This window comes from Mesorhizobium sp. WSM4312 (assembly GCF_002294875.1).
GTDB lineage: Bacteria > Pseudomonadota > Alphaproteobacteria > Rhizobiales > Rhizobiaceae > Mesorhizobium.
Genome location: NZ_NSFU01000024.1, coordinates 1 through 81,344, shown reverse-complemented (window position 1 = coordinate 81,344; position 81,344 = coordinate 1). Strand labels below are relative to the sequence as shown.

Genomic DNA, 81,344 nt, shown 5'->3' with positions numbered 1-81,344 from the left:
CACCGTGCCGGGCTGGTCCGCACCGACATGGTCGTTCGCCAGAACGCCATTGGCCGCGTTCGCCACGATCGCCGCGCCGCCTTCCGTCGCGGACTGACCGTCATTCACCGCAACCGGTATGTCGTCGACGACATTGACCTGAACCGTTGCGCTCGCCTGGCTGCCGTCCGTATCGGTGGCGACCACATTGATGCCGGTCAGGTTGATGACGTTCTGCCCACCCGCGTCGGGATGCGGGAAGTTGTCGAGCAGCGTCACATTGACTGTGGCGAACCCGTCGGTGCCCGCCAGGATCGGCAGCGACGATGCGACCAGGTCGATATGGATGGCATCGACGCCGTTGATCGAACCGGTGATCTGCGTCGGGCCGACGAGCGTCCAGACGATGTCGGCGCCGGCAACCCCGTTGACGTCCGCCGTGATTCCGGCGACCGACGTGAACGCCATCCCGGTGATGTTGTCCGAACCGGCATGGAACGATACCGTTCCGCTGCCGTCCTCGACATTGGTCGCGGCCGCGCTGCCGGTGGCATTGACGGTGCCGAGCCCTGCCTCGTCCACGGTGATGATCGCGTTCGTCAGCACCGACGGGTCAACCCCGTCGCTGATGGTGATATTCAGCGTCGTCTGCGAGGTGTCGCCGTCGCCGTCCTTCAGCGTGTAGGTGAAAGTGTCCGTCACCGGCGAAGCGTTGCTGATGTTGGCATTGGCAACGTAGCTGTAGGTCCCGTCCGCGCTCAGCGTCAGCGTGCCGTACTGGCCAACGACATGGAATTCTCCGCCCACCACCGTCGTCGCCCCGGCGCCGGTGACGCCACTCACCGAAGCGCCATCGGCGCCCTTAGTGTCGGCGCCAGCCGGATTGCCGTCGCTGCCAAGCCCGGCAATCACGTTGCCGTTCACCGTGCCGCCTTCCGTAACGCTGTCCGTATCGGCAACCGCCGTCGGCACGTCGTCGATGATAGCGACGGCAAAAGTGGTACTGGCCGAATCGCCGTCAACATCCGTAACCGTGACGCTGAAATTGTCGGGAACCGTGTCGCTGGGATCAAATCCGGTTGTCTGATCGGGATGGGTGACCGAATGGGTGACCGTATAATCGTAGTCGATGTGGCCGGTGTTGGGATCGAAGGAAAGGATCGTGATGTAGCCGAACTGGCCTGGAATCTGCTGGCCGGCAGCGGTGACGGCGACGCCGTTGATGACGATTGACCCGACCCCATCCGGCGCGTTGACACTGATCGATCCGACCCCGGAGGTTTCCGCACTACTCGCCGCGTTGCTACCCGGCGACTGTGACGGGCCGCCGTTGAGGCCGGTTTCACTGGCCGCCTGGTCCGGGGTGAGCAATGACGTGGCCACCACCGAAACCGGCCTGTCGACCAAAGACGGGAACAACTCGCGATGATCCGGCTGACCGAACGCCAGATCCGTCGGCGGCAATAGCGCCGAGAGACCGAATCCGTCGCCGATACCGCCGGGCGGAATCGAGAAGTCTCCGCCGGCACTCGAGGGTGAACCGCCAGCGCCTGCCGATATCGATCCGTCGGCGCCGAAGGCGACGTCGACATGACTTGCTTCCAACGCCGCGATCAAGGCAACGCGCGGCACTTCGACATCGCCGATGATGAAGGTCGGCACGTTGAGGGCGCCGTCCTTGATGACGATCACCGAACCGTCCGCCTGCTCGAGCACGAGGTTATGGCCGTCGACCTTGATGTTGTCGATCGAGACGTTGGCCGGAAGCTTCACCACATGGTTGGCGTCGGCCACATATTCGTGCGGCGCGGCTGCCGCCGGGGCCTTGGCCTCCGCGGGTGCTTCCGGTTTGACGGGCGTGCCGTTGCCGACATCGACGGGAACCGGTTCAGCGGCGGCCGGGGCGGCCTTTTGCGCCGGGCTGGCCTCCGCGACCTGCATCTGCGCCTGCGACGGCAGGCCGTTATGTTGAGAGTGCTCGTCCCAGGAATGAGAGACGGTGTCCAAATCGTTACTGGTGGTCATAGCCAAACCCCTCCGGCATTTCCCGGAAAGAGACATGGGCCACTTCTACTTTGCAACTGTCCCGCAATCCGTTTCATATATCCTGGTATGCAGGCTTCGGCATTTTTTATGCGTGGTAAACTCGAAACATATAACCTGATATACATTGGCCAATGTGCAATCCGCTTGGCGGGGTCTGGCTTTGGTCGCTTGGTAAACAGAAGTATAAATTTGTATAAAATTTTACACAAAACAACTGACATGAAGTACAGAAAACTTATCCACCTTCATTTCCAATAATTTGAGACGAGATTGGTAGCGTCCACAGTCAAAGGTGGGCGTTATGACAAAAGAAAAATCTGCCCTGGGGGCAACCGGGCTCAAAGCGCTGCTGCTGGCAATCGGCATTTTCGGCCTGTCGCATCCATCGCTCGCCAGCACGTTCCCAGCCGGCGCCGATCGTGTCGATTCGCTGCTGGCGAACGTCGAAACGCCTCCTGCCCTCGGTGGCATTTCGCTGCTGCGGCCGCAGCCTTGGCAGCCGGCCTCGGCCTACAGCATAGGCATGGTTCTCGGCAGCTACGGTCCAGCCGCCAGCGATCAGGAAACCGGCCCTTCGGCGGTGCAAGGCAATGCCGGTATCGATCCCATCCAGACGGCGGCGATCATTCCCGGCGTGTTCGGATCGGTTGCGCTGTCCATGCATAATTTTCCGGTCTCCGCGCGTTGGGCGCCGGTCTACAAGGCAATCGTCGACTGTTCCGCGGGCACTGCGTGCGACGGCAAGAACAGCATCTTCACCGCGATCGTCAACGCCGCCTCGGACAAGCGGTTTGTCGACAAGCTGTCCTTCGTCAACTCGAGCATAAATCACGCGATCGCCTACAAGAAGGACAGCGTGGTTTACGGCAAGCTCGACTACTGGGCCAAGCCTTCCGAAATTCTCGAGCGGCGGGCGGGCGACTGCGAGGATTTCGCCATTCTCAAGATGGCGGCCCTGCTGCGTGCCGGCATTCCGGCGCAGAGCATGTCGCTCGTCGTCCTGCAGGATCGCAAGCGCGGTTTCTTTCATGCCGTGCTGTCCGTCAGCACCGGCAGCGGCGTCTTCATTCTGGACAGCCTGAGCAACGTTGTCTCGCGCGACAGCGATCTTCCAGACTACGTGCCATTGTACTCGTTCAGCACCGACCGCGCGTGGATCCACGGCACCAGGCCCGGCGCGGCCCAGGTCGCCGATATCAAGGGTGGACTTGCGACGGTCGCACCTGGCGAGGGCCTGCAGCCATAGCATAGCCAAGCGAAGCACCCGGTTCGGCACGCCTGCGCTCTCATGTCGTCTCCCCGGAACTGGGGTCACTTTCGGGCGATATGCACTAGCCGCCGAAAACGAAGGCCATCAGCAACTCCGGTTCGAGCACCGGCGCTCGCGCCGCATTCAATTGCCCCCGGTAGCGGCGGTCGCCCGCGCCGATGACGAAACCGGTGGCGACCGGGGTTTCGCCATTGGCGTCGAGCCGCGCGAATATGTCAGCGACGTTGAGATCCAGGGCAAGCTTCAGGTCGTGGCGCGCATCTTCGCTTGGCGCGACCGGCAATTGACGCCTGACCAGTTGCTGGAACGGCGCGTTGAAGGTCAGGATCCTCTTCGACGATGAGAGCGCAAACGCCGGCGACGGGCAGGCGACCAGAATGGCGTTGATCGTCTTGATCGACGCAAGCCTTCGCAAGGTTTGGTTTTCGTCGGCCAGTCCGCGCATGCAGGCCACCCGGATTGCCGATGTCAGGTTTCCTGTGTGGGCATGGCTTTCGGCGATCTCGTCGATCAGCATGCCGATCGTGCATTTGCGGCTTTCGGCCATCTGCTTCAGCGTGGTCCAGAATGCCCGCTCCAGACGAATGCCGCGTCGCGTGCCGCCACGCGCCACAACCCGGAATTCCAGCTCGAAATCCTCAGTCGCCATGGGTGGCAGTAGCCGCTCGCGATCGGCGGCGGGAGAGCTGATGTTATCGTTCACTCATTGCCTCCTCGCGTGCCTTGTTGATCGGCTTCAGCAGATAGGTGAGGATGGTCTTGCGTCCGGTCTTGATATCGACCGAACAGATCATGCCAGGGATGATCGAATAGGTCTTGCCATCCCGTGTCAGCGTCGACCTCTCGGTTGCGACGCGCACCTGATAGTAGGGCTCGCCCGTCTTCTGGTCGACCAGGCTGTCGGCGGTGATGTTGGAGACCTTGCCCTCGATGCCGCCGAAGATCGAGAAATCATAAGCGGTAATCTTGATCAGCGCGTCCTGGTCCGGCCGGATGAAGGCAACATCGCGCGGTGAAACCCGCGCTTCGACCAGCAGGGTCTCGGATGTCGGCACGATCCCGGCCACGACCGCGCCGGGCTGCACGAAGGCGCCGACCGTGTTGATGTCAAGCGTGTTGACGATGCCGTCGACAGGCGAGCGGATGTCCGTGCGCGCCACCTTGTCGGTGGCGCCGCGTATGGTCTCATCCACGACCGAAAGATCGGCCAGCGCCTGGGTCAGGTCGCTCAGCGCCTCCTGTTGCAGCTGCAGGCCGAGTTCGTTGACTTGAAGCTGGGCTTCGGTGATGGCCGCCTTGGCTTTCTTGACGGTTTCACCGGCGAGGTTCAGCTGCCCATGCAGTTCGGTCTGCTCCCGCTCGACGCGGATCTGCTCGGTCCTGGCCATCAGCCCCTTCTTGACCATGGATTCGACCAGCGCCGTTTCCCGGTCGCTGACTTCGAGGTTCTTGGTGAGGCGATCGAGATTGGCGTTGGCTTCGTCCAATTCGTTCAGGCGCTGATCGAGGCGCGACTTGAGGACCGACAGCTTGACCTGGAAGTTGTCACGGCGCGCAACGAGCAGCTTCTGCTCGTTGTCGCAGATTTCCGGCGCGACCTTCTGGATTTCGGCCGGACAGGGAAATGGACCGTCGATATTGCCGGTCTGCTCGAATTTCAGCCGTGCAATGCGCGTCTGGAGCGCCCGTGCCTTGGCCTGTTGCTCGCCGAGGCTGGACGTGTTCATCGTGTTGTCGAGGCGGATGATGAGATCGTTCTTCTTGACGATCTGCCCGATCTTCACGGCAATTTCCTGAACGACGCCCGGCTCGCTGGCCTGGATGATCTGGGTCTTGGAAGCCGGTATGACCTTGCCTTCGCCGCGCGCGATTTCGTCGACCTCGGCAAAGGACGCCCAGGCGACGGAAGACACAAAGAGTGCCCCTATGATGAACAAGGACGCCGACGCGAAAAGCGGCGGCCGGTCTTCCCTTGCAAGCATGTCCTAACCCCAACGCATTGAATGCGTTCAATAAGTCTGTTTTTCAGGTGCTTGTTTTCTGCAGCGCCTGTATCACTTGGTCCTTTGGTCCATCGGCAACGATCTTGCCTTGCTCGATGACGATAAGACGGTCGGCCAGTTCGAGCATGCTGAAGCGATGCGTTGAAATGATCAGCGTCGTGTTCCGGTCGAAAGCCACTTTGAGCTGCTTGATCAGCTGCCGCTCGGAGGCCAGGTCCATCGAACCCGACGGCTCGTCCAGGAAGACGATTTTCGGTCTGGTCAGCAACAGACGGGCAATCGCCATCGTCTGCCTTTGGCCGCCCGAGAGATTGGTGCCGCGCTCGCCGACATTCATGTCGTAGCCACGCGGGTGACGGGAGACGAAATCGTCGACGCCGGCAGCCTTTGCCGCTTCGACGATCTGCTCATCGGTCGCCTCCGGACATGCCATCAGGAGGTTTTCCTTGATGGTGCCCGAAAACAGATCGTTGGCCTGCGCGACGATCCCGACCGCGGCGCGAACCTCCGAAGGGTGGTATTGGCGGATGTCGATCCCGTCCAGCAGCAGCTCGCCTGACGTCGGCAGGAAGAGCCTGCCGATCAGCCGGCCCATCGTTGTCTTTCCCGAACCTATGCGGCCGATGATGCCGATGCGCTCACCTGGCTTCACCGAGAAATTCAGACCGGTCAGGACCTCGTTCTCGGAGCCCGGATAGACAAACCCGACATTCCTGAACACCATGGCGCCGTTGCGAATGGGCCGGTTGACGAAACCCACCGTATCCGGGCGATCCTCCGGCTGCGCCATGATCGAGTTCACCATGCGCAAGGAGAGCATGGCCTGGCGAAGCCTGGACAAGGTGATGGCGATCTGGCCGAGTGGAGACACCGCCCGGCCGGCCAGCATCACGGTGCCGATAATGGCTCCGGTGGAGACGTGTCCTTCCGAGAAGGCGTAGGCGCCTGCCACGATCAGGGCGACGGTGACCATTTGCTGGATGGCCTGCGTTATGTTGCCGGCCGCCGCCGAAAGCTGCTTGATCTTCTCGGATGTGTTGGACGCGTTCTTGGAGTGCTCTCCCCATTTTCGCAACAGATACGCCTCGGCCCGCAGCGACTTGATCGTCTCCAGTGTGGAGATGGATTCGACCAGTAGGGCCTGCCGCTGCGAGGCCTCGTTCATGGAGGCCGCGACACGCTTGCCGATGCGCCGTTGCGTGATCAGCCCGACGATCACGGAAGCCACGAAGGCCAGCGCCGGTATGATGACCAGCCATCCGCCAATCGCATAGATGACCAGGAGAAAGACGAACACGAAGGCGGTGTCGATAAACACGCTTATGGTGTTGGACGTGAAGAATTCGCGCACGAATTCATACTGTGTCACCCGATTTGCATATTCGCCTGTCGAGCCTGGCCGCGCCGACAGGGACGAGTTCAGCACTTTCTCGAACAGCAAATAGGAAATGCGCAGATCCGCCTTGCGCCCGGCATAGTCGATGAGGGACGCTCTGGCGGTCTTCAGGAGCAGGTCGAACAGGATCACCGCGGCGATCCCGATCGACAGCACCCACAGCGTCGATATCGCCTTGTTCGGCAAGATCCTGTCATAGACGTTCATAGTGAAGATCGGCGAGGCGATGGCCAGCATGTTGATGAAGATTGCCGCCAGGATAACCTTCGAATAGGTGCGCCAGAACGGACCCATCGTCCCCGTCAGCCAATGTCGCCGCTCGATCTTCGGCGCCGAACCGACATTCATCCCTTCGGCAGTGTTGGCGTATGTGATCGAGAAGGAAACGCCGCCACTGATGTAGCTGGCGGCCAATTCGGATTTCGTGATGGTTAGGCGGCCGTCTTCCTGGGGAGCGGTCGTGAATGCGCCGTCCTCCGTTTCGGCCAGCAGGGCAACCGGCAATTGACTGACGCGAAACACGATGGCGGGGAGGTCGATGCGTCCCCGAAGAAACTCGCGATGGCTGAATTCGGTGATTTCGAGGCCGATGCGCTCGGCAATATGCCGGATGGCTTCGATGTCGATATGCATGTCCGACAGCGGCACGCCGGCGAACAGCACCGTTTGCGCGCTCGGCCTGCCGAGATACCCGGCAACGGCCGAGAAGCAGGCCTTGAACGCCTCCTTCGGGGAGAGGATGTTAGGTTGCTGGTTCACGATCTGCCCTTAGGGACTTTCGATCGGTCCTTACATTCGCTTACTTTTTCCTGACCGGTGCCAGGATATCGAATGGCAGGTCGTTCTTCTGTTCCGACGGCGTGCGCGCATAGGTTTCCGTGTCGGCCGTTTCCGGTGCGCCGAACTCGGTCCGCGCATAGGCCGCGGCCTGTTTTGGCGGGCGGATGTCCATCGTTTTCAGCAACTGGCCGGTGGCCGCGAGAAGCCGGTATTGGGCAAAGAGAGAGGCGTAGGATGCTGTGTCGGCCAGTGTCGCCGTGTTGAAACGCGTATTCTGCGCATCCAGCACATCGAGCAGCGAGCGCTGCCCGACCTTGAATTGCTCGCGATAGGACGCGACCAGCTTCTCGTTGGAAGCGGCCTGCAGCTTCAGCGTCTTTGCCAGGTCGGCTTGCCGGAAGCGGCGATCCCACGATGTACGAACGGCTTCTTCGATTTCCCGCAGCACCTGGTGCTGCGCAAGCCGCTGCTCGCTGGTGCGGCGGATCTGCTCTTGCTCATTGGCCTTGTCGATGCCGCCCCTGTAAAGGTTCCACCGCAGCACCAGGCGTGCCTGCAGGTCGGATGTGTCGCCATTGTCACCGTCGATGTCATACCCAGCCCGGGCGACGCCTTCGGCGACGACCGAGGGGCCGTATTTCGCGCGAGCCGCATCCACCAGCGAGGCCGCGGCGGCGATATCGCTGTTGGCCATATGGACGCGCGGATTGCTCTCCCGCGCAAGGCCAATCGCATCGTCCAGCGACCTTGGCAGCGCGCCGGAAACATCGACCGGCCTCGATGCATTGGTCAACGGCTTCCCGACGGTCTTGAAGAACCGGATCCTCGAGGCCTCCAGCTCCTCCGACGCTTCCTGCATGCGGGCCTTGGCCGCGAACAGGCGCTCTTCGGCCTGTTGCCGGTCGGCCTCGTTCAACCCGCCGCCAGCAATGCCTTCCTGGATGTCGTGGAGGATTGCTTGGTGGAAGCCCAGGTTCTTCTTTGCCTCTGCCACGATCGAAGCCTGAAGCATGTATTCGAGGTAGTCCTGGACAACCGAGAGTCCGATGAATTCAGACCGCTCCAGCACACGAAACGACGCGCCGTCGACGCGCGAGGCCTGGCGGTTCAATTCGGCCCGCCTTGCGCCGCTGTCGTAGAGCGTCTGCGAAACCGTCAGATCGGTTTCCGCCGGATAAAGTGCGTCATGCTCTATCGAGAGCGCGCGCCGGGAGGAATTGTCGAGACGGCGAGCCCCGGCCGACGCTTCCACGTCGACGCTGGGAAGATAGAGGCCCTTGGCCTGACGCAGCTCGAACTCGATTGCTTCGCGATTTTCTATGGCTTGGCCGATTTCGGGATTGGATTCGACAGCGACCGCCATCGCTTCCTTGAGCGTAAGCGCACTCGCACTTGCGCAGGTCAGCATCGTAGCCGCCATCAAAAGACCAAGGCGCTTGCTCACAGTCGAGATGCTTCTCGTATTCATTTTAACCCGCCCCAACATTTCCCCTGCGCCCTTTTGCGGGCGCTGATCCAAGCCTGACCTTGTCTCAGGCGACTATCCAACAATTTCAAGAAAATATGTGAGTTATTATTAATATAGGGGAGCCTGAATCGCTCATCTGAGCCATAAGGTTGGGAAATGTAGCAAAAATGGCACAAAAATGGGTTGGCTGCGGCTTCAGCCAATCGCCGCCTTTTGTGGAAAAGTCCAGGCGCACATACGGCTCGATGCCGGCAGAATCGTATGAAGCCTGCATGGGCCGGAAGGCAGCCGCGGAAATTTGGCGGCGTTCGGCCAAGATCATGCGACCACGGCATGAACGGCCGACACTGAATTGAGGGCTGCCCGAATGAACTGCCAAGCACGGCCATAGTGGCGCCCTCGCGTTAAGCCTCGCTCAATCTCTGCAATCTATGCTGATGCCAGATTGTAGAGGTTAAAATGAAGCGCAGGCCGATACTACTCTTCGCTTTTCCGGCTTTCATCCTGGTGGTTTTGGCCTGCGAGCGAATGGCGACCATGCTGCTCGGGAGCTATCCCGCCAGCCCCGCCATGTGGAGGATCTGGCTTGAACTGCGCCCCTTGTCGGCGATGTTCTGGCAACAGATCGACCCGTATCTCTACGGTTCGATGGCCCTGGATGCCGTCATCCTGGTTGCCGCGGCACTGGTGTTCTGGAGCGCTTGCCGTGTGAGACCGGCGGCCGCCTTCTTCCTGGCCAACCACGTCGCCTTGCTCTTTGCCGGACTGATGATCGCGTCCAGCAGTCATTCGGAGACGGCGAGCACGGTCGCGGCATTTCCGATGTCCAACGGCCTCCAATTCGCCCTGAAGATCGATTTTACCTGGCAGAACAGCCTGGTGCTCGTTCTGGGCTTCGCGGCCTGCGCGTACTGTCACGTCGCGTTCCTTCGCGAGACGCGACTGCGCGGTGAGGCTCTGGCCCTGCGTCTCATGACTTTGGGACGGGATCTTTAGTCTGGCATGGGGCGTTTCGAAAACGTCCGGACGTCGGCAACCGCATGAGGCTCGGCTCCGTCCGGCTTCACCGGAACCCGATACGCCTCAATTGATCTTGCGATAATAGACCTTGCCGTCCGGCGTTTCCGTTCGCTGGTAGGCGGGGTTCGGGCCAGGGGGCGCGGCGGCAACCCTTCTCTTGGGTGGCCGCGGCGTATCGGCAATTGCAGGTTCCGCCGCGACTTCGGTGTCCGGAGAAGCTTCCGCCACGGTACTCGTCGTGACGACGGGCTCCGGTGCGCCCGAGACGTCAGCGTCGCGCGCCGAGGGCGGGTTTTGTTGCAACCGGGCTATGCTGCCGTTGATTTCGTTGAAATTGCCCTGCAATTGGCTGTCCAGCTTTTCGAACCGGCTCTGAAAACCGTTGTTGACCGTATCGAGCCGGGCGAAGATCCGCTGCTCGAACGCGCCGAGCTCCTCGAGACGTCCCTCCACGGTGCGCAGGTCGCTGATGCCGCGATAGAGGTAGATGGCGGCGGTTGCGTTCAGTACGGCAAACAGGGTCAATCCAACGCCGACGACGACCGCCAGCCGCGACCGGCTCGCATCCCTGCCGAGCAGTTGCGGTTCAACCGGCTCGGCCGAGACAGTCGGTACATGCGGGTCGCTGATCGTCGTCATTGAACCACCACCTTGGTGCCAACTGGCACGCGCTTGAAAAGATCGATCACATCCGTGTTGGTAAGGCGAAAGCAGCCCGACGTGCCATCGAATCCCACGCCCGAGGGATCGTTGGTGCCATGGATGCGATAGAGCGTATCGCGTCCGTCCCGCAGCAGATACAGCGCCCGCGCGCCCAAGGGGTTATAGGGACCCGACGGCACCAGCTCCGGCAGTTCCGGTTGGCGGGCGCGCATTTCCCGGGGCGGGCGCCACTGCGGCCATTCCGTCTTGGCGCCGACCTTCACCACCCCGGTCCAGCCAAATCCGTCACGCCCGACGCTGATCTGGTAACGCAATGCCTGGCCCTGGCGGGTCACCAGGTAAAGCGCCTTCTCGCTCTTGCGGATGATGATCGTTCCCGGCTGTTCGGTGGTCGCGAAGGCAACCGCCTTGCGCAGGCTGGGCCCCATCGCCGGCAGCGGCGGCCGATCCGAAAGCCCCGACCGCGCCTCGGCGAAGCCCTGGGCGGACATCGCCAGCACCAGGCCGAGCACGCAGGTGCCGGCCAGCCTGGCGACGAGGCCATCTCTACCGGGCAGCGTCATCGAGCCGCTCTTTGAACATCTTCTTCAGATCCTTGTTGAAGCGCGCCCGGCCATCCACTTCGGAAGGCAGGATCGCCCGGTTCAAGGCATCGGTCAGAAGAGCGTTGTCCAGCGCGACCGATTTGATGTGCGGCGCCTTGAATATCTTCTCGAGCTCGCTGCGCGAAAAATGGTTCCCGAACCATTTGCGCTTGTGCTTGTTGGCGACGAGGGTGATGCTGACCGCATTGCCGCGCAGTTCGCGGATCTTCTTGTAGAGCCGCTTGCCTTGCCGCAGCGAAGCGACGTTGAGTTCGAAGACGATGAAGATCTCGTCGCTGGTCGACAGCACCGAATTGTGCCAGGGCGTTTCGATATTGGGCAGGTCGATGACGATGTCGTCGAAGCGGTAGGCGACGAGGTCCAGGAGCCGGAAGACGAAATCGCTGCCGTGCGGCTCGAAGGGCAGTTGCGGCCTCTCGAACGCATAAAGGGTGAGACCGGAGGGGCGCGTGAGCTTGATGACATCCATCAGCTCGACATCGAGCCTTTCCGGCTGATTGATAATGCCCGCCAGATCGAACTGGTTGAACAGATTGAGATAGGCGCCGCAATTGGCGCTCTGGAAGTCGAGATCGACCAGGCAGGTCGAGGCCGCGCGCTCAGTCGATTTCGAGGCGAGGAATTCGGCCGCCGAAAGCGCCAGCGTCGTGGCGCCGGCGCCGCCGCTGGCGCTGATGAAGGTGATGATCCGGCTTTTGGTGCCCTGGTTGCCGGTATCATGGAAGGTCACCGCATTGAGCAGTTCCTTGCCGTCGAGCGGCTTGTGCAGCCAGTCCGAGGCGTTCATGCGCACCAGCACGCGCGTCTGTTCCGACGGCAGCTCATCGGAAACCGCGATCAGCGGCACCGTCGCCCACAGCGCGCGCGCCTCGACGATGCCGGGCCTGCCGAGCAGTTCGCCACCGCCGAGATCGAGGATGACGATGCCGGGACGCGTATCGGCCGGCGGACCTTTGAGAAAATCATCCGTCTCGGAAACCCTGACGTCATAGATCGCCAGCGCATCGAGCCGCGTCGCCACGTCGCGCTTGAAATTCGGATCCGACGAGAACAGCGCCACCTGCTTTCGCTTGGTCGGAGTAACCTTGGTGTTGATGGCGTTCATGGAAAGGTGCTCTTCAGATCTTCGCCCGTGACCGTGCTCAGCATGGAGGGCATGGTGATGTTTCCGAACCCGAGCAGTCCGCCCAGGAAAAAGAATTGGAAGGGATGCCCTACGATGCTGACCGTGATGGTCGGCACCGGGCCATTCGGGCGTGTCCAGTAGCCAAGGCCGGACGCCTGATATTGTATCCTAACCTCGGATTTCTTCAGGTTAGGTAGGAATTTCTGCATTCCGGCGCGCCCGACGCTGCCTGTGTAGATGAAATCGAAGGAAGCTTGGCTCGCCGTAAGGCTCTGGCATGTGCTCCCGGTTCCACAAACACATGACACCACACCGGCGGTGGTGGCCGTGCATATATAGTTGTATGTATTGGCCGGCACGGCGGTTCCAACCAGCGTCGCGTCACTAGGTGTCTTAGCCTCCAGGGTAAGACCACTGGCGACCGGTGTTGAAATCTGCGCCAGCCTGGCGCCCATCTGCACCGCCTTGTTGGCGGCGTTCCACTGGTAGAAGGCATACCCGAAGTCGACGAAACCAAGCAGAAGGATCAGCAGCAACGGCATGACGATTGTCGTTTCGACCATCGTCGCGCCGGACTGGTCCGAGCTAAACCCAACGCGTGCCATCACCATCCGAAGACGCGCTCCTGATGCGATGCCGTTATGTTGAGGGTCCCGAAACCCAGATAACCCCAGAGCCCGATACCATTGTAGGGTACTGACGTGCTGACCGTGACGACATCCACATTGGCGCCGCTGCTGAGATAAAGCTCTGTTCCGGTGGCGGCGTCCACAGCAAGCGTATGGCTCACATTGACCGCCACCTGCGGCGTCGTCCAGTTGGGAACCCTTGCGCTGCCGCCCGTAATCGAGCCACTCACCGCAAGGTTCGTTCCATTCAAAACGCAATTGGCCCAGGTGCTGTCGTTGCAGCGCGCCATGTAACGCGCTCCATCCTCGACGCCGGCTTCGAGCAGCAGGCGCGTGTTTAGTATGTTGGAGAATTCGAACACGCCCGCCGACAGCAGCAGCACGAACGGAGTTACGAGCGCCATTTCAACCATGGCGGCGCCTTGTTCGTCGCCTTGGAACCGCCGGATGAATTGTCTGAGTGTGGTGAACATGGGGCTACCGGTACAGTTGGGCTTCGTTGCGCTGAAGTTTTTTCAGCGTGTTCTGACCGACGACCGTGCTGATATCCTGCATCTCACCATAGATGTCTGCATCAGGTGCCCCGCCTGCCGGCTCGGTGATGAACACGCTGCCAAAGGCCTGCACCGGCAAGGTCTGTCCGCCGCCCTGGACCGAGTTGGCCGTGCAGTCGATGATCGCGACGTAGAGCAGCCGCCTGTCTGCCCCTTGCGTGGTCGTATTGCACTGCGGCGCCGTCACCTCCTGGCCGCTCTTCAAGGCCGGATTGCTGATTTCATACTTGTAGACACAATACCGGCTGGGGCTTGCGCCGCAGGCCGTCAGCACCCCGGAAGTGCTCGCATTACCATGGTTGACGGTCCAGTATCCGGAGAAATCCCAGTTGCCGTCGCCGAGTACCCCAGCCTGCGCACAAGTTCCAGAGGTAAAGCAATTGTCCCTGGGCAGTGCCTTATAGTTTTTTGCCTGTCCGCTGTTGGGTGCGCTGTAACTGCAATTACTCTTGCCTGCGTTTGAAACAACCATGCCCTTTCGAACATTCGGCGCCGGCGGATTGATCGAGGGATCGGTTTTGTACGGGCCGCCATTGTCGTAAATGTCGAAGCGAGTATTGATGCCGGCATCCACGGGAGGAATGTTGCCTGGGCGTGTCGTTACTCCGTTCTGGCTATAGCAGGCGGGCGGATTCGTAACGGCGAACATTTCGGTAATCGCGGCCGTATTCTTGTCTCCCTCCGGCGACGACAGAAATCCGTAATTGCCTGGGCCGTATTGGGCACTGGCGCCGCCTTGTTGCTCCTTGAGCCAGATCATCGGCTTCTTGGTACCCGACAGCGCCGTCTGCAGCGCGCCGATATTGGCGTAGGGATTGCAAATGAACATCGGCGTGAACTGGCACAGCGCGTTGGTGAAACCTGCCACAGCTTGCGTCTGCACGTTGAAGCCATTGCTGCCGCCAAGAAAGCTTGCCGGAAAGATCGCAGCGAAAGCCGTTGGTTTCACCGTCACTTCGACAAATTTCGCCACTTTGGGGTCGGTGGTGCTCCAATTTTGGCCATTGGCGTCAACGCCCGCAGCGCTGAGCGCGATACCGTCGTCAGCGGGTATCCCGCTCAGGTATGTTACGGTCAGGTCAGCCGGGACAAGTTGGTGATTGCCCGAGGTGGAGAATTTTGTCGTGTTGGCGTTGACGTTGGCGAGGAGACTGTCACGTACCCGATTGGCTCGAGTGATCGCATCGGGGTTGCCGTCCAGCTCTGCCGCCATGGCAAGCGCATAGGCGTCGGCGCCCTTCTGCATGTCGTTATGCAGTCCGTTGGCCCGGCTCATGTCGATCGCCAGTAGCGCGAAGCCGATCAGCACGGGCAGCATGATGGCCACCAAGATCATCGCTATGCCGCGTTGATCGTTCCAGAAGGCACGAATGGTCCCCAACATGACCTTACTCTCTGCTTTCCTGCGCCAGGGCCTCGCATGCCCGGCGCCCCTCCGCATCCTTCCGTTCAGTTCACTGCTGTGTCGTCGTCACACCCGATCCACCGACATTGACCGTAATCGCCGGCGGCGGCGGTGGCGGCGGCGGATATTTGTAGGCTTGGGCAACGGCGGCAGCGCGCGCACCGTCGCCTTCGATATGCGTGTTCCTGGACGCCGGATTGAGCGGGTCGACCGTCTGCAGCAGCGAATTGTGCTTCTGCGTATCGCCGGCCGCCAGCGTCACCGTGTCGTAGTGGTTCAGATAGTCCGCGGCACAGCCCGTCAGCAGGCCGGTGCACAGGATGAGGATCAAGGCGCTATTTCTTGACATAGAGCATCTTGTCCTTCGATTTGAAGTTGAGCATGTGGCCATAGGGGCCGGTGACGCCGTCGCCCGTCTCATATTTGCGGATCATGTCCTTGTTCACCTCCAGCTGGCCGAGCACGAAGAATTCCGGATCGTTCGCGGGCCGTGTCTTGTCGAACGGCGTCTCCAGTTGCTCGCCGGGCTTCACCGGGCGCACAAGGTGCGGCGTGACGATGACGACCAGTTCGGTCTCTTCTTTCTGGTTGCTCGAATTGCGGAACAGAGTCCCGATGACCGGCACCTGGCCGAGCCACGGCACCTGGTCCTGCAGCTTGGTGGTCTTGCTCGACAGAAGCCCGCCGACCGCGAAGCTCTGGCCGTCGCGCAATTCGACGACGGTCGACAGCTTGCGGTTGGTGAAGATCGGATCACCGGCGGTGGTGAAGCCGGTCAGGTCGCTGACCTCCGGCGCCAGCTGGATGTGGATCTTGTCGTCGTCAAGCACGACCGGCGTGAACAGAAGGTTGACGCCGAATTGTTTGTATTCGATCTGGACCTCGCCATTCTTGTCGACACTGCGGATGGGGACCTGGCCACCGGCGTTGAAGCTGGCCGGCTCACCGGAAAGCGTGGTGAGATTAGGATTGGCGAGCGTGCGGACAACGCCCTTGCTTTCGAGTGCTTGGATAATCAGGTCGACCTTAATGTTGCTATCAATGACGCGGGTGATAAGTGCTGCGAATGGATTGGTCCCTGACAGGACGCCGGCGACCAGGTCTCCCGGCCCGAGCACTACTTTGTCACTGTCCACGGCAGCTGTGCCCGTTCCAAGGCGGGTTGTGCCGCGGCTGTTGGTGCTTCGGATCGACACGCCGAGATCGCGGCCGGCATTGCGCTTGGCTTCCAGGACGCGAACCTCGAGATTGACCTGCTGGCTGTCGTCGACGGTGACCGAGTTGATGATAGCGTCAGGACCATATTGCTGAGCCACTTGCATGATGGCCGCCAGCGTTGCGCCGTCCTTGACATGGCCGCCAAGCCTGACCCTGCCGTTGACCGAGCCGATTTCGATACGCGACCTTGGCGCCACCTGGCGGATCGCCTGCGCCATGTCGCTGACGTCGACACCGACCTCGATCTGGATGACGCCGAGCGAGCGCTTTTCAGGTGAGAACAGATTGACTGTTGTGGTGCCGGCCCCCTTGCCGATGACATAGAGCGTACGGTCGGTCATCGGCTGGGCATCGGCGATCTTCTCGTCGCCAACGACGATATCGCCCAGATTGGCATTCACCTGGATGGTCACCGACTGCGACATCGGCAGGAAGATCTTATGGACGCCGGGATTCGATACGTCGACGAAGCGGTCGGCTGCCTCGGCCGAATGGTTCGATAGCGTTACCACTGCCAGACAGGACAACGCGGCCGCAGCCAACCTTACGCAAAACCCCTGCATCCCCGTCTCCCCACTGCTGCTACCGCTGGCAGCCCCACCTCATTGGCCGCATCTTATCATGGTTGTCGCGGCACGTCATACGTCTCAAGCTTCACACCTCTGAAAACGCCCACAGACACATTCTTCGGCGGTTCCGGCTGCACAAACTTGACCACTTCCTTGACGACCTCGCGCACTTCCGGCGCCGATGCCACGGCTGGAGCCGGCTTGACCTTACCCAACTCGTCAAGGCGACTTCCCACTTTCTCAACAGCCTGGGTCAGCCCAGCAATCTTGTCATCCGCGCGCTTGCGCTCCTCGGCGGCCGCGGCTTCCGCCGCTGCCTTCTTGTCGAGCTCGGCCTGTCTTTTGGCGACATCGTCAGGCGTATCGCCGGTCAGATCAGAGAGCGTCACACGTTCGGTCGTCTCGCCCTTGCTGGCCGCGGCCTGGCGAAGCGCCAGCGACAATTGGCCGGCTCCGGCGGCGAGGGTCAGCTTCTGCGCGTCCTTGGTGCTGGCCTCGAGCGTTACCGATTTGACGACTGTCGGGCTGTCCTTGCTCTCGTCCGCTACCTGATCGACGGCGAGGACCTTCATGCTTTGCAGCAGCACATCGACAAAGCTCTTGTCCGCACCGTCACTGTCGCGCACGGTTCGCGTAAGAAGGACGTCGACGCGGTCGCCTGGGAAGACGAAGCCGGCGACGCCAAGCACGTCATTGACCCTGATGGAAACGGCTTTCATGCCCTGGCCAAGCACTGCCGAGAGCGTGGCACGCTGGCCGGGGCCGGTGATCTTGCTGGCGAGGATAGGCTCGTTGGCGCTGATCGCCTGAAGCGCTTGCCTTGCGCCGTCGCCAGCCAGGGCTTCCTTGGTTGTCTTGAAGGCACCGGCCGGAACCGCGCCCGCCGGCCATGCGATTTCACGCAGCTTGTCTGCACTCAGCGCGTCGCCGAATTTCAGCGCGACAGCAGCAACCACAACCGTATCGCGCGGGACACCGCTTGTGTCAGCCATAGCGCTGCGCTGGCCAGCTAGCCAGATGTTGACCAGAACCACAGCCAGGATACCGAACACGCCGGCGAGAACGATCATAATGAGGGTGTTAGCACGCATTAGCCCCACCTCTTCGCAGCATTGCCTCTGCGAGCGTTCCGTCTAGGAAATATTAGGAAACGGCCAGGCCCAGGATTCCTGTGCCCGGCCATATCCGACTCAGATCAGCCTGCCGCTGGGCACGTAACAGCGGTGCCGAGGTTGGTGCACAGCGTGCTCCAGGCGGTAGTGACATAGCCACCCACCACGACAATGAAACCAATCACCGCCGCCGTGATGATACCAATCAGGATCGAGTATTCGACCATGGCAGCGCCGTTTTCGTCGTCGCGGAACTGCCGGGTCATCGTCATGAGCTTCTTCATGTCAATTTCTCCCTTTGGAGGTTTGAACCCGACGAGACAGAGCCAAGGATGAACCCCATACCCAAGCATCCCCCGTCATCTCGATCCTAGGTCTCGAGAAATTGCGGAGTCAAACGGGATTAATGGTTCCTTAACTTTCCAATACATCAACTCTGGTGTTCAGCGCGGCTTTGAATTTCAGCAAGAGCTTGATTCGTCTAATTTTTCAAGCGTTCTTAACCATTCGTTCACAATTATGTCGCCTGGCTAATTGAGGTATCTCTATTTTAGCAATATGGCATATTCCTTTATATCTAAGGGGTTATAGCCGATTATGGGATGGGTGTTGGTGTTAGAGCCCGCTAGGGACTCTGGCCCCCGAACCTTGCTGCTCCACTCATGTTTGACGGCGCGGGGGCCGGAAACAAAAACGATATTCCCCAGCGCCGTTTCTTAACTATGTTGAAAGTATTGGCCGATCGTGACGCACCTCGGCGCTTGTGCGTCGCTTGGTTAACGTTTAGTTTCCGCTAATGTGCGCTAGTGGGGGTATAAGGGATTATGCTGGGGCGGTTCATCAAAGGTGGCGAGGCGCGAATCGAGCCAAGGGTTGAGTCGATTGCGACCCTTCCCGCTGTCAACGGACCCCCGCCTGTCGCCGATCTCGAACAACATGGCGACGAGTTCCTGGCGCTGAAAGTCGATCTGCATCGACATCTGATTGATCGGTTCAACCTTGCGTCGCTCGAAACTTCGTCGAAGGACGAAATCCTGAACGAAATCCGCCCCATCGTGCGCGAGTTCGTGCGCGGCCGCAGTGTACCGCTGAACGCCCGCGAACTCGATCAATTGACCAGTGACACTGCTGACGAAATGCTGGGCCTGGGGCCTATCGAGCCGTTGCTCAAGGATGACTCGATCGCCGACATTCTGATCAATACCCACAAGCGCGTCTTCATCGAGCGATATGGTGTGATCGAGGAAACCGCGATCCGCTTCCGCGACGAGGCCCATCTCCTACGCGTCATCAACAAGATCGTCTCGGCGATCGGGAGGCGCGTCGACGAATCGGCGCCGATGGTCGATGCCCGTCTGGCGGACGGCTCACGCGTCAATATAGCTGTCCGGCCGATCTCGGTGGACGGGCCGCTGGTCTCGATCCGCAAATTCTCCAAAAACCCCTTTTCGCTTGATCGCTTGATCGCATTCAATTCCATCCGCCCGCCGATGGTTGATCTGCTGCGCATCGCTGTGCAGGCGCGCAAATCGATCCTGGTTTCTGGCGGCACCGGCAGCGGCAAGACGACCTTGCTCAACGCGCTGTCGAGCTACATCCCGTCGAGGGAGCGCCTGATCACCATCGAGGACGCGGCGGAGCTTCAACTGCAGCAACCGCATGTCGGGCGTCTGGAGACGCGCCCACCCAATGTCGAGGGCAAGGGCGAGGTTCGCCAGCGCGAGTTGCTGAAGAACGCACTACGCATGCGGCCTGACCGCATCATCGTCGGCGAGGTGCGCGGCGAGGAAGCCTTCGACATGCTGCAGGCGATGAACACCGGCCATGAAGGCTCGATGACCACCATCCACGCCAACACGCCGCGCGACGCCATATCGAGGCTCGAACAGATGGTCGGTATGGCTGGCATGCCAATGAGCAACGATTCCATCCGGGCGCAGATTGCATCCGCCCTCGACATCATTGTGCAGACGCAGCGTCTTTCGGATGGCGGCAGGCGCGTCACCTCCATATCGGAAATCACCGGCATGGAAGGCAACGTCGTCCAGCTTCAGGAAATCTACCATTTTGTACGGCGCGATGTCACCGCCGAAGGCAAGATCGTCGGCGAATTTCGCGCTACCGGGGTCCGTCCGCGCTTTGCCCAGGAAGCGGCGACCCTCGGCCACCACTTTGCCAAGGATGCTTTCAATCCGCAGGTTGCGCTCTGATGTTGACCGGCCAGTCACTGCTTTATTTCATCTATATGCTCGCGGCAGCTTCGGTCATTCTCGCTGGCGAAGCTCTCTATCTTTCCTTTGCCAAGCGCCGGTCGCGCGTTAATGTCATTAATCACCGGCTACGGCGATTGGCGGATGAGGTTCCGGCCGAGCAGGCGTTGCAAGGCCTGCTGCGTGAACGCGGGCTAACCGATGCGGGTGATTTTCTGTTTCGTCTGGTTGGATTGAACAGACTCTACACACAGTCAGGCATTACCGGAAACCCACTGTCTTTCGCTGCGATGTTTATCGTGGCTGGTCTTGCATTGGCGCTGCTGTTGTTTCTTGTTCTGCGCTTTTCCGCTTTTTCCTCCGTCCTGATTTTTGTGGCGATCGGATTTGTGCTGCCGCTTCTCGTTCTCCGCCGTGCCCGAAGCAAGCGAATTCAGAAATTTGCCAAGCAATTGCCAGACGCCCTCGACATGATTGTCCGTTCGTTGCGGGCCGGACATCCGGCTACCGTTGCGATCAGCCTCGTTGCGCGCGAGATGCCTGATCCGCTCGGAACCGAATTCGGCATCGTTTCCGACGAAATCACCTTTGGCCTCAGCATTGAACAGGCGGCGCGGAAATTGTCGCAACGGGTCGGCTTCGAAGGCCTTCATTTGCTGTCCGTGTCGCTTTCCATTCAGGCCAAAACGGGTGGCAATCTGACCGAGATCCTTTCGAACCTTTCGTCGGTGCTTCGCGAGCGGCAGAAACTTCGTTCGAAAATCAAAGCACTCTCGTCCGAGGGACGAATGTCCGCATGGATCATCTCACTGTTTCCACTTGTGATGTTTGGTATCCTTATGGTCGTGGCCCCGAGTTACTATGGCGGTGTGTGGGATAGTCCATTGATTGTCCCAGTATTTTTCACCTTCGGTTTGTGGGCCTTGGTGGGGGACTTCATCATGTATCGCATGGTCAATTTTGATTTTTGATGGGAGGCTCGCCATAAACCTGTTTACAAATGCGGATAGCCTGAGCCTTCTGCTCTCCATCACTGTCTTTGTGGCCGCAGTGGCGCTCTTCCTGTTCGGAGCCATCGTCTTCTTGCCAGCGCTGCAGACGCGAAGGTTGGTCGCGCAAAGCCTGGTCGCCGAAGGTAGGACCGACCGCCGGTCGATCCTGGGGCAGGAGCAGCTTGCCAAGATATCGGCGCAGCGTCCCGTCGAGGCATATTTTCGAACCATGGAGAAGGAGAGGAATGAGCCAAGCGCGCTTGAGGCAAAACTATTTCGCGCCGGTTTCTATCAGCATAGCGCTCCGCTGATCTATACGTTATCTCGCCTGGCTGCGGTCTGTGTAGGTTTTGTTTTGACCTATACAATCCTGTCGAAGCTGCTGCCATCTCATCTGCCGGGGGTCATTACTTTTGCTGGCTCCGCGCTTTTCGGGTTGGCCTGCATAGTCATCCCAAGTATCGCGTTGGACAGGTTCGAGAGTAAGCAAAAGCAGATCTATCGTCGCGGCTTTCCCGATTTCATGGACATGATGATCACCTGTGCCGACGCCGGCATGAGTCTGGAGGCGGCGGTCGAGCGTGTTGGTAGCGAACTGGCCGGCACCCACAAATGGCTGGGCATCCAGCTTGCGATCATGAATCTGCAGTTGCGCGCCGGCAAACCGCTGCGCGAAGCGCTGCGCGAACTGTCTGACCGCGTTGGACTTGAAGAGGCACGAGCCCTGGCTGTGCTCTTCCGGCAATCCGAGGAACTCGGCACCAGTTTGACGGACGCTTTGCGCGTCTACAGCGACGAAATGCGAGGGCAGAGAATCATGAATGCCGAGGAGCGTGCCAATTCTCTACCGGTCAAGATGATGATTCCATTGGGGCTTTGCATCTTCCCAACGGTGATGATGGTCATCATTTTGCCAGCCGTTATCCGGATGAAGGGCATTTTCTTCTAAATGTTTATATGCTTTGGTTCCAAAACGGAGTCGGCGGACTCTTGGGGGATAAAATGACAGGGCCAATGCGCCTCGCAGCCGTAGCCGCGGCCAGTCTTTTGATGGCGCTTGCCGGTTGCCAAACGAATGGTGCGGACAGCACCGACGGTGTCGTGCGCACCAACGAGCCGTCGAAAGGCGACGTCACGTCCTTTGGCGATGCCTTCGACGGGCTGAAGACAGTCGGCAACGTCGAGTACTACGCCTCGGACCAGGCCGTGGCCGAAGCCACGAACCAGTTTCGGGCGGAAAATTACGGCAACGCCGGCGCGCTATTCTTCAAGGCGACGCAACTGGCCCCCAATGACGGCGGCGCCTGGATGGGTTTAGCCGCTTCGTGCGATCGCATCCGCCGCTTCGACCTCGCCGACCGGGCCTATAGCAGGGCCTTCAAGCTGGTTGGCGCGTCACCCGAATATTACAACAATGTCGGTTATTCCTACCTGCTGCGCGGCAAGCTGCAGGATGCCCGCGCGAATTTCCTCAAGGCCTATGAATTGGCGCCCAACGATCCGACGGTCGCCAACAATCTGAAGCTGCTGTCGTCCAGCGTGCAGAACATCGAGCGCTAGCATGCTGCTCATCGAATCGCTGCTGCTGAAGGTGCTCGCCATCCCTCTGCTCGCATGGATTGCGTGGTTCGACTTCACCACCCAGAAGATAGCTAATCGTGATGTCCTACTGCTGCTCTGCCTGGGAGCGGGATCGCTGTTGCTGCCGTCGCTCCAGTCCGGATCGTGGTGGGACATGGGGCTGAGCGCCATGGCCGGGCTTCTGTTGTTTGTCGCACTCTTCCCGTTCTGGGCGCTGCGCAAGGTCGGGGCCGGCGACGTCAAGCTGATGGCGGTCGTGCCCCTGCTGATCGGCGGAAACGACCTAATAATGTTCTCGGTTCTGCTGCTGCTTTTTGCCGTTGCTACGGCCGCCGTCGTAAAACTTCCGTTCATGCTGCCGCAAAGCGCTTTCCGCCTTTACGTTCAGTATCTGGATCACAAGGGGGTTGTGCCGTTTGGGGTGCCGATTTCGATGGCCGCTATCTGCACGATAGCCTTCGAAATCTACAAAACTCTGGTGATTGCGACCAGTTCGGGGATCCTGGATCGGCTCAATTGAACCGAGGCAGTTCGCTCTGCTGTACGAGGCGCGGGCCATCCTGCTGCATTTACAGGCAACGCCAACCAGAACGCAAACGACGCGCTGTGAGGATTGAGTGCGATCACCACTATAGCTGAAATCGCAATCGAGGTCGGGGCCAGGACGCGAAGCATTGGGAGAAGGTTCGGCATGCGGCCATGATAGGCCGGACAGATTAATCAAAAGTTGAGATGGCAGAGCCGTTAACTCTTTGCAAACCATCTTCTTGTCGGGGCGCGGAAGAGATGTTTCAATGATTCCTTAGGTAGGGGACGGGAAATGTTGAACGAGGATTTTTTTGGCCGTATCGCCATTGTCGTTGTCATGACGATGTTAGCGACGTCCGGCGCGATACCCTTGCTCCTCTATTTCCGTCAGGATACCTCAGCAAGTTCGCTCGCAGTCGTCACCCAACTGACATCAACCGTGTTTCTCTTGTTGCAGCTTGTGATGACAATCACCCGCCTTCCGCCGAAGGGAACCGCACGGGGAATTGAGCCCAGAGTAACCTCGGTAGCTGGAACATTTATGATCCTGCTAGCATTGATCCTGACGCCGGCATTGCAAAGTGAGGTGGCACAAGGCGCGGCTCTTTGCTTGGTCTTCATCGGCACGGCCAGTGCGATTTTCTGTCTTTATTGGCTGGGCCGTTCTTTCTCTCTCATGGCAACAGCTCGTCGCCTGGTTACCACGGGCCCGTACTCCATCGTCCGGCATCCGCTTTACATTTGTGAGGCGGTATTCGTTCTCGGGATGATCCTTTCGCATCTTTCAGTGCTGATCGTAGCTTTGGGCGCGCTGCAGTTTCTGTTGCAGTTTCGGCGCGCCAGGAATGAGGAGGCCATCCTGCGGCAAACCTTCCCCGAGTACGATGATTACCTGCGATCGACGCCGATGCTTATCCCCTCAGTATCATCTATATATAGGTGGCGGTGGCACCGCCGTGTTGTTCCGGGGTCCAAGAGAGCCGAGTTGCCTCATGATTCTGCTCCGCGCGCATAGTAACGTTGCATCCACCGAGATGGACGGGGGAACGCGAAATCACCTTGTGGTCATCGCCTCCGTCATCTGCTTTTTCGGCTTGATTGACGTTTTTTGGATCCCATTCTCGACCGTCGCTTTCTCGACAAAGAATTGGTTCGATCTAGGGCAAATCGCCATCAGCCTGATCACCGCGTGGGCTATTGCAAGATTCGCTCTTAAGCGGGTCGGGTCCGACACCAAGCCAATGGCCCTGACCCTCAGGTATCTTTCGAAGTTGTCAATTATGTTGGTGTCAGCGGCTGTGGCATTCATACCGTTGACCGTTGCAACATCCGTGTTCATGTATCTTGCGACCGCAACAGCGAGGCCGCTCTTGGATGACCAACTCGCGTCTCTCGACGCGAAGCTGGGCTTCGACTGGCTTGGGTTCCTCGCCGCGAGCAATAAAAGCGCTGTTTGGAGTTCTGTGCTATTCTGGGCTTACCACGCACTAGGCCCCCAGGTGCCGATTGTCCTATGCCTTCATCTGATAAGGTTACGACAGGATCGTGTGTTCGAATTTATCGCCCTAATGGCAGTATCGTCGCTTTTCACCGGCCCCTTAATGGCCATCTTTCCAACAGCCGGCGCCTATGCGTTTTACAAACCGGCTCCGGAACTATTCAGCCACCTAACTGCGCAGGCCGGCATGTGGCACTACTCCACGCTGTTGTCGCTTCGTTCGGGCGCCCCATACGACCTAATCGTGGCAAATGCGGAGGGGCTCGTAACATTTCCGTCGTTCCACACCGCGTTAGGAATTCTGGTCGTCTACGCCTTGCGTGACATTCGCCCGCTTTTTGTGGCGGCTCTCATAGTCAACGCCGTCATGATCGTGTCCACACTGCCGGAAGGCGGACATCATTTGGTCGACGTGATCGTCGGTGCCGCTATTGGGTTGCTGTCGGTAGCGATTGTCAGAAGGTTGAGCATGGGAGCATCAGCCGCAAGATTAGAAGCCGGCACGTCGAGGTCACCTCGAGCTACCTAGTGCCGTGCGCGACGACTAGCTTTCGCGCCGCCTTATTCGAGCCATCGAGGCCGCCGACGTTTTCCAACACCTGCCACTTAGCCAGAGGGCTCGGTCCGCGAGAGCTTGTCGCTTGCTTCCATGAAGCGTTCGGCGCCGCCCAAGCTCGCATCTGTCGGCCTGCCCATCTAGCACGTGTCCTCCGCCACGCCGCCTGTTCGGGACTGAGCATCTTGCCGAGCAACCAGGTCGATGGCTAAATAGACCACCACAGGGGGAGAAGGCACCATGGCACTTCACCTTTCGGCGGACACCCCAACTTCAGTCGCGGCCGCCCCGCAAAAATATCTCTTTGGGCCGTTCATCGACTTCTTCATGCTTGGCGGAAGCGCGCTTTTCATCCTGCCGGTCCTGTATTTCCTGCCGCTGCGGTATGAAGCCACCGTGACGCTGACGATGTTCTTGCTCTCGCACCTCATAAACCAGCCGCATTTCGGTCATTCGTACCAGATCTTCTATCGCAATTTCGCGCGCAAGGTGCGCGGTCAGGGTTACGGCCGGAGCCTCCAGATCCGCTATATTCTCGCGGGCATTGTCGTGCCGCTGGCGATGATTGCCTTCTTTGCCTTTGGCGCGCTGACGGGCAACGCCCGCCTGCTCGGCAACGCGACCAACGCGATGGGCTTTTTCGTCGGCTGGCATTACGTCAAGCAGGGTTACGGCATGCTGATGGTGGATGCGGTGCTGAAGCGCAAATTCTTCAGCGATCAGGACAAGAAGGTGTTGCTGTTCAACGGCTACGCCGTCTGGCTGTTCGCCTGGCTTCAGACGAATGTGGTGATCACCCAAAGGCAGTTCTGGGGTCTGGACTATTACACCTTCGCGGTGCCGCCATGGCTCATCACCATCGCCATGTCGATCGCCGCCGCCTCCTCGGCGGCAACCGCCGTGATGTTCATCAACCGCTGGCGCAAGCATGGTGGCGCGCTGCCCTATAACGGCGTCGTCGCCTACGTCGTGTCCCTCTATGCCTGGATCCTGTTCGTGACGCTGAACCCGCTCTGGCTGCTCGTCGTGCCGGCGATGCATTCGTTGCAGTATCTGGCCGTGGTCTGGCGCTACCAGACCAATGTCGAGCGCGACCGCGCGGATGCCGTCGAGAAGTCACCGTTGAAGGTCTTCGCCATTCTCGGACCACGCTACAGGCTGCGGGTGCTGGCCTTCATCCTGGTCGGTGCAATCCTCGGAGCGCTCGGTTTCTGGCTGGTGCCGATGGCGTTGGCCGACCTGGTTCCCTACAACAAGGCCGTGCTCGGCTCGTCGCTCTTCCTCTTCATCGCCTGGATCTTCATCAACGTGCACCACTACTTCCTGGACAATGTCATGTGGCGGCGCGGCAATCCGGAAGTCTCGAAATATCTGTTCCGCTGAAGCGGTCGGTTGAAGTCATTCCGGGGCAAGGTTCGGTCTCGGCGCGAACACGATTCGTTAACCAAGATGCTGTTCATCGACAGGGCAAGGACGGATGCCCGCGTGCCTGGTGAGGGCTGTTCGAAAGAAAGCCGCTTGCGGCGAAGTCGTCAAATCGCCCGAAACAAAAACCATGTGCAAGGCATGACCGTGACTGAAAGCGAACAGAACGCGCCCGACGCCTCCCATCGTTGGACATGGTTGCCGGCCATTGCCGTCGCGTTGCTTTGCCTGTGCGTCACCAGTGCGTTCGCCGAGACGCGCGCCTTGAAGATCCAGCATCTGCATACCGGCGAGAAGGCCGAGATCGTCTTCAAGCGCAACGGGCGCTACGATCAGGCGGGATTGAAGAAGATCAGTTTCATGCTGCGCGACTGGCGCCGCAACGAGCCGACCAGGATGGATCCGCGCCTGCTCGACCTCGTCTGGCAGGCTTATCGTGCCAGCGGCTCGACCGGCTATATTCATGTCGTCAGCGCCTATCGCTCGCCGGCGACCAACGCCATGCTGCGCAGCCGCTCTAAGGGCGTGGCCCGGGAGAGCCAGCACATGGTCGGCCGCGCCATGGATTTCTTCCTGCCGGATGTGCCGCTGAAAAAGCTGCGCGACATCGGCCTCAGGATGCAGGGCGGCGGCGTCGGTTATTATCCCACCTCCGGCTCGCCTTTCATTCACATGGATGTCGGCAATGTGCGGCATTGGCCGGGCATCAGCCGCCAGGAACTTGCCAGGGTCTTCCCGAACGGCAACACACTGCATGTGCCGAGCGACGGCAGGCCGCTGCCCGGCTACGACCAGGCGCTTGCCGCCTACAAATCGCGCAAGGCCGCCGGCACGCCCAATATCGAGCTGGCAAGCGCCGATGGCGGCCAGCGCAAGTCGCGCGGCCTGCTGGCGACGCTTCTGGGCGGGCGCGGCGCCGACGAGTCCGAGGATATCGCCGAAGCAGCGCCCGCGCCACGCAAACCGGCCAAGTCCGTTGAACCCAAGACCGCGGGGCAAGGCATCGCCACCGTGCCGCCGCAGGAGGCCCAGCGGGCGGACATCCAGATGGCTTCCGCCGGTGCGGCCGAAGAACCGCTCGCCGAGCAGAAGGGCAAGTCGCCGGAAGCGATCGTCATGGCCATGGCGCCCAGCGCGGTGCCGTTGCCCGCCTTCGCCCCGCGCGCCGTCGCCACGGCCAGCATTGCGACCCCGCAAAACGCAACGTTGGCGATGGCCAGCGCGTCCACGGCGCGGGCCGAACTCTCCGCGCCCAAGCCGGTGGTGGCCAATGCCGAAATGCCCTTGGGCAAGACGGATGCCGCGAGCGCCGCGCCGGACAAGGTGGCGCTCAACATCCCGTTGCCGACATGGCGGCCGCGGAATGAGGCAAGCGCGATGCGTCAGCCGGAAGCGGTCAAATCCGCCGATGCCGTCGCTGCATTGCTGGCCATGCACCACCCCGATACCGTCCTTGATGGATCGGCCGCTCAGCAGGTTGCCGTCCCGGCACCGAAACCCGAGGATCGTGTCAGGACCAGCCCCAAGGCCGATCGTGTCCAACCACGCCTCGATACCGAGGCCACCGCCGTGATTGCGCCCGTGGCGGGACGCGGCATCCCCGGAGGAACCGGCGCGGCAGCAGCGCCCATCATTGCAGCCAATTTCATCCGCACGGCGCCGGAGCAGGTCTATCTCGACGGGTTTCAGCCGCGGGGACAGACGTCGGATCACCGCCGCTTCACCGGCTCCGCGGTGAAATTCCTGCCCATCGCCAGTTTCAAATAGGGGGCGAACGCTCCCGAGGGGATGCCATCTCGTCGCCATGGCATTGGCGAGACGCGGTGTGCCAATATCGGCATTTGCACTGGTGGCTCGCCTGTGATCCAAGGCGACGATAAATCCCAGGCTTTGCGGTTGGAGCGCTGAATGACTGGATGGACACGCCGCGGGCTCTTGAAAACGGCCGCCATCGCTGGCGCAACCGGAGTGGGGCTTTCGGCCATCGGCAGGCTTGGCAGCCTCGCCGCCGCGAGCCCGGAACCGGTGGTGCTGCAGACGGCCAAGATCCAGGCCTCGCTGATGGATATCGGCCCGACCAACAATGTGCTGACCTACGGCGATGCCGGAATGCCGCCGGTGCTGAGGATGAGGAAGGGCGAACCCTTCGCGGCGCGTCTGGTCAACTCCATCGATGATCCCACGACCATCCACTGGCACGGCATTCGCCTGCCCAACAAGATGGATGGCGTGCCCTTCCTGGTGCAGCCTTACGTCTACACCGGCGATCATTTCGACTACGCCTTCACGCCGCCCGACGCCGGCACCTTCTGGTATCACCCGCATTGCAACACGCTGGAGCAGATGGGCCACGGCCTGACCGGCGTGATCGTTGTCGAAAACCCGAACGATCCGAAATTCGACGCCGAATTCGTCCTCAATCTGCGCGACTGGCGTCTTGGCGACGACGGCCAGTTCATCGACCAGTTCCGGCCGCGCGATGCCGCGAAAACCGGTACTTACGGCACGGTGCGCACCGCCAACTGGCTCGACCAGCCGCACTATGACGCGCCGGCCGGAGGCCTGATGCGGCTGCGCGTCGCCATCACCGATGTCACGCGCATCTATGCCTTTCGCGTCGACGGCGCCGAGGCGATCGTGATGGCGCTGGACGGCAATCCGGTACCTGAGCGTTTTTCGCCCGATGCCTTGCTGCTTGGGCCGGGGCAGCGCATGGAGCTCGCCATCCGCATGCCCGATCAGGAGGGCGCGGTGGTGAGCCTGCGCGATGTCAGGGGCACCAAGCCCAAAATCCTGGCGACCGTGCGCGCGACGGGCAGGTCGCTCAAGCGGGATGTTCGCGATGTTGCACCGCTGGAGGTCAATCCGGTGGCGGAGGTGGACCTCGCCGCCGTCCAGCATATTTCGCTGGCGCTCAGCGCCACGGCGGAAAACGTCCCGAGCGACGGCATCTGCGGTTCGCTCGGCTACAGTTTCTGGGCCATCAACAAGGTGCCGTGGCCAGGCGATACATCCGATCCGACCGCGCCGCTGGCCGAATTGAAGCTCGGCAAGAGCTATGTCATCGACATGGAGAACCTAACGCCGCAATCGCATCCGATGCATCTGCACGGCATGAGCTTCAAGGTGCTGTCGTCCTCGACGCGGCCGGTGCAGCCGCTGATTTCGGACACCTATCTCATCCAGCCCAATGAGAAGGTTCAGCTCGGCTTCGTCGCCGACAATCCCGGCGACTGGCTGCTGCACTGTCACATTATCGAGCACCAGAAATCGGGCATGACGAGCTACGTCAGGGTGGTCTGAAGCCAGGTTAGAACGGTTTCGTTGGCAAAAGCGGGTGGTTCCCTGCTATTGCCGCATCCAAAATCAAGAACCATGGACATCTCACGCATGACCAATGTCGCCTTGACCGGGCTTGCCCGCGATCTCGCCAGCCGCGCCGCCGAGGGTCGTCCGGTGCGCATCGGTGTTATCGGTTCGGGCGAGATGGGCACCGACCTCGTCACGCAAGGCATGCTGATGCCGGGCATTTCGGTCTGCGCCGTCTCGACGCGGCGCCCGCACACCGCGCGTGACGCCATCCGCATCGCCTATGGCGACGAGGCGATGGCAGTCGAGGCAGACGCGGCATCGAAAGTCACCGCGGCCATCGAGGCAGGAAAGATCGCCGTCACCTCCAACGAGATGCTGGTCACCAATCCGCTGATCGACGTCGTCATCGACGCCACGGGAAAACCCGGCGTCGCCGCCGATTTCGACCTGATGGCGATGGAGCATGGCAAGCATCTGGTGATGATGAATGTCGAGGCCGACGTCACCATCGGCTGCTATCTGAAGCAGCAGGCCGACCGGCTTGGCGTCGTCTATTCGGTCGGCGCCGGCGACGAACCTTCGAGCTGCATGGAATTGATCGAGTTCGCCTCCGCCCTCGGCCTGACCATCGTTTCGGCCGGCAAGGGCAAGAACAACCCGCTCAACCACGACGCCATGCCCGACGACTATCGCGAGGAAGCGATCCGCCGCAACATGAACCCGCGCATGCTGGTCGAGTTCGTCGACGGTTCGAAAACCATGGTCGAGATGTGCGCCATCGCCAACGCCACCGGCCTCGTGCCCGATGTGCCCGGCATGCATGGCCCGAAGGCCGACCGCGACGATCTCGTCAAGGTGCTGATCCCGCGCGAGGATGGCGGGCTGTTGTTGAAAAAAGGCGTCGTCGACTACACCATCGGCAAGGGTGTGGCGCCCGGTGTCTTCGTCATCGTCGAGGCGACGCATCCGCGCATCATCGAGCGCATGGACGATCTGCATATCGGCCACGGTCCCTATTACAGCCTGTTCCGACCCTATCATCTGACGTCACTGGAAGTGCCGCTGACCGCCGCCCGTATCGTGCTTTTCGGCAAGCCCGATATGGTGCCACTGCCAAGGCCGGTCGCCGAGGTCTGCGCGGTCGCCAAGCGGGACTTGGCAGCCGGCGAGACCTTCGACGCCATCGGCGAGACCTGCTACCGTTCCTGGACCATGACCGTCGGCGAAGCCCGAGCCCAACGCGCCGTACCGGTCGGCCTGCTCGAGGGCGGCAAGGTGCTGAAACCGGTCAGGAAGGGCGAACTGCTGACCGCCGACAACGCCGCGCCCGACCCGATGACGAAGCTGTTCGCCTTGCGCCGGCTGCAGGACGAGATGCTGTACGGAAAATAGGTCGCTGTGTCGCCGTCATGACAGTGCACTATCTTGTAGTGGCAAATGTCGCCGAGGATCGACTAATGAACCTCCAGATCAGAGACCCGCGTGCGCGTGACCTGGCACAGCGACTCGCTGCCAAACGCAAGATTTCAATGACCGAAGCGGTTATCGAAGCGCTTGAGTCGGAACTGGAACGGGAAAGCGGACGCATTCCCCTGGCGAAGCGGCTGGCTGCGATCGCCGATGACCTTAAGACCAAAGCCGGCCGCGGCGGCCGGCCTGTGAGCCAGGATGAGATCGACGACATGTGGGGACATCCCTGATGTTCGTCGACACCTCCGTGGTCGTCGCAATTCTTTCGGCAGAAGCGGATGCCGGCGAATGGAGTAACAGGATCGCCGCAGCACCACGCAAGGTTACTTCCGCGCTGGTCGTGCTTGAAGCAGCGATGTGGGTTTCCACCATGCTTGCTATCGAGCCGCTGGTTGCGGAAGCGGCGATAGACGCGTTTCTGCGCGAAGCCGAAATCGAAATCGTGCCGATCGGCGCCGGCGATGCCAAACTCGCCATCCAAGCGTTTTCAGACTACGGAAAGGGACGTGGGCACCCCGCGCAGGTCAACCTTGCCGATTGCTTGTCCTATACTTGCGCGAAGAGCCACGGCTCAGTTTTGCTCTACAAAGGCAACGACTTCTCACATACGGATCTCGCTTAGCCGGACATGCGCTCTATTTCCCCAGTTCGATCGACCGCAGCCGAGCCGCCTCGACTGCCTGTGTCAGCAGCTTGGTCAGCCGATCCTCGCCCATCAGCACGCCAAGCGCCGCTGCCGTCGTGCCATTGGGGCTGGTCACCTGCTGGCGCAGCACGCCCGGTTCCTCCTGGCTTTCGGCGGCAAGCGAGGCGGCCCCATAGACCGTCTGCATGGCGAGCAGCCTGGCGGTTGCACCAGGCAGCCCCGCCTTCTCGGCGGCCACGGTCAGCGCTTCGATGAAGTGGAAAATATAGGCCGGCCCCGATCCCGACACGGCGGTCACCGCATCCATCAGGCCCTCGTCGTCGATGGTGGTCACTTCGCCGCTGGCCGACAGCAGGTCGGCGACAAAGCGCTTGGTATCATCGGAGACGAGCGGGTTGGAAAACACCACCATCATGCCCTTGCCGATGGAAGCCGGCGTATTGGGCATGCAGCGCACGACAGGCGCGCGGCCGCCGAGGATGTCCTCGAAGGTGGCGACTGGCGTGCCGGCGGCGATGCTGACGAATGTGGTCCGCCCGTCGCCAAAACGCTTGTAGGCGGCGGTGACGTCGCGGATCACCTGGGGTTTTACCGCGATGACGACGAGATCTGGCACCGCATCGGCTGGAATCTCATTGGCATCCGCTGATGTGGCGCAGCCGAGCGTCGCAGCGCGCTGGCGCAACTCCGCATTGGGCTCGACCACGAAAACCGCCGAGGGCGCGAGCTTGCCGGATTTCAGCCAGCCCGAAAGCATGGCGTAACCCATATTGCCACAGCCGGCGAGAACAAGCCTGATCGTCATCGAAAGCCCTCCGAAGGAAGGCTTTGACATAGACGCTCACGGTTCCCTGGGGAAGCCCCTGTCAGGCCGGGCGGCAGCCACGCACCGGGATCGGCCGCAGCGACACTTGCCTCAGGCCAAGCACGCCGAGCACGAAGAACAGCCAGACCGGGTCGCCGCGATGGAAGAAGAAGCTTTCGAGGAAAGCGTTAAGCGCGGTGAACAGCACCACCATCATGAAGAAGTCGCCGAGATAGATATTTTCCTTGCGCAGCGGAATGCGCATGTAGTCGCGCAGTGGCGCGATGAGGAAGGTGTAGGCCGCCACGCAAAGGGCGGGGATGCCCATCAACACGGCGATGTCGAGATAGCCGTCATGGCCGTGCACGATGGTCCGGATGTCCCACGGCCGGTCGAAGGGTTGGTCCTGGTTGAGCAGCAGGGGCGTGCCCCAGAAACTCTCATAGCCGTAGCCGGTCCAGGGTTTCTTCGCCAGCATCGAGCCGGCGAACTCCCACAGCGTCGTGCGGCCGGTATAGGTCATGTCGGGAAAATAGATCGCCGCCAGATGCTTCACCGGCGGCAGGAAGACGATGCCCAGCGTGCCGACCGCGGTGGCGATGATCGCCAGTGTAAACAGGATCGGCGTGCCGAGCCGCATGCCAATCAGGCTCGGCAGAACGACGATCAGGATCGAGAACGGCACCAGGCCGGCGGTGGTCTTGGAGCCTGTGTGCAGCATGAAGATCATCGCCGCGCAGAAGATTCCCGCGCCCCACCAGCGTTGCCCGCGCCGATAGAGGTAGAGGCCCGCGAAACTGAAGCAGGCCATGATCGGGCCGGCGATGTTCTTGTGGGTGAACACGCCGCGCCACAGGCCCGCATGTTCGGGCTCCTGGGAATCGGCCGTGTGCAGCGCTTCGAGCGGAAAGACGATCAGGCCGACATAGGAAAGGCCCATCACCACCACGGCGGTGAAGATGATGACTTTCGAGAAGGACTTGGCGTCACGCGGCAGGGCCAGGATCGTTGCCATGGTCAAGATGCCGATCATGGTGAAGGACGCGGCGCGCATCGCCGAGGGCGGGTCGGTCGCCAGCACCACCGACAGGAAGAAGAAACCCAGCATCAGCACCCAGGACAGGCTGAACAGCGAGCGCACGATGCGCGGATCGGCAAAGGCCATCAGCGAGAAGATCGAAACGGCGCCGAGCGAACCGAAGCCGAGCTGGTTGACGATGTCGCCGCCGTCGCCGGTGAGTTCGGCGCCTGCGGGCTGGAACGGGCGGAAGGACACCATGATGACGGTGAACAGAAGTGCGGCGATGGCCGTCGCCACGCCGTCGCGCGTGAACGCGTCGCTGAGCGGCGCGCGCTCAGTTTTTCTCGGGCTGGCGATACTGCTCATTGGCATATCCGAATTCGGCCAGCACGCGGCCGAGCGCCACATGGACGGGGTAGATGGCGATCGCCGGCGATCCTGTGCGCGCCAGCCGGATCAGGCCGCGAAACGGCGAAGCGGCCAGCAGCGCCAGGCTTTTCGCCAACACCTTGGCGCCGGCCAGCGGCGTGCCGGCGCGCTTCTTCTTCTCGACCAGCGTCGAGATCACGCCGTTGCGCAGGCTGCGGGCCCGGACCCAGTTGGCCTCGACGCGCCGCGCCGGGACGGTCTCGCGAACCTTGGCCTCGGCACACCAGCCGAGCACAAAGCCCTTCTGCGCCGCCCGGCTGAGAAAGTCGGAGTCGCCGCCGCCCATGAAGTTGAATCTGAGATCGAGGAAGGGCGGCCCCATGGCGATCAGCACGTTACGGCCGACCAGAAGATTGCCGGACGAATAGAGCGCCGGCACGCGTCCCGTCTCGCGGTAGGGCGGCGCGAACACCGGATGGTCGGCCCATCTCGCATGGGCAGCGTCTGCGAAGACAGGCACTTGCGGGCCGCCGACAATATCGGCGCCGAGCGTCTCGGCAGCCGTGCACATGCGTTCCAGCCAGTGCGGATCGGCGATCTCGTCATCGTCGATGACCAGCAGATGCCTGAAGTTCGGAAAGTGCAGGATCGCCGTCTGCCAGCCGGCATTGTAGGCGCTGCAATTGCCGCGCTCATGCGCGATGATGACCATGCCCGGCATCTCGCCGCGCTCGAACAGCGGCAGCACCGCCTTGGCGCCTTCCCGCGCCTCGGCTTCGTTCTCCATGACGATGACGGCAAAGCGCCTGCCGGTCCGCTGTGCGCGCAGCGAAGCCAGCGTTTCCAGCACCTGTTCGGGCCGCTTGAAGGTCGGCAAGGTGACGACCGCTTCGACAGCCTCCACGTTAAGCCGGGGAGACCGTCCAGCGATCGATACCGAACCATCCGATGGCAAAGGGATCATCCGTGTCCAACCACATGGTGAGTCGCGTTCTGGTAGCACCACGGTGATAAGGTTTCGTTAATCACCTTGCACGGAGAGGCCCGTCGGGCAGGGGCGTTTGGCCGTTGATTGTGCTCGCTTAATCAAGGGTTCACCGCGCTTTGCTACCGGCTACACCACAGGATAGGTGAGATGCATCTGCTGTTCGTTACATCGATCGTGCCCGACGGCGCTCTCGCCTCGGGCTACGAGATCGCCAATGCTGCGATCATCGCTGCGTTGCGGCGCGCCGGCGCGCGCGTCACGGTCATCGGTTTCACCTGGCCCGGGAAGGCCGCGGCCGATCCGGAAAACACCGTGGTGCTGGGTGCGATCGACGTGCGCACGGAAAGCGCCTCAGCGCTGCAAAAGCTCGCCTGGGTCGGCAAGGCCATGCTGTCGGGCCTCACCTTCGCCTCGGTCAAGCTGCGTGCGGTGTCCGAGCGCGAAGTGCAGGCCGCTCTCGAGCGGGCCGGGCCGTTCGATGGCTATGTGCTGAATTCCGTCCAGTTCGCCGGCGCCTTCGAAAAGCTCTTCGAAGACAAGCCTTCTGTCTTCGTCGCCCACAATGTCGAGCATCTCTCGGCGCGGGAGAACGCGGCTGCTGCCGGCGGCCCCTTCCAGCGCCTGCTGTTCCGCCGCGAGGCAAGGCTGCTCAAGGTCGTGGAAGAGCGTCTCTGCCGCCGCGCGCGCTTTGTCTTCACGCTGGCCGAGGAAGACCGGGCGGCACTCGGCGTCGCTGCCGCTGACCGATCGGCGGTGCTGCCGCTGGTGACCGGCGCCAAGGCGCCAACCCGCAACGGCCCGCGCCGGATCGACTGCGACGCTGCGTTGATCGGCACCTGGACCTGGCAGCCGAACCGCATCGGCCTGGACTGGTTCCTGGGCAAGGTGGTGCCGCATCTGCGGCCCGGTTTTCGCATCCGCATCGCCGGCCACATGCCCTCAGGCGTCACCTCGACGCATCCGGGCGTCGAGTTTGTCGGCCGTGTCCCGGATGCCAGGGCGTTCGTGTGCGGCGCGGCTGTCATCCCGCTGATCAGCACCGCGGGCAGCGGCGTGCAGCTGAAGACCATCGAGACCTTCGAACTCGGCCTGCCCTCGGTCGCCACCAGCCGCTCATTGCGCGGCATCGACCATCGCCCCGACAATTGCATCGTCACCGACGATCCGGCCGGCTTCGCCAGGGCCCTGGAGGCTGCGGCCGCCGGCGTCCGGGACGTCGATGGCGGCGCGTTCCATCACCAGCAGGTCAAGGCGCTGGACGTCGCCATCCGGCTCGGCTTGGAAAAACTCGGGGCCGTCAGGCAGGAGGTGTTCGCATGAATATGCACACCGCCCGCGCCGCATTCGGGCTCGACAGCTTGAAGACGATCCTTGGCATCTCCGTGCTCGCCATCCGTTGGGACGATGCCATCGCCCTGCTCACCCGCCTGATCGCCGAGCGGCGCTTCACCAAGGTCAGTTTCCTCAACGCCCACAATGCCAACATCGCCCATTCAGACCCGGCCTTCGCCGAGGCGCTCGACGATTTCCTCATCCTGCCGGACGGCATCGGCGTCGATCTCGCCGCACGGCTCCTCTATGGCGCGCCCTTTCCGGACAATCTCAACGGCACCGACTTCGTGCCGGCCTTCTTGCAGGCCTCGACGCGGCCGCTGACCGTCGGGCTGCTCGGCGCGACGCGTGTCAACGCCGAGGCGGCGTCGGTCAAGCTGGCGGCCCTTGCCGTGCAGCACAATTTCGTGGTCATTCATGACGGCTATTTCTCCGCCGCGCAGGAGCCGGAGATCATCGGCCGGATCGCGACGCTGCGGCCCGATATGCTGCTGGTCGCCATGGGCGTGCCCCGCCAGGAACTGTGGATCGCCCGCCACATCGACGAACGCCACTGCACGATGCCGGTCGCGGTCGGCGCTCTGCTGGATTTCCTGAGTGGCTCGGTGCCGCGCGCGCCGCTCTGGATGCGCCGCCTGCGCCTGGAATGGCTGTTCCGGCTGGCGGTCGAGCCGGGCCGGCTCTGGCGCCGCTACGTCGTCGGCAATCCGGTGTTCCTGTGGCGGGTCGTCAAGCAGAGATGGTCGCATGGCGCCGAAACGGCCGGAGAGCTCCGTTGAACAAAAGGTTCGTTCCAGACGCTCTCGTCGACCCTGGCCTGTTGCCGAAGACGCCGACGGCGGCGGTGGTGACGGCAAGCTACGCGCCGGATTTCGAGCGCTGCCGCCTGTTGTGCGAGACACTTGACCGGCATGTCTCCGGCGCCGCGCACCATTACATCCTGGTCGAACACCGCGACGTCGCGCTTTTCCGGCAGTTGGAGACTGGCCGGCGTACTGTTGTCGACGAGCGCGACGTGCTGCCGCGCTGGCTGCGCGCCTTCGACGATCCGCTCAGCCTGTTCCGCCGACGTGTCTGGTTCAGCCTGAAAACGCAACCGCTGCGCGGCTGGCACGTGCAGCAGCTGCGCCGCATCGCCATTGCGGCGCATGCCAGGGAGGACGTTCTGGTCTTCTGCGATTCCGACGTCGCCTTCCTGAACGCCTTCGACTGCACCGCCTTCTGGCGCGACGGCAAGGCGCGGCTGTTCCGCCGCGACGGCGTGCTTGCCGATGACGGTCACGACGAGCATCGCGTCTGGTCGCGCAATGCGGGTTCCGCGCTCGGCATCGACCCGTCGCGGACGTCGACCCACGATTATATCTCGACGCTGATCGCCTGGCGCCGCGACACCGTGCTTGCCATGTGCGGCCAGATCGAGAAGGTCCATGGTCGCGCCTGGGTCGAGGTGGTCGGCTCGGCGCGCAGATTCTCCGAATGCATGATCTATGGCCGCTATGTCGACGATCTGCTGGACGGCGCCGGCCACTTCCACGGTTCGGAGGAATTCTGCCGCGTCCACTGGACGGGAGAGGCGTTATCGGACGACGAGTTTCGCCGCTTCGTTGCCGGCATGGCGCCGGAGCAGGTGGCGATCGGCATGCAATCCTTCATCGGCACCGATATCGGCCGCATCCGCCGCTTGATCGGATTGGGTTAGCCTGAGCAGGAATTCAGGTTAGGACGAGCCGAAAACAGTGGCTTCCGAGAACCGGAGCGGAGCGTACTACAGTACGTAAGCACCGGAAGCGCAGGGAGCCGCTGTTTGCAGGCCGGCCTCACCTGAATTCAGATCGCCTTCGCCGGCCTGCGCAGCGCCGAATAAGTCAGCAGCATCGAAGCGAGATAGAGCATCAGGAAGACCATGTTGAGCGACAGTACCAGCTTCGACGTGTCGGCGATGGTGGTCAGCACATAGGTCAAAAGCAGTGCCTTCAGAGCGGCGAGCAAACCGAGATTGAGCGCCCGCACCGCCGTCTGGCCGCGCGCGAACAACAGCTCCGCCTGGTATTCGACCAGATTGCGCAATCCCGGAACGCAGATTGCCAGCGCCACCAGCGGCGCGGCCTCGGAGACGTTCCTGCCGAGGGCGTTGGGGAAGAAGTGCAGCACGATGCCGAGCGCCAGCAGCGCCAGCGTCGAAACGACGAACACGCCGCCCTCGATGCCGCTCTTGACCGCCAGCCGCGACAACAGGTCCGGCGCGCGCATCATGCGTTGCACCAGCATCATCGAGAAGGTGCGGATCGGGATCGCGGTCAGGTCGACCAGCCGCATGATGATGGCATAGATGCCGGCCAGATGCGGGCCGCCGATCGCCAGCACCAGCAGCTTGTCGAATTCCGACTGCAGGTAGAACAGCACTTCCGCGCCGGCGACGTAAATGGAATCGGCAAGCCGCCTGAGATAAAGCTCGATGCGCAGCCGCAGTCTTTGGCGTGGATAGAACCAGCCGAAAGCCAGAAGCAGCGAGGCGGCGTTGGCGCCGATATAGAACCACGACCACGCCCAGATGCTGTGCTGCGCCGAGACCATGAACAGCACCGCGCCAAGCGCCCGCAGTGCCGTTGCCAGGATCGCCAGGATCGCGGCGCGCCCGAATTTGCCCAGCCCGTTGTTGACGATCAGCGCCACCTCGACCGGCCGCCACAACAGCGCTTCGGCAAACACGATCGCCGAAAACACCGACAGCGGCACGGTGCCGGCAAAGAACATCAGGTAGACCCCGAACGAGGCCAACGCCAGGAACGGCAGCGAAACGACGCCGAGCAGCAGGAAGCCGGCTGTGAAGGTGCCGATCAGATTGGGGCGGATGGTGGCGGTGCGGTAGAGCGCCGAGATGAAACCGAAGGCCAGGATCCGCGACAGCATCACGCCGGCCGCCGAGGCGGTGGCGAACATGCCGAATTCGGAGATCGACAAAGTGTTGGCGAGGGCGATGAAATAGGCCAGCGAAAACACCAGCCGCCCGCCGGCGCCGCTGATCGCCGAAAAATAATCGCGCACCAGCCCCCGTCGCTCGGCCACGAAAGTGCCGATCCGGGTGAAACTACGCCTTTGCGGTATGCCGCGAGCTTCGGTCATGCGCCGGGAAGCCATAGGCGGGAAAGCTTAACGTGCCGTTCTGAGGCCCGAAAGCACTGAAATTCCGACACTTGAGGTTATGAAAAGCTTACATGCCGGCATGCCGAAATTAACTTTTTGTTTCCTATGCTTGTTTAGCGTGGCTTAACGAGTAGCCGACCGCCGCTGCCCCAGCGGCCAAAGAGTGAAGCTCCAAGATAATGGTCGACAGGGAAAACCGTGAAGACTGGAGGCGCGAGCGTTCATTGCTGGCGCTCGGCCAGGCCATGCGCGGTGAGGATGACGCATCCCTGGTCTCGATAGGCGATCGCGCACATTCTGCTTGGCGCGAGGATGCCGCCACGCGCCATCGCCTTGCCCGTTCACGGCGTGAGGTGCGGGCGAACCCAGCGCCGTCTGCCGCCGCCGGAACAGAGCGCTTCCGGCCGGAGCCGGAAGCGGCTGCAGGGGACGACGTCTGGCGCGCACAAGAGGACGCCGGCGATCTTCCGCCGGCCATGCCGTATTCAAGGCAATCCGCTGAAGAACCTTCCGGCAGCACTCGCTCGCATGACACGTCCGGATCCCGCCAGGACGATCAACAGTGGAAGCCGCTGATCGATCCGATGCAGGTCGTGCGTGGCATTGCCAGGTCGAAACTGCTGATCATCACCACCACCCTGATCGGTGCCGGGCTCGGCATCGCGATCGCGCTGTCGACACCGAAGAAATATGAAGCCACCGCTGAACTGATCGTTGACCCGCGCGACCTCAAGCTCACCGACCGGGACCTTACCCAGAATGTGATCGCTTCCGACGCCACGCTCGCCATCGTTGAAAACCAGGTCCGGGTGCTGACCTCGGGCACGGTCTTGAACAAGGTCGTCGACAAGCTCAACCTGGCCAACGATCCGGAGTTCAACGGCCAGGGTGCCGGCGGCCTCGGCATCAGGTCTCTCATTCGCTCGATTCTCCCGCACCAGGACGGCCCGAGCGGCGCCGACGAGGTCCGCCGGCGTGCGCTCGCCGTTGGCAATCTGGCCGAAAGCCTGTCTGTCGAGCGTGGCGGCAAGACTTTCGTCATCACCGTCAGCGCGATCACGCAGAACGGCGAGAAGTCGGCGCTCATCGCCAACACGATGACGGATGTGTTCCTGCAGACCTTCGGTCAGATCCAGTCTGCTACGGCCGGCCGTGCGACCGACGAACTGACGGCAAGGCTCGATGAACTGCGCAAGGGCGTCGAGGCAGCCGAACGCAAGGTCGAGGAGTTCAGAGCGTCGCATGACCTCGTCGACGCACAGGGTCATCTGATCAGCGACGATGAGATGCTGAAGCTCAACGAGCAGCTCTCCGTCGCCCGCGCCCGCACGCTGGAGCTCAATGCAAGGGCGGCTTCGGCGCGCTCGATCGACGTGAATTCGGTTCTCGCCGGCACCTTACCGGAAGAGATCAATTCCAACACGATGAGCGATCTGCGTTCGCAATATGCAACGCTCAAGCAGGAGGCGGACCGTGCCGCCATCCGGCTGGGCCCGCGTCATCCTGAACTCCAGGCGCTGAACGCACAGATTGCCGGGGCGCGCGACCGCATCGCCGGCGAGTTGCGCCGCATCGCTTCCTCGCTGCAGGTCGATCTGAAACGCGCCGTCCAGTTGGAACAGGATCTCTCCTCCCGCCTTGCCCAGCTCAAGGTGCGCAGCGGCGACGTCAACAGCGATTTGGTGTCGATGCGCGAACTGGAGCGCGAGGCCGCCGCCAAGCGCTCCGTCTACGAACAATATCTGCTGCGCGCCAAGGAGACCGGCGAGCAGAAGGACATCAACACCGCCAACATGAATGTGATCTCCAAGGCCTTCGCACCGCTCGAGGCCAAAGGTCCGTCGCGGGCCGTGATGGCCCTTGCCGGCCTGCTCCTGGGGTTTGCCTCTGGAATTGGCCTCGGTGCCATGCGCGGCGCCTATGAAAGCCTGCGCGAGACCGCCACATCGCGCTCGCGCCGCGACCGCAAGGCGCCTGTCGAAGACCAGGCATTCCGGGCACCGCCACCGCCCGCGCCGCCAATGCCGGCAGCGCCCGTGCCGCCGGTGCCACCCCCGCCGCCTGCACCGCCACCGCCCTTGGCACAGGCCGAAGCCGCTCCCGCCGAACAGCCCGGGCGTGTCGCCGCGCTCATGGCGAAATTGCGCAATATTCTCTCCCGCAAGCCATCCGCCGAAGTGGACGATGACAGCGAATTCGCCGCCTTTGGCGACAATGCGCGGCCGGCGGATGCTGCCATGCGCTCCGGCTTCCCGAACCCGGATTCCGCCTTCATACCGCGGTCGTCGGACTATTCGCGGCCGCCTTTTCCGTCGGGCTTCGATGCCACCTATTCCCAGCCGATGGGGCCGCCGTCGCGGTCGCCCCTGATGCCGTCACTGCCGATCTATCCGGCTCCGCCGCCCTATCCCCCTGCATCACAGGCCGGCTCGATGCAGTCCTGGCCGGCGCCGTCGCCTGCAGGTCACCCCTATACCCAGGCCATGGCGCCCAATGCCGGGCACATGCCGTACCCGCCGCAGCCCGCGCCGCCGGCGTATCAACCCCAGCCATCGGTGGAGCCTTCGCCGGTTGAGGAAGGCGCCGAACAGGCGCCGATCGAGGAAATTCGTGCCAGCCTGCGCGAATTCCGCGAGGCGGTCCGCGAACTCACCGAGAGCCGCGCCCGCCGCCGCTACTTCTGAGCCACTAGATACGTTGCCGAGGCCGAACAAAACCATCCCGGTTTTCGCGTAAACGGCATGGGACGGCGCTTTGACGGGATTGCGTGCAGGAATTTTCGTGACAATGCCGCGCTGCATGTTGCCGTCGCCGGGACATTGCGTGTCGAAAGCGGCGTTGCGCGAAACAGGGTTGAGGATGGTTCATGGCCGAAGTGATTGACGGAAAGAGCGTTGCCGAGGATGTGGTGCGGACGGTCAAGGCGTTGACCGCCGAGCTGGTCGCCAAGGGCAACGCCAAGCCTGGTCTGGCCGTGGTCATCGTCGGCGAGGATCCGGCGAGCCAGGTCTATGTCGCTTCCAAATCGCGCACCGCCAAGGAATGCGGCTTTCATTCGCTCCAGCACACGCTGCCGGCCGAGACCTCCCAAGAGGCGCTGCTCAAGGTCATCACCGACCTCAACGCCGATCCGGCCATCAACGGCATCCTGGTGCAGCTGCCGCTGCCCACCCACATCGACGCCGGCAAGATCATCCAGGCGATTGCGCCTCAGAAGGATGTCGACGGCTTCCATTTCATCAATGTCGGCAAGCTCGGCACGGGCGAACTCGACACGGCCTTCGTTCCCTGCACGCCGGCCGGCTCCATGCTTCTGATCGAGCGCGTGCGCGGCAAGGACCTGTCCGGCCTCAACGCCGTCGTTGTCGGCCGCTCCAACATCGTCGGCAAGCCGATGGCCAATCTGCTGCTTGCCGCCAACTGCACCGTCACCATCGCCCACAGCCGCACCAAAGATCTGCCGGCGCTTGCCCGTACCGCGGACATCCTGGTCGCCGCCGTCGGCCGGCCGGAAATGATCAAGGGGGATTGGGTGAAGCCGGGCGCCACCGTCATCGATGTCGGCATCAACCGCATTCCCGCGCCCGAGAAGGGCGAGGGCAAGTCGCGCCTCGTCGGCGATGTCGCCTATGCCGAGGCGGCCGGGCAAGCCGGCGCCATCACGCCGGTGCCCGGCGGTGTCGGGCCGATGACCATTGCCATGCTGATGGCCAATACGTTAGCTTCTGCCTACCTTGCGGCCGGATTGAAGCGGCCCTCCTTCTGAGCCCGGGTTGACCCTGAAAGCGCCAGTTTTGCCGAACCCCACCATTTCCCCGGAACGGCCGGTCATGACTGATCCCGTTCAAGGTGGCCGGCAGTTCGCCTTCCTGCTGGTCGACAAGTTTTCCATGTTCTCGCTGGCCGCGGCGATCGACACCTTCCGGTCGGCGAACCGTCTGCTCGGCCGCGATTTCTATGGCTGGACCACGGTGTCCGCCGATGGCGATCCGGTGATGGCGTCCAACGGCCTGCCGCTCAAGATCGACTATGCCGTCGCCGACCTGCCGCCGGTCGACATCCTTTTCGTTTCGGTCGGCCTGACGACGGAATTTCCCGGCAAGAGCAAGGTTCTGGCGGCGTTGCGCAGCTGGGGCCGGCGCGGCAACGCGCTCGGCGCGCTGTCGGTCGGGTCCTACCTGCTGGCCGAGGCCGGCCAGCTCGACGGTTACCGCTGCACCATCCATTGGGAAAACCGCGCCGGCTTCATGGAGCGCTTCCCCGACATCAACTGCACCGGCAATGTCTTCGAGATCGATCGCAAGCGCTACACCTGCGCGGGCGGCACCACCTCGATCGACCTGATGCTGGAGATCGTGCGCGGCGATTTCGGCTCGAACCTCGCCAATGGCGTCGCCAACCAGTTCCAGCACGAGCGCATCCGCTCGGCTGGCGACCGCCAGCGTGTCGGGCCGGAGCGCGATCTGACCGGCAAGTCGGAGAAGCTGAGGCGCATCGTCGAGCTGATGGCCGACCACCTCGATGAGCCGCTGTCGGCGGTGCAACTCGCCAAATCGGCTGGCCTTTCGGTGCGCCAGGTCGAGCGTCTGTTCCTGCGCCACCTCAACGTGACGCCCGGCCGCTACTACATGCGGCTGCGGCTGGAGCGGGCGCGCGAATTGCTGCGCCAGACCAACATGCCGATCCTCGACGTGGCGATCGCAACCGGCTTCACCTCGCATTCCTATTTCGCCCAGAGCTACCGGCTGCAGTTCGGCCGGCCGCCCTCCGAAGAGCGCCGCACCACCTACTGAGCCGGGCTTCGATCTGGCTCCAGGACGCCTGCTGCCGGGGCGATCCCGCCGCACGAACGCTTTGTCCCCGCTCCGGGGGCCTGAGCGAGACGGCCGCGCCGGGCTTGTGTCCTGAAGCCGCCTCAAATAGCTTCCCTGTGCGGATTAGGGGGCTAACTCAGGAGATTTCGATGGCGGTATTTGCGCGGAGCATCGCTGTGGCGATCCTCCTGTTTTTCATGACGACGGTCGGCTTCGCCGCCAACAAGGTCATCATCATTCTCGACGCTTCCGGCTCGATGTGGGCACAGATCGACGGCAAGCCCAAGCTCGAAATCGCCAGGGAATCGCTGAGGACCGTGCTTCAATCGGTTCCCGCCGACGACGAGATCGGCTTCATGGCCTATGGCCATCGCGAAAAAGGCAGCTGCGACGACATCCAGCTGATCGTGCCGCCTCAGGCAGGCTCGGCAAGCGCCATCACGGATGCCGCGGACAGTTTGAAATTCCTTGGCAAGACGCCGTTGACGGCGGCCGTCAAGCAGGCGGCGGAAGCGCTGAAATACACCGAGGACAAGGCAACCGTCGTCCTGATCACCGATGGGTTGGAAACCTGCGGCGGTGACCCCTGTGCACTGGGCAAGGAACTCAAGGCATCCGGCGTCGATTTCACCGCCGATGTCGTCGGCTTCGGATTGACAGCCGACGAGGGCAAGCAGATCGCTTGCCTGGCCGAAAACACCGGCGGCAAGTACATCCAGGCCTCCGATGAGAAGGCGCTGCAGGAAGCCCTGGTCGAAACCGTCGCTGCCCCGGCGCCGGCACCCGCGCCTGAACCGGCTCCCGCACCGGCGCCTGCCCCCGAGCCTGCCAAGCCGGAATTCAATTTCATGCCGACGGCGGTGCTTGCCGAGGGCGGTGATCCGGTCACCGACGGTAATGCCTGGGAAGTCTACAAGGCAAAGTCCGACGGCACGCGTGGCGACAACGTCACCACCGAATATGGCGCCTACAAAGCCAATCTGGAACCGGGCGATTACGTCATCGTCGCGCGCGACGGCGAGGCCAAGGTGGAGCAGAAGGTCAAGATCGAGGCAGGCCAGGTCGCCAAGCCGCTCTTCACCTTGAATGCCGGCACGCTCATCATTCATCCGCGACCAAGCGCGGGGGCGGATGTTGTCGATGGCGCGGTCGTCGTGATCGACTACCCAGGTGCCGATAATCCCGCGACCTACTATGGGACCACCAAGACCGTGTTGCCGGCCGGCGAGGAGAAAGTGACGGTCACGATCGGCCAGGGCGTGGCTTCCGAGACGATACCGCTCGCTGCCGGCAAGACAGTCGAAAAGGACATCATCGCCGGCGTCGGACATGTCGTTGCCAACGCCTATTATACAGCCGGCGGCGACAAGGCCGACGGTTCGGGCATCGGCTTCAAGGTCGTGAAGGCGAAAAAGAAGATCGACGGAACCCGGGACGAGGTGACCTATGCCTATGGTCCCGACAGCAAGTTCGATCTGCCGCCTGATGACTATGTGTTGATTGCGACGGTCGATCTTGCCGTCGTCGAGCAGCCGTTCAACGTCAAGGTCGGCGAATTTCAGGATGTGAAGGTCGCCATGAATGCCGGCGTGCTGGCGATCACCGCGCCCGGAGCCTCGAAGATTGAGATTTTCGAAACCAAGAAGGACATCAACGGCAACCGCAAGTCGCTTGGCTACGCATACGACCAGAAGTATCAGGCGGCGATACCGGTGGGTGACTACGCCGTCGTCTCGGAGAAATCGGACAACAGCTCGAAGGAAGGCACTGTGACGGTCAAGGCCGGCGAGCGGGCTGAGTTGACGGTGCAATAGGATCGCATGGATAATGTAAAAAGGGCGGCCACGAGCCGCCCTTTTTCATGGATGAGACGGATCACGTCACGCCGTTCCGAAAGCGCTGGCGCCATGGTCGGCGCGGCCCACCAGCTGCCGGAAGCCGGCGAACAGCTCGCGGCCGAAGCCGAACTCGTTGCCGATGAGATCGGCTTCAGCGGTGCGGCGCAACGCGAACTCGGTCCCCGGCACCAGCACTTCCAGCGTGCCGGCATCGGCGTCGAGACGGATGATGTCGCCTTCATGGATCCGGGCGATCGGCCCGTCCTCGACGGCTTCCGGCGTCACATGGATCGCCGCCGGCACCTTGCCGGAAGCGCCCGACATGCGCCCGTCGGTGACCAGCGCCACGCGCTGGCCGCGATCCTGCAGGATGCCGAGCACTGTGGTCAGTTTGTGCAGTTCCGGCATGCCGTTGGCCTTCGGGCCCTGGAAGCGGATGACGGCGATGAAATCGCCGGTGAGCGTGCCGGCCTTGAACGCGTCGTTCAGGCCCTGTTGGCTGTCGAACACCTTGGCTGGCGCCTCGATGATGCGCCGTTCCGGCTTTACGGCGGAGGTCTTGATGACGGCGTGGCCGAGATTGCCCGCCAGCACCTTCAGGCCGCCGGTCGGCTGGAACGCCTTGTGGAACGGCGCCAGCACCTTTTCGTCACCGCTGGCACGCGGCGAGGCCTCGCGCACCACCGAGCCATCGGCGCCGAGCTTGGCCTCGACCGCGTAGGGTCGCAGGCCTTCGCCCCACACCGTCTGCACATCCTCGTGCAGCACGCCCTCGTCGAGCAGTTCGCGGATCAGGAAGCCGAGCCCGCCGGCGGCATGGAAATGGTTCACGTCGGCAAGCCCGTTCGGATAGACGCGGGCCAGAAGCGGCACGGCTTCCGACAGGTCGGAAATATCCTGCCAGGTCAGCGCGATGCCGGCCGCTGCGGCCATGGCGATCAGATGGATGGTATGATTGGTCGAGCCGCCGGTGGCATGCAGGCCGACGACGCCGTTGACGATCGACCGCTCGTCGATCATCCGCCCGACCGGCGTATAGGCGTTGCCGAGCGCGGTGATGGCCAGCGCCCGCTTCGTCGCCTCGCGGGTCAGCGCATCACGCAACGGCGTGCCGGGATTGACGAAGGAGGCGCCGGGCGTGTGCAGGCCCATGATCTCCATCAGCATCTGGTTGGAATTCGCCGTGCCGTAGAAAGTGCAGGTGCCCGGCCCATGGTAGGACTTGGACTCGGCTTCCAGCAGTTCGGCGCGTCCTGCCTTGCCCTCGGCATAGAGCTGGCGGACCTTGGCCTTCTCGTCATTGGGCAGCCCGGTCGTCATCGGTCCGGCCGGGATGAACACCGCCGGCAGATGGCCGAAGGTCAGCGCCGCGATCACCAGTCCCGGTACGATCTTGTCACAGACGCCGAGAAAGACAGCGGCGTCGAACATGTTGTGCGACAGGCCGACCGCCGCCGACATGGCGATCACGTCGCGCGAAAACAGCGACAATTCCATGCCGGGCTGGCCCTGCGTGACGCCATCGCACATCGCCGGCACGCCGCCGGCCACCTGGGCGATGCCGCCGGCCTCGCGCGCGGCCTCCTTGATCAGGGCAGGGAAGGTCTCGAAGGGCTGATGCGCCGACAGCATGTCGTTGTAGGAGGTGATGATGCCGAGATTGGGCACCTTGTCGGCGCCGAGCGCCAGCTTTTCCGAGGGGCTGCACACCGCAAAGCCGTGGGCGAGGTTGCCGCAGGACAGCACCGACCGGTTGGCGGTCTGGTTCGACGCTTCGGCGATACGGCCGAGATAACGTTCGCGGCCCGCCTTCGAACGTTGGCGGATGCGCTCCGTGATGGCTTCGATGTCGCTTCTTGCGGTCATGACGGTCGGTCCTTTCAGGCGAGGTCCCGGAAACATCCTCCCGCCGTTGCCGGGACCACTAAATCTAAATTCAGGGCGCCCAGAAAACCTCTACGGGTCTGGGTGCGGCGTCGAGCACCGCGCGGATCGGCTTTCGCGACCCGGGCGCGACCGCGCAGTCGAAGGCGGTGCGCTTGTCCTCGCCCTCTATGTGCAGCGCGATGAAGCCGGCATCGATGATGCGCGCCAGCGTCAGGGTCAGCCGCGGCTCGCCCGCACTGGCCGCGTGGACCGGCAGGATGATCCTGTCCGAGGCTGGGTCGAGCAGCTTGGCCAGATCGTCGGCATCGGGAAAGAACGAGGCGGTGTGGCCGTCCGGCCCCATGCCGAGCACCACGACATCGAGCGGCCAGGGCAGGGAGCGCAGTGCGGCATCGTCGGATGCCGCTGCATCCTCGATGCCCGATGCCTCATGGTAGAGCGGCACGAAGCGCGCCGCCTTGGCAGCGTTCTGCAAGAGATTGGCGGCCACCAGCCCGGCATTGGAGCGCGGCGAGGAGGCCGGCACGAAACGCTCGTCGACCAGCGTCACGATCACCTTGTCCCAGGCGATCGGCATCGCCGAAAGGGCGGCAAAGAATTTTGCCGGCGTCGTGCCGCCGGAGACGGCCAGCACTGCGGTGCCGCGCTCGCCGATCGCCCTGGTCAGCCGATCGGCGACGCGGCCGGCCAGCGCCGCGGCCAGGTGCGGCCGGTCGGGGAAAGGGTTCCAGTTGTAGCTGGCGCCGTTCAATTGCTCTCGTGCCATGTCCGCCCGTCACGTTCGATCAGCGCTATCGAGGCCGACGGCCCCCATGTGCCTGCCGTATAGCCCTGTGCTTCCTGCTTGGCGCCTTCCCAGGCATTCTGGATCGGGTCGATCCATTTCCACGCCGCCTCGACCTCGTCGCGGCGCATGAACAGCGTCTGGTTGCCGCGGATGACGTCCATGATCAGCCTTTCATAGGCATCGGGCGCGCGGCCGTCGAAGGACTGCGCGAAGCTCATGTCGAGCGAGATTTGGCGCAGCCGCATGCCGCCCGGGCCTGGATCCTTGATCATGATGAACTGCTTGACGCCTTCGTCCGGCTGCAGGCGGATGACCAGCTGGTTGGCGAAGATCGGTCCGGCACCGCTGTCACCGAAGATCGAATGCGGGATCGGTTTGAATTCGATGACGATTTCCGAAACCCGGGTCGCCAGCCGCTTGCCGGTCCTGAGGTAGAACGGAACGCCAGCCCAGCGCCATGTGCCGATCTCGGCCTTGATGGCGACGAAGGTTTCGGTGTTGCTGTCCTTGCCGAGCTCCTCGACATAGCCCTTCACCGGTCCGCCGGCCGATGCACCGGCGCGATACTGGCCGCGCACCGTGTGCTTCGGCGCCTCGTTGCCGTTGATGCGCTTCAGCGCCCGCAGCACCTTGAGCTTCTCGTCGCGCACGGCGTCGGCGTCCATCGACGACGGCGCCTCCATGGCGACGAGGCAGAGCAGCTGCAGCATGTGGTTCTGCACCATGTCGCGCAGCGCGCCGGCCTTGTCGTAATAGGTGACGCGGTCTTCCAGGCCGACGGTCTCGGCCACGGTGATCTGCACGTGGTCGATATGGGCGGAGTTCCACAGCGGCTCGTAGAGCGCGTTGGCAAAGCGCAGCGCCATCAGGTTCTGCACCGTCTCCTTGCCGAGGTAATGGTCGATGCGGAAGATCTGGCTTTCGTGGAAGTCGTCGCCGACCAGATCGTTGAGCGCCTGCGCCGAGGCAAGGTCGCGGCCGATCGGCTTCTCCAGCACGATGCGCGAATTCGGCGTGATCAGTTTGTGCTCTTTGAGCTTGTGCGAGATATCGCCGAACAGCGCCGGTGCGACGGCCAGATAGAAGGCGCGGATGCTCTCGCTCTCGCCGATCGCCTTCTTGAGCTTGTCAAAGCCGGCGCCATTTGTGGCATCGGCGGAGACATAGGAAAGCCGCGCCAGGAAGGTCTTCAGCTCCTTGGCGTCGATATCGGCCGGCTTGACGTGGTCGGAGATCGCCTGGCTGGCGAAGGCGCGGAATTCATCGTCGCTCATTTTCGAGCGCGATGTGCCGATGATGCGTGTCGGCTCGGAGAATTGATGGTCGCGCTGGCGATAATAGAGCGACGGCAGAAGCTTGCGTTCCGACAGGTCGCCGGTGCCGCCGAAAATGATGAAGTCGAAAGGGTCGACGGGAATGATCTGGCTGGTCATGGTCTGTCCGCTTTGACGCCGGTCGCGAGTACGCGGCTGATATATTCTAATCGATTTAAATTTTCCAGTGCCATGGTGTCACATCGAGGACCAATCGCTGGATATTGATTGGGTCCACATGTGCGCTTGACACTGGCGCTTGCCGGAGGCTTGTCGGTGAACGAAGACTCCGGAAGCTTTCGCAGTTGCAGCATAGAACGTGAATGTGACGAAAGCTAAGGGAGAAATGGCGCCTTGTCTGTCGCGGCATGGGCCGCGCCGGTCAGCCGCCCTATGGTTCCAGGAAGACATCGATGAGCGGGAAAAGCATGCGTCTGGAAAACAAGGTCGCCATCATTACCGGCGCGGCATCCGGCTTCGGCGAAGGCATGGCCAAGCGCTTCGCGCAGGAAGGCGCCAGGGTCGTTGTCGCCGACCTCAACGCCAAGGGGGCGGAGCGCGTCGCCGGCGAGATAGGCGAGGCGGCGATCTGGACGCAGACCGATGTCTCGCTGCGCTCCGAATTCGACGAGATGGTCTATGCCGCCAAGAGCGCCTTCGGCCGCATCGACATCATGGTCAACAATGCCGGTTACACCCACCGCAACGGCGACATGCTGAAGATCGACGAGGAAACCTTCGACCTGATCACCGCTGTCAACATGAAGGCGATCTATCACGCGGCTCTTGCCGTGGTGCCGATCATGGAGCGGCAAGGTGGCGGCGTCATCCTGACCACGGCCTCCACCGCTGGCCTCAGGCCACGGCCCGGCCTCACCTGGTACAATGCCTCGAAAGGTTGGGCGATCACCGCCACCAAATCGATGGCGGTGGAACTCGCGCCGAAGAACATTCGCGTCAATTGCCTCTGCCCGGTCGCCGGCGAAACCGGCATGCTGGAGAAGTTCATGGGCGCCGACACGCCCGAGATTCGCCAGACTTTCCGCGCCTCGATCCCGCTCGGCCGGCTTTCGACCCCACTCGATATCGCCAATGCCGCACTCTGGCTGGCATCGGACGAAGCCGCCTTCATCACCGGCGTGGCGCTGGAGGTCGATGGCGGCCGTTGCATCTGAAGCGCATCGTCATCGTGGCGCCGGTCGGTTCGACAGTGCCCGCGACTTCGAGTTTGACTTGTACCGGCAACGTACGGCCTCAGCCGCAAATGCGCCGGTACATCAGCCGCCGGTCTTGATGTAGCTCTTGTAGACCCAGCCTGTCTTGCCGTTGTAGACGATCTGACACCATTGCTTGCAGTTCATCACCTGCACCGAGGTTCTTGCCGGCACGGTGACGATGGCGGCTGCGTTCTTCTTCGGGCCGCTGCGCATGGTCACCGGTCTCAGGATTCGCCCGTTGCCGGCCGCCGCCACCTTTTGTGGCTTGGCCTTGGCCTTGCTGCCATCATCACTCGCCGTCGGCTGCTGTTCGGGCGCCTGTGGCTGCACTTCAGGGATCGCGGCGGTCTTGGCTCCATCCGGATTGCTGCTTGCCGCTGGTGCGGGCGCGGCAACCTTGGCAAGTTCGCTGGCGGCATCGGTATCGGTCGCCGGTGGCGCGAATGCCGCCGCGACAGCCGGCTTGACCGGCGTCGGCTTAGCCTGATTGGCCGCCTGGCTGGGGGCAGCCGCCTGATCGGGTGCCGTCGAAGCGGCCTTCGGCTGCGCCCCCGTCCAGCGGGGATCATTGGCCGCCAGCGCTTGTATGTTTGCTTTCGCCGCCGCCATCGTCGGCGAGACCTGGTCGGACTTGCGGGCGGGCCGCGGCACGGTCGCCGCGGCCACCGTGGTTCCGGCCGGGACGATCTTCGTCGTTTTCACCGGAATGGCCGGAATGCTCTGTTCCTGGCTGGCGGCTGCCTGCCGCTCGCTCGTCGGCAATGCCAGCCACAGCGCCACCGCGGCCACGCCGAGCAGCGCGGCGGTGCCCACCGCGGCAATCACCAGATGCGAGTTCGAACGGACTCCCTGCCAGAAGGACGGCCGCATGTCGTATCCAAACTGCATGGCAAAGCGCCGACGTTCCGGAGCACCGAAACTGAAGGGCTCTCTCACTCTCGCCACCTCCAAAAGCGGGCCGACGTTCTTTCGATCATTGCCGCAAGTCCGGCGTCTGATCGGCATCGGTCCCAAAAATCAACACGGGCAAGCCCGCAGCAATCCCCGAATAGTCGCCCAGAAGCGCGAACCTTTCGCCCCCGATTGTGGCATCAGTACGCCATTATAAAGGATTCTGCGCCTTTGCCGCCATTTCCGCAATGTGTCGCAAGGGCAATGAATATTACAATATTACATCAGATCGTGATGGCGATTGGACCGAGCACGAGGCGCGTCGCGTCGAACCGGGTCCATGCGACTCACTTCAGGCCTATATGGTTTCCCTAACCGGGGGGCGCTTTTGGCCAATATGCCCCTAGATCCGGTCGCGCAGGGCGAACCAGTTGAGCGCCAGGAAAAGCAGCGGCGTGCGGAAACGGCGGCCGCCGGGAAATGGCGGAATTTTCAGATCCTCGATCAGTTTCAGCCGGTCGCGATTGCCGGCGACGGTCTCGGCATAGAGCTTGCCGAAGAAGTTCGACAGCATGACACCGTGGCCGGAATAGCCGCCGGCCGAGATCACATTGGGCATCACTTCGCGCACGAATGGTTTCCTCGGCACGGTGATGCCGACATAGCCGCCCCAGCCATGGGTGATCTCGATATCTTTCAGCGCCGGATAGAGCTCTACGATCTGGCGGCGAATGTGGATGTGGATGTCCTTCGGGTCGTTGACGCCATAGACCTCGCGTCCGCCGAACAGCAACCGGCCGTCCCTCGATTTGCGGAAATAGCGCACCACGAAGCGCGAATCATCGACGGACTCGCCGCCGGGCAGCACTTTCGAATCCGCCCCCAAAGGGACGGTCGCACCGATGAAGGAGCCGATCGGCATGATGTGCGCGGCACTTACCGGTTCGAGCGTGCCGCCATAGGCGTTGACCGCGATCAGGCATTTCTGCGCCGTCACGGTACCTCTTGGCGTGGAAACCCTGACCTTGCCGCCAGCGGAAACGATGCCGGTCGACGGCGTCCCTTCGAACAGCCGCGCGCCGGCCTGCTCAGCCACCCGCGCCGTGCCGATCACCAGCTTCATCGGATGGATATGGCCGGTGCCGGTGTCGCGCGTGCCGCCGAAATAGGCGGTCGAGCCGAGCCGCTCCGCCGTCTCCTTCGCATCCATGAAGGAGATGTACGGATAGGAGAAACGGCCGGCCATGATCTCGGCATGCGCCTTATAGTCGTCGACATAGCGCGGCTTGTGCGCCACCGAGAGCTGGCCCGGCATGTAGTCGATATCGATCTGGTTGGCGGCGGCGAATTCGATGAGATGCGCCTTCGCCTCTTCGGCGAGATCGAACAGCGCCTTGGCGCGGGACAGGCCGTATTCGGCCTCCAGATCTTCTGCCCAGGCGCGCTGGCCGGTGCCGAGCTGGCCGCCGTTGCGGCCCGATGCGCCGTCACCGAAGCGATACGATTCGATGAGCACCACATCTGCTCCGGCCTTCGCCAAGTGAACCGCCGCTGACAGGCCTGTGAACCCGCCACCGACAACGACGACATCGCATTTTCGGTCGCCGTCGAGCGCTGGATACTCAGGCCGAGGCCCGGCCGTGTCCTCATACCAGGAGCGGCCGGGAGAAATGGGGGATTGGTAAGACATGGGAACGCCAAAGAATGGTGAATAGCGAATGGCTGTGAGAGACCGCAACCGTCTGCGCTCATCCATCCAGTATGAAGCTACTCACCATTCACTATTCACCATTCAAGCGTCGCCGCTCATACGTTGAGCAGAAGATACTCCCGCTCCCACGGGCTGATCACTTCCATAAAGGTCTCGAATTCCGCCCGCTTGATCGCCGCATAGGTGGCGGCGAAGGATTTGCCCAGCAACGCGCAGAGTTCCTCGTCGCCCTCGAACAGGTCGACGGCTTCGAGCAGGCTGCGCGGCAGGTCAATCTCGTCCGCGTTGGCGGTCGTCAGCACCGGCGGCTCGGCCTTGACCTTCCTGGTGATGCCGATCAGCCCGCAGGCAAGCGAAGCCGCCAGCGCCAGGTAGGGATTGGCATCGGAGGACGGGATGCGGTTTTCGACACGCCGCGCCGCCGGATCCGAACGCGGCACGCGGAACGCCGTGGTGCGGTTGTCATAGCCCCATTTGTTGTTGACCGGAGCCGAGGCCGCCTGCGTCAGCCGCCGGTAGGAATTGACATAGGGCGCGAACATCACCAGCGCGTTCGGCACGTGTTTCTGCATGCCGCCGATGAAATGGAAGAACGCCTCGGTCTCCGAGCCGTCCTCGGCCGAAAAAATGTTCTTGCCGGTCTTCTTGTCGATGATCGACTGGTGGATATGCATGGCCGAACCCGGCTGGCCCTGGATCGGCTTGGCCATGAAGGTGGCGTAGATCTCGTGCTTGAGCGCGGCTTCACGGATGGTGCGCTTGAACATGAACACCTGGTCGGCGAGCTCGATCGGGTCGCCGTGGCGCAGATTGATCTCGAGCTGGCCGGCGCCCTCTTCATGGATGAGCGTGTCGATTTCCAGGCCCTGGCTTTCGGAGAAGTGGTAGATGTCGTCGATCAATTCGTCGAACTCGTTGACGCCGGCGATCGAATAGCCGGCGCCGCCGCCGATCGCACGGCCCGAGCGACCGACGGGCGGGGTGAGCGGATAGTCCGGGTCCGGATTCTTGCGCACCAGGTAGAACTCGATCTCGGGCGCCACCACCGGCCTCAGCCCGAGCTTGTCATAGGCGGCAAGTACGCGCTTCAGCACATTGCGCGGCGTGAATTCGACCGAGCGGCCGTCCTGGTGGACGAGGTCGCAGATGACAGCGGCCGTCGGGTCTTCTTCCCAGGGCACCACTGTCAGCGTCGACAGGTCCGGCATCAGCTTGAGGTCGCCGTCGTCCTCAGGATAGTGGAAGCCGTTGCCGTCTTCAGGATAGCCGCCGGAAATCGTCGTCATGAAAACGGCCGAAGGCAGCGCCAGCGAGGTGTTGGAGGTGAATTTCTTCGACGGCATCATCTTGCCGCGGGCCACGCCCGCCTGATCAGGCGTGATGCATTCGATGTCCTCGATGCCGCGCCATTCCAGCCACTCGCTGACTTCCTTCCAGTTCTTCACACCACGCAGGTTTTTCACGAAGGCAGGCGTACGCGCTCGTCCTCCGCGGCTCGACGGACGGACTTCCTTTTTTGCAGCCGGCATCATTCACCAGATTGGGTTGCGGATTTCGGAGTATAGCCGTGCCCCACTGCGCAAGGGAAGGGGAGGTGCTGCCGGCATTCCTCGTTCCGGTTGAAAATCACGTCGGCCGGCCTAGGTTCGTACGGCTCGCAACCCGGAAGGCATCGATGCGAAACAACGACGAACTGACGACCATTGGCTTCGACGCAGACGACACGCTTTGGCAGAACGAACAGTTCTTCCGCATGACGGAGAAGCGTTTCGCCGCCATGCTTGCCGATCATGGCGAGGAGAAACAGATTTCGGCGCGATTGCTTGAGGCCGAGCGGCGCAACCTTGCCGTCTACGGCTTCGGCATCAAGGGGTTCACCCTGTCGATGATCGAAACGGCGATCGAGGTCACCGACGGGCGCGTACCGGCTTCGGTCATAGCGCAGATCCTCGAGGCTGGCCGCGAGATGCTGGGCCACCCGATCGAGGTCTTGCCGCATGTTCGCGAGACGGTGGAGAAACTTGCCGGCGCGTACCGCCTCGTGCTGATCACCAAGGGCGACCTCTTCGACCAGGAGCGCAAGCTGGCCGGGTCCGGCCTCGGCGACCTGTTCGACGCGGTCGAGATCGTCAGCGACAAGAATGCCGCGACCTATTCCCGCCTTTTCAGCCGCCACGGTGACGGTCCGGCAAAGAGCATGATGGTCGGCAATTCGCTGAAGTCGGACGTGGTGCCGGCCATCGAGGCAGGCGGCTGGGGTGTTCATGTGCCGCACGAACTCACCTGGGTGCTCGAGCATGTCGAGGCGCCGCTCGCCGAGCCGCGGTTTCGCCAGATATCGGACCTCGGGCAATTGCCCGAACTGGTCCAAACCATCACCGGAGGGAGTTGATCGCGCTTTGCACGTCGCCCAAAAGTGAGCTCGGTTTTGGGAGAACGACATGCATGGAACAATGACCTGAAGCGCGTCAGGCGACGCCCTTAGCGGCTTATCAGGCGATCGATCACCGGTTGCAGCCGTTCAGGCGTGATCGGCTTGGCGACCACGACGTCAATCAAATTCGACAGGCCCAGGCTCTCCGGCGTACCGGTCTTGGTTGAAAGCAGGATCACGGGAGGAAACGATTTTCCCGAAGCCCGTCGCAACGTTTCGATGCCGGACATCAGGGTGTCGCAGTCCTGGTTGTCCGCGCCGCCATCCAGAACGATCACGCCTGGCACCAGTGTTCGCAAGGTCTTCGCCGCCATGTCGGGCGATTCCGAGATTGGCTTGAGCCCGGATCGCTCGACGATCTTCGACACCACCACGCGATTGATCGGCGATTTCCCGACAACAAGCACTTGCGAGGGACCGCGGATCGTCTCGGTGCTTGAATCCTGGGTCACCAGATTCGGATGTTTTGTGGTCTCGCCCTTGTTAGTCACTGGGCACCCAGGTCGGCCAAGAAACTCGCCCCTATTTCAATGCAGAGTTGAATCTGGTCGACAATTGGCGTGAGATCGCACCCCATGTCAAGTTGAAATAAAAGGCTTCCGAAAACGCCTCCTGCGACAGTGGAGTCAAGCAACAGTACTGTACTGCCCTGTCCACGGATCGGTTGCATAAAAATATAATTCACCTGCGCATACACTGCGCAGGTGAGGGGCCGGTTGCAACGATTTCCGGTCAGCCATGGCTCTGCTGTGTGACGATCACCGGGATCAGCAGGTCGCCCCAATTGCCGTCGCCGCCATGGTGCCTCGCCGAGCGCACCAGCTCCACCGAGACGCCGGCCTCGACTGCCTTCATCACCGACTGGTTGAGCCTGTGCAGATCGTTGGCCAGCATGCGGATCGTTGCCTGCTGGTCGACGCTCATCGTGGTCGATTGTTCTTCTGCCCGTTCCTTGACGCGGCTTATCGATGCCATTGGTCTTCTCCTGTGTCTGAAGCCCTGTTGGGCGTTTCCCCGGTGTTTCTGATCCGCTATTCGGCGGCCGGCCTGAACTGTGCGTGCTCGGTCGATTCATGCATGGCGGTGGTTGACGATTTGCCGCCGGTGATTGCCATCGACACGGCGTCGAAATAGCCGGTGCCGACCTCGCGCTGATGCTTGGTCGCGGTGTAGCCATTGGCTTCCGCCGCGAATTCGGCTTCCTGCAACTCGGAATAGGCCGCCATCTGCCGTTCCTTGTAGCCACGCGCCAGTTCAAACATGCCATAGTTGAGCTGGTGGAAGCCGGCGAGCGTGATGAACTGGAACTTGTAGCCCATGGCGCCGAGTTCCCTCTGGAATTTGGCGATCGTCGCGTCGTCGAGATTCTTCCTCCAGTTGAACGAGGGCGAGCAATTGTAGGCGAGCAGCTTGCCCGGATGGTGCTTGCGCACGCCCTCGGCGAATTTTTTGGCCTGTGCGAGGTCCGGCTTCGAGGTCTCGCACCAGATCAGGTCCGCGTGAGGCGCATAGGCGACGGCCCGCGCGATGCAGGGCTCGATACCGTTCCTGACATGGTAGAAGCCTTCCACCGTGCGTCCGGCATCGTAGTCGACGAAGGGCTGGTCGCGCTCGTCGATGTCGGATGTCAGAAGCTTCGCGGCTTCGGCGTCGGTGCGTGCCACGACCAGGGTCGGCGTGCCCATCACATCCGCGGCCAGGCGCGCGGCGTTGAGGTTGCGGATATGCGCCGCAGTCGGGATCAGCACCTTGCCGCCGAGATGGCCGCACTTCTTTTCCGACGCCAGCTGGTCCTCGTAGTGGACGCCGGCGGCGCCCGCCTCGATGAACGCCTTCATGATCTCGAAGGCGTTGAGCGGCCCGCCGAAGCCGGCTTCGGCGTCGGCGACAATGGGCGCGAACCAGGTCTCGACCGAAAGCCCGTTGCCCTCCGAGGTCTCGATCTGGTCGGCACGCTGCAGCGTGCGGTTGATGCGCTTGACCAGCTCCGGCGCGGCATTGGCCGGATAGAGCGACTGGTCGGGATACATCGCCGAGGCGGTGTTGGCGTCGGCGGCGACCTGCCAGCCCGACAAATAGATCGCCTTCAGTCCGGCGCGGACCTGCTGCATCCCCTGGTTGCCGGACATGGCGCCGAGCGCGTTGACGAAATCCTCCTCGTGGATGAGCTTCCACAGCCGGTTGGCACCCATTTCGGCGAGACTCTGGCGGATCTGCACCGAGCCGCGCAGCCGCTTCACGTCCTCCGGCGAATAGGGACGTTCGATACCGTCGAAGCGACCTTCCGGCGCCGAGGGAACGAGATTGTAAAAATCGGTCATGAGTCACTCCGAAGGATTGCTGGACTTTGTTTACGCGCCGATCTTCTGGCACATCTGGATGTGACTGAATTTACATTGCGGCGCGAAATCAGCCAGAAAAATCAGGCTATGTGGCCGAGAATTAGGGAAAACCTGTGTTGTGTTTGACGGGGGGTTGATGTAAATCTGTCATAATTGTAAAAACTCACCGGCAATGGGATTGCCGCGAACGTCGTGTAAATTCCTGTCAAGAGCAGTCGATGGCTGAGCAGAAGATTTTCGCCGGGCCGCGCATCCGCCGCATCCGCAACGCCAAGGGCCTGACCCAGACGGCGATGGCCGAGGGGCTCGGCATTTCGCCGTCCTACCTCAACCTGATCGAGCGCAACCAGCGGCCGCTGACGGTGCAGCTGATCCTCAAGCTGGCATCCGTCTACAAGGTCGACCCGCATGAGCTGCAGGGCGAGGCGAGGGGATCGGTCGCGGCCTTGAAGGAGGTGTTCACCGATCCGCTGCTGGTCGGCGAATTGCCGGGAGACCAGGAGTTGATCGAACTTGCCGAGGCGGCGCCCAATGCGTCCGCGGCGGTGATAAAACTGTTTCGTGCCTATCGCGAGCAGGCCGATCGGCTGTCAGACCTCAATGAACTCCTGGCGCGCGAGGGGCGGGCGACCGCGCTGTCCGGCGCTCGCCTGCCGATCGACGAGGTGCATGAGACCTTCGAGCGGCGGCCAAACCATTTTACGGCACTTGAGGAAGAGGCCGAGGCGTTCACCGCGGTGCTTGATCCCGGTGACGATCTGTTCGGTGCGTTGAAGGCATGGCTGAAGCGCGAATACGGCATCGTGGTCAAGGTGCTGCCGGTCGCCACCATGCCGAACTGGCGCCGCCGCTATGACCGCCATTCGCAGCGCCTGTTCCTGTCCGAGCGCCTGTCACCGTTCGACCAACTGCGCGAGGTGGCGATGGAGGCCTGCCTGATCCGCATGACGGTCGCGGTCGCCGGCGAGATCCAGGCGCTCAAGCTGACCACGGACGAGGCCCGCCGCCTCGCCCGTTTCGAGCTCGGCCGCTATGCCGCGCATGCGCTGATGATGCCCTACCAGACCTTTCATGCCGCCGCCGTCCGCGCCCGCTACGACATCGACGTCCTGCGTTCGCGCTTCGGCGTCTCCTTCGAGCAGGCGGCGAACCGGCTGACCATGCTGCAGCGGCAGCGCGCACTCGGAGTGCCGTTCTTCATGCTGGAGGTCGACAATGCGGGAAACCGCTTTCGCAGGGCCGGCAGCCAGGGCTTTCCGCACAGCCGCTTCGGTGGCGGTTGCCCCAAGCTGCCCGTCCATGCCGCCTTCACCCAGCCGGGCCAGGTTTTCGTCGAAGCGGTGGAAATGCCTGACGGCGCCGAGTTCCTGTGCATCGCCCGCACGCTTGAGGGGCCGCAGGGCGCGTTCGCGGAGCGTCCGCGCCGCACAGCACTGCTGCTCGGTTGCGACATCGGCTTTCGCGACGACATCGTCTATGGCGCGGCACTGCCCGGCGCCGCGGTCGGCGCAAGGGCTGGACAAGGCGCCGTCGCGGCGACGCCGGTCGGACCCGCCTGCCGGCTTTGCGAGCGCGTCGGCTGTCTGGCGCGCGCCGAACCGCCGGTGACGCGTCCGCTTGGCCTCGACGAGATGGTGACGGGCCTGAGCGCCTTCGACTTCCAGTAATGCGGCAGCAGCAGTAAAGGTGCCACAATCGTCGCCGGTTTCTGGATCACTCGCGGCGTAGCTCTTTGCGTTACGCGAACAGAGCAGTTTTTTGTCGCCCCTTGCGCATCGCCCCGTCCACAAAAGCTCGACAGTCGCGGCCATGACAGACGCAGCATCATCGCCGGGCCTTGTTGCATCGACTTCCTCGCCGCGCGAGGAACGTGTCGGCATGCTTCTGGTCTTCCTGTCGGCGCTGATGTGGAGTTTCGGCGGCACCATCGCCCGCTTCATCACTGTCGGCGACAGCTGGACGGTTATTTTCTGGCGCTCCGTCTGGGCCGCCGCCTTCCTGCTCTCTTTTATGACCTGGCGTGACGGCTGGCGCGGCATGCTGAAATCGTTTCGCGACATGGGACTGCCTGGCCTTGCCGTCGGGTTCTGTTTCGCCATCGCATCGACCGCCTTCGTCGTGGCACTCGTCTACACCACCGTCGCCAACATCCTCTTGATGCAGGCCGGCGTGCCGCTTCTGGCGGCGCTGTTGGCCTGGGCCTTGTTTCGCGAACGTGTCAGTGCCGTGACCTGGGTGGCGATTGCCGCCGTCATTGCCGGCGTTGCCATCATGGTGTCTGAATCGCTTGATGGCGCCGTCTCGCCCATAGGCGACGGGCTGGCGCTGCTGATCGCTTTGATGTTCTCGGTCGCCACCGTCATCACAAGGCGGTTCGCCAGCGTGCGCATGACGCCGGCGACCTGTCTCGGCACGATCCTGGCCGCGGGCTTTGCCGCCTCGCAGGCGTCTACCTTCACAGTGTCAGCCGCCGACATGGGCTTTCTCTTCGCCTTCGGCGTGGTCAATCTCGGCATTGGTCTTGCCTTCTTTGCCACCGGCGCGCGATTGATCCCGGCGGCCATCGCGGCACTGCTCGGCACCTTCGAGCCGATCCTTGGGCCGATATGGGTCTGGCTCATCCATTCCGAGGTGCCGTCCGGGCGCACCATCATTGGCGGCGCCGTGGTGGTCACCGCGCTGCTCGTCCATATCGGGCTCGAGTTCAAGCGCCAGGCACGGCCCGAGCGCGCGGGGGTCACCGGGGTGCCGTCGCCTAATTGATGCGGCGTGCAGCTTTGCCATTGACAAATTCGCTGCCGCGCGGGCAGGCTGAGACTACGGCAACAACAAGACAGGCGTATCTTGCCAAGTCTCCCTGCCGGTCAGATTGAGACCGGACCACATCGTCGTATCTCTGCCCGCGCCACGGCGAAAGCCTTTGACGGCATCGGCACGCCACCCGGGCCGCTGCAGAGACACAGAGCCATCACCTGCCGCTCATCGAACCGCCTGCATGGTGTCGGCGGTTCGCGCTTGTCGCTTTCTGGAAAGCTCAATAGTCTGAAACAAATGCCCGGTCGCGCGGGTTCGCGACGAGCCGGCGAAGGAACACTCACCAAAGGAGAATAGCATGATCCGCAAAGCGCTCTGGCTTTCGGCGACCTCGGTATTTCTGACATTGTTCACGCCCGCCGGGCATGCCGAGGACCGCGTCGTCAACGTCTTCAACTGGTCCGATTATATCGACCCGACGATCATCGACGACTTCACCAAGAAGACCGGCATCAAGGTCGTCTACGACACGTTCGATTCCAACGAGATCCTGGAAACCAAATTGCTGGCCGGTGGCAGCGGCTATGATGTGGTCGTGCCGAGCGGCAATTTCCTGGCCCGCCAGATCCAGGCCGGCGTTTTCCAGAAGCTCGACAAGTCGAAACTGCCGAACCTCTCCAACATGTGGGATACGGTTTCGCAAAGAACCGCCAAATACGACCCCGGCAATGAGTATTCGATCAACTACATGTGGGGCACGGTCGGCATCGGCTACAACATCAAGAAGGTGCAGGCAGCGCTCGGCACCGACAAGATCGACAGCTGGGACGTGTTCTTCAATCCCGAAAGTCTCGCCAAGCTGAAGGATTGCGGTGTCTATGTGCTGGATTCGCCGGCCGACATCATTCCGGCGGCGCTGAAATATGTCGGCCTCGACCCGAACAGCACCTCGCCCGACGACATCGCCAAGGCCGAGGAAGCCCTGATGAAGGTCCGCCCCTTCATCAGGAAGTTCCACTCGTCGGAGTACATCAATGCGCTCGCCAATGGCGACATCTGCCTGGCGGTCGGCTGGTCGGGTGACGTCTTCCAGGCGCGCAACCGCGCGGTCGAGGCCAAGCAGGGCGTGGAGATCGGCTATTCCGTGCCTAAGGACGGCGCCCAGATGTGGTTTGACCAGATGGCGATCCCCGCCGATGCGCCGCATGTCGCCGAAGCGCATGAATTCCTCGACTACATGATGACGCCGGAAGTGATCGCCAAATCGTCGAACGCCGTGCTCTACGCGAACGGCAACAAGGCCTCGCAGCAGTTCGTCGACAAGGCACTGCTGAGCGACCCGGCCGTCTATCCCGACGACGCGACCTTGCAGAAGCTCTACACGGTCTCCCCTTATGATCCCAAGACCCAGCGCGTCATCACGCGCACCTGGACCAAGATCGTTACCGGCCAATAAGCATCTGAAGCGACCTCGGCAGACAACTGCCGGGGTCGCGTTCTTGGGGCACGAAGCAGGAAGCAAAACGGAGTGGGGATATGAAATCGCTTGGCAGCATCCGCAGGGATTTCGCGCCATGGAACGACCCGAACGCCAAGCCATACATCCAGTTCGACAACGTCACCAAGAAGTTCGGTGACTTCACCGCCGTCAACAATCTGTCGCTGACCATTTTCGAGCGCGAGTTCTTCGCCCTGCTCGGCGCCTCGGGTTGCGGAAAGTCGACGCTGCTGCGGATGCTTGCCGGTTTCGAGGAACCGACGGCCGGCCGCATCCTGCTCGATGGCCAGGATCTGCGCGGCATCCCGCCCTATCGCCGGCCGGTCAACATGATGTTCCAGTCCTATGCGCTGTTCCCGCATATGACGGTGGAGAACAACATCGCCTTCGGCCTCAAGCAGGAAGGCATGCCCAAGCCCGATATCGAAAAGCGCGTTGCCGAGATGCTGAAGCTGGTCAAGCTCGAGCAGTTCGCCAAGCGCAAGCCGCACCAGCTCTCCGGTGGTCAGCGCCAGCGCGTTGCTCTCGCCCGCTCGGTCGCCAAGCGGCCGAAGGTGCTGCTGCTCGACGAGCCGCTCGGCGCGCTCGACAAGAAGCTGCGCGAGGAAACCCAGTTCGAACTGATGGACTTGCAGCAGGAGCTCGGTCTCACCTTCGTGGTCGTCACCCACGACCAGGAAGAGGCGATGACCATGGCCGATCGCATCGCCATCATGGACAAGGGCGAGGTCATGCAGGTGGCGACACCCGCGGAAGTCTATGAAGCCCCGGCCTCGCGCTTCGTCGCCCATTTCGTCGGCAATGTGAACATGTTCGAGGGCAAGGTCGCCGAGCGGTCGGCCAACACCACCCGCATCACCGGACCGAGCGGTGCCCAGATCGTCGTCCAGAATGGCGGTGCCGCGGCCGCGGCCAATGCCGATATCGTCTTCGCCATCAGGCCGGAAAAGATCAAGGTCTCGTCGAAGAAGCCGGCCGATGCGGTCAACGCGCTGGAAGGCGAGGTCTATGACGTTGCCTATCTCGGTGACATGACCGTCTACCACATCAGGCTCGACGATGGGCAGATCGTGCGGGCAAGCGCCTTGAACGCGGCGCGCGTGACCGAGGATCCGCTGACCTGGAACGACCGCGCCTGGGTATCCTTCCGGCCCGATGCCGGCGTCGTGCTGGCGCGGTAGGGGGCTGATATGTCCAACATCGCCGTCGCCGATGCCGCCGCGCCACCGGCCGCCGCCAAGCCGTTCCTGACGCGGCTGGGTGCCGGTTTCATCAACCGGCTCGTCATCATCGTCCCCTACCTCTGGCTGCTGTTCTTCTTCCTCATCCCCTTCGTCATCGTCTTCAAGATTTCATTGTCGCAGACGGCGATCGCCATGCCGCCCTACACGCCGGTGCTCGACTTCAGCGACGGCGTCTCCGGCTTCTTCGCCGGGTTCCGCGACCTCAACTTCGACAACTATGTCTGGCTGACGCAGGACGCGCTCTATTTCAAGGCCTACATCACCAGCCTGATCATCGCCGCCATTTCGACCGTGCTGACGCTGCTGGTGGGCTACCCGATAGCCTATGGAATGGCGCGCGCGCCGGCTACCATCCGCCCGACCTTGCTGATGCTGGTCATCCTGCCGTTCTGGACGTCGTTCCTGATCCGCGTCTATGCCTGGATCGGCATTCTGAAGCCCGAGGGCCTGCTCAACCAGCTGCTCTTGTCGCTGCATATCATCAACCAGCCGCTGGTCATCCTCAACACCTATACGGCGATCTTCATCGGCATCGTCTATTCCTACCTGCCCTTCATGGTCCTGCCGCTCTATTCGTCGCTGGAAAAGATGGATTACTCGCTGATCGAGGCGGCCAAGGATCTGGGCTGCCCGCCGACCGCGGCTTTCTGGAAGATCACCTTCCCGCTGTCGCTGCCGGGCGTCATAGCCGGCTGCCTGCTGGTGTTCATCCCGGCCGTCGGCGAATTCGTCATCCCCGACCTGCTCGGCGGATCGCAGACGCTGATGATCGGCAAGACGCTGTGGAACGAGTTCTTCGCCAACCGCGACTGGCCGGTCTCGTCGGCCGTCGCCGTCATCCTGCTTTTGCTGCTCACCGTGCCGATCATGCTTTTCCAGCAGGCACAGGCGCGTGCCCAGGAGCAGGGCAAATGAACACCACCTGGAGCCGCTTCAACGTCACCTCGATCGTGCTTGGCTTTGCCTTCCTGTACCTGCCGATCGTGCTGCTCATCGTCTTCTCCTTCAACGAATCCAAGCTCGTCACCGTCTGGGGCGGCTTCTCGACCAAATGGTACGTCTCGCTGTTCCACAATCAGGGCCTGATGGACGCCACCTGGGTGACGGCGCGTGTCGGCGTCATTTCGGCCACTGTGGCAACCGTGCTCGGCACGCTGGCGGCACTCACCCTGACGCGCTACACACGGTTCAACGGCAGGGTGCTGTTCTCCGGCATGGTCTTCGCCCCGCTCGTCATGCCGGAAGTCATCACCGGCCTGTCGCTGCTGCTGCTCTTCGTTGCCGTCGGGCTTGACCGCGGTTTCTTCACGGTGACGCTCGCCCACATCACGCTGACGATGTGCTTCGTGGCGGTCGTCGTGCAGTCGCGCCTGGTTTCCTTCGACCGGTCGTTGGAGGAGGCGGCGATGGATCTTGGCGCAACGCCGGCCAAGACCTTCTTCCAGATCACGCTGCCGGTGATCCTGCCGGCGATCGTATCCGGCTGGATGCTGGCCTTCACGCTGTCGCTCGACGATCTGGTTATCGCCAGCTTCACCTCTGGACCGGGCGCCACGACGCTGCCGATGAAGATCTACAGCCAGGTCCGTCTCGGCGTGACGCCGGAGATCAATGCCGCCTGCACCATCCTGATCGCCGTCGTCGCGGTCGGCGTCATCATCGCTTCGATCGCCAACAAGCGTCGTGAGGTGCAACGCCAGCTCGACGAACAGGCGGCGCAACGCGGCTGAGCATGATCCCGAAAAGTGGAAGCCGGTTTTCGGGCAAGATCATGCTCAACTGGACGGAAGCGTGATCGCGAAAAGCATGACCTGGGGCCTGACCCGAGGGCGAAGCCGGTTTGATGCTCAACGAAACGTAAGCGCGCTCCTATTCGCCCGAAACGCCACGGCTTATCGGCGAAATGAACGGCGTGCTCCAGGTTCCGCCGACGAAGAAGGACGACTGGTTGGGGCCTTGCTGGCCGGTCTTCTGCGCCGACGCCTGGTCCGGCTGGATGACGCCGCCGGACAGCGCCAGTCCGCGCCCCGCATAGGAGGCGATGCCGGAAAGCCAGATCTTGTATTTCGCCGAATTGGCCTCGGCCTTGTCCAGCCTCGCCACGCCTCGCGAAATGGTTGCCTTCACTTCGGCGCCGTCGATCGGCAGCGTGCCGTCCGAGACGTCGTCGAGCGCGAAGAAGCCGCCCTGTTCGGTATGCTTGAGAAAGGCCGGCAGGTTGAACTTGCTGAGAGCGCCGGGGCCGAAAGTCGCCGAGACCGAACCGTCGGCGTTTTCAAAGATCGAATCCCAGGTCCTGCCCGGTCCCTTGAGGATGACCGAAACGGTGCCCGTGCCGACCGGCACCAGTCGGGTCATGCCCGCCGCCGTGCCGAACGCGCCGCCATCGACATCGGACGCAAGCAGCCGGATCTCGACCTGTGTGCCCTCGGGCTTGCGGTCGAATCGGAGGCTGGTCTGGATATTGCCGCCAAAGGCCGAGGCGTCGGAGATATCGAAGACGGAAAGACCGTCCTTGACCTGGGCGGTTGCGGCGACATCGGCAAGCTGGATCGTTCCGGCCGTGGCATGCGCCGCCGACAGCCTCAGATCGAGATTGACCCGGTCGGCGAAACTTGCCTCAACGTCACCTGGGCCGGCCCCGCTCGCCGGTCCCAGCGGGGTGAAGGCGGACAGAAACGATCTGAGGTCGAGCGTGTCGAAGGCGAGCGTGCCCGAGATCACGGGTTGGGCGTCGCCAAGCGACAGGTCGAGCGCGCCCATGCCCGGATTGTTGTCCAGCGTCAGCGCCGTGTTCTCGAACTTGACGCGTCCGGCCGACGCCGTGACCTTGCTCGAAATGCTGACCGAGCCGATCGCGGCACTTGGCGCGATACCGGCCTGCGACCATTCCAGCACACGGCGCAATGAGGGTGCCGCGAACTTCACCTGGCCGTCGAAATAGGCGTTGTCGGACATGCTGGCCGTGCCGTCGAAGGAGAAGGTGGCGGGTGCTGCCTTGAAAGACAGAGTGAGCGGCGCCACACCGCCGGCAAACAGCACCAGCGGCTTCTGTGAGGCAGCGTCGAGGGCGACGCTTTCGCCGCGCCAGATTCCGGTTGCCGACAGCGTCGCATTGCTGTTCATCGCCGCCCAGGTCGCCTGACCGCTCAGGCTGCTCAGGATCTCCACGTCCTTTCCGTTGACGGAAGTCACCATGCGGCCGTCCCTGAATTCAACCGTGCCGAAGGCATCTGTCGGCAGCTTGTCGAGGTCGGGCTTGGCTGGATCGGCACTGACCACGCCGCGTGCCGTGTCGATGGAGCGCGCGATACGCCCACCGGTCGGCGCAGTGGGCAGGAACAGGCCGTCCGCGGTGCGCTGGACCCGGATCGTCGGCCGCACCAGCCGCGCCGTGGAAAACGCCACGTCGCCCTGCAACGCCGCCATGGCCGATAGGTCGATTTCGACGCGTTCGGCTTCGACGACCGGCGGCGCGTCGGTGTCCGTCCATTTCGAAAGCGTGACATCGGTCAGGATCGCCCGGAATTTCGGCCAGACCTCGATGCGCGGCGAGCCTTCGATGGCGACCCGGAAGCCGCTCCAGGCGCTCATTTCCCAGGCGATGCGATCGCGCACGATGCGCGTCGAGGCGATCAGCGGCAGGGCTGCGACCACCAGAGCGATGACGATCACGGCAGCGCCGATCGCCCATACTCCGCGGCGGATCAAGGATGATGGCATCTCGCCCTATATGCTTCCGTTCCGATTAATCGCCTGACGCAAAACCCCAGTCGTCACTACGACTTAGGACTGAGGCATTTCAAGTCTTTATGGCCCGGCGATGGCATTTGCGCACACCTGAGCGCTTCGGCCCAACAAAATCTTGCTCTGCCGCGCTGCGATATGCATAAGCGATGACGACCGTGGGAGGACCGATCATGGCTGCCGAAGTACCGCTCTGGACCCCGACGCAAGACCGGATCGACGCTTCGCCATTGACAGCTTTCCAGAAGGTCGCGGAGGCGAAAGCCGGCGCCACATTCGCCTCCTATGGCGACCTTCACCGCTGGTCGGTCGAGGATCGCGAGACCTTCTGGAGCCTGGTCTGGGACTTTTCCGGCATTGTCGGCGAAAAGGGCGAGCGCCTGCTGGCCGACGGCGACAAGATGCCCGGTGCCTCCTTCTTTCCCGACGCGACGTTGAATTTCGCCGAGAACCTGTTGAAGAAGACCGGCGCGGGCGAGGCGATCGTCTTTCGCGGCGAGGACAAGGTCGAGCGGCGGCTGTCCTGGAACCAACTGCATGGCCTGGTCTCGCGCCTGCAGCAGCTCTTCCTGTCGCTCAAGGTCAAGAAGGGCGACCGCATCGCGGCGATGATGCCGAACATGCCCGAGACCGTCGCCGCCATGCTGGCTGCGGCCTCCATCGGCGCGGTGTGGTCATCCTGCTCTCCCGATTTCGGCGAACAGGGCGTGCTCGACCGGTTCGGCCAGATCGAGCCTGTCATCTTCATCGCGCCCGACGGTTATTGGTACAATGGCAAGGCGATCGAGGTCGCCGACAAGGTCGCGGCGGTCGCGGCCAAGCTCGGCAGTGTCCGCAAGGTGCTGCTTGTCGACTATCTCGGCACTTCGGCCGATGTGGCGGCAACCATCGACAAGGCGGTGGCGATGGAAGAGGCGCTGTCGCCCTACGCCGCCAGGCCAGTCAGCTTCGAACCTCTGCCGTTTTCGCATCCGCTCTACATCCTGTTTTCATCAGGAACCACCGGCATCCCCAAATGCATTGTCCACTCGGCCGGTGGGACGCTGATCCAGCATGTCAAGGAACACCGGCTGCATGCCGGCCTCGTCGACGGCGACCGCTTCTTCTATTTCACCACCTGCGGCTGGATGATGTGGAACTGGCTGGTGTCGGGCCTGGCTTCGGGGGCGACGCTGCTGCTCTATGACGGTTCGCCCTTCTACCCCGACGGCAATGTGCTGTTCAACTTCGCCGATGCCGAGAAGATGACCTTCTTCGGCACCTCGGCCAAGTTCATCGATTCCGTGCGCAAGGCCGGCCTCAAGCCGATCCGCAGCCATGATTTGTCGACCGTGCGATCGATATCCTCCACCGGTTCGCCGCTGTCGCCCGAGGATTTCCGCTTCGTCTACGACGGCATCAAGCAGGACGTGCATCTCGCCTCGGTTTCCGGCGGCACCGACATCGTCTCCTGCTTCGTGCTCGGCGTGCCCACCCAGCCGGTATGGACCGGCGAGATCCAGGGACCCGGCCTTGGCCTGGCCGTCGATGTCTGGGACGACGACGGCAGGCCGATCCGGCAGGAAAAGGGCGAACTGGTCTGCACCAAGGCGTTTCCGTCGATGCCGATCGGCTTCTGGAACGACCCTGACGGCAAGAAATACCAGGCGGCCTATTTCGAGCGTTTCGACAATGTCTGGTGCCATGGCGATTTCGCTGAGTGGACGGTGCATGGCGGCATGATCATCCATGGCCGCTCGGATGCTACGCTCAACCCGGGCGGGGTGCGCATCGGCACGGCGGAGATCTACAACCAGGTCGAACAGATGCCGGAAATCCTGGAAGCGCTGTGCATCGGCCAGGATTTCGACAATGACGTGCGTGTCGTGCTGTTCGTGCGGCTGGCCGCGGGCGTCCAACTGGACGAGGATCTGGAAAAACGCATCCGCGCCAAGATACGCAGTGGTGCCAGCCCGCGTCACGTACCGGCCAGGATCGTCGCGGTCACGGATATTCCGCGCACCAAGTCGGGCAAGATCACCGAACTCGCCGTGCGCGACGTCGTGCATGGCCGCGCCATCAAGAACAAGGAAGCGCTCGCCAACCCGGAAGCGCTGGAGCTGTTCAGGAACCTGCCGCAGCTTGCCGAATGATCCCGATCGGGATGGTTAACGAACCATGTCGCGGGAATTTACCTAGATTTCACGAGTGGTACACATTCGTAAATTTTTCGGCGAGCCGGTAAGGACTTGTTAAGGCCCGGCCCCGATAGTCGCATGTAACTTGAGGGAGAAATCCCGTTCCTCTGCCCCCGGAGGATCTGAATTCGCTCAAGCCCCCGTTGTGACAGCAATCCCATCTCTTAAGGCGTCCTCCAGGGCGCCTTTTCTTTTGGACTCGCTATTCCGCTAGCACCCGGGTCGAAGGAAACGCGACCTCGACCAGCGTGCCTTCGCCAGGCGTCGAATTGATGGTGAAGCGGGCGCGGTTTGCTTCCACCATCGCCTTGGTCAGCGGCAGGCCAAGGCCGGTGCCGTCGCCGCGGCCGCGCTTCAGCGCGTTGATCTGCTTGAACGGCTTCAGCGCCTGTTCGATCTCGGCCTGGCTCATGCCAATCCCCGTGTCGCGCACCCGCATGACGACGTCGCCTGAAGTCTCATAGGCGGTCGAGACGATCACCTGGCCGCCGGCCTGGGTGTAGCGAATGGCGTTGGACAGGATGTTGAGCGCGATCTGGCGCACGGAGCGCAGGTCGGCCACCACTTCCGGCAGCCGCGAGGCGAAGCTGGAGCGGATGATGACGCGTTCGCGGTTGGCCTGCGGCTGCATCATCGCCACGGTCTCGGCCAGCGTGTCGTTGAGCGAGACCGCCTCATAGGCCATTTCCTGCTGGCCGGCCTCGATCTTCGAGATGTCTAGCAGGTCGTTGACCAGGTCGAGCACATGGTTGCCCGAGCGATTGATGTCGCGCAGATAGTCGCGGTAGCGGTCATTGGCGACCGGCCCGAACTTCTCGTCGACCATCAATTCGGAAAAGCCGATGATGGCATTGAGCGGCGTGCGGATCTCGTGGCTGATGCGGGCAAGGAAATCGGTCTTCTGCGAGGACGCCCGTTCGGCCACCGCGCGCGCCTGGGTGAGATCTTCCTCGGCTCGCTTCCACTGCGTGATGTCGCGCACGACAGCGCAGAACCCGCTGTCATTGGGCAGCCGGCCGATGGTCATGAACAGCGGGATGAAGCGCCCTTGCGCCTCGCGCCCGATCACCTCGCGGCCGTCATTCATGACGCTCGCCACGCCGGGTTCGGAAAGCCCGGTGAGATAGTCGCGCGCCGCGCGCTGGCTTTCGATGGCGAACAGCGAGGCGAAGGGCTTGCCGGTCACCTCGTCGCTGTCGAAACCGAACAGCGCTTCGGCCGGGCGGCTGATCGAGCGGATGGTGCCGTCGCTGCCGATCAGCACGACGCCGTCGGTAGCGGTGTCGATGATGGTGCGCATCTCGGCGATGCGGGCCTTGAGCTCGGAAATGTCGGGTTGTGTCGGCTCTTCGCCGACCAAGTGCAGGGCTGCGGGCGCGTCATCATCGCCGGAACGGCGCACGACCAGCATCAGCGCCTTGCCGTCGCGCCAGGGAACGGAGCGCAGGATGGCGTCGATCGGGAATTCCTGGCCATCGCGCGTTTTCAGCCGCAGTGCCCGGTCGCTGCCGTCGGAGGTGCCGTCATCGGCATAAGGATCGGCGAACAGCGCACCCAGGCCGCCGGCGTCCTCGAGATCCTCGAGCGTGTCATAACCGGTCAGGTCGAGGAACTCCTCATTGGCATAATGCAACTGATCGCCCGAATGGATGAGCAGCGGCACCGGCAGCTTGCCGAGCAGCGAAGTGTCTGGAGCCTTACTTTCGTCGCCGACGGAAAATGCCGACGGCACGATCCCTTCGGTCTTGAGCGGCGGCACTTTCAGGCGTGGCCGTTCGGCCGGGCTCTCGCCGCCGCCGCTTGCGGCTTCACCGCCAAATGTCGCGGGCTGCTCGTCAGTGGCAGCGGTTTCCGCGCCGTCGCCCCAGTCCTCACTGTCCTCGGCATCGCGAAAATCGGCCGACGTCATGCTCTCATCGTCGTCGGTCCCGACATGTCCGGCGTCTGCAATTGCCGGTTCATCGTCGATTGCGGCGGGCTCGTCACTTTCCGATTCTGTGGTGACCGGTTCAGAGGCCGTGGGCTCGTCATTGTCCGCGACGGGGCTCGCCTCGGCATAGCTGAGCAGCGAGCCTGTCGCGCTGGCCGGCGTGTCGCTGTCCTCCTGGCGAACCATGTCGTCCGGGTGACCGCCATCAAGCCGCGCGAGATCCGCCTCGTCCTCGGCGTCGGTCTCGGATGGTTCGGCCAGCACCGTGTCCTTCTCCGGTTCCGCCACCGGGGTTTCGCCGGCCTCTGCCGGCGCCTGATCCAGGGCGGCTTCAGGCGTCGACGCAACATCGGAGACGGCCTCGATCGGAGTTTCCGTCTTGGCGGCCGGGGCCTCCACTGCTGTTTCAGCCGCTGGCTCAACCTGTGTGCTGGGCTCCGGTTTCGTCGTGCTTTCGATGCCGGGCTTTTCGGCTTCCGGCGGCTCGGTGGATGCACTGTCCTTCTTCAGCCGCTCGCCGATCTCACGGAAGGCGCTGCGTTCCAGTGTCGACAGCCCTTTGTCGTTGGCCGGCTGCCGGTGTTCGGCCAGGCGGATGACCTTGTCGGCAAAGCGCCGCTCTTGTTTCGGCACGATGGTCAGCGCCGGCACCTCGCCCTTGAATGGATCCGCCGCATTTGGTTCCTCGGCCTTCGACTCGTCCGCCTTCGGCTCCTCAGCCGGAGGTTTCACGGTTTCCGGTTCCGGCGTCGCCGGCCGCTCGCCATTGGGCAACAGGGCCATGCCGATCGCTTCCGGATCGACGATCGCATCGCCGGTCCGGGCAACGCCGAAGCCGCGAAAACCTTCGAAGGCGCGGCTGCGGCCATAGACGGGCAAAGCCGCCAGGTCGACGGGGATCTTCAGTTCGGTGCCGACGACAGGCCATAGCACGGAGCGGCCGGACCAGGTATCGCGCCGCTCCAGCAGGCCAGCGATCTCGCCGGACGCGTCAAGGCCGAAGGCCGCCGCGACATCCCTGAAGCGCCGGCCGATCACATCGGCTGCCGGCTTGCCGACAATGTCGGCGAATTCCGGCGACAGCGTGCTGAACTTGCCTTCGGCGTCGGTGCGCCAGACGAAGCGCAGCGGCGCTGCCGAGCGGTCTATTGTCCGAGTTGGGGGCGTGGCTGCCGGGGAGGCGGGCTCGCTCTCCTTCGCGCTGTCCACCGAAGCCTCGGCGCCGGTCGCTTGGACCACATTTTTCGCTTCCGGCGCGGCAGGCGCGGGTCGCGCGTCATCCTCGCCGACATTGAAGTACCAGTGATCGTGCTGTGCCGGCGTGCCGCCCGCTGTCGGCTGATCATTGTCGGCGGCAACCGGAGTCGGTCCGGTCGGCTCCGAAATCTCTTGCGTGGCCCGTTCCGGCATATCTTCAGGCGCCGGCTTGGAAGGGGCGGGCTCGGGCTCGATCTCGGCAGTACCAGGTGACCGTTCGACGGCCTCCGCCTGCGAAGCATCCGCCGTCGGCTGATTGTCCTGATGAGGATCGGATTGTGCGGCGGTGCTTTCCGTTACTTTAGGAGCGGGTTCTGCCGAAGCTTCTGAGACAGACGCATGGTCCCCGAGCTGATCCTCATCGATCACAACCAGGAGGTGCCGCTCCGGCGTCAGCCGCGCGAGCCCGGCGGGGTAGGAAGTGTTGCCGCCCGGAACGAGACGCTTGACAATGCGTTCGCCCTCGGCGGCCACATCGGCGACCAGGGCGGCCAGCGTCGCGGGCTGGATGCCGAGCTTCAAAAAGCCGTCCGACGCGGCCTCGACATTGCCCCCGGCATCGATGAAGGCGATGAAATGGCCGTCTTCGGTGAAGCCGCTGATCGCCCGGCTGGCGATTTCGGCGGCACCGCGTGAGCCTGTCTGCGCCGCCGGCACCGCCAGCATGATCGCCTTCTCGCCGTCGGGCAGCGTCACGGCACTCGCCTGGAAGCCGACGGTCCTGCTGGTCATGCCGGTCGCCAGCCTGACGGTGATGCCGCGATCGCTGCCGATCTCGGGAAAGCCGCTGGTCGCCATGATCTGGCGGCGGGCAATCAGCGGCAGCTGTGCCGAGGCGCCGATGATCGCTTCGATGTCGGGATAACCGAACACCGCGGCGCCCGGCCCATTGGCCCAGATCACCTGCTCCAGGTCGACCGACAGGATCGCGATCGCGTCGCCGGCGGCAAAGCGCTGGCGCACCGCGTCGAGCACGGCGACGTCGAGGAAGGAATATTCGGACGGCATGCGCTTGGCGAACCCTCACGGAGCGGCGAAATTTGCAGTTAACGCTTTGTTAATAAAAGCCGAAGGCGCGAAGGTCCACAAGCCAGAACGTGCAAAGGCTGGTTTCTGGGCTTTTGGTTAACGGCCAGAAAGAAATTTATGGTGCACTGCAACAAAGATATTGCAATGCACAAAAATTGCCTTTATATTGCCATCATACATGAACGAGACGGCTTTCCGTCAAAGCCGCTGCCGCTGAAAAGGATGGAAAATGTCCAGGACCAAAACTGCCGAGACCATCGAAAACGTTGAATTCCCGAGCTTCGACGCTTCCAAGGCCACCGACCAGATGCGCGCTTTCGCCGAAAAGGGCGTTGAGCAGTCGAAGGAGGCCTATGCCAAGCTCAAGACCGGCGCCGAGGAGACCCAGAAGGCTCTGGAGTCGACCTACGAGACCGCCAAGACTGTTTCCAGCGACCTGTCGCTCAAGACCATCGCGGCGCTGCGCGCCAATGCCGAAGCCGGCTTCTCGCATCTCGAAGCCCTGATCGGCGCCAAGTCGCTGTCGGAAGTCGTCGAACTGCAGACCGCTTTCCTGCGCAAGCGCGTCGAGTTGACGGTCGAGCAGGCCAAGGATTTCCAGGCCGTTGCCTCCAAGGCGGCGGAAGACGTCTCCAAGCCGATCAAGACCGCCTTCGAGAAGGCGATCAAGGACATTAAGGCTGCCTAATATTTGCGCATGATCTGAGGATGCAACAAAAGGTCGCATTTTCTCAAAAACGATCAGGCGTATGGTGGTAGCCATCACGAAATACCCGGCGAGTGGAACCTCCTCCCTCTGCTCCCCGGGGTGACCAGCCAGCTCCTCCTCCCGCTGGCTCGTAACAGGAAAAGGCCGGCACCTCCTCCCGCCGGCCTTTTTCTTTGCCCGGCGAACCGCCACTGTTGCGTGACATGTGGGGAAGTGGCCTTTGCTTCGCAAAAGCCTTGAATTAAAATCCATAAGCCCGTATGGACGCATCGCCGAACGACAGAGTGGATCGCTTGAGACGAGTTCCCGAAGAGATTCTGCTCAGGCAAATGTGCCGTTGTAGCTCAGCTGGTTAGAGCGCCGGATTGTGGATCCGGAGGTCGCTGGTTCGATCCCAGCCAACGGTACCATCTACTTATCCCATAAGTGGCAACCTCCACCTGAGGGGCGGCTGCCGCTGTAGTCGGCGCGCATTCAACCTGGAAAGATGGTGAAACCACCATCGACGCGGATGACCTGGCCGTTGATGAAGCGCGCGCGCGGACCGGCGAGAAAGGCCACCGCCTCGGCGATCTCCTCCGGCTCCGCATAGCGGTTTAGCGATTTCTTGCTCGAATCCATGCGCGTCGGATCGACCACTCGGGTTGCCTGGAACCGGGCCGTCTTGGTGGCGCCAGGGCTGACCGCATTGATGCGCACGCCGTCGTCGATCAGCTCCTTGGCGAGGCAGCGCGTGTAATGCACGACCGCGGCCTTCAACGTCGAGTAGACGACCTCGGGTGAGACGCCGAGATGTGCTGCCGCCGACGCGATGTTGATGACGGAGCCGCCGCCGCGCTGCTTCATGGGCGGCACGAAGGCCTGGCAGACCAGCATCGTGCCGATCAGATTGTTTTCGGTGAGCACACGGATGTCGTCCAGTTCGATGTCGAGGGCGTTGTTCGGGTTCGGCTTGCCGCCCTTGGCGCCGATGTCGCCGCCGGCGCAATTGACCAGCACATGCACGTCGCCGAGATCGGCCTCGATCTTGCGCTTCATCTCGGCCACCGCCTTCTGGTCGCCAATGTTGCCGGTCACCGACGTGACCTTCGTGCCATGACGCTTCAGGCGCTCGGCCACCTCTGCGAGATTGGCGAACTCGCCGTATTTGGCCGGCGCTGTTTCGTCCATGTCATGGATCGCGACATTGGCGCCGAGTTCCGCCAGGCGCTCGGCCATCACGCGACCGAGGCCACGGCCGGACCCGGTTACGAAGGCGGTCAATCCATCGAGTTCACGTGCCGTCATCAGATCTTCTCCACTTTCATCAAACCAAGGTTGCGCATGTTGGCGGCGCTGCGCCGGATCATGTCGAGCTCATAGGAAACGAGGGAAACGTCGTCTTCGCGCTCCCAAGGGGTGCGGTAGTCGGCATCATCGGGCAGCCGATTGCGCTGCGCGGCCCGCAGGCAGGCGGCAAATTCGCGCGCCGTCTTCGGCGGATAGCCGTACCACCAGTCGTCGCTGAGAAAGCGGACATGCCGCGCCTCCAATGCACCCGGTTCGAGAACGGCGGTCATGCGATCGTGGTGTTCGGCAAGAACTGCGAACAGTTCGGCAAACGGCACTGCACCATCGCCGATGGCACAGCGGATCAGCCTGTAGCCTTCGGTCGTGAACTGCACGCGGTAGTCCTTGAGGTGGACATGGCGGACGTAAGGTGCGATCCGACGCGTAAAATCGAGCGGCGCTTCGCCGACCGGGAATGTGTTGCCGGTGTCGAAGGTGATGCCGACGCCTTCGCCGCCGAGTGCGCAGAAATCGGCGAGTTCCTGGCTGGTGAAGTCCTGGTGGTTTTCGATCGCCAGGACATGGCCTTCGGCAATCGCGCGCGGACCCCATTCCTGCAATCTCGCGCGAATGATGCCGGCGAACTCGCTCCATTTCTCGCCGGCAGCGTTGCGGTCGCCACACAGAACCGGCGTCAGTGCCGTTCGGATGATTTTGGCCTTGAGCAGGCGCGCGGCCCGAAAGGCATCATCGAGCGGTTCACCGACCAAAAGGCCGCCGCTGACGATCGGGGTGATGCCGAGGCCAGCGAGCCTTTCGCGTAGCGCGATGACCGCATCGTCGGAAAGCTCCGTCAGCCATGGCACCCAGATCTCCAGCACCTTGGCGCCGAGCTCGGTCGCAAGCGCGATGAAACCCTCCAGCCCCGCCGGCTTGGGATTGGCGCGTGGCGTGCCGCGGGCCTGCAGGCCGAGATGATAGGTCAGACCGTAGGGATTCAGGCCCACCTGGAGCATGGAGCGATCCTTGGATTGGGGTTTCGCCGTCATCGCAGACCGGCATCCACGGTGATCGACTGCTTGGTGATCATGCGGCTGTCGTCGGCGGCGAGGAACAGCACCGTACGCGCGATCTCCTCGCCCAGCAGAACCCGGCGGATCATCTGGCGCTGCACGACCTGGTCGACCGTGCCCTGTGTCTTGTACCAAAGCCGCCGTTGCCGGTCGGTGATGACGGCGCCCGGCTCAATGGCGTTGACACGGATGTTGTCGGGGCCAAACGCCCGAGCCAGCGCGAATGTCAACCCGACCACCGCGGCCTTGGCCGTCGCATAGGCCGCCATCTCCGCCGCGCCGAAGCGCCAGGCGATCGAGGAAAAATTGACGATCGAACCAAAGCCCAACTCCTTCATGTGCGGATGCACGGCCTGGGCGGCAAAGAAGTGGTGCCTGAGGTTCACGTCCTGGGCGTGGTCCCAGTACTCTTGCGTCACCTCGGCGACCGGGTGGCGATTATCGTCGGCGGCGTTGTTGACCAGTACCGCGACAGATCCGACGCGGTCGCGCACCGTGCCGATCGCAGCCCGGAGGGCGGCAATATCGGTCACGTCGCAGCGCATGAATAGGGGCGGGTGCGTTGCCGTGGCGGCGATTTCCCGCGCGAGCTCTTCGCCGGCCCCCTGCTGCAGATCGAGAAACGCGACGCGTGCGCCATTGGCGGCGAAGGCGCGAACCGTGTCGGCGCCGATGCCAGACGCGCCGCCGGTAATCAGCACGACACGGTCGGCCAGGCTCGGATAGGTGGCAAAGGACAAAAGCGGAACTCTCTTCAGATCAGGCGTTGGGTCGTCGGGTCGAACAAGCAGGCACGCGCCATGTCGATGCCGAGCGTCACCGTCTCACCCATCCGAGGCGTGCCGTCGGGGTCGAAACGACCGGTGATCTCCTTGCCGCCCAGGCGCAGAACGGCCATGGTCTCCGCACCCGTCGGCTCGACCAGTTCGACCACGGCATCGATTTGCGCGATGCTTGGCTTGCGACGGGCAAGATCGGGATCAAACCGGTAGATGTGCTCCGGCCGGATGCCCAGCAAGAGCTGTCGCGGCGTATGGGACGGCAGCGCCTGGACGATCGGCAGGCTGGCCGTGTTGCCGTCGGCGGTCGGCAAGACAACAGTCGGGCGGCCGCCTTCCTGGCTCAGTTCGGCCGGCAAAAAATTCATCGCCGGCGAACCCATGAAGCCCGCGACGAACATGTTGGCGGGACGGTTGTAGATCGTGGCCGGCTCATCGAATTGCTGGACCGAGCCCTGATGCATCACGGCGATGCGCGAGGCCAGCGTCATCGCCTCGACCTGATCATGCGTGACGTAAACCGTCGTCTTGCCGACACGGTGATGCAGCTTCTTGATTTCGGTACGCATGTCGACGCGCAGCTTGGCGTCGAGATTGGAGAGCGGCTCGTCGAACAGGAACAGTTTCGGATCACGCACCAGCGCCCGGCCCATCGCGACACGCTGGCGCTGGCCGCCCGAAAGCTGTCCGGGCTTGCGCCCAAGCAGCGGTTCGATCTGCAGGAACGCTGCAACCCGCTTGACGGCCTCGTCCTGCTGCGGCTTCGGTACGCGGCGGCTTTCCATGCCGAAGGTGATGTTCTCGCGCACCGTCATCGTCGGGTAAAGCGCGTAGGACTGGAACACCATGGCGATGTCGCGGTCCTTAGGCGCAACCGAATTGACCAGCCGGCCGTCGATGCGGATCTCGCCGGAGGTTACGGTTTCCAGCCCGGCGATCATCGCGAGCAAGGTGGACTTGCCGCAGCCGGACGGTCCGACCAGCGCGATGAACTCACCGTTCTGCGCCTCGAGATCGATGCCCTTCAGCACCTCGACCGAGCCGTAGTTCTTGCGCAGGGATCGGATGGTCAATGTCGACATGCGATGCCTTTCTTGGCGGTCGAGGCGATCGGCGACATCAGATAGGCTACGCTCACTTGATCGCGCCTCACTTGATCGCGCCCTGGGTCAGGCCGCGGACGAAATACTTGCCGCCGAAGAGATAGATCAGCAGCGGCGGCAGCGCGCCGATTAGCACGGCGGCGCTCATGACATCGTAGGCGCGTACATTGGTGCCGCTTGCCGTCAGCGCGACGAGTGCGGCCGTGATCGGCTGTTGCTGCCCGGAGGTGAAGACGACACCGAACAGATATTCGTTCCAGATGCCGGTGAACTGCCAGATCACCGTGACGATCAGGATCGGTGAGGAGAGCGGGAGAATGATCTTGCGGAAGATGCGCCAGAAGCCTGCGCCGTCGATGCGTGCCGCCTTGATCAGATCGTCGGGGATGCTGACGTAGTAGTTGCGGCAGAACAGCGTGGTGAACGAAATGCCCTGGATGACGTGGATGACGATGAGCCCGTAGGTGGAATTGCTGAGGCCCAGATTGCCGAGGATGAACGCCCAGGGCATCAACGAAATCTGGCCCGGAATGAAGACGCCGAGCAGCATGCAGGTGAACAGCGCTTCCGAACCCTTGAAGCGCCATTTCGACAAGATGTAACCGTTCATCGCGCCGACCACCGTCGAGATGATTGTCGCCGGGATCGTCATTTTCAGAGAGTTGTAGAAGTTGCGCTGCATGCCCTCGCAGGTGCCGCCGATGCAATATGTGCTCCAGGCCTGGCCCCAGGCTTCGAGGCGGAAACTGCGTGGCAGCGAGATCAACCCGTTGCGCGCGATCTCTTGCTGATCGCGGAATGAATTCAGCACCACGACCAGCAATGGCACCAGGTAGATCGCCGCGAAGATAACCAGCAGCCCATAGATGACGAAGCGGGTGAGGAAATGCCTGCGCGCCGCAACTGTGGCAGCGTGATGATCCTGCGTCTGGTCCAGCGGGACGTCAGCCATGGCCGGCTTCCTTGCGCCGGCGCCAAACCACCCAGAGGGAATACGGCACCAGCACCACGGCAAGAGCGGCAAGCATCATGATGGCCGCCGCGGCGCCTTCGCCGATCTGGCCGCGTTGGAACATCAGGTCATAGACGTAAATGGCAGGGAACGTGGTCGAGATTCCAGGGCCCCCTTTCGTGAGGGCCGCCACGAGGTCGAAGGTCTTGATGGCGAATTGGATCTGGATGACGGCGACCGCCAGGAAGATCGGCGCAATCGTTGGCAGAAGCACTTTGCGATAGATGCGGAAGGTCGATGCGCCGTCGATCTGCGCGGCCTTGACGAGGTCCGCATCCACCGAGCGCAGACCCGCCAGGAAGAGCGCCATGGCAAAGCCTGAGGACTGCCAGACACCGGTGATGATCACCGCATAGATCGCATAGTGTCGGTCGCTGGCGAGTGCGAAACTGAAATTTGTCCAGCCCAATCCGCGCACCATCGCCTGGATACCGTCGGTCGGGTTGTAGAGCCAACTCCAGACCGTGCCGGTGACGATGAAGGAGACGGCCAGCGGATAGAGGAAGATCGTGCGCCAGACCGCTTCTCCGCGCACGCGCTGGTCGATCAGGATCGCCAGCAGCAGTCCCACCGCCATCGAGCCGACGATGTAGAAGCCGCTGAAGAGAAAGAGGTTGTCGTAAGCGATATTCCAGCGCCGGTTCGCCCAGAGTGACGCATAGTTGTCCAGACCGACGAAGCCGTAGGTCGGCAGCAGCGAGGAGTTCGAGAGCGAGATGTAGAGCGTCCAGCCGGTGAACACGAAGACGTAGACGAAGCTCGCCACAAGCGAGGGGCCGAGCACCAGCAAGGGCATCGCCGAGCCCAGC

General features: G+C 62.5%; 68 protein-coding genes and 1 tRNA gene. 33 read left to right on the top strand and 36 right to left on the bottom strand.

Features of this window, described 5'->3' with window-relative positions; all coding sequences use genetic code 11:
• A partial coding sequence (locus CK228_RS30315) for an Ig-like domain-containing protein (RefSeq protein WP_210202908.1) occupies nt 1-2,004 on the bottom strand: 2,004 nt, incomplete at its 3' end.
• A 322-nt stretch (nt 2,005-2,326) separates the two neighbouring features.
• Between CK228_RS30315 and CK228_RS30310 the strand changes: the two genes are divergently transcribed.
• On the top strand, nt 2,327-3,271 hold the full coding sequence (locus CK228_RS30310) for a transglutaminase-like cysteine peptidase (RefSeq protein WP_095790205.1): 945 nt from the start codon (nt 2,327-2,329) through the stop codon (nt 3,269-3,271).
• An 85-nt stretch (nt 3,272-3,356) separates the two neighbouring features.
• On the opposite strand, the gene CK228_RS30305 is transcribed toward CK228_RS30310, so the two are convergent.
• The 4 genes from CK228_RS30305 to CK228_RS30290 are packed head-to-tail and all read right to left on the bottom strand — an operon-like array spanning nt 3,357 to nt 8,942.
• Nucleotides 3,357-3,998: a ribbon-helix-helix domain-containing protein gene (locus CK228_RS30305; RefSeq protein ID WP_179296091.1), complete on the bottom strand. Its 642-nt coding sequence runs from the start codon at nt 3,996-3,998 to the stop codon at nt 3,357-3,359.
• Nucleotides 3,988-5,277, bottom strand: a complete 1,290-nt coding sequence (locus CK228_RS30300; RefSeq protein WP_095775447.1) for an HlyD family type I secretion periplasmic adaptor subunit — start codon at nt 5,275-5,277, stop codon at nt 3,988-3,990. Before CK228_RS30300 ends, CK228_RS30305 begins: the two co-directional genes overlap by 11 nt.
• A gap of 43 nt (nt 5,278-5,320) precedes the next feature.
• Nucleotides 5,321-7,453, bottom strand: a complete 2,133-nt coding sequence (locus tag CK228_RS30295; RefSeq protein ID WP_095790203.1) for a type I secretion system permease/ATPase — start codon at nt 7,451-7,453, stop codon at nt 5,321-5,323.
• A gap of 40 nt (nt 7,454-7,493) precedes the next feature.
• Entirely contained in the window at nt 7,494-8,942 is a 1,449-nt protein-coding gene (locus CK228_RS30290; protein WP_095790202.1) for a TolC family protein, read from the bottom strand.
• Between the two features lie 459 nt (nt 8,943-9,401).
• Here CK228_RS30290 and CK228_RS30280 point away from each other — a divergent pair, with 459 nt between their 5' ends.
• The gene (locus CK228_RS30280) at nt 9,402-9,938 is read left to right on the top strand and encodes a hypothetical protein (protein WP_095790200.1); all 537 of its coding nucleotides are present in this window, start codon (nt 9,402-9,404) and stop codon (nt 9,936-9,938) included.
• A gap of 87 nt (nt 9,939-10,025) precedes the next feature.
• On the opposite strand, the gene CK228_RS30275 is transcribed toward CK228_RS30280, so the two are convergent.
• From CK228_RS30275 to CK228_RS30230, 10 genes are all read right to left on the bottom strand, one after another.
• Complete coding sequence (locus tag CK228_RS30275; protein WP_095790199.1) at nt 10,026-10,601, bottom strand: hypothetical protein; 576 nt, start codon at nt 10,599-10,601, stop codon at nt 10,026-10,028.
• Complete coding sequence (locus CK228_RS30270; RefSeq protein WP_095790198.1) at nt 10,598-11,188, bottom strand: L,D-transpeptidase; 591 nt, start codon at nt 11,186-11,188, stop codon at nt 10,598-10,600. The genes CK228_RS30275 and CK228_RS30270 overlap by 4 nt, the downstream gene beginning before the upstream one ends.
• The gene (locus CK228_RS30265) at nt 11,172-12,335 is read right to left on the bottom strand and encodes a CpaE family protein (RefSeq protein ID WP_095790197.1); all 1,164 of its coding nucleotides are present in this window, start codon (nt 12,333-12,335) and stop codon (nt 11,172-11,174) included. Before CK228_RS30265 ends, CK228_RS30270 begins: the two co-directional genes overlap by 17 nt.
• Nucleotides 12,332-12,967 (bottom strand): TadE/TadG family type IV pilus assembly protein, encoded by a 636-nt coding sequence (locus CK228_RS30260; protein WP_245438140.1) that lies wholly within the window; start codon nt 12,965-12,967, stop codon nt 12,332-12,334. Before CK228_RS30260 ends, CK228_RS30265 begins: the two co-directional genes overlap by 4 nt.
• On the bottom strand, nt 12,961-13,458 hold the full coding sequence (locus CK228_RS30255; RefSeq protein WP_095790196.1) for a TadE/TadG family type IV pilus assembly protein: 498 nt from the start codon (nt 13,456-13,458) through the stop codon (nt 12,961-12,963). Before CK228_RS30255 ends, CK228_RS30260 begins: the two co-directional genes overlap by 7 nt.
• A 4-nt stretch (nt 13,459-13,462) precedes the next feature.
• The gene (locus tag CK228_RS30250) at nt 13,463-14,923 is read right to left on the bottom strand and encodes a pilus assembly protein TadG-related protein (protein ID WP_179296090.1); all 1,461 of its coding nucleotides are present in this window, start codon (nt 14,921-14,923) and stop codon (nt 13,463-13,465) included.
• A gap of 70 nt (nt 14,924-14,993) precedes the next feature.
• Entirely contained in the window at nt 14,994-15,293 is a 300-nt protein-coding gene (locus CK228_RS30245) for a hypothetical protein (RefSeq protein WP_095790194.1), read from the bottom strand.
• Entirely contained in the window at nt 15,280-16,725 is a 1,446-nt protein-coding gene (locus CK228_RS30240; protein WP_095790193.1) for a type II and III secretion system protein family protein, read from the bottom strand. Before CK228_RS30240 ends, CK228_RS30245 begins: the two co-directional genes overlap by 14 nt.
• Nucleotides 16,726-16,781: 56 nt before the next feature.
• Entirely contained in the window at nt 16,782-17,822 is a 1,041-nt protein-coding gene (gene cpaB, locus CK228_RS30235) for a Flp pilus assembly protein CpaB (protein ID WP_095790192.1), read from the bottom strand.
• A 104-nt stretch (nt 17,823-17,926) separates the two neighbouring features.
• A complete protein-coding gene (locus CK228_RS30230) occupies nt 17,927-18,127 on the bottom strand; it encodes a Flp family type IVb pilin (RefSeq protein WP_095790191.1) in 201 nt (66 codons plus the stop codon).
• A gap of 540 nt (nt 18,128-18,667) precedes the next feature.
• Between CK228_RS30230 and CK228_RS30225 the strand changes: the two genes are divergently transcribed.
• The 13 genes from CK228_RS30225 (at nt 18,668) to CK228_RS30165 (ending at nt 32,037) form a co-directional block, all read left to right on the top strand.
• Nucleotides 18,668-20,053 carry a CpaF family protein gene (locus CK228_RS30225; protein WP_095790190.1) on the top strand — a complete coding sequence of 462 codons (1,386 nt, stop codon included), beginning with the start codon at nt 18,668-18,670 and terminating at the stop codon, nt 20,051-20,053.
• Nucleotides 20,053-21,024: a type II secretion system F family protein gene (locus CK228_RS30220; RefSeq protein WP_095790189.1), complete on the top strand. Its 972-nt coding sequence runs from the start codon at nt 20,053-20,055 to the stop codon at nt 21,022-21,024. Before CK228_RS30225 ends, CK228_RS30220 begins: the two co-directional genes overlap by 1 nt.
• 19 nt (nt 21,025-21,043) lie before the next feature.
• Complete coding sequence (locus CK228_RS30215; protein ID WP_095790210.1) at nt 21,044-21,994, top strand: type II secretion system F family protein; 951 nt, start codon at nt 21,044-21,046, stop codon at nt 21,992-21,994.
• A gap of 53 nt (nt 21,995-22,047) precedes the next feature.
• Complete coding sequence (locus CK228_RS30210; protein WP_179296089.1) at nt 22,048-22,605, top strand: tetratricopeptide repeat protein; 558 nt, start codon at nt 22,048-22,050, stop codon at nt 22,603-22,605.
• Nucleotide 22,606: 1 nt separating this feature from the next.
• Complete coding sequence (locus tag CK228_RS30205; RefSeq protein WP_095790187.1) at nt 22,607-23,146, top strand: prepilin peptidase; 540 nt, start codon at nt 22,607-22,609, stop codon at nt 23,144-23,146.
• A 300-nt stretch (nt 23,147-23,446) separates the two neighbouring features.
• Complete coding sequence (locus tag CK228_RS30200) at nt 23,447-24,169, top strand: isoprenylcysteine carboxylmethyltransferase family protein (RefSeq protein WP_095790186.1); 723 nt, start codon at nt 23,447-23,449, stop codon at nt 24,167-24,169.
• Nucleotides 24,147-25,181 carry a phosphatase PAP2 family protein gene (locus CK228_RS30195; protein WP_179296088.1) on the top strand — a complete coding sequence of 345 codons (1,035 nt, stop codon included), beginning with the start codon at nt 24,147-24,149 and terminating at the stop codon, nt 25,179-25,181. Before CK228_RS30200 ends, CK228_RS30195 begins: the two co-directional genes overlap by 23 nt.
• A 267-nt stretch (nt 25,182-25,448) precedes the next feature.
• On the top strand, nt 25,449-26,591 hold the full coding sequence (locus CK228_RS30190; RefSeq protein ID WP_095790184.1) for a hypothetical protein: 1,143 nt from the start codon (nt 25,449-25,451) through the stop codon (nt 26,589-26,591).
• Nucleotides 26,592-26,774: 183 nt separating this feature from the next.
• On the top strand, nt 26,775-28,400 hold the full coding sequence (locus CK228_RS30185) for a DUF882 domain-containing protein (protein WP_095790183.1): 1,626 nt from the start codon (nt 26,775-26,777) through the stop codon (nt 28,398-28,400).
• Nucleotides 28,401-28,541: 141 nt separating this feature from the next.
• Nucleotides 28,542-29,936, top strand: a complete 1,395-nt coding sequence (locus CK228_RS30180) for a multicopper oxidase family protein (protein ID WP_095790182.1) — start codon at nt 28,542-28,544, stop codon at nt 29,934-29,936.
• An 87-nt stretch (nt 29,937-30,023) separates the two neighbouring features.
• Nucleotides 30,024-31,337: an NAD(P)H-dependent oxidoreductase gene (locus CK228_RS30175; protein WP_095790209.1), complete on the top strand. Its 1,314-nt coding sequence runs from the start codon at nt 30,024-30,026 to the stop codon at nt 31,335-31,337.
• A gap of 65 nt (nt 31,338-31,402) precedes the next feature.
• Nucleotides 31,403-31,645 carry a type II toxin-antitoxin system VapB family antitoxin gene (locus CK228_RS30170; protein WP_095790181.1) on the top strand — a complete coding sequence of 81 codons (243 nt, stop codon included), beginning with the start codon at nt 31,403-31,405 and terminating at the stop codon, nt 31,643-31,645.
• The gene (locus CK228_RS30165; RefSeq protein ID WP_095790180.1) at nt 31,645-32,037 is read left to right on the top strand and encodes a type II toxin-antitoxin system VapC family toxin; all 393 of its coding nucleotides are present in this window, start codon (nt 31,645-31,647) and stop codon (nt 32,035-32,037) included. Before CK228_RS30170 ends, CK228_RS30165 begins: the two co-directional genes overlap by 1 nt.
• A 13-nt stretch (nt 32,038-32,050) precedes the next feature.
• Here CK228_RS30165 and proC read toward each other — a convergent pair whose 3' ends face one another.
• The 3 genes from proC to CK228_RS30150 all read right to left on the bottom strand — a co-directional run bounded on the left by proC (nt 32,051) and on the right by CK228_RS30150 (nt 35,220).
• Complete coding sequence (gene proC / locus CK228_RS30160; RefSeq protein ID WP_095775473.1) at nt 32,051-32,866, bottom strand: pyrroline-5-carboxylate reductase; 816 nt, start codon at nt 32,864-32,866, stop codon at nt 32,051-32,053.
• Between the two features lie 61 nt (nt 32,867-32,927).
• Entirely contained in the window at nt 32,928-34,253 is a 1,326-nt protein-coding gene (locus CK228_RS30155; protein ID WP_095790179.1) for an O-antigen ligase, read from the bottom strand.
• Complete coding sequence (locus CK228_RS30150) at nt 34,222-35,220, bottom strand: glycosyltransferase (protein ID WP_095790178.1); 999 nt, start codon at nt 35,218-35,220, stop codon at nt 34,222-34,224. The genes CK228_RS30155 and CK228_RS30150 overlap by 32 nt, the downstream gene beginning before the upstream one ends.
• 171 nt (nt 35,221-35,391) lie before the next feature.
• Between CK228_RS30150 and CK228_RS30145 the strand changes: the two genes are divergently transcribed.
• Genes CK228_RS30145 through CK228_RS30135 form a run of 3 tightly spaced genes read left to right on the top strand, consistent with a single transcriptional unit; the run spans nt 35,392 to nt 38,275 of the window.
• Nucleotides 35,392-36,564, top strand: coding sequence for a glycosyltransferase family 4 protein (locus CK228_RS30145; protein ID WP_095790177.1), 1,173 nt, complete (start codon nt 35,392-35,394; stop codon nt 36,562-36,564).
• Nucleotides 36,561-37,355: a WecB/TagA/CpsF family glycosyltransferase gene (locus CK228_RS30140; protein ID WP_095775477.1), complete on the top strand. Its 795-nt coding sequence runs from the start codon at nt 36,561-36,563 to the stop codon at nt 37,353-37,355. The genes CK228_RS30145 and CK228_RS30140 overlap by 4 nt, the downstream gene beginning before the upstream one ends.
• On the top strand, nt 37,352-38,275 hold the full coding sequence (locus tag CK228_RS30135; RefSeq protein WP_095790176.1) for a DUF6492 family protein: 924 nt from the start codon (nt 37,352-37,354) through the stop codon (nt 38,273-38,275). The genes CK228_RS30140 and CK228_RS30135 overlap by 4 nt, the downstream gene beginning before the upstream one ends.
• 128 nt (nt 38,276-38,403) lie before the next feature.
• Here CK228_RS30135 and CK228_RS30130 read toward each other — a convergent pair whose 3' ends face one another.
• The gene (locus CK228_RS30130) at nt 38,404-39,699 is read right to left on the bottom strand and encodes a lipopolysaccharide biosynthesis protein (protein WP_095775479.1); all 1,296 of its coding nucleotides are present in this window, start codon (nt 39,697-39,699) and stop codon (nt 38,404-38,406) included.
• Nucleotides 39,700-39,899: 200 nt separating this feature from the next.
• On the opposite strand from CK228_RS30130, the gene CK228_RS30125 reads away from it, so the two are divergent.
• The 4 genes from CK228_RS30125 to CK228_RS30110 all read left to right on the top strand — a co-directional run bounded on the left by CK228_RS30125 (nt 39,900) and on the right by CK228_RS30110 (nt 46,348).
• The gene (locus tag CK228_RS30125; protein ID WP_095790175.1) at nt 39,900-42,404 is read left to right on the top strand and encodes a GumC family protein; all 2,505 of its coding nucleotides are present in this window, start codon (nt 39,900-39,902) and stop codon (nt 42,402-42,404) included.
• A gap of 182 nt (nt 42,405-42,586) precedes the next feature.
• Nucleotides 42,587-43,486, top strand: a complete 900-nt coding sequence (gene folD / locus CK228_RS30120; RefSeq protein WP_095790174.1) for a bifunctional methylenetetrahydrofolate dehydrogenase/methenyltetrahydrofolate cyclohydrolase FolD — start codon at nt 42,587-42,589, stop codon at nt 43,484-43,486.
• Nucleotides 43,487-43,550: 64 nt separating this feature from the next.
• Complete coding sequence (locus CK228_RS30115; protein ID WP_095775481.1) at nt 43,551-44,513, top strand: GlxA family transcriptional regulator; 963 nt, start codon at nt 43,551-43,553, stop codon at nt 44,511-44,513.
• Nucleotides 44,514-44,683: 170 nt separating this feature from the next.
• Nucleotides 44,684-46,348, top strand: a complete 1,665-nt coding sequence (locus CK228_RS30110) for a VWA domain-containing protein (protein WP_095790173.1) — start codon at nt 44,684-44,686, stop codon at nt 46,346-46,348.
• A 66-nt stretch (nt 46,349-46,414) separates the two neighbouring features.
• On the opposite strand, the gene edd is transcribed toward CK228_RS30110, so the two are convergent.
• From edd to zwf, 3 genes are all read right to left on the bottom strand, one after another.
• Nucleotides 46,415-48,238, bottom strand: coding sequence for a phosphogluconate dehydratase (edd, locus tag CK228_RS30105; protein WP_095790208.1), 1,824 nt, complete (start codon nt 48,236-48,238; stop codon nt 46,415-46,417).
• Nucleotides 48,239-48,308: 70 nt separating this feature from the next.
• Entirely contained in the window at nt 48,309-49,025 is a 717-nt protein-coding gene (pgl, locus tag CK228_RS30100; RefSeq protein WP_095790172.1) for a 6-phosphogluconolactonase, read from the bottom strand.
• Nucleotides 49,007-50,479 carry a glucose-6-phosphate dehydrogenase gene (zwf, locus tag CK228_RS30095; RefSeq protein ID WP_095790171.1) on the bottom strand — a complete coding sequence of 491 codons (1,473 nt, stop codon included), beginning with the start codon at nt 50,477-50,479 and terminating at the stop codon, nt 49,007-49,009. Before zwf ends, pgl begins: the two co-directional genes overlap by 19 nt.
• A gap of 308 nt (nt 50,480-50,787) precedes the next feature.
• Between zwf and CK228_RS30090 the strand changes: the two genes are divergently transcribed.
• Nucleotides 50,788-51,534, top strand: coding sequence for an SDR family oxidoreductase (locus tag CK228_RS30090; RefSeq protein WP_095775486.1), 747 nt, complete (start codon nt 50,788-50,790; stop codon nt 51,532-51,534).
• A 102-nt stretch (nt 51,535-51,636) separates the two neighbouring features.
• Here CK228_RS30090 and CK228_RS30085 read toward each other — a convergent pair whose 3' ends face one another.
• The 3 genes from CK228_RS30085 to CK228_RS30075 all read right to left on the bottom strand — a co-directional run bounded on the left by CK228_RS30085 (nt 51,637) and on the right by CK228_RS30075 (nt 55,710).
• Nucleotides 51,637-52,512, bottom strand: coding sequence for an SH3 domain-containing protein (locus tag CK228_RS30085; RefSeq protein WP_179296087.1), 876 nt, complete (start codon nt 52,510-52,512; stop codon nt 51,637-51,639).
• A 358-nt stretch (nt 52,513-52,870) separates the two neighbouring features.
• Entirely contained in the window at nt 52,871-54,157 is a 1,287-nt protein-coding gene (locus tag CK228_RS30080; RefSeq protein WP_095790169.1) for an FAD-binding oxidoreductase, read from the bottom strand.
• A gap of 116 nt (nt 54,158-54,273) precedes the next feature.
• A complete protein-coding gene (locus tag CK228_RS30075) occupies nt 54,274-55,710 on the bottom strand; it encodes a glutamine synthetase family protein (RefSeq protein WP_179296086.1) in 1,437 nt (478 codons plus the stop codon).
• A 143-nt stretch (nt 55,711-55,853) separates the two neighbouring features.
• On the opposite strand from CK228_RS30075, the gene CK228_RS30070 reads away from it, so the two are divergent.
• Nucleotides 55,854-56,570, top strand: coding sequence for an HAD family hydrolase (locus tag CK228_RS30070; RefSeq protein WP_095790168.1), 717 nt, complete (start codon nt 55,854-55,856; stop codon nt 56,568-56,570).
• Nucleotides 56,571-56,659: 89 nt separating this feature from the next.
• Here CK228_RS30070 and CK228_RS30065 read toward each other — a convergent pair whose 3' ends face one another.
• The 3 genes from CK228_RS30065 to aceA all read right to left on the bottom strand — a co-directional run bounded on the left by CK228_RS30065 (nt 56,660) and on the right by aceA (nt 58,933).
• Nucleotides 56,660-57,103 (bottom strand): response regulator, encoded by a 444-nt coding sequence (locus CK228_RS30065; protein WP_095790167.1) that lies wholly within the window; start codon nt 57,101-57,103, stop codon nt 56,660-56,662.
• A 241-nt stretch (nt 57,104-57,344) separates the two neighbouring features.
• On the bottom strand, nt 57,345-57,587 hold the full coding sequence (locus CK228_RS30055) for a hypothetical protein (protein WP_006202762.1): 243 nt from the start codon (nt 57,585-57,587) through the stop codon (nt 57,345-57,347).
• Nucleotides 57,588-57,643: 56 nt separating this feature from the next.
• On the bottom strand, nt 57,644-58,933 hold the full coding sequence (aceA, locus tag CK228_RS30050) for an isocitrate lyase (RefSeq protein ID WP_095775492.1): 1,290 nt from the start codon (nt 58,931-58,933) through the stop codon (nt 57,644-57,646).
• 239 nt (nt 58,934-59,172) lie between these two features.
• On the opposite strand from aceA, the gene CK228_RS30045 reads away from it, so the two are divergent.
• From CK228_RS30045 to CK228_RS30020, 6 genes are all read left to right on the top strand, one after another.
• Nucleotides 59,173-60,621, top strand: coding sequence for an XRE family transcriptional regulator (locus CK228_RS30045; RefSeq protein WP_095775493.1), 1,449 nt, complete (start codon nt 59,173-59,175; stop codon nt 60,619-60,621).
• Nucleotides 60,622-60,763: 142 nt separating this feature from the next.
• Nucleotides 60,764-61,717 (top strand): DMT family transporter, encoded by a 954-nt coding sequence (locus CK228_RS30040; RefSeq protein WP_095790165.1) that lies wholly within the window; start codon nt 60,764-60,766, stop codon nt 61,715-61,717.
• Nucleotides 61,718-62,066: 349 nt separating this feature from the next.
• Complete coding sequence (locus CK228_RS30035; protein WP_095790164.1) at nt 62,067-63,164, top strand: polyamine ABC transporter substrate-binding protein; 1,098 nt, start codon at nt 62,067-62,069, stop codon at nt 63,162-63,164.
• Nucleotides 63,165-63,244: 80 nt separating this feature from the next.
• Nucleotides 63,245-64,387 (top strand): ABC transporter ATP-binding protein, encoded by a 1,143-nt coding sequence (locus tag CK228_RS30030; protein ID WP_095790163.1) that lies wholly within the window; start codon nt 63,245-63,247, stop codon nt 64,385-64,387.
• 9 nt (nt 64,388-64,396) lie between these two features.
• The gene (locus CK228_RS30025; protein WP_095790162.1) at nt 64,397-65,365 is read left to right on the top strand and encodes an ABC transporter permease subunit; all 969 of its coding nucleotides are present in this window, start codon (nt 64,397-64,399) and stop codon (nt 65,363-65,365) included.
• Nucleotides 65,362-66,180 carry an ABC transporter permease subunit gene (locus CK228_RS30020; RefSeq protein ID WP_095775498.1) on the top strand — a complete coding sequence of 273 codons (819 nt, stop codon included), beginning with the start codon at nt 65,362-65,364 and terminating at the stop codon, nt 66,178-66,180. Before CK228_RS30025 ends, CK228_RS30020 begins: the two co-directional genes overlap by 4 nt.
• 139 nt (nt 66,181-66,319) lie before the next feature.
• On the opposite strand, the gene CK228_RS30015 is transcribed toward CK228_RS30020, so the two are convergent.
• Nucleotides 66,320-68,173: an AsmA family protein gene (locus CK228_RS30015; RefSeq protein ID WP_095790161.1), complete on the bottom strand. Its 1,854-nt coding sequence runs from the start codon at nt 68,171-68,173 to the stop codon at nt 66,320-66,322.
• 197 nt (nt 68,174-68,370) lie between these two features.
• Here CK228_RS30015 and CK228_RS30010 point away from each other — a divergent pair, with 197 nt between their 5' ends.
• On the top strand, nt 68,371-70,329 hold the full coding sequence (locus tag CK228_RS30010; RefSeq protein ID WP_095790206.1) for an acetoacetate--CoA ligase: 1,959 nt from the start codon (nt 68,371-68,373) through the stop codon (nt 70,327-70,329).
• A gap of 247 nt (nt 70,330-70,576) precedes the next feature.
• Here the strand turns inward: CK228_RS30010 and CK228_RS30005 are convergent, their stop codons facing one another.
• Nucleotides 70,577-74,569, bottom strand: coding sequence for a PAS domain S-box protein (locus tag CK228_RS30005; protein WP_095790160.1), 3,993 nt, complete (start codon nt 74,567-74,569; stop codon nt 70,577-70,579).
• A gap of 250 nt (nt 74,570-74,819) precedes the next feature.
• On the opposite strand from CK228_RS30005, the gene CK228_RS30000 reads away from it, so the two are divergent.
• Both CK228_RS30000 and CK228_RS29995 read left to right on the top strand, forming a co-directional pair.
• Complete coding sequence (locus CK228_RS30000; RefSeq protein WP_095775501.1) at nt 74,820-75,278, top strand: phasin; 459 nt, start codon at nt 74,820-74,822, stop codon at nt 75,276-75,278.
• A 354-nt stretch (nt 75,279-75,632) separates the two neighbouring features.
• A tRNA-His gene (locus CK228_RS29995) sits at nt 75,633-75,709 on the top strand.
• 64 nt (nt 75,710-75,773) lie between these two features.
• On the opposite strand, the gene CK228_RS29990 is transcribed toward CK228_RS29995, so the two are convergent.
• The 6 genes from CK228_RS29990 to CK228_RS29965 form a co-directional block, all read right to left on the bottom strand.
• Nucleotides 75,774-76,586, bottom strand: coding sequence for an SDR family oxidoreductase (locus CK228_RS29990; RefSeq protein WP_095775502.1), 813 nt, complete (start codon nt 76,584-76,586; stop codon nt 75,774-75,776).
• Nucleotides 76,586-77,584, bottom strand: coding sequence for a sugar phosphate isomerase/epimerase (locus CK228_RS29985; RefSeq protein WP_095790159.1), 999 nt, complete (start codon nt 77,582-77,584; stop codon nt 76,586-76,588). The genes CK228_RS29990 and CK228_RS29985 overlap by 1 nt, the downstream gene beginning before the upstream one ends.
• Nucleotides 77,585-77,613: 29 nt before the next feature.
• Entirely contained in the window at nt 77,614-78,381 is a 768-nt protein-coding gene (locus CK228_RS29980; RefSeq protein ID WP_095790158.1) for an SDR family oxidoreductase, read from the bottom strand.
• Between the two features lie 14 nt (nt 78,382-78,395).
• Nucleotides 78,396-79,502, bottom strand: coding sequence for a sn-glycerol-3-phosphate ABC transporter ATP-binding protein UgpC (gene ugpC / locus CK228_RS29975; RefSeq protein ID WP_095790157.1), 1,107 nt, complete (start codon nt 79,500-79,502; stop codon nt 78,396-78,398).
• Between the two features lie 67 nt (nt 79,503-79,569).
• Entirely contained in the window at nt 79,570-80,475 is a 906-nt protein-coding gene (locus tag CK228_RS29970) for a carbohydrate ABC transporter permease (protein WP_095790156.1), read from the bottom strand.
• On the bottom strand, nt 80,468-81,331 hold the full coding sequence (locus CK228_RS29965) for a sugar ABC transporter permease (RefSeq protein ID WP_245438141.1): 864 nt from the start codon (nt 81,329-81,331) through the stop codon (nt 80,468-80,470). The genes CK228_RS29970 and CK228_RS29965 overlap by 8 nt, the downstream gene beginning before the upstream one ends.
• Nucleotides 81,332-81,344: the final 13 nt, after the last annotated feature.

Excerpts from the sequence above, each read along its gene's own strand:
- CK228_RS30310 (WP_095790205.1), top strand. The coding sequence starts at position 2,327 with ATGACAAAAGAAAAATCTGCCCTGGGGGCAACCGGGCTCAAAGCGCTG.
- CK228_RS30300 (WP_095775447.1), bottom strand. The coding sequence starts at position 5,277 with ATGCTTGCAAGGGAAGACCGGCCGCCGCTTTTCGCGTCGGCGTCCTTG.
- CK228_RS30290 (WP_095790202.1), bottom strand. The coding sequence starts at position 8,942 with ATGAATACGAGAAGCATCTCGACTGTGAGCAAGCGCCTTGGTCTTTTG.
- CK228_RS30280 (WP_095790200.1), top strand. The coding sequence starts at position 9,402 with ATGAAGCGCAGGCCGATACTACTCTTCGCTTTTCCGGCTTTCATCCTG.
- CK228_RS30275 (WP_095790199.1), bottom strand. The coding sequence starts at position 10,601 with ATGACGACGATCAGCGACCCGCATGTACCGACTGTCTCGGCCGAGCCG.
- CK228_RS30270 (WP_095790198.1), bottom strand. The coding sequence starts at position 11,188 with ATGACGCTGCCCGGTAGAGATGGCCTCGTCGCCAGGCTGGCCGGCACC.
- CK228_RS30265 (WP_095790197.1), bottom strand. The coding sequence starts at position 12,335 with ATGAACGCCATCAACACCAAGGTTACTCCGACCAAGCGAAAGCAGGTG.
- CK228_RS30260 (WP_245438140.1), bottom strand. The coding sequence starts at position 12,967 with ATGGTGATGGCACGCGTTGGGTTTAGCTCGGACCAGTCCGGCGCGACG.
- CK228_RS30255 (WP_095790196.1), bottom strand. The coding sequence starts at position 13,458 with ATGTTCACCACACTCAGACAATTCATCCGGCGGTTCCAAGGCGACGAA.
- CK228_RS30250 (WP_179296090.1), bottom strand. The coding sequence starts at position 14,923 with ATGTTGGGGACCATTCGTGCCTTCTGGAACGATCAACGCGGCATAGCG.
- CK228_RS30245 (WP_095790194.1), bottom strand. The coding sequence starts at position 15,293 with ATGTCAAGAAATAGCGCCTTGATCCTCATCCTGTGCACCGGCCTGCTG.
- CK228_RS30240 (WP_095790193.1), bottom strand. The coding sequence starts at position 16,725 with ATGCAGGGGTTTTGCGTAAGGTTGGCTGCGGCCGCGTTGTCCTGTCTG.
- cpaB (WP_095790192.1), bottom strand. The coding sequence starts at position 17,822 with ATGCGTGCTAACACCCTCATTATGATCGTTCTCGCCGGCGTGTTCGGT.
- CK228_RS30230 (WP_095790191.1), bottom strand. The coding sequence starts at position 18,127 with ATGAAGAAGCTCATGACGATGACCCGGCAGTTCCGCGACGACGAAAAC.
- CK228_RS30225 (WP_095790190.1), top strand. The coding sequence starts at position 18,668 with ATGCTGGGGCGGTTCATCAAAGGTGGCGAGGCGCGAATCGAGCCAAGG.
- CK228_RS30220 (WP_095790189.1), top strand. The coding sequence starts at position 20,053 with ATGTTGACCGGCCAGTCACTGCTTTATTTCATCTATATGCTCGCGGCA.
- CK228_RS30210 (WP_179296089.1), top strand. The coding sequence starts at position 22,048 with ATGACAGGGCCAATGCGCCTCGCAGCCGTAGCCGCGGCCAGTCTTTTG.
- CK228_RS30205 (WP_095790187.1), top strand. The coding sequence starts at position 22,607 with ATGCTGCTCATCGAATCGCTGCTGCTGAAGGTGCTCGCCATCCCTCTG.
- CK228_RS30200 (WP_095790186.1), top strand. The coding sequence starts at position 23,447 with ATGTTGAACGAGGATTTTTTTGGCCGTATCGCCATTGTCGTTGTCATG.
- CK228_RS30195 (WP_179296088.1), top strand. The coding sequence starts at position 24,147 with ATGATTCTGCTCCGCGCGCATAGTAACGTTGCATCCACCGAGATGGAC.
- CK228_RS30190 (WP_095790184.1), top strand. The coding sequence starts at position 25,449 with ATGGCACTTCACCTTTCGGCGGACACCCCAACTTCAGTCGCGGCCGCC.
- CK228_RS30185 (WP_095790183.1), top strand. The coding sequence starts at position 26,775 with ATGACCGTGACTGAAAGCGAACAGAACGCGCCCGACGCCTCCCATCGT.
- CK228_RS30180 (WP_095790182.1), top strand. The coding sequence starts at position 28,542 with ATGACTGGATGGACACGCCGCGGGCTCTTGAAAACGGCCGCCATCGCT.
- CK228_RS30175 (WP_095790209.1), top strand. The coding sequence starts at position 30,024 with ATGACCAATGTCGCCTTGACCGGGCTTGCCCGCGATCTCGCCAGCCGC.
- CK228_RS30170 (WP_095790181.1), top strand. The coding sequence starts at position 31,403 with ATGAACCTCCAGATCAGAGACCCGCGTGCGCGTGACCTGGCACAGCGA.
- CK228_RS30165 (WP_095790180.1), top strand. The coding sequence starts at position 31,645 with ATGTTCGTCGACACCTCCGTGGTCGTCGCAATTCTTTCGGCAGAAGCG.
- proC (WP_095775473.1), bottom strand. The coding sequence starts at position 32,866 with ATGACGATCAGGCTTGTTCTCGCCGGCTGTGGCAATATGGGTTACGCC.
- CK228_RS30155 (WP_095790179.1), bottom strand. The coding sequence starts at position 34,253 with ATGAGCAGTATCGCCAGCCCGAGAAAAACTGAGCGCGCGCCGCTCAGC.
- CK228_RS30150 (WP_095790178.1), bottom strand. The coding sequence starts at position 35,220 with ATGATCCCTTTGCCATCGGATGGTTCGGTATCGATCGCTGGACGGTCT.
- CK228_RS30145 (WP_095790177.1), top strand. The coding sequence starts at position 35,392 with ATGCATCTGCTGTTCGTTACATCGATCGTGCCCGACGGCGCTCTCGCC.
- CK228_RS30140 (WP_095775477.1), top strand. The coding sequence starts at position 36,561 with ATGAATATGCACACCGCCCGCGCCGCATTCGGGCTCGACAGCTTGAAG.
- CK228_RS30130 (WP_095775479.1), bottom strand. The coding sequence starts at position 39,699 with ATGACCGAAGCTCGCGGCATACCGCAAAGGCGTAGTTTCACCCGGATC.
- CK228_RS30125 (WP_095790175.1), top strand. The coding sequence starts at position 39,900 with ATGGTCGACAGGGAAAACCGTGAAGACTGGAGGCGCGAGCGTTCATTG.
- folD (WP_095790174.1), top strand. The coding sequence starts at position 42,587 with ATGGCCGAAGTGATTGACGGAAAGAGCGTTGCCGAGGATGTGGTGCGG.
- CK228_RS30115 (WP_095775481.1), top strand. The coding sequence starts at position 43,551 with ATGACTGATCCCGTTCAAGGTGGCCGGCAGTTCGCCTTCCTGCTGGTC.
- CK228_RS30110 (WP_095790173.1), top strand. The coding sequence starts at position 44,684 with ATGGCGGTATTTGCGCGGAGCATCGCTGTGGCGATCCTCCTGTTTTTC.
- edd (WP_095790208.1), bottom strand. The coding sequence starts at position 48,238 with ATGACCGCAAGAAGCGACATCGAAGCCATCACGGAGCGCATCCGCCAA.
- pgl (WP_095790172.1), bottom strand. The coding sequence starts at position 49,025 with ATGGCACGAGAGCAATTGAACGGCGCCAGCTACAACTGGAACCCTTTC.
- zwf (WP_095790171.1), bottom strand. The coding sequence starts at position 50,479 with ATGACCAGCCAGATCATTCCCGTCGACCCTTTCGACTTCATCATTTTC.
- CK228_RS30090 (WP_095775486.1), top strand. The coding sequence starts at position 50,788 with ATGCGTCTGGAAAACAAGGTCGCCATCATTACCGGCGCGGCATCCGGC.
- CK228_RS30080 (WP_095790169.1), bottom strand. The coding sequence starts at position 54,157 with ATGTCTTACCAATCCCCCATTTCTCCCGGCCGCTCCTGGTATGAGGAC.
- CK228_RS30075 (WP_179296086.1), bottom strand. The coding sequence starts at position 55,710 with ATGATGCCGGCTGCAAAAAAGGAAGTCCGTCCGTCGAGCCGCGGAGGA.
- CK228_RS30070 (WP_095790168.1), top strand. The coding sequence starts at position 55,854 with ATGCGAAACAACGACGAACTGACGACCATTGGCTTCGACGCAGACGAC.
- CK228_RS30055 (WP_006202762.1), bottom strand. The coding sequence starts at position 57,587 with ATGGCATCGATAAGCCGCGTCAAGGAACGGGCAGAAGAACAATCGACC.
- aceA (WP_095775492.1), bottom strand. The coding sequence starts at position 58,933 with ATGACCGATTTTTACAATCTCGTTCCCTCGGCGCCGGAAGGTCGCTTC.
- CK228_RS30045 (WP_095775493.1), top strand. The coding sequence starts at position 59,173 with ATGGCTGAGCAGAAGATTTTCGCCGGGCCGCGCATCCGCCGCATCCGC.
- CK228_RS30040 (WP_095790165.1), top strand. The coding sequence starts at position 60,764 with ATGACAGACGCAGCATCATCGCCGGGCCTTGTTGCATCGACTTCCTCG.
- CK228_RS30035 (WP_095790164.1), top strand. The coding sequence starts at position 62,067 with ATGATCCGCAAAGCGCTCTGGCTTTCGGCGACCTCGGTATTTCTGACA.
- CK228_RS30030 (WP_095790163.1), top strand. The coding sequence starts at position 63,245 with ATGAAATCGCTTGGCAGCATCCGCAGGGATTTCGCGCCATGGAACGAC.
- CK228_RS30025 (WP_095790162.1), top strand. The coding sequence starts at position 64,397 with ATGTCCAACATCGCCGTCGCCGATGCCGCCGCGCCACCGGCCGCCGCC.
- CK228_RS30020 (WP_095775498.1), top strand. The coding sequence starts at position 65,362 with ATGAACACCACCTGGAGCCGCTTCAACGTCACCTCGATCGTGCTTGGC.
- CK228_RS30015 (WP_095790161.1), bottom strand. The coding sequence starts at position 68,173 with ATGCCATCATCCTTGATCCGCCGCGGAGTATGGGCGATCGGCGCTGCC.
- CK228_RS30010 (WP_095790206.1), top strand. The coding sequence starts at position 68,371 with ATGGCTGCCGAAGTACCGCTCTGGACCCCGACGCAAGACCGGATCGAC.
- CK228_RS30005 (WP_095790160.1), bottom strand. The coding sequence starts at position 74,569 with ATGCCGTCCGAATATTCCTTCCTCGACGTCGCCGTGCTCGACGCGGTG.
- CK228_RS30000 (WP_095775501.1), top strand. The coding sequence starts at position 74,820 with ATGTCCAGGACCAAAACTGCCGAGACCATCGAAAACGTTGAATTCCCG.
- CK228_RS29990 (WP_095775502.1), bottom strand. The coding sequence starts at position 76,586 with ATGACGGCACGTGAACTCGATGGATTGACCGCCTTCGTAACCGGGTCC.
- CK228_RS29985 (WP_095790159.1), bottom strand. The coding sequence starts at position 77,584 with ATGCTCCAGGTGGGCCTGAATCCCTACGGTCTGACCTATCATCTCGGC.
- ugpC (WP_095790157.1), bottom strand. The coding sequence starts at position 79,502 with ATGTCGACATTGACCATCCGATCCCTGCGCAAGAACTACGGCTCGGTC.
- CK228_RS29970 (WP_095790156.1), bottom strand. The coding sequence starts at position 80,475 with ATGGCTGACGTCCCGCTGGACCAGACGCAGGATCATCACGCTGCCACA.
- CK228_RS29965 (WP_245438141.1), bottom strand. The coding sequence starts at position 81,331 with ATGCCCTTGCTGGTGCTCGGCCCCTCGCTTGTGGCGAGCTTCGTCTAC.